89 protein-coding genes, 4 tRNA genes and 2 pseudogenes (2 of these 95 running past the window's edge) are annotated in these 115,343 nt (G+C 72.1%); 56 read left to right on the forward strand and 39 right to left on the reverse strand.

The window, feature by feature from the left end:
* On the reverse strand, nt 1-1,036 hold the 5' portion of the coding sequence (locus TU31_RS16420) for a Gfo/Idh/MocA family protein (RefSeq protein ID WP_042154962.1). Its footprint begins 116 nt before the window's first position; the window shows 1,036 of its 1,152 coding nt (coding positions 1-1,036); it begins with the start codon at nt 1,034-1,036; its stop codon lies off the left edge, out of view.
* A 166-nt stretch (nt 1,037-1,202) separates the two neighbouring features.
* Between TU31_RS16420 and TU31_RS16425 the strand changes: the two genes are divergently transcribed.
* The 3 genes from TU31_RS16425 to TU31_RS16435 all read left to right on the forward strand — a co-directional run bounded on the left by TU31_RS16425 (nt 1,203) and on the right by TU31_RS16435 (nt 5,463).
* On the forward strand, nt 1,203-2,186 hold the full coding sequence (locus tag TU31_RS16425; protein WP_078885811.1) for a bifunctional helix-turn-helix transcriptional regulator/GNAT family N-acetyltransferase: 984 nt from the start codon (nt 1,203-1,205) through the stop codon (nt 2,184-2,186).
* Between the two features lie 109 nt (nt 2,187-2,295).
* Nucleotides 2,296-3,162 carry a sugar phosphate isomerase/epimerase family protein gene (locus TU31_RS16430; protein WP_042155552.1) on the forward strand — a complete coding sequence of 289 codons (867 nt, stop codon included), beginning with the start codon at nt 2,296-2,298 and terminating at the stop codon, nt 3,160-3,162.
* 459 nt (nt 3,163-3,621) lie between these two features.
* On the forward strand, nt 3,622-5,463 hold the full coding sequence (locus TU31_RS16435; protein ID WP_042154966.1) for a glycoside hydrolase family 3 protein: 1,842 nt from the start codon (nt 3,622-3,624) through the stop codon (nt 5,461-5,463).
* Between the two features lie 107 nt (nt 5,464-5,570).
* Here TU31_RS16435 and TU31_RS16440 read toward each other — a convergent pair whose 3' ends face one another.
* The 3 genes from TU31_RS16440 to TU31_RS16450 all read right to left on the reverse strand — a co-directional run bounded on the left by TU31_RS16440 (nt 5,571) and on the right by TU31_RS16450 (nt 14,124).
* Nucleotides 5,571-6,989: a S28 family serine protease gene (locus TU31_RS16440; RefSeq protein WP_042154968.1), complete on the reverse strand. Its 1,419-nt coding sequence runs from the start codon at nt 6,987-6,989 to the stop codon at nt 5,571-5,573.
* 176 nt (nt 6,990-7,165) lie between these two features.
* The gene (locus TU31_RS16445) at nt 7,166-11,080 is read right to left on the reverse strand and encodes an ABC transporter ATP-binding protein (protein WP_245698565.1); all 3,915 of its coding nucleotides are present in this window, start codon (nt 11,078-11,080) and stop codon (nt 7,166-7,168) included.
* Between the two features lie 188 nt (nt 11,081-11,268).
* On the reverse strand, nt 11,269-14,124 hold the full coding sequence (locus TU31_RS16450) for a discoidin domain-containing protein (RefSeq protein ID WP_052718965.1): 2,856 nt from the start codon (nt 14,122-14,124) through the stop codon (nt 11,269-11,271).
* A gap of 221 nt (nt 14,125-14,345) precedes the next feature.
* Between TU31_RS16450 and TU31_RS16455 the strand changes: the two genes are divergently transcribed.
* Genes TU31_RS16455 through TU31_RS16465 form a run of 3 tightly spaced genes read left to right on the forward strand, consistent with a single transcriptional unit; the run spans nt 14,346 to nt 17,909 of the window.
* Nucleotides 14,346-15,182: an ATP-binding cassette domain-containing protein gene (locus tag TU31_RS16455; protein ID WP_042154972.1), complete on the forward strand. Its 837-nt coding sequence runs from the start codon at nt 14,346-14,348 to the stop codon at nt 15,180-15,182.
* Nucleotides 15,154-17,232 (forward strand): YhgE/Pip domain-containing protein, encoded by a 2,079-nt coding sequence (locus TU31_RS16460; RefSeq protein ID WP_042154974.1) that lies wholly within the window; start codon nt 15,154-15,156, stop codon nt 17,230-17,232. The genes TU31_RS16455 and TU31_RS16460 overlap by 29 nt, the downstream gene beginning before the upstream one ends.
* 2 nt (nt 17,233-17,234) lie before the next feature.
* Complete coding sequence (locus TU31_RS16465) at nt 17,235-17,909, forward strand: TetR/AcrR family transcriptional regulator (protein ID WP_042154976.1); 675 nt, start codon at nt 17,235-17,237, stop codon at nt 17,907-17,909.
* A 25-nt stretch (nt 17,910-17,934) separates the two neighbouring features.
* Here TU31_RS16465 and TU31_RS16470 read toward each other — a convergent pair whose 3' ends face one another.
* Both TU31_RS16470 and TU31_RS16475 read right to left on the reverse strand, forming a co-directional pair.
* On the reverse strand, nt 17,935-19,635 hold the full coding sequence (locus tag TU31_RS16470) for a thiamine pyrophosphate-binding protein (protein WP_042154978.1): 1,701 nt from the start codon (nt 19,633-19,635) through the stop codon (nt 17,935-17,937).
* A gap of 137 nt (nt 19,636-19,772) precedes the next feature.
* Nucleotides 19,773-21,344, reverse strand: coding sequence for a sodium:solute symporter family protein (locus tag TU31_RS16475; protein WP_042154980.1), 1,572 nt, complete (start codon nt 21,342-21,344; stop codon nt 19,773-19,775).
* Between the two features lie 210 nt (nt 21,345-21,554).
* On the opposite strand from TU31_RS16475, the gene TU31_RS16480 reads away from it, so the two are divergent.
* Nucleotides 21,555-23,108 carry a PucR family transcriptional regulator gene (locus TU31_RS16480; RefSeq protein WP_042154982.1) on the forward strand — a complete coding sequence of 518 codons (1,554 nt, stop codon included), beginning with the start codon at nt 21,555-21,557 and terminating at the stop codon, nt 23,106-23,108.
* A gap of 107 nt (nt 23,109-23,215) precedes the next feature.
* Here the strand turns inward: TU31_RS16480 and TU31_RS16485 are convergent, their stop codons facing one another.
* Nucleotides 23,216-24,067, reverse strand: coding sequence for a helix-turn-helix transcriptional regulator (locus tag TU31_RS16485; protein ID WP_042154984.1), 852 nt, complete (start codon nt 24,065-24,067; stop codon nt 23,216-23,218).
* An 86-nt stretch (nt 24,068-24,153) separates the two neighbouring features.
* Between TU31_RS16485 and TU31_RS16490 the strand changes: the two genes are divergently transcribed.
* A complete protein-coding gene (locus tag TU31_RS16490; RefSeq protein ID WP_107070691.1) occupies nt 24,154-24,945 on the forward strand; it encodes an SDR family NAD(P)-dependent oxidoreductase in 792 nt (263 codons plus the stop codon).
* A 130-nt stretch (nt 24,946-25,075) separates the two neighbouring features.
* Here TU31_RS16490 and speB read toward each other — a convergent pair whose 3' ends face one another.
* Complete coding sequence (speB, locus tag TU31_RS16495; protein ID WP_042154989.1) at nt 25,076-26,062, reverse strand: agmatinase; 987 nt, start codon at nt 26,060-26,062, stop codon at nt 25,076-25,078.
* 257 nt (nt 26,063-26,319) lie between these two features.
* On the opposite strand from speB, the gene TU31_RS16500 reads away from it, so the two are divergent.
* From TU31_RS16500 to TU31_RS16510, 3 genes are all read left to right on the forward strand, one after another.
* A complete protein-coding gene (locus tag TU31_RS16500) occupies nt 26,320-27,117 on the forward strand; it encodes a phosphatase (RefSeq protein ID WP_042154991.1) in 798 nt (265 codons plus the stop codon).
* A 196-nt stretch (nt 27,118-27,313) separates the two neighbouring features.
* Complete coding sequence (locus tag TU31_RS16505; RefSeq protein ID WP_181018613.1) at nt 27,314-28,042, forward strand: class I SAM-dependent methyltransferase; 729 nt, start codon at nt 27,314-27,316, stop codon at nt 28,040-28,042.
* Nucleotides 28,039-28,569, forward strand: a complete 531-nt coding sequence (locus TU31_RS16510) for a DedA family protein (RefSeq protein ID WP_042154993.1) — start codon at nt 28,039-28,041, stop codon at nt 28,567-28,569. The genes TU31_RS16505 and TU31_RS16510 overlap by 4 nt, the downstream gene beginning before the upstream one ends.
* Nucleotides 28,570-28,699: 130 nt before the next feature.
* Here TU31_RS16510 and TU31_RS16515 read toward each other — a convergent pair whose 3' ends face one another.
* From TU31_RS16515 to TU31_RS16525, 3 genes are all read right to left on the reverse strand, one after another.
* Nucleotides 28,700-29,590 carry an acyl-CoA thioesterase gene (locus TU31_RS16515; RefSeq protein ID WP_042154994.1) on the reverse strand — a complete coding sequence of 297 codons (891 nt, stop codon included), beginning with the start codon at nt 29,588-29,590 and terminating at the stop codon, nt 28,700-28,702.
* A 20-nt stretch (nt 29,591-29,610) separates the two neighbouring features.
* Nucleotides 29,611-30,768, reverse strand: a complete 1,158-nt coding sequence (locus tag TU31_RS16520) for an acyl-CoA dehydrogenase family protein (RefSeq protein WP_042154996.1) — start codon at nt 30,766-30,768, stop codon at nt 29,611-29,613.
* Between the two features lie 129 nt (nt 30,769-30,897).
* A complete protein-coding gene (locus TU31_RS16525) occupies nt 30,898-31,539 on the reverse strand; it encodes an SACE_7040 family transcriptional regulator (RefSeq protein WP_042154998.1) in 642 nt (213 codons plus the stop codon).
* Between the two features lie 134 nt (nt 31,540-31,673).
* Between TU31_RS16525 and TU31_RS16530 the strand changes: the two genes are divergently transcribed.
* From TU31_RS16530 to TU31_RS16560, 7 genes are all read left to right on the forward strand, one after another.
* Nucleotides 31,674-33,305 (forward strand): carboxyl transferase domain-containing protein, encoded by a 1,632-nt coding sequence (locus TU31_RS16530; RefSeq protein WP_042155000.1) that lies wholly within the window; start codon nt 31,674-31,676, stop codon nt 33,303-33,305.
* A 17-nt stretch (nt 33,306-33,322) separates the two neighbouring features.
* Nucleotides 33,323-35,326, forward strand: a complete 2,004-nt coding sequence (locus TU31_RS16535) for an acetyl-CoA carboxylase biotin carboxylase subunit (RefSeq protein ID WP_042155001.1) — start codon at nt 33,323-33,325, stop codon at nt 35,324-35,326.
* Entirely contained in the window at nt 35,326-36,267 is a 942-nt protein-coding gene (locus TU31_RS16540; RefSeq protein ID WP_042155003.1) for a hydroxymethylglutaryl-CoA lyase, read from the forward strand. Before TU31_RS16535 ends, TU31_RS16540 begins: the two co-directional genes overlap by 1 nt.
* Before the next feature lie 5 nt (nt 36,268-36,272).
* Nucleotides 36,273-37,430, forward strand: coding sequence for an acyl-CoA dehydrogenase family protein (locus TU31_RS16545; RefSeq protein ID WP_181018614.1), 1,158 nt, complete (start codon nt 36,273-36,275; stop codon nt 37,428-37,430).
* 430 nt (nt 37,431-37,860) lie between these two features.
* A complete protein-coding gene (locus TU31_RS16550) occupies nt 37,861-39,303 on the forward strand; it encodes a family 2B encapsulin nanocompartment shell protein (RefSeq protein WP_042155005.1) in 1,443 nt (480 codons plus the stop codon).
* A gap of 19 nt (nt 39,304-39,322) precedes the next feature.
* On the forward strand, nt 39,323-40,384 hold the full coding sequence (locus TU31_RS16555) for a family 2 encapsulin nanocompartment cargo protein terpene cyclase (protein ID WP_042155559.1): 1,062 nt from the start codon (nt 39,323-39,325) through the stop codon (nt 40,382-40,384).
* Between the two features lie 32 nt (nt 40,385-40,416).
* A complete protein-coding gene (locus tag TU31_RS16560; RefSeq protein WP_042155007.1) occupies nt 40,417-41,292 on the forward strand; it encodes a geranyl diphosphate 2-C-methyltransferase in 876 nt (291 codons plus the stop codon).
* Between the two features lie 49 nt (nt 41,293-41,341).
* Here the strand turns inward: TU31_RS16560 and TU31_RS16565 are convergent, their stop codons facing one another.
* On the reverse strand, nt 41,342-42,946 hold the full coding sequence (locus TU31_RS16565) for a beta-N-acetylhexosaminidase (RefSeq protein ID WP_042155009.1): 1,605 nt from the start codon (nt 42,944-42,946) through the stop codon (nt 41,342-41,344).
* 189 nt (nt 42,947-43,135) lie between these two features.
* Between TU31_RS16565 and TU31_RS16570 the strand changes: the two genes are divergently transcribed.
* Nucleotides 43,136-43,426 (forward strand): hypothetical protein, encoded by a 291-nt coding sequence (locus TU31_RS16570; RefSeq protein ID WP_042155011.1) that lies wholly within the window; start codon nt 43,136-43,138, stop codon nt 43,424-43,426.
* Between the two features lie 66 nt (nt 43,427-43,492).
* Entirely contained in the window at nt 43,493-45,322 is a 1,830-nt protein-coding gene (glmS, locus tag TU31_RS16575) for a glutamine--fructose-6-phosphate transaminase (isomerizing) (RefSeq protein WP_042155014.1), read from the forward strand.
* A 480-nt stretch (nt 45,323-45,802) separates the two neighbouring features.
* Here glmS and TU31_RS16580 read toward each other — a convergent pair whose 3' ends face one another.
* A complete protein-coding gene (locus TU31_RS16580) occupies nt 45,803-46,324 on the reverse strand; it encodes a universal stress protein (RefSeq protein WP_018093093.1) in 522 nt (173 codons plus the stop codon).
* A gap of 398 nt (nt 46,325-46,722) precedes the next feature.
* Here TU31_RS16580 and TU31_RS16585 point away from each other — a divergent pair, with 398 nt between their 5' ends.
* The 4 genes from TU31_RS16585 (at nt 46,723) to TU31_RS16600 (ending at nt 49,486) form a co-directional block, all read left to right on the forward strand.
* A complete protein-coding gene (locus TU31_RS16585; RefSeq protein WP_078885812.1) occupies nt 46,723-46,995 on the forward strand; it encodes a hypothetical protein in 273 nt (90 codons plus the stop codon).
* 349 nt (nt 46,996-47,344) lie between these two features.
* Nucleotides 47,345-48,625 carry a GlxA family transcriptional regulator gene (locus TU31_RS16590; protein ID WP_042155019.1) on the forward strand — a complete coding sequence of 427 codons (1,281 nt, stop codon included), beginning with the start codon at nt 47,345-47,347 and terminating at the stop codon, nt 48,623-48,625.
* 5 nt (nt 48,626-48,630) lie between these two features.
* The gene (gene orn, locus TU31_RS16595) at nt 48,631-49,248 is read left to right on the forward strand and encodes an oligoribonuclease (protein WP_042155020.1); all 618 of its coding nucleotides are present in this window, start codon (nt 48,631-48,633) and stop codon (nt 49,246-49,248) included.
* 162 nt (nt 49,249-49,410) lie between these two features.
* Nucleotides 49,411-49,486 (forward strand) — tRNA-His (locus TU31_RS16600).
* Between the two features lie 494 nt (nt 49,487-49,980).
* Here TU31_RS16600 and TU31_RS16605 read toward each other — a convergent pair.
* From TU31_RS16605 to TU31_RS16615, 3 genes are all read right to left on the reverse strand, one after another.
* On the reverse strand, nt 49,981-51,030 hold the full coding sequence (locus TU31_RS16605; protein WP_042155022.1) for a chitinase: 1,050 nt from the start codon (nt 51,028-51,030) through the stop codon (nt 49,981-49,983).
* A gap of 168 nt (nt 51,031-51,198) precedes the next feature.
* Nucleotides 51,199-52,602, reverse strand: a complete 1,404-nt coding sequence (locus tag TU31_RS16610) for a sensor histidine kinase (protein WP_042155024.1) — start codon at nt 52,600-52,602, stop codon at nt 51,199-51,201.
* Nucleotides 52,603-52,744: 142 nt separating this feature from the next.
* Nucleotides 52,745-53,434 (reverse strand): response regulator transcription factor, encoded by a 690-nt coding sequence (locus TU31_RS16615; RefSeq protein WP_078885813.1) that lies wholly within the window; start codon nt 53,432-53,434, stop codon nt 52,745-52,747.
* Nucleotides 53,435-53,554: 120 nt separating this feature from the next.
* On the opposite strand from TU31_RS16615, the gene TU31_RS16620 reads away from it, so the two are divergent.
* Nucleotides 53,555-54,124: a hypothetical protein gene (locus tag TU31_RS16620; RefSeq protein WP_042155026.1), complete on the forward strand. Its 570-nt coding sequence runs from the start codon at nt 53,555-53,557 to the stop codon at nt 54,122-54,124.
* Nucleotides 54,125-54,155: 31 nt separating this feature from the next.
* Here TU31_RS16620 and TU31_RS16625 read toward each other — a convergent pair whose 3' ends face one another.
* Together TU31_RS16625 and TU31_RS16630 are read right to left on the reverse strand one after the other, a co-directional pair.
* Nucleotides 54,156-55,016, reverse strand: a complete 861-nt coding sequence (locus TU31_RS16625) for a spermidine synthase (RefSeq protein ID WP_042155028.1) — start codon at nt 55,014-55,016, stop codon at nt 54,156-54,158.
* Between the two features lie 189 nt (nt 55,017-55,205).
* Entirely contained in the window at nt 55,206-55,526 is a 321-nt protein-coding gene (locus tag TU31_RS16630) for a chaplin (protein WP_042155030.1), read from the reverse strand.
* A gap of 244 nt (nt 55,527-55,770) precedes the next feature.
* Between TU31_RS16630 and TU31_RS16635 the strand changes: the two genes are divergently transcribed.
* From TU31_RS16635 to TU31_RS16655, 4 genes are all read left to right on the forward strand, one after another.
* Nucleotides 55,771-56,862 carry a hypothetical protein gene (locus TU31_RS16635; protein ID WP_042155033.1) on the forward strand — a complete coding sequence of 364 codons (1,092 nt, stop codon included), beginning with the start codon at nt 55,771-55,773 and terminating at the stop codon, nt 56,860-56,862.
* Nucleotides 56,863-57,080: 218 nt separating this feature from the next.
* Nucleotides 57,081-58,583: an exopolysaccharide biosynthesis polyprenyl glycosylphosphotransferase gene (locus TU31_RS16640; protein ID WP_042155035.1), complete on the forward strand. Its 1,503-nt coding sequence runs from the start codon at nt 57,081-57,083 to the stop codon at nt 58,581-58,583.
* Nucleotides 58,584-58,767: 184 nt separating this feature from the next.
* Nucleotides 58,768-60,030, forward strand: coding sequence for a glycosyltransferase (locus tag TU31_RS16650; RefSeq protein WP_042155038.1), 1,263 nt, complete (start codon nt 58,768-58,770; stop codon nt 60,028-60,030).
* Between the two features lie 279 nt (nt 60,031-60,309).
* Nucleotides 60,310-61,563 (forward strand): NAD(P)-binding domain-containing protein, encoded by a 1,254-nt coding sequence (locus tag TU31_RS16655; protein ID WP_042155040.1) that lies wholly within the window; start codon nt 60,310-60,312, stop codon nt 61,561-61,563.
* Between the two features lie 125 nt (nt 61,564-61,688).
* On the opposite strand, the gene TU31_RS16660 is transcribed toward TU31_RS16655, so the two are convergent.
* Complete coding sequence (locus TU31_RS16660) at nt 61,689-62,177, reverse strand: hypothetical protein (RefSeq protein ID WP_245698566.1); 489 nt, start codon at nt 62,175-62,177, stop codon at nt 61,689-61,691.
* 224 nt (nt 62,178-62,401) lie between these two features.
* Here TU31_RS16660 and TU31_RS16665 point away from each other — a divergent pair, with 224 nt between their 5' ends.
* Nucleotides 62,402-63,850, forward strand: a complete 1,449-nt coding sequence (locus TU31_RS16665) for an NsdA family TPR-like regulatory protein (RefSeq protein WP_042155044.1) — start codon at nt 62,402-62,404, stop codon at nt 63,848-63,850.
* A gap of 69 nt (nt 63,851-63,919) precedes the next feature.
* Here TU31_RS16665 and TU31_RS16670 read toward each other — a convergent pair whose 3' ends face one another.
* Nucleotides 63,920-64,513 carry a histidine phosphatase family protein gene (locus TU31_RS16670; RefSeq protein WP_042155046.1) on the reverse strand — a complete coding sequence of 198 codons (594 nt, stop codon included), beginning with the start codon at nt 64,511-64,513 and terminating at the stop codon, nt 63,920-63,922.
* Nucleotides 64,514-64,751: 238 nt separating this feature from the next.
* On the opposite strand from TU31_RS16670, the gene TU31_RS16675 reads away from it, so the two are divergent.
* From TU31_RS16675 to TU31_RS16700, 6 genes are all read left to right on the forward strand, one after another.
* Complete coding sequence (locus tag TU31_RS16675; RefSeq protein ID WP_042155048.1) at nt 64,752-66,020, forward strand: hypothetical protein; 1,269 nt, start codon at nt 64,752-64,754, stop codon at nt 66,018-66,020.
* Nucleotides 66,011-67,561, forward strand: a complete 1,551-nt coding sequence (locus TU31_RS16680; RefSeq protein ID WP_042155049.1) for a hypothetical protein — start codon at nt 66,011-66,013, stop codon at nt 67,559-67,561. Before TU31_RS16675 ends, TU31_RS16680 begins: the two co-directional genes overlap by 10 nt.
* A 40-nt stretch (nt 67,562-67,601) precedes the next feature.
* Nucleotides 67,602-69,020 (forward strand): AAA domain-containing protein, encoded by a 1,419-nt coding sequence (locus TU31_RS16685; RefSeq protein ID WP_042155051.1) that lies wholly within the window; start codon nt 67,602-67,604, stop codon nt 69,018-69,020.
* A 104-nt stretch (nt 69,021-69,124) separates the two neighbouring features.
* The gene (locus tag TU31_RS16690; protein WP_063770801.1) at nt 69,125-69,508 is read left to right on the forward strand and encodes a DUF8844 domain-containing protein; all 384 of its coding nucleotides are present in this window, start codon (nt 69,125-69,127) and stop codon (nt 69,506-69,508) included.
* A 183-nt stretch (nt 69,509-69,691) separates the two neighbouring features.
* Nucleotides 69,692-70,327, forward strand: coding sequence for a bifunctional DNA primase/polymerase (locus tag TU31_RS16695; protein ID WP_042155057.1), 636 nt, complete (start codon nt 69,692-69,694; stop codon nt 70,325-70,327).
* 56 nt (nt 70,328-70,383) lie between these two features.
* Nucleotides 70,384-70,457, forward strand: a tRNA-Lys gene (locus TU31_RS16700).
* A 59-nt stretch (nt 70,458-70,516) separates the two neighbouring features.
* On the opposite strand, the gene TU31_RS16705 is transcribed toward TU31_RS16700, so the two are convergent.
* Nucleotides 70,517-71,758 carry a M6 family metalloprotease domain-containing protein gene (locus TU31_RS16705; protein ID WP_042155059.1) on the reverse strand — a complete coding sequence of 414 codons (1,242 nt, stop codon included), beginning with the start codon at nt 71,756-71,758 and terminating at the stop codon, nt 70,517-70,519.
* A 359-nt stretch (nt 71,759-72,117) separates the two neighbouring features.
* Here TU31_RS16705 and TU31_RS16710 point away from each other — a divergent pair, with 359 nt between their 5' ends.
* Nucleotides 72,118-73,932: a putative bifunctional diguanylate cyclase/phosphodiesterase gene (locus tag TU31_RS16710; RefSeq protein ID WP_042155061.1), complete on the forward strand. Its 1,815-nt coding sequence runs from the start codon at nt 72,118-72,120 to the stop codon at nt 73,930-73,932.
* Between the two features lie 84 nt (nt 73,933-74,016).
* On the opposite strand, the gene TU31_RS16715 is transcribed toward TU31_RS16710, so the two are convergent.
* The 3 genes from TU31_RS16715 to TU31_RS16725 all read right to left on the reverse strand — a co-directional run bounded on the left by TU31_RS16715 (nt 74,017) and on the right by TU31_RS16725 (nt 77,089).
* Complete coding sequence (locus TU31_RS16715) at nt 74,017-75,141, reverse strand: LLM class flavin-dependent oxidoreductase (protein WP_042155063.1); 1,125 nt, start codon at nt 75,139-75,141, stop codon at nt 74,017-74,019.
* A gap of 164 nt (nt 75,142-75,305) precedes the next feature.
* A complete protein-coding gene (locus TU31_RS16720; RefSeq protein WP_042155065.1) occupies nt 75,306-76,031 on the reverse strand; it encodes a maleate cis-trans isomerase family protein in 726 nt (241 codons plus the stop codon).
* A gap of 146 nt (nt 76,032-76,177) precedes the next feature.
* The gene (locus tag TU31_RS16725; RefSeq protein WP_042155067.1) at nt 76,178-77,089 is read right to left on the reverse strand and encodes a maleate cis-trans isomerase family protein; all 912 of its coding nucleotides are present in this window, start codon (nt 77,087-77,089) and stop codon (nt 76,178-76,180) included.
* A gap of 208 nt (nt 77,090-77,297) precedes the next feature.
* Between TU31_RS16725 and TU31_RS16730 the strand changes: the two genes are divergently transcribed.
* Both TU31_RS16730 and TU31_RS16735 read left to right on the forward strand, forming a co-directional pair.
* A complete protein-coding gene (locus TU31_RS16730; protein WP_042155071.1) occupies nt 77,298-78,263 on the forward strand; it encodes a D-2-hydroxyacid dehydrogenase in 966 nt (321 codons plus the stop codon).
* A gap of 82 nt (nt 78,264-78,345) precedes the next feature.
* Entirely contained in the window at nt 78,346-79,773 is a 1,428-nt protein-coding gene (locus tag TU31_RS16735) for an amidase (RefSeq protein WP_042155073.1), read from the forward strand.
* On the opposite strand, the gene TU31_RS16740 is transcribed toward TU31_RS16735, so the two are convergent.
* A complete protein-coding gene (locus tag TU31_RS16740; protein WP_042155074.1) occupies nt 79,770-80,270 on the reverse strand; it encodes a DUF3830 family protein in 501 nt (166 codons plus the stop codon). The two genes, TU31_RS16735 and TU31_RS16740, sit on opposite strands and share 4 nt — an antisense overlap.
* A gap of 110 nt (nt 80,271-80,380) precedes the next feature.
* On the opposite strand from TU31_RS16740, the gene ehuB reads away from it, so the two are divergent.
* The 6 genes from ehuB (at nt 80,381) to TU31_RS16770 (ending at nt 84,782) form a co-directional block, all read left to right on the forward strand.
* On the forward strand, nt 80,381-81,319 hold the full coding sequence (gene ehuB, locus TU31_RS16745) for an ectoine/hydroxyectoine ABC transporter substrate-binding protein EhuB (RefSeq protein ID WP_042155076.1): 939 nt from the start codon (nt 80,381-80,383) through the stop codon (nt 81,317-81,319).
* Entirely contained in the window at nt 81,316-82,047 is a 732-nt protein-coding gene (gene ehuC / locus TU31_RS16750) for an ectoine/hydroxyectoine ABC transporter permease subunit EhuC (RefSeq protein WP_042155079.1), read from the forward strand. The genes ehuB and ehuC overlap by 4 nt, the downstream gene beginning before the upstream one ends.
* A gap of 32 nt (nt 82,048-82,079) precedes the next feature.
* Nucleotides 82,080-82,697: an ectoine/hydroxyectoine ABC transporter permease subunit EhuD gene (gene ehuD / locus TU31_RS16755; protein WP_042155561.1), complete on the forward strand. Its 618-nt coding sequence runs from the start codon at nt 82,080-82,082 to the stop codon at nt 82,695-82,697.
* Nucleotides 82,687-83,526, forward strand: a complete 840-nt coding sequence (gene ehuA / locus TU31_RS16760) for an ectoine/hydroxyectoine ABC transporter ATP-binding protein EhuA (protein WP_078885815.1) — start codon at nt 82,687-82,689, stop codon at nt 83,524-83,526. The genes ehuD and ehuA overlap by 11 nt, the downstream gene beginning before the upstream one ends.
* 317 nt (nt 83,527-83,843) lie before the next feature.
* Complete coding sequence (locus TU31_RS16765) at nt 83,844-84,602, forward strand: IclR family transcriptional regulator (protein ID WP_042155081.1); 759 nt, start codon at nt 83,844-83,846, stop codon at nt 84,600-84,602.
* Between the two features lie 106 nt (nt 84,603-84,708).
* Nucleotides 84,709-84,782, forward strand: a tRNA-Lys gene (locus TU31_RS16770).
* Nucleotides 84,783-85,057: 275 nt separating this feature from the next.
* Here the strand turns inward: TU31_RS16770 and TU31_RS16775 are convergent.
* The gene (locus TU31_RS16775; RefSeq protein WP_245698583.1) at nt 85,058-86,557 is read right to left on the reverse strand and encodes a hypothetical protein; all 1,500 of its coding nucleotides are present in this window, start codon (nt 86,555-86,557) and stop codon (nt 85,058-85,060) included.
* The gene (locus tag TU31_RS16780; protein ID WP_245698567.1) at nt 86,557-86,976 is read right to left on the reverse strand and encodes an SsgA family sporulation/cell division regulator; all 420 of its coding nucleotides are present in this window, start codon (nt 86,974-86,976) and stop codon (nt 86,557-86,559) included. The genes TU31_RS16775 and TU31_RS16780 overlap by 1 nt, the downstream gene beginning before the upstream one ends.
* 459 nt (nt 86,977-87,435) lie before the next feature.
* Between TU31_RS16780 and TU31_RS16785 the strand changes: the two genes are divergently transcribed.
* The 3 genes from TU31_RS16785 (at nt 87,436) to glxA (ending at nt 92,569) form a co-directional block, all read left to right on the forward strand.
* Nucleotides 87,436-87,509, forward strand: a tRNA-Lys gene (locus tag TU31_RS16785).
* A gap of 1,056 nt (nt 87,510-88,565) precedes the next feature.
* The gene (locus tag TU31_RS16790; RefSeq protein WP_042155085.1) at nt 88,566-90,620 is read left to right on the forward strand and encodes a glycosyltransferase family 2 protein; all 2,055 of its coding nucleotides are present in this window, start codon (nt 88,566-88,568) and stop codon (nt 90,618-90,620) included.
* The gene (glxA, locus tag TU31_RS16795) at nt 90,617-92,569 is read left to right on the forward strand and encodes a radical copper oxidase GlxA (protein ID WP_042155087.1); all 1,953 of its coding nucleotides are present in this window, start codon (nt 90,617-90,619) and stop codon (nt 92,567-92,569) included. Before TU31_RS16790 ends, glxA begins: the two co-directional genes overlap by 4 nt.
* A 218-nt stretch (nt 92,570-92,787) precedes the next feature.
* Here the strand turns inward: glxA and TU31_RS16800 are convergent, their stop codons facing one another.
* From TU31_RS16800 to TU31_RS16825, 7 genes and pseudogenes are all read right to left on the reverse strand, one after another.
* Nucleotides 92,788-93,864, reverse strand: a complete 1,077-nt coding sequence (locus TU31_RS16800) for a glycoside hydrolase family 6 protein (RefSeq protein ID WP_042155088.1) — start codon at nt 93,862-93,864, stop codon at nt 92,788-92,790.
* A 286-nt stretch (nt 93,865-94,150) separates the two neighbouring features.
* The gene (locus TU31_RS39770; protein ID WP_245698568.1) at nt 94,151-95,218 is read right to left on the reverse strand and encodes a class F sortase; all 1,068 of its coding nucleotides are present in this window, start codon (nt 95,216-95,218) and stop codon (nt 94,151-94,153) included.
* Nucleotides 95,208-95,678 carry a hypothetical protein gene (locus TU31_RS16810; protein ID WP_158894512.1) on the reverse strand — a complete coding sequence of 157 codons (471 nt, stop codon included), beginning with the start codon at nt 95,676-95,678 and terminating at the stop codon, nt 95,208-95,210. Before TU31_RS16810 ends, TU31_RS39770 begins: the two co-directional genes overlap by 11 nt.
* Before the next feature lie 285 nt (nt 95,679-95,963).
* Nucleotides 95,964-96,743, reverse strand: a complete 780-nt coding sequence (locus TU31_RS16815) for an HAD-IIA family hydrolase (RefSeq protein WP_042155092.1) — start codon at nt 96,741-96,743, stop codon at nt 95,964-95,966.
* A gap of 229 nt (nt 96,744-96,972) precedes the next feature.
* Nucleotides 96,973-97,622, reverse strand: a pseudogene (locus tag TU31_RS36215) (extracellular solute-binding protein).
* Nucleotides 97,623-97,800: 178 nt separating this feature from the next.
* Nucleotides 97,801-98,046: pseudogene (locus TU31_RS36920) on the reverse strand (UTRA domain-containing protein); the annotation flags it as partial.
* A 4-nt stretch (nt 98,047-98,050) separates the two neighbouring features.
* On the reverse strand, nt 98,051-99,262 hold the full coding sequence (locus TU31_RS16825; RefSeq protein WP_370682741.1) for an ROK family transcriptional regulator: 1,212 nt from the start codon (nt 99,260-99,262) through the stop codon (nt 98,051-98,053).
* 56 nt (nt 99,263-99,318) lie between these two features.
* On the opposite strand from TU31_RS16825, the gene TU31_RS16830 reads away from it, so the two are divergent.
* Entirely contained in the window at nt 99,319-100,437 is a 1,119-nt protein-coding gene (locus TU31_RS16830; protein ID WP_042155094.1) for a Gfo/Idh/MocA family oxidoreductase, read from the forward strand.
* 545 nt (nt 100,438-100,982) lie between these two features.
* Here TU31_RS16830 and TU31_RS16835 read toward each other — a convergent pair.
* From TU31_RS16835 to TU31_RS16845, 3 genes are all read right to left on the reverse strand, one after another.
* Nucleotides 100,983-101,840: a fumarylacetoacetate hydrolase family protein gene (locus TU31_RS16835; protein WP_042155097.1), complete on the reverse strand. Its 858-nt coding sequence runs from the start codon at nt 101,838-101,840 to the stop codon at nt 100,983-100,985.
* A 137-nt stretch (nt 101,841-101,977) separates the two neighbouring features.
* A complete protein-coding gene (locus TU31_RS16840) occupies nt 101,978-103,024 on the reverse strand; it encodes a YidC/Oxa1 family membrane protein insertase (protein WP_042155099.1) in 1,047 nt (348 codons plus the stop codon).
* A gap of 99 nt (nt 103,025-103,123) precedes the next feature.
* Nucleotides 103,124-103,429 carry a DUF6412 domain-containing protein gene (locus TU31_RS16845; protein WP_042155101.1) on the reverse strand — a complete coding sequence of 102 codons (306 nt, stop codon included), beginning with the start codon at nt 103,427-103,429 and terminating at the stop codon, nt 103,124-103,126.
* Between the two features lie 165 nt (nt 103,430-103,594).
* On the opposite strand from TU31_RS16845, the gene TU31_RS16850 reads away from it, so the two are divergent.
* From TU31_RS16850 to TU31_RS16860, 3 genes are all read left to right on the forward strand, one after another.
* Nucleotides 103,595-105,493 carry an AMP-dependent synthetase/ligase gene (locus tag TU31_RS16850; protein ID WP_042155103.1) on the forward strand — a complete coding sequence of 633 codons (1,899 nt, stop codon included), beginning with the start codon at nt 103,595-103,597 and terminating at the stop codon, nt 105,491-105,493.
* 212 nt (nt 105,494-105,705) lie between these two features.
* A complete protein-coding gene (locus tag TU31_RS16855) occupies nt 105,706-106,353 on the forward strand; it encodes a DUF4142 domain-containing protein (protein WP_042155105.1) in 648 nt (215 codons plus the stop codon).
* Between the two features lie 215 nt (nt 106,354-106,568).
* Nucleotides 106,569-108,026 carry a DUF1996 domain-containing protein gene (locus TU31_RS16860; RefSeq protein WP_042155107.1) on the forward strand — a complete coding sequence of 486 codons (1,458 nt, stop codon included), beginning with the start codon at nt 106,569-106,571 and terminating at the stop codon, nt 108,024-108,026.
* 220 nt (nt 108,027-108,246) lie between these two features.
* Here the strand turns inward: TU31_RS16860 and TU31_RS16865 are convergent, their stop codons facing one another.
* Nucleotides 108,247-109,047: a PucR family transcriptional regulator gene (locus tag TU31_RS16865; RefSeq protein ID WP_018091333.1), complete on the reverse strand. Its 801-nt coding sequence runs from the start codon at nt 109,045-109,047 to the stop codon at nt 108,247-108,249.
* Between the two features lie 578 nt (nt 109,048-109,625).
* Between TU31_RS16865 and TU31_RS16870 the strand changes: the two genes are divergently transcribed.
* The 3 genes from TU31_RS16870 to TU31_RS16880 all read left to right on the forward strand — a co-directional run bounded on the left by TU31_RS16870 (nt 109,626) and on the right by TU31_RS16880 (nt 113,078).
* Nucleotides 109,626-110,378, forward strand: a complete 753-nt coding sequence (locus tag TU31_RS16870; protein WP_052718967.1) for a hypothetical protein — start codon at nt 109,626-109,628, stop codon at nt 110,376-110,378.
* Nucleotides 110,375-111,919: an NADH-quinone oxidoreductase subunit NuoF family protein gene (locus TU31_RS16875; protein WP_042155110.1), complete on the forward strand. Its 1,545-nt coding sequence runs from the start codon at nt 110,375-110,377 to the stop codon at nt 111,917-111,919. Before TU31_RS16870 ends, TU31_RS16875 begins: the two co-directional genes overlap by 4 nt.
* A 190-nt stretch (nt 111,920-112,109) precedes the next feature.
* On the forward strand, nt 112,110-113,078 hold the full coding sequence (locus TU31_RS16880) for an SCO0930 family lipoprotein (protein ID WP_042155113.1): 969 nt from the start codon (nt 112,110-112,112) through the stop codon (nt 113,076-113,078).
* Here TU31_RS16880 and TU31_RS16885 read toward each other — a convergent pair.
* Entirely contained in the window at nt 113,056-114,645 is a 1,590-nt protein-coding gene (locus TU31_RS16885; protein ID WP_042155114.1) for a sodium:solute symporter family protein, read from the reverse strand. The genes TU31_RS16880 and TU31_RS16885 overlap by 23 nt on opposite strands.
* A 182-nt stretch (nt 114,646-114,827) precedes the next feature.
* Here TU31_RS16885 and TU31_RS38045 point away from each other — a divergent pair, with 182 nt between their 5' ends.
* On the forward strand, nt 114,828-115,343 hold the 5' portion of the coding sequence (locus TU31_RS38045; protein WP_042155572.1) for an RNA-guided endonuclease InsQ/TnpB family protein. The gene runs 435 nt beyond the window's last position; the window shows 516 of its 951 coding nt (coding positions 1-516); the start codon lies at nt 114,828-114,830; its stop codon lies off the right edge, out of view.

Raw genomic sequence — 115,343 nt, forward strand, 5'->3', positions numbered from 1 at the left:
CGCGTACGACATGCCGGAGGAACAGCTCCCACTGGACCTTGAACCCGTTGTCGAAGTGGACGTTGTCGGGGACCTCCTGCCACTGCTCGCGGAACGGCTCGGACGCCGGGACATCGGGGTCCCAGACGGGCTTGGGGGTGCCGGCGCGGTGCTGGATGCGGCAGTGGCGCAGCCCGGCGACGGCCGAGCCCTCGGTGCCGTCCACCTGGAACTCCACGAGTTCGTCGCGGTGCACCCGGACCGCCCAGGAGGAGTTGATCTGCGCGACGATGCCGCCGGCCAGTTCGAAGATGCCGTAGGCGGCGTCGTCGGCGGTGGCGTCATAGGGGGTGCCCGACTCGTCCCAGCGGCGCGGGATGTGGGTGGTGAGGTGCGCCTGGACACTTCTGACCGGCCCGAACAGTTCGTGCAGAAGGTACTCCCAGTGCGGGAACATATCGGCCGCGATGCCGCCGCCGTCCTCGGCGCGGTAGTTCCAGGAGGGGCGCTGCGCCGACTGGGTGTCCCCTTCGAAGACCCAGTAGCCGAACTCGCCCCGTACGGACAGGATGCGGCCGAAGAAACCGCTCTCGACGAGGCGGCGGAGTTTGCGGAGGCCGGGCAGGAAGAGCTTGTCCTGGACGACACCGTTTTTGACGCCCGCCTCCTGGGCCAGCCGGGCCAGCTTCAGGGCGCCGGTGAGGCCGCTCGCGGTGGGCTTCTCGACGTACAGATGCTTTCCGGCGGCGATCGCCTTGCCCACCGCTTCCTCGCGGGCGGCGGTGATCTGGGCGTCGAAGTAGACGTCGATGGTGTCGTCGCCCAGTACGGCGTCGAGGTCGCAGCTCCAGTGCTCCACGCCGTGGCGGTCGGCCAGCGCCCGCAGTTTGTGCGCGGAGCGGCCGACGAGGACGGGCTCGGGCCGGATCCGGGTCCCGTCGGCGAGCTCCAGGCCGCCCTGGTCGCGCAGGGCCAAGACGGAGCGGACCAGATGCTGGCGGTGTCCCATGCGTCCGGTCACGCCGTTCATGGCGATGCGTACGGTCGTGTGTGTCACGGCCCCGGCCTCCCTCGCTCGCGGCGGGTGGGGAGCGTCCTGCGGTGCGCACTCTCCCGCGAGGACGCTAGCCCGCACGCGAGGTCATCAACAGGGTGCGAAATTGCCGTGCGCGGTGCGGCCTCCGTCGCTTATCCTTGACTCAGTCAAGGGTGAGGGGTCGACGATGACAACCGGGACGGCATCCGACATGACATCCGGCGCGGCGCGCGACGCCGCGCCCGACGTCCGCGAGCTGCGCAGATTCAACCGCTTCTATACGAACCTGATCGGCGCCCTCGACTACGGGCGGCATCTCTACACCCCGTTCACCCTCACCGAGGCCCGGGTGCTCTACGAGGTCGCGCACCACGAGCGGGTGGACGCCGCGGATCTGCGGGCCTCGCTGTCGCTGGACGCCGGCTATCTGAGCAGGCTGCTCGGCAAGTTCGAGGACCGCGAGCTGATCACCCGCGGCAAGTCCGAGCAGGACCCCCGCCGCCAGCGCATCACGCTCACCGACGGCGGCCGGGAGGCGGCCGGCCTGCTGGAGGAGCGCTCGCAGGACGCCGCCGGGTCACTGCTGGAGCGGCTCCCGGACGAGGACCGGGCCCGGCTGGTGGACTCGATGCGGACCATCCGCGCCCTGCTCGGCGAGGGCGCCGGACACCCGCCCGGGAACCGGACGGCGGAGGTGACGCTGCGCACGTCCCGTCCCGGGGACCTGGGCTGGATGGTGGAGCGCAACGCCGCGCTCTACGCCGCGGAGTACGGCTTCGATCTGAGCTACGAGGCGCTGGTCGCCCGGATCGTCGCGGAGTACGCCGAGAGCTTCGACCCGCGGTGGGACCGCACCTGGATAGCGGAGCTGGACGGGCGCCGGGCGGGCGCGGTGATGTGTGTACGGGACGAGAGGCCCGGGGTGGCCCGGCTGCGGCTGCTGCTGGTGGAGCCGGACGCCCGCGGGCACGGCGTGGGCCGTCAACTCGTTGATGCCTGCGTGGAGTTCGCCCGGGAGGCCGGGTACGGCGAGATGGTCCTGTGGACCAACTCCGTCCTCGGCGCGGCCCGCCGTATCTATCAGCGGGCCGGGTTCGAGCTGGTCAGTGAGTCGGCGCACCACAGCTTCGGGCAGGACCTGGTCGGCCAGGACTGGCGGATGGTCCTGTGATGCCGCGGGCATTGCGGGCAGGGTGGAAGGGACGGATGACGATGGTGTGAACCACGAGGAGGAGCCAGGCATGGTCAGCACCGGCAACGCACACGGCACCGCCCCCGCGATGCGCTTCGCTTTCTCCACTCTCGGTGTGCCCGGCATGCCGGTGGCCGACGTCCTGCGGCTGGCCACCGACACCGGATATCAGGGCGTGGAGCTGCGGGCCCATCCGGAGGAACCGGTGCATCCGCTGATCGGGGTGCGGGAACGGGCCGCGGTGCGCAAGCAGTTCGCGGACGCCGGGGTCGAGATCCTGGCCGTCGCCGGATACGCCCAGGTGGCCGCGGCCCGGGACGCGGCGGGCGAGGAGGAGCTGGCGCAGGAGCTGAGCGAGCTGGTGTGGCTCGCCGCCGATCTGGGGGCGCCGTACGTCCGGGTCTTCCCCGGCGCCGGGGAGCGCCCGGCGGACGAGGCGGACGCGGACGCTGCCCGCCGGCTCGCCGCGGTGGCGCCGCTCGCGGCCGAACGGGGCGTGCGGGTGCTGCTGGAGACCCATGACTCGCACCGTACGGGCGCGGCCGCCGCCCGGGTGCTGGGCCCCGTGGGCCACCGTCAGATCGGGGCGCTCTGGGATGTGCTGCACAGCTGGCTCGGTGGCGAGGAGCCGGCCGACACCCATGCCGCGCTCGCCCCGCATCTGGGCTATGTCCAGGTCAAGGACGTCGCCTCGGCCGAGGACCGCACACCCCTCCCGCTCGGTGCCGGCGCCGTGCCGCTGGCCGCCGCCCTGGGCACCCTGGGCCGGCAGCCCGCCGACGCCCACGGCCCGGTGCCGGCCCCCGAGGGCACCTATGACCAGGGCGCGGGCGGCTGGCTGTGCTGGGAGTACGAGAAGCGCTGGTATCCCGGGGCGGCCGACCTCCCCGGCCTGCTGGCCCCGGGCCGCGCCCACCTCCAACAGCTCCTGGGAGACGGGCCCGCGGCTTCCTGAGGCGGGATGTGACGGGCGGCGGGCCCGGATACGCCCCGGCAACCGCCGCCGGCCCGCACCGCACACGGTCGTCCGCCCACCCCGCAGGGCGCTACCCACCGGCCCCACGCCTCCGCCCGCCCGGACCCGGATACCGCCGACCGCCCGCCCGGGAACCCGTCGCCGCCCCACCCCGCACGCCGCAACCCACCCGCCCCACGTCTTCGCCGCCCCACCCGCACGCCGCAACCCGCCACCCCCACGTCTTCGCCGCCTCCCCGCAGGCCGCAACCCACCTCCCCCGGTCGTCGGCCCACCCCGGCTCCGCGGCCCGACGCCCCATCACACATCCCCCGGCGCCGCGCAATAGCTGGGCGCCACCACGGATCGCGTCATTGACCGACAATAGTTTTCCGGCTATCCGTGTCTCCTTGGAAGTTTCCTTCAATGAGCCGAGGAAGCCCTCCGGAAGGAGCGCAGATGCACTCCAGACGTACCGTCCTGACCACCGCGGCCGCCGCGGCCGCCGCTGCCGCGGGCGCGGGTGCCGGCCCCGCGCACGGCACGGCGCCCGCCGTCGGACACCAGCCCGCCGACCCCGCCCCGTCCGCCGCCACCCGGACCCGGCTGCGCCGCCTCATCTCCCGTATGACTCCGGAGGAAAAGGTCGGCCAGCTCTTCGTCATGCGGGTCTACGGGCACTCCGCCACCGACCCCGACCCGGCCGATGCCGCCGCGAACCAGAAGGAGATCGGCGTCGCCAACGCCGCCGAGCTGATCGCCAAGTACCACGTCGGCGGCATCATCTACTTCGGCTGGGCCCACAACACCCGTGAGCCGCACCAGATCGCCGAGCTCTCCAACGGCATCCAGAAGGCCGCCGCCGCCCAGCGCGTCCCCGTGCCGGTGCTGATCTCCACCGACCAGGAACACGGCATAGTGGCCCGCGTCGGTGCGCCCGCGACGCTCTTCCCCGGGGCGATGGCGCTCGGCGCGGGCGGCTCCCGCGACGATGCCCGTACGGCGGCCCGGATCGCCGGCGAGGAGCTGTTCGCCATGGGCATCCGGCAGGACTACGCGCCGGACGCCGATGTCAATGTCAACCCCGCCAACCCGGTCATCGGTGTGCGCTCCTTCGGCGCGGACCCGCAGGCGGTGGCCCGTATGGTCGCCGCCGAGGTGAAGGGATACCAGGGCGCCGGGATCGCCTCGTGCGCCAAGCACTTCCCCGGCCACGGCGACACCGACACCGACAGCCATGTCGGGCTGCCGTACATCCACCACAGTGCCGAGGAGTGGGAGCGGCTGGACGCGCCGCCCTTCAAGGCCGCGATCGCCGCCGGTATCGATTCGATCATGACGGCGCATATCGTCGTGCCCGCCTTCGACCCGAGCGAGGACCCGGCCACCCTCTCCCGCCCCATCCTCACCGGCATCCTGCGCGAACGCCTCGGCTACGACGGTGTGGTGGTGACCGACTCCCTCGGGATGGAGGGCGTACGGGTGAAGTACGGCGACGCCCGGGTGCCGGTGCTGGCCCTCAAGGCCGGGGTCGACCAGTTGCTGAACCCGCCGGACCTGGCCGTCGCACACGGTGCCGTCCTCACCGCGCTCAAGGAGGGCGAGCTGACCGAGCGGGACCTCGACGCGAAGCTGCTGCGCATTCTGCTGCTCAAGGAGCGGCGCGGACTCTTCAAGGACCCCTACACCACCCACCGGGCCGTGGACCGGGTGGTCGGCACCCGCGCCCACCTCGCCACCGCCGACCGGATCGCGGACCGCACCACCACGCTGCTGCGCAACGACACCGGCGTCCTGCCGCTGTCCCGGCGCCGGGAGGGCCGGGTGCTGGTGGCCGGTGTCGACGCGGCCGCGCCGTCCGGGACCGGCGGCCCGCCCACCACGGTGCTGGCGCGGGCCCTCACCGAGCTGGGCTTCACGGCCACCGCCCTGTCCACGGGCCAGACGCCGACCCAGCAGCGGATCGACGAGGCGGTGGCGGCGCTCCGCGAGCGGGACGCGGCGGTGGTGGCCACCTACAACGTGACCGCGGCCTCGGGACAGCGGAAGCTGGTCGAGGCGCTCCTCGCCACGGGGAAGCCGGTGGTGCAGCTGGCGGTCCGCAACCCGTATGACATCGCCCAGTTGACCGGGGTCACGGCGGCCCTGGCGAGCTATTCCTGGACCGATGTGGAGCTGCGGGCGGCGGCCCGGGTGATCGCCGGCCTGCGGAGTCCGGCGGGCCGGCTGCCCGTCCCGATAATGCGCGCCGACGCCCCGACCCGGGCGCTCTACCAGATCGGCCACGGGCTGACGTACTGAGCCGCCCCGGACACGGCGCGCTCCCCCGGTCCCTCGGGGAGCGCGCCGTTCGGTCTGTCACCGCACCACGGCCGCGGGGCACGGCGGCCCCGCGGCGGGCGGCGGACTCAGGGCCGCAGCAGCGGCATCCGCCGGATCTCCTGCTTGTCCAGCTTCTTGTTGTCCGGAGCCAGCGGGGCGGGCTTGCCGGCCGGGGCCTGGACACCGGCCCAGTCGAGAAGCTCGGCGGTGGCCTTGGTGCGGTCGGCCTCCTTCAGCTTCGCGATGTTCGAGCCGTGGTTGCCGCCGGGCACGGTGAAGACATAGGAGTCCCGGGCGCCCTTGCCGACCTTGAAGTGCTCCGAACTCCACGGGTCGTACTCACCGTTGACGAACATCATCCGCTGTGCGTGGTGGCGCACCCAGCGGTCGATGTCGGGCATGGCGCGCCGGTCGAAGCGCATCGGGATGTCCTTCGGCACGAACGACCGGGAGTTGTTGATGCCGGGGTACTTCAGCAGACCGGACAGCTGCGGGTAGCCGTAGCCGGGCTCTCCGAGCTGGGTGCCCGCCTGGTAGTAGTACGGCGTGTACGGCTCCATGCCCTGGTCGGTGTAGCTGTCAAAGCCGCCGACCTTGTCCATCCACTTCCACAGCTCGTCGGTGGAGACGGTCGGCTTGGGCACCTCGGCGCAGGCGGTCTCGGCCGGCTGGTACTGCCAGAACCCGAACACCAGGTCCGTGACCATGACTTCATAGGCCCGGTCCGCGTTGCCGACCTTGGTGAAGGTCTGCTTCTCCTTGTCGGCCCAGTCCTGGAAGCGCCTGACCATCTCGCCGCGGCGCAGCAGGGCCTCGCGCTCGATGGCGGTGAGGGCGGTGCGGCACTGCGCGGTCCCGACGGTGCGGAAGAACCGGTCGTACGCCGAGTCCTCGTCGTTGCGTACGTCATTGGGCGCGACATAGGCGACGGTGCCGTCCATGTCGTGCGGGAAGAAGCGGCGGTAGTACGTGGCGGTCATACCGCCCTTGCTGCCGCCGGTGTCGATCCAGTTCTTGCCGTAGATACGGTGCAGCGCCCGGAAGATGCGGTGCTGGTCGTTGGCGGCCTGCCGGATGTCCAGCTTCTTCCAGTCGGTGGGCGTGGGCCGCGACGGGGTGAAGTACCGGTATTCCATCGAGACTTGATTGCCGTCGATGATCTTGGTGGGTTCGCTGCGGGACGGCGTGGTGTTCACGTTGTACCCGGAGGTGAAGAACACCGTCGGCCGGTCCACCGACTTGTGCAGCAGGGTCAGCCGCTGCTGGAAGGTCCCCTTCGAGGGGTGCCGGTGGTCAACCGGCTGAGTGTAATTCAAAACGAAGTAGCGGTAGCCGTCGACCGGCTTTTCCTCGATGAGGCTCATCCCCGGGATCGCCAGGATCCGGTCCTTGATGTCCTCGGTCTGCGGCCCGGCGGCGGTAGCCGCCCCGGCCGGCGTGCTGCCGGCTCCCGCCGTGCCTATGAGCACCGCGAGCGACAGCAGCCATCTGGTGGCCTTGCGCATGCACCCTCCCCTTGGGATAGCAAAGGTCGGGCTGAACCTATCGGCGCGACGGGGGTGCCACCAGCCCTTGGCGCCGTTCGGCGGATCGGCCGTTCGCGGCACGGCCGCCGCGGCGCTGTGGTGGAACGGCCGCCGACGGGGACCGGGGCCGCCCCGGGGCGGCCCCCGAACGGCCCTCAGGCCGCCAGTTCCTCCTCCTCGCCGGTGAAGGTGCGCCACAGCTCCGCATAGCGGCCTTCGCGGGCGAGGAGCTGGCCGTGGCTGCCGTCCTCGACTATCCGGCCCTGGTCGAGCACCACCACCCGGTCCGCGCGGGCCGCGGTCGTGAGCCGGTGGGCGACGACGAGGGTCGTACGGCGCCCCACGAGCCGGTCGGTGGCCTGGTTGACGACGGCTTCGGTGGCCAGGTCCAGGGAGGCGGTGGCCTCGTCGAGCAACAGCACGTCGGGGTCGACGAGTTCGGCGCGGGCCAGGGCCAGCAGCTGCCGCTGGCCGGCCGAGAGGTTGCGGCCGCGCTCGGCGACCTCGTGGAGGTAGCCGCCGTCGAGGGTGGCGATCATCGCGTGGGCGCCGACGGCCCGCGCGGCGGCCTCCACCTCGGCGTCGGTGGCGTCCGGGCGGCCGTAGGCGATGGCGTCGCGGACCGTGCCGGCGAAGAGATAGGACTCCTGGGGGACCACGCCGAGGCGGCGGCGGTAGCCGGTCAGGTCCAGCTCGCGCAGATCGGTGCCGTCGACCCGGACGGCGCCCGAGGACGGGTCGTAGTACCGCGCGACCAGCTTGACCAGCGTGGACTTACCGGCGCCGGTCTCGCCGACGAAGGCGACGGTCTGGCCGGCCGGGATGGTCAGCGCGATACCGGCCAGCGCCGGCTCCTCGCCGTCGCCGCCGTAGTGGAAGTGCACATCGTCGAAGGTGATGGCGCCCCGTAGTGCGGGCACCGCGCGGGGGCGCTCGACGGCCGGGGTGGTGGTCGGCTCGCGCAGCAGCTCCTGGATCCGGCCGAGCGAGACGGACGCCTGCTGGTAGCCGTCGAAGACCTGGGAGAGCTGCTGGACCGGGGCGAAGAACAGATCGATGTAGAGCAGGTAGGCGACCAGCGCACCGGCGGTGAGGGTCTCGGAGCCGACCCGGCCGGCGCCGACGATCAGCACCAGCGCCGCCGCCACGGACGACAGCAGCTGGACGAAGGGGAAGTAGACGGATATCAGGAACTGGCCGCGGACCCGGGCCTGCCGGTAGGCGTCGCTGCGGGCGGCGAACCGCTCCGCGCCCTGCCCCTCGCGCCGGAACGCCTGCACGATCCGCAGTCCGGCCACGCTTTCCTGGAGGTCGCCGTTGACGACGCTGATCCGCTCACGGGCGAGCTCGTAGGCCTTCACGCTCTGCTTGCGGAAGAAGTACGTGCCGATGATCAGCGGCGGGAGGGTGGCGAAGACGAGCAGGGCCAGCTGGAGGTCGATGGCCAGCAGCGCGATGAAGATGCCGAAGAAGGTCAGCATCGAGACCAGGGCGGTGACCAGCCCGGTCTGGAGGAATGTGGACAGGGCGTCCACGTCCGTGGTCATCCTGGTCATGATCTTGCCGGTCAGCTCCCGCTCGTAGTAGTCGAGCCCGAGGCGCTGGAGCTGCGCGAAGATCTTGAGGCGGAGGGCGTAGAGGATCCGCTCACCGATGCGTCCGGTCATGCGGTTGCCGCCGATCTGCGCGGCCCACTGGGCCAGGACCACGACCAGGGCGATGGCGGCGGCCGTCCAGACACCGATCAGCGCGCCGCGGCGGACGCCCTCGTCGATGCCCTGGCGGATCAGCACCGGGAGCAGCAGCCCGGCGAGCGCGTCCACGGTGACCAGGGTCAGCGCGAAGGCGAGTGGCCTGCCGAAGCCGTGCAGCAGCCGGCGCAGGCCGTAGGAGCGCTCGGGGCGGACGGCCCGGTCCTCGTCGACGTCCGGGGTGTCCGTGGCGGGCGGCAGCGCGGCGACCTGGGCGAGGAGTTCGGGCGTGGCAGGCAGTCCGGCCATCGCGGCACCGATGCCGGGCCCGGCCGCGACGGCCGCGCGGGCCGCCATCCCGGCTCCGCCCGCCTCGGCCTCTTGCTCCCGGCGGACCCACAGTTCGGGGGTGATGGTGCCGTCCGCCCCGGACCGGCCCGCCGCGCCGTCCCGTACGCCGTCGCGCCCGTCGGCGTCCGCTGCCGGGTCCCGTGGTCCGTCGGCGGCGAACTCGCCGTCGAAAGCCCCGGCCAGCTCACCGGCCGGGTCCCGCTCGACGCCGCCCAGCTCCTCCGGGTCGGTCAGCAGCCTGCGGTAGAGGGGACAGCGCTCCGCCAGCTCCTCCTGGGTGCCGAGGTCGACCAGCCGCCCGCCGTCGAGGACGGCGACCCGGTCGGCGAGCGCCAGGGTGGAGGCGCGGTGCGCGATGAGCAGGGTCGTACGGCCCGCCATGACGCCGCGCAGCGCCTCATGGATCTCGTGCTCGACCCGGGCGTCGACCGCCGAGGTCGCATCGTCCAGGACCAGCAGCCGGGGGTCGGTGAGGATGGCGCGGGCCAGGGCGATGCGCTGGCGCTGGCCGCCGGACAGGGTCAGCCCCTGCTCGCCGACCTTGGTGTCATAGCCCTCGGGGAGCTCGGATATGAAGCCGTCGGCCTGGGCGGCGCGGGCCGCGGCGCGCACCTGCGCGTCGGTGGCGTCCGGATGGCCGTAGGCGATGTTGTCGCGCACGGAGTCGGAGAACAGGAAGCTGCTCTCGGGGACCAGGCCGATGGCGGCCCGCAGCGACTCCAGGGTCAGTTCGCGTACATCGTGGCCGCCGACCAGGACCCGGCCCGCGGAGACGTCGTAGAAGCGCGGCAGCAGCAGCGAGACCGTGGACTTGCCGCTGCCGGACGTGCCGACCACGGCGACGGTCTCCCCGGCCTCGATGCGCAGCGAGAAGTCATCGAGGACCGGGCGGACGGGACGGGCGGCGTCCGGGGCGTCCGGAGCGGGGCCGGTGCCCTCGCCCCCGTTCCCCTCCGCGCGCCCGTGCGGCGCCGCGTACCCGAACGTCACCCGGTCGAAGACGACGGTGGCCGGGGCGTCGGCGGGCAGCTCATGGGCGTCCGGCCGCTCGGCGATCGTGGGCTCGGTGTCGATCAGCTCGTAGACCCGCTCCACACCGGCCCGGGCCTGCTGGCCGACGGTCAGCATCATCGCCAGCATCCGGACCGGTCCGACCAGCTGCGCCAGATAGGTGGAGAAGGCGACGAAGGTGCCGAGGGTGATCTGCCCCTGGGTGGCCATCCAGCCGCCGAGGGCCAGCATCGCGACCTGGCCGAGCGCGGGGACGGCCTGGAGGGCGGGGGTGTAGCGGGCGTTGAGGCGGACCGTGCGCAGCCGTCCGGCGAACAGCCGGCGGCTGACCTCGCGCAGCTTCCCGGTCTCCTGTTCCTCCTGCCCGAAGCCCTTGACGACCCGCACCCCGGCGACCGCGCCGTCCACGACACCGGCCACCGCGGCCGCCTGTCCCTGGGCGTACCAGGTGGCGGGGAAGAGACGGGCGCGGCTGCGCTTGGCGATGAACCACAGGGCGGGGGCGACGGCCAGCGCGACGACGGTGAGCAGCGGCGACAGCACCGCCATCACGGCCAGGGAGACCGCGAACAGCAGGACGTTCCCGATCATCATCGGGAGCATGAACAGCAGGCTCTGGATCAGCTGGAGGTCGCTGGTGGCGCGGCCGACCACCTGGCCGGTGCTCAGCTCGTCCTGCCGCCGGCCGTCGAGCCGGGCGATGGCGCCGAACATCCGGGTCCGCAGATCGTGCTGGAGGTCCAGGGCGAGCCGGCCGCCGTAGAAGCGGCGGATGTAGGTGAGGACGTAGACGACGATCGCGGCCACGACCATCAGGGCGGCCCAGGGGCCGAGGGGGCGGGCGTGCCGGACGATGACATCGTCGATGATCAGCTTCGGTACGAGCGGGACCAGGGCCAGCACGGCCATCCCGGCGAGCGAGGAGCCGAGGGCCAGCAGCACGTCTTTCCGGTACTGCCAGCAGTCGCGGGTCAGCCGCCGCGCCCAGCCCGCTCGTTCCGTATCCGTCCCCGCCACCCGGTGCCTCCCGCCCATCGACACTTTTCGAACTGTTCGAGGGCACCAACACCGCGTGGCGCGGATTTCATCCCGCTGTCACAAACTTCTGTGCGCGCACGCCCCCCGGCACGGCGGACGGCCCCGTTCCGGATGGTCCGGAACAGGGCCGTCGCTCAGCGGGGCCGTTACTCAGGTGGCGCGGCGGGCTACTTCCCCCGCTCCGCCGCCGGGTCGTCCTTCACCCGCTCCACGGTCAGCTCCGAGATGCCCGGATGCGGCTTGGGCTTCCCGTCGGCCGCCGGGCCCGGGTCACCGTGCACCGTGACCCGTACGTACCGGGCCGGGCTGCGGCCCGCGTATCCGGTGCCCGTCCAGTGCTTGCCGTCCCGGGAGACCTGGACGTTGTAGGACGTGGGCCGGGTCTTGTTCCAGTGCGGGGTGATCTGGCCGACGTCGACGGTCCGGCCGAGGTCGACGGTGAGGGTGCCGGTGGCGGCGTCGGGCACCCAGGCCGTGGTGGCGTTGCCGTCCACCGCGGCGCCCGCGTAGAGACCGGGCTCCTCCGAGGTCGCGGTGGCCGTGGTGCACCGGGCCGCGTTGGAGGTCGCCGCCAGATCCGGGCGGCGGGTCTTGAGGACGGCGGGCACACCCCGGCTGACGATCTTCTCGCCCTCCGGCGACTCGATCCGCATCGGCGCACCGGCGGTCAGCCGCACGGTGGTCTGGTGCGCGCCGATCTCGATGTCGTAGGTCCGCCCCTGCCAGTGCAGCCCGCGCAGGGTGACGCCGTCGGAGAGCTGCGGCGGCAGCATCGGGTCGAGCCGCACCCGGTCCTCGCGCAGCCGCAGCCCCGTCAGCCCGTGGGTGAAGGTCTGAAGGAAGCCGCCCTTGCCGGTCAGGAAGTCCTGTGCGGGCTTGCCGGCGTGCGGGTCCTCGGCCCCGGCCTTCTCGCCGCGCGCCTCGGAGAACTGGTCGAACGGCCCGCGGACGAACGGCTTGATGGACCGCTCCAGGTAGGTGTACGTGGAGCAGCCGGCCTCGCCGATGCCGGCCGCGTCGATGGCGTGCACCGAGTCGGTCATGGCCGGGCCGTCCGGGTCGGTGTGCCCGGCGTAGAAGTCCAGCGTGCGGGCCGCCTGGGTCTGCGACATCGGCCATTCCAGGGGGTACATCAGCAGCACGGTGTCGGCCTGCTTGATGGTCGTGCCCTTGTACCCGGCGTACTGCTCGAAGATCTTCTTCTTGCTGTCGTAGGGGATGCGCAGCTTGTCGGCGATGGTCTTCCAGGAGGCCGGTGCCTTCTCGCCGAGGATCGCGGCGACCCGGCCGGCGTGCCGCAGCGCGGTGGCGGCCCCGGCGTTGGTGAACACCGCGTCGTCGACGCCGTTGCTGTACTCGTCGGGACCGGCGACGTTCTTGACGGAGTAACTGCCGTCGGCGTTACGGGTGGCCCGGGACGCCCAGAATTCGGCGATGCCCTTGAGGACGGGCCAGCCGCGGGACCGCAGCCAGGCGGTGTCCTTGGTGGCGAGGTAGTACTGCCAGGTGGCCAGGGAGATATCGCCCATGAGGTGGTTCTGGGTCTTGCAGTGCGGCGGGTCCCAGCTGTGGCACTCGTTCCACAGATCGCCCTTGCTGCCGCTGGTCCAGGAGTAGAAGAGCCCGTCGTAGCCGAGCTTGCGGGCGTTGGCGGCGGCCCCGGCCCGGGTCTTGTAGCGGTAGTCCACGATCGACCTGGCGAGCGCGGGGTGGGCGGCGAGCAGACCCGGGTACATCCAGGTCTCGGCGTCCCAGAAGATCTCGCCGGCGTAGTTGTCGCTGGTCAGGCCGGTGGGGCCGATGCTGTTGCGGTTGCCGGCGCGGGTGTTGGCCAGCAGCCCGTACTGCGCCGAGCGGACCCAGGACTGGAGGTCCCGGCGGCCCTTGACCTCGATGTCGCTGCGCCACAGCCGCTGCCAGGCGGCGCTGTGCCGGGCGAACAGGGCGTCCCAGCCGCGGTCGGCGGCCCGGCGCGAGGCGGCGTCGGCGGCGGCGCGCGGGGTGCGGGAGGTGAGTGCGGTGTCCACGCCGACGTACTTGGTCAGCTCGTACGAGCGGCCGCTGCGGACCGGGAAGGACACCTGCTGCCGGTTGCTCAGCTTGTCCTGCGCCGCCGGGCGGGGCGGGTTGGCGCGGACGCCGGGCCCGGTGCGCAGGGTGGAGGCCACCGCGCCCTCGGTCTTCGTCCCGTCCGTGCGGAACCCGACGTCCATGGTGCGGCCGGTGCCCGCGCCGCCGGCCTCCTTGCCGCCGGCTTCCTTGCCCCCGGTGGTGGCCCCGTCCGCGGACGGGGTCATCCGGCGGGCTCCGCGGCCGTCGAGACCGTCGGTGACCGTGGCCGAGCCGCTCCAATGGGGCGTCATCCGCAGGCGTACGGCGCCGGTGTGGGCGTCGGTGCGGTCGGCGAGCACGTCGTAGACAAGATCGGTGACGCGGCCGTCGGCGGCGGTCCAGGTCAGCGACGTACGGACGAATCCGCAGCGCAGGGAGAGCGTCTGACGGTAGTGCGAGATCCGGCCGGGCGCGGTGGCGGAGGAGAAGGTGTCGGGGTGTGCGCCGCCGGTGGCGACGTCGAGGGTGGTCCAGGTGGGGATCGCGGCGATGGCCTGCCGGCCCTTGAGGTCCTTGGGTCCCTTGGCGTACAGCCCGGAGACGAACGAGCCGTCGTATTCGGGGGTCTTGAGCGGCCAGCCGGTCGTTCCGCCGGGCGCCGCGTAGCCGGTGCCGTTGGGCGGCACCCGCTGTCCGAGGTAACCGTTGCCCACGAAGGCGTGGTGACTGTCCTTCGGGTCGATCCTGGTGGCGGTGGCGGTCCAGCCGTCGCCCTTCAGACAGGGTCCCTGGGCGGAGCCGGCCGCTTCCGGCGCCGGAGTGGGCGCCGCGGCGGAGGCCGATACGGGGGCGAGGACCGCTATCAGGGCGGTGGCGAGCAGGGGGGCGACCAGCTTGCGGGAGCGCGGCGCGGACGGACCGGCCGCTTGCTGCGGCGGCCGGTCCACGGGGTGCTGTGCCGAAGGATGCATGCTTCTCCGTCGTCTGTGCGCGGTCCGCACCGCTTCCGCGATACGGACTCACCATGGACATCATCAGGCCCCCGCCTGCCCTGCACCCTAGGACGGCTCCGCCGTTCGGGTCACGGGATCGACGGGGTCGGCTTCAGCCCGGGCACTCCGATTGGTCAACAGGACCCTCCATAGGGCACACTTTTAGACTGACCAGTCAGATCAAAAGGGGAGGGGTGCCGGTGAACACCACCCGCCAGGGGGCGGCGGTCAACGCCCGCGGAATCGGAGTGGAGGGCCCACGGGGATGGGCCTTCCGAGCGGTCGACATCACCGCGGAGCCGGGCACGCTGATCGCGGTCCAGGGCCCCTCCGGCTCCGGCCGCACCTGTCTGCTGCTGGCCCTCACCGGCCGGATGCGGATCACGGAGGGGGAGGCGACGGTCGCCGGGCTCGCGCTGCCCAAGCGGATGGGGTCGGTGCGCAGCCGTACCGCCCTCGCCCATGTGCCGGGCGTCGCCGACCTCGAACCCGCCCTCACGGTCGGCGAACACCTCAAGGAACAGGCCCTGCTGGGCCCCCGCATCCAGGGCTCGCCGCTCGCTTCGCTCCCCTGGGGCAAGCGCCACAAGGAGGCCACCCGGGCCCGGGTCGACGCCGCCCTCGCGGCCGCCCGGCTCGACCCCGGCACCCTCCCGAAGGGTCTGCGCACGACCGTGCGCGATCTGGAGCGGATCGAGGCGCTGCGGCTCTCCGTCGCGCTCGGGCTGATGCACGGCCCGCAGCTGCTGGCCGTCGACGATGTGGACCTCAAGCTCGCCGACGCCGAGCGCACCGAGGCCTGGCAGCTGCTGCGGGACCTCGCGCGCGAGGGCCTCACCGTCGTGGCCGCCGGCGACGGCGCACCGCAGGACGCACTGATCGTCCGCACCGCGCGCACGGAAACCGAAGCCGCCCGAGCCGCCGGACCCGCCCAGGCCGCCGAAGCCGCCGAACCCACCCCCACCCCCGTCCAGGACGACGCCCACACCACCGAGGAGGAGGCAGCGGATGCGTTCGCCGAAGCTGGCCGCGCTTGAGCTCAGGCGGTTCAGCAGGGGCAAGCTGCCCCGGCTGGGCCTGGTGGCCCTGACGCTGATCCCCCTGCTCTACGGAGCCCTGTACCTCTGCTCGTTCTGGGACCCGTACAGCCGCCTGGACAAGATCCCGGTGGCTCTCGTCAACGAGGACCGGGGGGCCACCACCGGCGGCAAGGAGATCCACGCGGGCGACGACCTGTCCGAGAACCTCAAGGACAGCAAGAAGTTCCACTGGGAGGACGTCAGCTCCGCCGACGCCGCCAAGGGCGTCGAGAACGGCACCTACTACCTCTCACTGACCGTCCCCAAGGACTTCAGCGAGCGGATCGCCTCCAGCTCCGGGAAGACCCCGCAGACCGGCGCGCTCCAGGTCCGGACGAACGACGCCAACAACTACGTCGTCGGCTCGATCTCCAAGACGGTGTTCTCCGAGGTCCGTGCCAAGACCTCGGCCACCTCGTCGCGGGCCATGCTCGACAAGATCTTCATCTCGTTCTCCGATCTGCACGACAAGACGGCCGAGGCGGCGGACGGGGCCGGGAAGCTCGATGACGGTCTCGGCACCGCCAAGGACAAGACCGGCGAACTCGCCGACGGTCTCGGCGAGTTGAACAAGGGCGCGGGCCGGATCAGCAAGGGCGCGGCGGAGGCCGCCAACAAGGCCCGGCAGCTGAGCCTGGGCGCGCGCAAGGTCTCGGACGGCACCCAGCAGCTCGCCGACAAGGTCCACGGCATCGCCCGGAAGGACCTCCCCTACCTCAGGGAGCACGGCCGGGAGATCGGGCAGTGGGCCCAGGTCGTCGCCGACCTCAGCCAGAAGCTCGACGAGGACCTCGGCCGGCTGCCGGGGGACTCCGCCAAGGCCGCCCGCCAGGCACGGGAGAACGCCGACAACGCCGCGCAGCTCTACCAGGACCGCTGCAACGGCCTCGTCGACACCGACCCCGACTGCCCCAAGCTGAAGGCGATCGCGGACGGCAGCGCCCTCGCCGCCGACACGGCGGAGAAGGTCAACGACACCGTCGCCCACACCGACTTCGGGCAGCTGCGCACCAAGGTGCGGGAGCTGCACCACGGTGCCGCGATGGTCGCCGACGAGGCACCGGGCATCGCCAACCGGGCGGACAAGGCGATCGGCCAGATCAACCAGCTCAACGCGGGCGCCCACAAGGTCTCCCAGGGCGCCGGGCTGTTCGCCGACGGCATCGGCACGCTCGCCGACGGCGCCGGCAAGCTCCACAACGGCCTGGGCGTCGCCAAGGACGGTGCCGACAAGCTCACCGGCGGCCTGTTCAAGCTCAAGGACGGCAGCAACCAGCTGTCCGACGGGCTGCACAGCGGTGTCTCCAAGATCCCCGACTACAACAAGAAGGACCGCGACACCCGCACCGAGGTGATGGCCGACCCGGTCGAGCTGGCCGCCAAGTCGCTGCACAAGGCGCCCAACTACGGCACCGGCCTGGCGCCGTACTTCATCCCGCTCTCCCTCTGGGTCGGCGCGATGGTCGCCTTCATGCTGCTCCAGCCGCTGGGCAAGCGCGCACTGGCCGCGGGCGCCCCGGGCTGGCGGATCGCCCTCGGCTCCTGGCTGCCGGCCTACGCGATCGGCGTCGTCCAGGTGCTCGCCCTGATGGCCGTGCTCCACTGGGGCCTCGGCCTGGAGATGGCCCGCACGGCCGGCACCGTCGGCTTCCTGCTGCTGGCCACGGCCTGCTTCACCGCCATCATCCAGCTGCTGGGCGCGTTCTTCGGCCCGGCCGGCCGGGTGCTGACCCTGGTCGTCCTGATGCTCCAGCTGACCTCGGCGGGCGGCACCTACCCGGTGCAGACCAGCCCCGGTTTCTTCGCCGCCATCCACCCCTTCCTGCCGATGAGTTACGTGGTCGACGGCCTGCGCCGGCTGATCACCGGCGGTGACCTCGCCATCGTGCAGCAGGGCTGCGTGGTCCTGGCGGTCTTCACCCTCGGCGCGCTGGCGCTCACCGCCCTCGCGGCGCGCAGCCGGCAGGTCGTCCGGATGAAGGACCTGCATCCGGAGCTCAGCCTGTGAGCGTGCTCCCGGGGCCCCGGGGCGGTGCCGTCGACGGCACCGCCCCGGGGGTCTCCCCCGTCACCCGCCGCACCTCGACGCGCCGCCGGCTCTTCGACGCCGCCGTCACCCTCATCGCGGAACAGGGCTTCTCCGCCACCACCGTCGACGAGATCGCCGACCGTGCCGGCGTCGCCAAGGGCACCGTCTACTACAACTTCGCGAGCAAGAACGTCCTCTACGAGGAGCTGCTGCGGGACGGCATCGATCTGCTCGCCGACTCCCTGCTCCGGGCCGCCGACGCCACGGCGGCCCGCGGCGGCACCCGGGTCGACGCCCTGGACGCGATGATCCGGGCCGGCCTGGACTTCATCGCCTGCTCCCCCGCCCTCATCCAGCTCTACGTCGCCGAACTCTGGCGCACCAACCGCACCTGGCGCGCCACCCTCACGTCCGTACGCGGCCGGGCCCAGGCCGTCGTCGAGGACGTCCTCCGGGACGCCGTACGGAACGGGGAGCTCTCCGACGAGCTCGACATCCCCCTCACCGCCTCCGCGCTCCTCGGCATGGTCCTGGTGGCCGCCCTGGACTGGCAGTCCTTCCAGCCGGACCGCTCGGTCGAGGACGTGCACGCGGCGCTGTCCCGGCTGCTCCAGGGGCGGGTGGGGGCGGGCCCGCACCGGTCCGAGGGACCGTAGTTCCGCGGCCCGCCCACCAGGAGCCTCAGGACTCCAGATGGGTGGGCGCGAACATCCGCAGCCGGGCCGGGAGGACGACGACCGACGGGCCGGGGGCCGCCAGCGCCGCCGCCAGGTCCGTACGCAGCCGCTCCGGGCTCGTCCGGACCGCGGGAACACCGAACGACCCGGCCAGGGCCACGAAGTCCGGCCGGGTGAGTTCGGTGCCGGTGGCCTCGCCGAACGCGTCGGTCATGTACTCGCGCAGGATGCCGTAGCCGCCGTCGTCCACGATCAGCCAGGTCACCGGCAGGTCGTACTGCCGGGCGGTGGCCAGTTCGGCGATCGAGTACATCGCGCCACCGTCCCCGGAGACCGCCAGCACCGGCCGCGTGGGATCGGCGACGGCCACGCCCAGCGCCGCCGGGAAGCCGTAGCCCAGCCCGCCGGCGCCCTGCGCCGAATGCAGCGCGTTGGTGCGCCGCGGGTCGAAGGCGGACCAGGCCCAGTAGGCGAGGATCGTCATGTCCCAGCAGCTGACCGCGCCGTCGGGCAGCGCGTCCCGCACCGAGGCCAGGATCCGCTGCTCCAGGTCGAGTTGCTGCCCGGCGATCCGGTCGTGGACGCGGGCCAGGAGGGCGGAGACGGCGGCCTCGGGGGCGGGAGCTCCGGCCCCGCCATCCTCTTCGGCCTCTTCGTCGGCGCCGGTGTCCCGGGGCCCGCGCTCCGCTACCTCCTTGGCCAGCGCGGCCAGTGCCGCCCGCGCGTCCGCGTGGATGCCCAGCGCGGCATGGTTCGACTCCAGCTTGCCGAGGTCCGCCTCGATCTGCACGACCTGCCCGTGCGGCCGGAACGTGTGGTAATTCGAGGAGAGTTCACCCAGCCCCGAGCCGACGACCAGCAGGGTGTCCGCGTCCTCCAGGAAGCTGGTGGTGTAGCGGTCCTCCAGCCAGGACCGGAGGGAGAGCGGATGCTCCCACGGGAAGGCGCCCTTGCCACCGAAGGTGGTGGCCACCGGAGCCCGGAGCCGCTCGGCGAGCGCCAGCAGCTCCGCCTCGGCCCCGGCCCGGACCACCCCGCCGCCGGCCAGGATCACCGGCCGCCGGGCCCGGGTCAGCCGGTCGGCCGCCGCCGCGATCAGCTCGGGACGCGGCAACAACTCCCGTGGATTGGCGTCCAGTTGCATCACCGGCGGGATGTCGACCTCCGCCAGCAGCACATCCTGCGGAATCTCCAGCCACACCGGCCCGTGCGGGGCGCTCAGCGCCGACTCCCAGGCGGCGGCCACCGCCGAGGGGATCTGTGAGGCGGTACGCGCCGTGTGGACGGACTTGACCACACCGCGGAACGAGGCGCTCTGGTCGGTGAGTTCATGCAGATAGCCATGGCGCCCGCCGCCGATCCCGGCCAGCGGGACCTGGCTGCCGATGGCCAGTACGGCGGCCGATCCGGCCGCCGCCTCCTGGAGCGCGGCCAGCGTCATCAGCGCACCGGGCCCGGTGGAGACCAGCAGCGGCGCGACCCCGTGCGTGGCCCTGGCGTACGCATCGGCGGCGAAGCCCGCGTTGTTCTCCACCCGCAGGCCCACGTAGCGCAGGGCGGAGCGGCGCAGCGCGTCGAACACCCCGAGCGCATGCTGTCCCGGCAGCCCGAAGACGGTACCCGCGCCGAGCGCGGCCAGCGACTCGACGACCAGGTCACCGCCGTTGCGCCGGTGCCGCGTGGCGGTGGGGTGGGGGGTGCTCATGGATGCGGGGTGCCTCTCTTGCGGGGGGGCGGGCGGATGGACGGACAGGCGGATGGGGTGGAGTGGCCGGGCGCCGGCGCCCGGGGGGGATGGGACCCCGGGGCCCGGGGACGGCTCGGGGACGGTGTGCGGCGGAGTCAGGCGCGTCCGGCGGCGGAGGGAGGCCGCAGCGCCGACGCCACCGACCCGGCCGTATCGCTTTCCGGCTCGCCCTCCGGAACACCGTCCGAGTGGCCGGCCAGCCGCGCCCGCCAGGCGGCCAGCACCGCCGCGTCCGTGGGCGGGGTGGCCAGGCTGACGCCCACATAGGCCACGAGCGAGGCGAGCAGCCCGTAATAGATCGGCTCGTTGGCGAGGACGCCGAGCGAGACCATCAGGCCGATGACGGTCAGCCCGCCGACCGCGACCGAGGCCAGTGCGCCGGCGGCGGTGCCGCGCTTCCACAGCAGCCCGCCGAGGATGGGCACCAGCAGCCCGCCGACGAGGACGTTGTAGGCCAGGGTGAGCGCCTCGACGACATTGTTGAGCGCGAGCGCGATGACGATGACCGCGAGGCCCATGAGGAGGATGAAGGCGCGGTTGCCGCGCACCTCGTCCGGCGCCTCGGCGCGTTCCCCGGCCCCGTCCGCCGTCGGGGCCGCGCCGGAGTCGCCCGGGTCCGGCTTCCGGCGCATCGCGGCGATGCCCTTCACCCGCGCCCAGATGTCGTTGTGGGCGACCGTGGCGCAGGCGATCAGCGCGCCCGAAGACGTGGACATCACCGCGGACAGCGCCGCCGCCAGCACCAGCCCGCGGACGCCCACCGGCAGCGCGTCCTTGACGATCGTGGCGAAGGCGTCGTCCGGGCTGCCCAGGTGCGGGTAGAGCACCTTGGCGGCGGTGCCGATGACCGCACCGGCCAGCGCGTAGGCCAGACAGTACGTACCGGCCGCGGTGCCGCCCAGGCGCGCCACCTTGTCGCTGCGCGCGGTGAACACCCGCTGCCAGATGTCCTGCCCGATCAGCATGCCGAACGAGTAGATCAGTACGTAGGTGAAGACCGTCTGCCCGCCGATGCCCAGGGGCGCGAAGTAGTCGTCCGGCAGCTGCGCCTTCATCTCGGCGAAACCGCCCGCCTTGATGACCGCGATGGGCAGCAGGAGCAGCAGCACCCCGATCGTCTTGACGACGAACTGGACCATGTCGGTGAGGGTGATCGACCACATTCCGCCGAGCGTCGAGTACGCGACGACGATGGCCCCGCCGAGGACGATCGAGAGTGACCGGTCCAGGCCGAAGAGCACATCGAAGATGGTCGCGTAGGCGATCGTCGAGGTCACCGCCAGCATCAGCGTGTACGCCCACATGACGACGCCGGAGATGATCCCGGCGGAGCCGCCGTAGCGCAGGTCCAGCATCTCGGAGACCGTGTAGACCTTCAGCCGGGCGATCCGGGCCGAGAAGAAGACGCTCAGCGCGAGCAGCCCGAGGCCGATGGTGAAGACCATCCAGGCGCCGGAGAGGCCGTACCGGTAGCCGAGTCCCACCCCGCCGATGGTCGAGGCGCCGCCGAGCACGATCGCCGCCATCGTTCCGGAGTACATCGCGGGGCCGAGGCGGCGGCCCGCGACCAGGAAGTCGCTCTTCGATTTGGCGCGTCGCATCCCCCACCAGCCCATGGCGAGCATTCCGGCCAGGTAGAGCACGATCACCGCGTAGTCGACAGCCATGGGCCATCCCTTCCAGCTGCGCCGAGGGGAGAGGGGGAGGGGGAGGAGCGCGGGGGGTGTGGGGGTGGGGCACGAGGGGACGACGGGCGCTCGGCGAGCGGGGGTCCCGTCCGAGCGCCGCGTCCTGGGGGTTGACCCTAGGAGGCGGCCGGACGACGCTGAAGTGTACGTTTCCTCCACTCGTCACCCCCCGATGTGGATGGTCCGCACATGCCGCACCCGATGCCCCCGCCGTCCACCCCGCCGGTGCCACTGGCGGATCTCCTCGCCCGTACGGACCTGGGCCTGCGCCAACTCGCCGGCCCACGCGAGGGCGTCGCCATCCACTGGGTGCACACCTCCGAGATGGCCGACCCCGTCCCGTACCTCCTGGGCGGCGAGATGCTGCTGACGGCCGGGGTGCATCTGGCGGAGGTGAGGGCGACCGCGGCCACCTCCCCGGACACCGCCCTCGACGCCTATCTCGACGGCTATGCCGCCCGTACCGTCGCGGCCGGTGCCGCCGCCCTCGGCTTCGGGATCGCGCCGGTGCACGACACCGTGCCCCCCGCCCTGGTGACGGCCTGCGACCGGCACGGGCTGCCGCTCGTGGAGGTCCCGGCGGGCACCCCGTTCACCGCCGTGGAGAGCGCCGTATGGCAGGCCGTGACGGAGGCCCGGCACCGCGAGCTGACCCGGCTCAGCGAGGCACAGCGCGCCCTGGCCGCGGCCGCCGCCCGCCCCGACCCGGCCTCCGCCGTACTGCGCGCCCTCGCCCGCCATGTGCACGGCTGGACCGCGCTGCTCGCCCCGGACGGTGCGGAACACGGCTCCGCCGGCCCCCGCCCCGACGGTCCCGTGCGGGCCGCGGCCGGGCGTCTGGCCCGGGTCCTCGGCGCGGGCGGACCGTCCTCCGCCACCGACACGCTCCCTGGTACCTCGCTGTCCGCCTACGCCCTGACGGGCCGCGGCCACGGCCGCCAGGCGCTCGCCCTGGTGGTCGCCGCGGACCCGCACGACCCGCCCGCGCACACCATCGCGGGCGTCGCCGCCGTCCTCCTCGCCCTGATCACCGGCCCCGCCACCGCCCACGGCCCGGCCGCCGCCGAGCACTCCGCGGCCCTGGTCCAACTGCTCCTCGGTGCCCGCCCCGCCGACGTCGCCCCGCTCCTCGGCGCGCCCCTCTGGACCGTCGTGCACGCCGAGCGCCGCCGGGACACGACGGAGTCGGCGGCCTCACTGGCCGCCGCCCTGGGCACCTCCCTCGTCGCCCCGGGTACCGCCGCCGAAGCCCCCGCCGCCCCCGGCGTCACCCCCGCCCTGCGCGCCCTGGTCCCCGCCGACCAGGAGGTCACCGCGTACCCCGGCTGGACACTCGGCGTCAGCGAACCCGCCCCGGTCGCCGAACTCGCGACCGCCGACCGGCATGCCGCCGCCGCCCTGCGCCGCGCTCTGGCCGGCCGGACCTCCCTCGTACGCCATCGCACCCCCGGCCCCCACAGCATCACCTCCCTCGTCACCCCCGCGGACGCCCGGCAGCACGCCCAGGCCCTGCTCGCCCCGCTGGCCGACTCCCCACCCCTCCTCGCCACACTCCACAACTGGCTGTCCCTGCACGGCAGTTGGGACCGCACCGCCACCGCCCTCGGCATCCACCGCAACACCGTCCGCCAGCGCATCACCCGTATCACCGGCCTCCTCGACACCGACCTGGACGACCCCGATGTCCGCATGGAGCTGTGGTTCGCCCTCCGCTCCCTCGACCGGGACGCCTCGCGGCCCTGACGCCCCGCGGACGTGCCGGTGCGGCTACTGCGCCCCGCGCGCCGGCCCGCCACGTTCCTCCGTGGCGGGCCGGCCTCGTCAGGACAACAGGAGCCGCACTCGACGCCTCAGCCGGGCACGCCCATGCGCTGGGTGCCGACGACGGACAGCAGCCGCAGTGCCTCTTCCGACGGTGAGCCGGGGGCGGCGGTGTAGAGGAAGACCCGCTGGTCCCGGTCGGCGATGTCCAGTACGTCGCAGTTGACGGACACGGGACCGACCAAGGGGTGCTCGAAGGTCTTGCAGAGGGTGGGCCGGTCGGTCACGTCGTGGGCGGCCCAGAGCCGGGCGAACTCCGCACTGCCGTCCAGGAGTTCCGCGACCAGTCCGGTCACCTCCGGGTCGTTGGGGTAGCGGGCCGCGGTGGCGCGCAGGTGCCGGGTCGAGGTCCGGGCGAACTCGTCCGCGTCCGAGACGCCGTACAGCCGGCGGCCGTTCCGGTGCGGGCCGAGGAAGGCACGTCGGATGAGGTTCCGGTCCCGGCGCGACAGCACGGAGAAATCCTCCATCAGGGCAGCGGCCAGGTCGTTCCAGGCGATGACCTCATACGTCGCCGACAGCACGAGCGCCGCGGTCTCCGGCAGCCGGCGCAGCAGGTCGACGATGCTCTGCCGTATCTCCCGCGAGGGCCCGGGCGGCGGTCCGGGCGGGGTGCCGGCGAGATGGTGGAGATGGTCGCGCTCGGCGTCCGACAGGCGGAGTGCGCGGGCGAGTTGGGCCAGCACCTCACGGGAGGGGTGCGGGGCGCGGGCCTGCTCCAGGCGGGAGTAGTACTCGGTCGAGATGAACGCGAGCTGCGCCACCTCCTCGCGACGCAGTCCCGGGGTACGGCGGCGCGGCCCGGCGGGCAGCCCCACGTCGGCAGGGGTGATGCGTTCGCGTCTGCTGCGCAGGAAGCCGGCCAGCTCTCGTCGATCCATCTCCCCAGTGTGTGCGGCGCCGAGGTGGCCGGCCAGGTACTGCCGGTGCCTGGATGCGCCGGGCCGCCGGAAGCAGGCTCGTCGTCATGAACCAGACACCGATCATGTCCACCACGGCCTCCGGCCTGCTCGCCGGCAAGGTCGCCTTCATCACCGGTGCCGGTCGCGGCATCGGCGCGGCAGCAGCGCGGCTCTTCGCCCGGGAGGGCGCCCGGGTACTCCTCACGGCCCGCACGGAGTCGCAGCTCAAGGCGGTGACCGAGGAAATCCGGGCGGCCGGCGGTACCGCGGACTACGTGGTGTGCGACCTGACCGACCCGGCCGGCGTCCGGGCCGCCGTCAACCGGTCCGTGGAGCTGTACGGCCGGCTGGACGTGGCCTTCAACAACGGCGCGACGGGCCAGCCGCCCGGCCCGATGGATGAGCTGTCGGAGACCGACTTCGACCATGTCTGCGCGGTCAACCTCAAGGGCCCGTGGCTGGCCATGACCGCCGAGATCGCCGCCATCCGTGCCACCGCGCGGCGTGGAGCCCTCGTCAACACCTCCAGCGTCGGCAGCCTGATGGCCAATCCCGCGCTGCCCGCGTACGGCGCGGCGAAGCGGGCGGTCAACAGCCTCACCGCGTCGGCGGCCGCCACGTACGGCCCGGAGGGGATCCGCGTCAACGCCATCGCGCCCGGCACCACGCTCACCGAGATGCTGTACGACTGGGATGCGGCGTCCCCCGGCACGATCGAGCAGCTCAACGCCCGGACCCCGCTGGGCCGCGCCGCCGATCCGGACGAGATCGCGCAGGCCGCCGCCTGGCTCCTCAGCGATCGCTCCTCGTACGTCACCGGCACGGTCCTCCGGGTCGACGGCGGCATGCGGGCCTGAGCCGGAACGGGGGCCGTGCAGGACACCGGCCCCAGGGCGGGAGCGGGGCAGCTCCGTACGGAAGTACGGGAGCTGTCCCGCCGGGCTCCACCCGCGCGGGACGCCGCCGCCCCTGCCGCGCCCGCCTCCTCTACTCGCCCTGTCGGGAGGCCGCGATCTGCCGCGACATGATCGTCGTCAGCTCGTACGCGGTGTGCGAGGCGGCGACGGCGGTGATCTCCGCGTGGTCGTACGCGGGCGCGACCTCGACGACGTCCGCCGAGACCAGGTTGCAGGACGCGAGCCCGCGCAGGATCTCCAGGAGCTCGCGGGAGGTCATGCCGCCCGCCTCCGGCGTGCCGGTGCCCGGGGCGTGGGCCGGGTCCAGCACGTCGATGTCGATGGAGATGTACAGCGGACGGTCACCGATGCGCTGACGCAGCTGGTCGGCGACCTCGTCGACGCCGCGGCGCATGACATCCGCCGAGGTGACGATGCCGAAGCCCATCTTCTCGTCGTCGTCGAGGTCCTTCTTGCCGTAGAGCGGGCCGCGGGTGCCGACGTGGGAGAGCGCGGAGGTGTCGAGGATGCCTTCCTCGACGGCGCGGCGGAACGGGGTGCCGTGGGTGTATTCGGCGCCGAAGTACGTGTCCCAGGTGTCCAGGTGCGCGTCGAAGTGCAGCAGCGCGACCGGGCCGTGCTTCTTGGCGACGGAGCGGAGGAGGGGCAGCGCGATGGTGTGGTCGCCGCCGAGCGTCATCATCCGGGCGCCGCCGGCGAGCAGGTCGTCGGCCGCGGCCTCGACCGTCTCCACGGCCTCGTTGATGTTGAAGGGGTTGGCGGCGATGTCACCGGCGTCGGCGACCTGCGCGAGCGCGAACGGCGACGCGTCCTGGGCCGGGTTGTACGGACGCAGCAGCCGGGACGCCTCACGGATGGCGTTGCCGCCGAAGCGGGCCCCGGGGCGGTAGGAGACGCCGGTGTCGAAGGGGACACCGACCACGGCCACATCGGCCCGGCCGCCGACCTCGTCGAGGCGGGGCAGGCGGGCGAAGGTCGCGGGCCCGGCATAGCGCGGGACGCGGGAGGAGTCGACGGGGCCCACGGGGCCGTTGGATGCGCTGGCTGCGGTGGTCATGACCGTGAGGTTAGGGAGCGCCGGCCGCCGGGCCCATGGACATGTGCGTAACCGGGCCCGGGACGGTTCGACATTTTGTCCAGGGCCGCTGGGGCGGTGACCAGGCATTCCGGGTTTCCGCAGAACGCCGCCACCCTGTGTGCAGGACGCCACCCCCCTGTCCGCAGGGCGGTGCCGCCACTCCGGCATCCGCACCCCGGTGTCCGGGCTGCGGAACTCCCCCGCCCCGGAACAGGTGTACGGGCACAATGGGCGCTATGCCGATAGCCTCCGCAGCCACTGCCCCCTCGCGCGCCGAACTCGTCGATCATCTCGTCCGGACCCGGATCGCCGGTGAGGTCGCCACCCCCCGCGAGAACAACCTCTCCCACTACCGCAGGCTCGCCAACGGCGACCGCCACTACTGGTTCGGCCTGGAGTTCGGCGACCGGTGGACGGACGAGCAGGACGTACTGGCCGTGATGGCGGAGCGCTGCGGCGTCGTCGACGACCCGCACCACCGGCAGGGGCAGGACACCATCGACCCGGAGCTGACGGTCGACGCGCTGGACCGCACCGCCGCGGTGCTGCGCAAGGCGGCCGCCGGGCAGCACCGGGTGCTGTTCGCGACCGGCCACCCGGGCGGGCTGCTCGATGTGCACCGGGCGACCGCCGAGGCACTGCGCGCGGCGGGCTGCGAGATCGTCGTCATCCCCGACGGCCTGCGGGCGGACGACGGCATGGTCTTCCAGTTCGGCGACGTGGCGATGCTGGAGCGCGGTGCGACGCTCTGGCACACCCATTCCCCCGAGCCGATGGCCGCGATCCTGAATGGCCTGGAGCAGGCGGGACGCCCGCTGCCGGACCTGGTGATGGCCGACCACGGCTGGGCCGGCTGCGCGGGCCAGCGCGGCATCGACGCCGTGGGCTTCGCCGACTGCAACGACCCGGCCCTCTTCCTCGCCGAGTCCGAGGGCACCCTCCAGGTCACGATCCCCCTGGACGACCATGTCCTCAGCCCGCGGCATTACGACCCGCTGACCGCGTATCTGTTGGATGCGGCGGGGCTGGTCTGAGGGGGAATCACCTAGGTCCCAGGGAGGGCGGCGGTCCGTCCAGAGGATGACGCCGGGGGCGGTGGTGGCACTTCAGGACAGTCCGTCTTTGGGGCCCTGTGGGGGAGGACGGGGCTGAGCCGTGCATTCGAGGATGGGGCATCGAATCCTCCGCCCCCCTTTTCCGGAGTCCCCATGTCCTGCACGGCAGCCGCTGATGAATGAGAGCACTACCCACATTCGCGCCCGGACTCAGCGTTCAACCGAGGGATGGACCTTCCTGGTTGAATCGATACGGAACCATCGCACGGTCGGTTCCATCGCCCCCAGCGGCACGTCGCTCGCCAAGCTGCTGACCGACCCGTTGCTGGAACGAGCGCCGCGGAGTGCGAACGTCCTGGAAGTGGGCGCGGGTACCGGCTCGGTCACCCGAGTCCTGCTTTCCCGGATACCCCGGGGAAGCCGACTGGACATCGTAGAAGCCAACGACCAATTTGCCGCACATCTGCGTCGACTGGTGCGCAGCCACCCGAACCTGCTGGAAAAGCAGGAACGAGTGCGCGTCCACAACATGTTTGTCGAACAGCTCAGCACCGATCGCCGCTATGACGTGATCGTCTCCGGCCTGCCGTTCTCCAACCTCTCCCCACGGCAGGTCGAGGAGATCATGGATCGCTACCTGGACCTGCTCCGCCCCGGGGGCACTCTCACCTACTTTTCCTATTGCGGCAGTCGCTGGGTCCGCGCCTTTCTGACGTCCCGCCCGGAGGCCCGCCGTCAACGCGAAGTCAAAGGCCTACTGAACCGATATCACCAGCAGTACGCGATCGGCTGCTGGACCGTGTGGGGAAATCTGCCACCCGCGCAGGTGTGGCAACTGCGCAGACCGATCGATGCGGTCAACGTCTCCGGCGGGTCGGCTGTCCAGCCACACCTGTCGCGATGAACACCCTCACCGGTCTGCTCGGCCAGATTCCCCCTGCCGTCGGCTACACGGTGCTGGCCACGGCAATCATCGCGGAATCCGTTTTGCTGGTGGGCGCCGTCGTCCCCACTCTCGCTCTCATGCTCACCGCGGGAGCCTTGGCCCGTGCCGGCAGTATGAACCTGTTCTGGGTCATCGCATGCGCCGCCGGCGCCGTCATGATCGGGGACGCTCTTGGCCATCGAACCGGTCACCTGCTGGGCAGGCGCCTGCGTACCGGGAAGCTCGGCCGCCGCATTCCCGCCTCGGCGTGGCAGCGAGCCGAAACCCTCATGAACAAGCGCGCCGGCCAAACCCTTCTGCTCTTTCGCTTCGTGCCCGTGATGCGGACCCTTGCCCCGCACATGGCCGGCGTCGCCGGCCTGCCGTACCGTCATATCGCCCCGTACAGCGCCCTGGCCTCGGTCGCGTGGGCGAGCGTGGAAAGCGGCGCGGGCTACACAGCGGCCTTCTCCCTCCAGCACGTCTCCGCGATCGGAGGCCCGTAGCCGGTCGGAGCACACCCCGCCCCCCTCCCGGCAACCGCCCCACGAAGCGCGGCAAAAGCCGGTGGCCCGGTATCCCCGAGCCACGGAATTCGGGGAGCCCGGCCCACCGGCCGACCTGGGGGTGCGCGGTCTAATCGCGCGGCACCCGGATCACGCCCTCCTGAATCACCGACACCGCCAGCTGCCCCTCCGCCGTGAAGATGCGGCCCTTGCCGAGGCCGCGGCCGCTTTGCGCGGTCGGGGACTCCTGGTCGTACAGGAGCCATTCGTCGGCGCGCAGGGGGCGGTGGAACCACATCGCGTGGTCCAGGCTGGCGCCGACGACGTCGCCGACCGCCCAGCCGCCACGGCCGTGGGCGAGCAGGATCGAGTCCAGCAGGGTCATGTCGGAGACGTAGGTGACCAGGCAGATGTCCAGCAGGGGGCGGGGGATGACGCCGTCGTCGTCGAGCTTGCCGTGGGTGCGGAACCAGACCTGGGAGCGGGGTTCGCGGGGCTCGCCGACGGTGACGTAGGGCGGCTCGTCGACGTAGCGCAGGTCGATCGCGGCGCGGGCCTCCAGCAGGCGGTCGGCGACCTCGGGGGCGAGGAAGCGTTCGGCGTGCCGGGGCAGCATCTCGGCGGCGGTGGGCAGCTCCAGCGGGTCCGGTGCCGGCGGCATCGGCTCCTGGTGCTCCAGCCCTTCCTCGGCCGTCTGGAAGGAGGCGGAGAGGTGGAAGATCGGCTGGCCGTGCTGGACGGCGACGACCCGGCGGGTGGTGAAGGACCGGCCGTCGCGGATGCGGTCGACGGTGTAGACGATGGGCGCGCCGGGGTCTCCCGGGCGCAGGAAGTACGCGTGCAGGGAGTGCGGCGGCCGGTCGGCGGGGACCGTGCGCCCGGCCGCGACCAGGGCCTGGGCGGCGACCTGGCCGCCGAAGACCCGGGGTACGACCGAGGCACGGCTCTCGCCCCGGAAGATGTCCTGCTCGATCCGCTCCAGTGCGAGCAGATCGAGCAGGGACCGGAGTGCGTCGTTCACGTGCGCGGTGCCCTTACGGCCTAGAGGCCCATGGACTTGGCGATGATGGACTTCATGACCTCGCTGGTGCCGCCGTAGATGCGGTTGACGCGGTTGTCGGCGTAGAGGCGGGCGATCGGGTACTCGTTCATGAAGCCGTAGCCGCCGTGCAGCTGGAGGCAGCGGTCGATGACGCGGTGGGCGACCTCGGTGCAGAACAGCTTGGCGGAGGCGGCCTCGGCCGGGGTCAGCTCGCCGGCGTCCAGCGCTTCGAGCGCGCGGTCGGCGACGGCCTCGGCGGCGTCCACCTCGGCCTGGCAGGCGGCCAGTTCGAACTTGGTGTTCTGGAAGGAGGCGACCGTCTTGCCGAAGATCGTGCGCTCCTGCACGTACTCCTTGGCGAACCGGACGGCGGCCTTGGCCTGGGCGTACGCGCCGAAGGCGATGCCCCAGCGCTCGGAGGCGAGGTTCAGGCCCAGGTAGGCGAAGCCCTTGTTCTCCTCGCCGAGCAGGTCCTCGACCGGGACCTTGACGTCGACGAAGGCCAGCTCGGCGGTGTCGGAGATCTTCAGGCCGAGCTTGTCCAGCTTGCGGCCGACGGAGTAGCCCGCGGACTTGGCGTCCACGGCGAAGAGCGAGATACCGAAGCGGCGGTCGTCCTCGCGGGGGGCCGCGGTGCGGGCGCAGACGATGACGCGGTCGGCGTGCACCCCGCCGGTGATGAAGGTCTTGGCGCCGTTGAGGACGTAGTGCGTGCCGTCCTCCGACAGCTTCGCGGTGGACTTCATGCCGGCGAGGTCGGAGCCGGTGCCCGGCTCGGTCATCGCCAGCGCCCACATCTCCTCGCCGCTGACGAACTTCGGCAGGAAGCGCTTCTTCTGCTCGTCGGTGGCGAGCATCTGGATGTACGGGAGGCCGAGCAGGACGTGCACGCCGGAGCCGCCGAAGGAGACGCCCGCGCGGGAGGTCTCCTCGTACATCACGGCCTCGAACTTGTGCGAGTCGATGCCGGCGCCGCCGAACTCCTCGGGGACGCGGATGCCGAAGACGCCCAGCTCACCGAGCTTGTAGTAGAAGTCGCGCGGGGCCTGGCCGGCGGCGAGCCACTCGTCGTGCACGGGCACGACCTCGGCCTCGATGAAGGCGCGTATGGTCTCGCGGAACGCCTCGTGATCCTCGTTGAACACCGTACGGCGCATTGCTACGTCGCCTCCTCCAGGTCGCCGGTCCAAGCGCATGGCTAAGCGCTTGCTCAGCGAAAGCTACCGGCCAGTTACCTAGGCTGTCCAGAGGTCAACGAAAATCCGTGCGAGCCGGTGGGCCCGCCCCTAGGCGCCCGGCACCGACGCCGCCACCGGCTCCCCGGCCTCCGGCTCCCCCGCCACCGCGCCGAAGGCACCCAGCGCCAGCCGGTGCAGCAGCTCCGCCATCTCCGTACGGCCCGGGAGCGCGCCCGGCCGGCCGAGGTGCGGGGTGGAGTTGAGCAGACCGAAGACGGCGTGCACCGCGGCGCGGGCCCGGGACTCGGAGGGGCCCGGGTGGACCCGGCGGACGACCTCCACCCAGAGCTCCACATACTGCCGCTGGAGCTGGCGGACCCGCTTGCGGTCGGCCTCCCGCAGTCGGTCCAGCTCCCGGTCGTGCAGGGTGATCAGCGGCCGGTCGTCCAGCGCGAAGTCGATATGGCCGTCGATCAGCGCGTCCAGCACCGCCTCGGGGCTGCCGCCGCCCTCCGCGACCCGCATCCGGCCGCCCGCGAGCAGCCGCTCGCTGATCCCGACCAGCAGCTCGGCGAGCATCGCGTCCTTGCCGGCGAAGTGCCGGTAGAGGCCCGGACCGGAGATGCCCACGGCCGCCCCTATCTCGTCCACGCCGACACCGTGGAAGCCACGCTCCGCGAAGAGCCGGGCGGCCTCCTTGAGGATCTGCTCGCGGCGGCTGGTCGGGGCGGCGGACTGCGCATTACTCATGCCGTCGATTGTAGACAGCCGGGTTAGTGCTCGTTAACCTGAAGGCAATGAGGTTAACGCCCATTAACCCGGATGGCCCGGACGCCGCGGACCGCGGCACCGGGGCAGGTGATCGAGCAAGGGGGCTCGTACTGATGGAGCAGGCACCGGTGCTGGGGAGTACCGCCGATCCGGCGTCCGACTCCTGGCGGGCCAATGAGGCCGCGCACCGCGAGCTGGCCGCACAGCTGCGCGAGAAGCTCGCGGCGGCCCGGCTGGGCGGCGGCGAGAAGGCCAGGGCGCGGCACACCGCCCGCGGCAAACTGCTGCCCCGCGACCGGGTGGACGCCCTGCTGGACCCGGGCTCGCCGTTCCTGGAGCTGGCGCCGCTGGCCGCGGACGGGATGTACGGCGGGGCCGCACCGGCCGCGGGCGTGATCGCCGGCATCGGCCGGGTCTCCGGCCGCGAGACGGTGATCGTCGCCAATGACGCCACGGTCAAGGGCGGCACGTACTACCCGATGACGGTCAAGAAGCATCTGCGGGCGCAGGAGATCGCCCTGGAGAACCGTCTCCCCTGTCTTTACCTGGTGGACTCCGGCGGGGCCTTCCTGCCGATGCAGGACGAGGTCTTCCCCGACCGGGAGCACTTCGGGCGGATCTTCTACAACCAGGCGCGGATGTCGGGCGCCGGAATCCCGCAGATCGCCGCCGTCCTCGGATCCTGCACGGCCGGTGGCGCCTACGTCCCCGCCATGAGCGACGAGGCCGTGATCGTCCGCAACCAGGGCACGATCTTCCTGGGCGGGCCGCCGCTGGTGAAGGCCGCCACGGGCGAGGTGGTCACCGCCGAGGAGCTGGGCGGCGGCGAGGTGCACGCCAAGACCTCGGGCGTCACCGACCATCTCGCCGAGGACGACGCCCATGCGCTGCGCCTGGTGCGCACCATCGTCGGAACCCTCGGCGAGCGCGCGCCGCTCCCGTGGACCGTGCGGACCGTCGAGGAGCCCAAGGCCGACCCGGCCGGTCTGTACGGGGCGGTGCCCGCGGACTCCCGTACGCCCTATGACGTCCGGGAGGTGATCGCCCGGCTGGTGGACGGCTCGCGCTTCGCGGAGTTCAAGGCGGAGTACGGGACGACGCTGGTCACCGGCTTCGCCCATATCCACGGCCACCCGGTCGGCATCGTCGCCAACAACGGCATCCTGTTCTCCGAATCCGCCCAGAAGGGCGCCCACTTCATCGAGCTGTGCGACCAGCGCGGTATCCCGCTGCTGTTCCTCCAGAACATCTCCGGCTTCATGGTGGGGCGTTCGTACGAGGCCGGCGGGATCGCCAAGCACGGCGCGAAGATGGTGACGGCGGTGGCCTGCACCCGCGTGCCCAAGCTGACGGTCGTCATCGGCGGCTCCTACGGGGCGGGCAACTACTCCATGTGCGGACGCGCCTATTCGCCGCGCTTCCTGTGGATGTGGCCGAACGCCAAGATCTCGGTGATGGGCGGCGAACAGGCCGCCTCCGTCCTCGCGACCGTCAAGCGGGACCAGCTGGAGGCGCACGGCGAGGAGTGGAGCGCCGAGGACGAGGCCGCCTTCAAGGCGCCGGTCCGCGAGCAGTACGAGACCCAGGGCAACGCCTACTACGCGACCGCGCGGCTGTGGGACGACGGTGTGATCGACCCGCTGGAGACCCGGCAGGTGCTGGGGCTGGCGCTGACGGCCTGTGCCAACGCGCCGCTCCCCCAGAAGGACAGCACCGCGCCCGGCTACGGCGTCTTCCGGATGTGAGAGGGATGTCCCCAGCAATGGTCACCAACTTCGACACCGTGCTCATCGCCAACCGCGGCGAGATCGCGGTCCGTGTCATCCGTACGCTGCGCGCCCTCGGCATCCGCTCGGTCGCCGTTTACAGCGACGCGGACGCCGGTGCCCGCCATGTCCGCGAGGCCGACACCGCCGTACGGATCGGTCCGGCCCCGGCCGCCGAGAGCTATCTGTCCGTGGAACGGCTGCTGGACGCGGCCGCCCGGACCGGCGCCCAGGCGATCCACCCGGGCTATGGCTTCCTCGCCGAGAACGCCGGCTTCGCCCGTGCCGTGGCGGCGGCCGGGCTGGTCTTCATCGGCCCGTCCGCCGAGGCCATCGAGCTGATGGGCGACAAGATCCGCGCCAAGGAGACGGTGCGGGAGGCCGGGGTCCCGGTCGTGCCCGGCTCCTCGGGCAGCGGGCTGGACGACGGTCAACTGGCCGCCGCGGCACGCGAGATCGGCATGCCGGTGCTGCTCAAGCCGTCCGCGGGCGGCGGCGGCAAGGGCATGCGGCTGGTCCGCGAGGAAGCGCTGCTGGCCGACGAGATCGCTTCCGCCCGCCGGGAGGCCCGCTCCTCCTTCGGCGATGACACCCTGCTCGTCGAGCGCTGGATCGACCGGCCCCGGCACATCGAGATCCAGGTGCTGGCGGACGGCCACGGCAATGTCATCCATCTCGGCGAGCGCGAGTGCTCCCTCCAGCGCCGCCACCAGAAGGTCATCGAGGAGGCCCCCTCGGTCCTGCTGGACGAGGCCACCCGCGCCGCGATGGGCGAGGCGGCCGTGCAGGCGGCCCGCTCCTGCGGCTACCGGGGCGCCGGCACCGTGGAGTTCATCGTCCCGGGCAAGGACCCGGCCTCCTACTACTTCATGGAGATGAACACCCGCCTCCAGGTCGAGCACCCGGTCACCGAGATGGTCACCGGTATCGACCTGGTGGAGTGGCAGCTGCGGGTCGCGGCCGGCGAACCGCTCCCGTACGCCCAGGAGGACATCACCCTCACCGGGCACGCCATCGAGGCCCGGATCTGCGCCGAGGACCCGGCCCGCGACTTCCTGCCGACCGGCGGCACGGTCCTCGCGCTCCACGAGCCGCAGGGCGGCGGAGTGCGCACCGACTCCGGGCTCTCGGAGGGCGGGGAGGTCGGCAGCCGCTACGACCCGATGCTGTCCAAGGTGATCGCCCACGGTCCGGACCGGGCGAGCGCACTGCGCCGGCTCCGGGCCGCGCTGGCCGAGACCGTCACCCTCGGCGTCACCACCAACGCCGGTTTCCTGCGGCGGCTGCTGGCCCACCCTGACGTGGTCTCCGGCGAGCTGGACACCGGCCTGGTGGAGCGGGAGGCGGCCGGTCTGGTCGACGGCGCGGTGCCGGACGAGGTGTACGCGGCGGCCGCGGCGGTACGGCAGGCCGCCCTGGAACCGGCAGTGGCCGACGGCGGCTGGCGCGACCCGTTCTCGGCCCCGAACGGCTTCCGGCTCGGCGGCGAGCCCGCGCCGGTCCGCCACTGGCTGCGGGTCCCGGGACACGACCCGGTGCCGCACGACGTACGGCCCACGGCCCCGGCCGGACAGCTGGAGCCGGGCCGGGTACGGGTCACCGTCGACGGGGTGCTGCACACCTTCCACCACAGCGGCGACTGGCTCGGCCGGGACGGCGACTCCTGGCAGGTGACCACCCACGACCCGGTGGCCGCGGCGCTGCGCGGTGCCGCCGGGGCACACGGCGCGGACACCCTGGCCGCCCCGATGCCCGGCACCGTCACCGTCGTCAAGGTCGCCGTCGGCGACGAAGTGGCCGCGGGCCAGGGCCTGCTGGTGGTGGAGGCGATGAAGATGGAGCACGTCATCTCCGCACCGCACGCCGGCACCGTCACCGAACTCGACGTCACCGCGGGCTCGACCGTCGCCATGGACCAGATCCTGGCCGTGGTCGCCCCGCACGAGAGCCCCGACGAGGCCGCCGCGAGCGCCCCCGGGGGCGGGCAGGAGAGCGCCTGATGACCGCAGCCGGACTGCCGATGGAGATCCGCTCGGAGGGACTGCCCACCCGCGTACGGATCCATGAGGTCGGCGCGCGCGACGGGCTGCAGAACGAGCGGACGGTGGTGCCCACGGAGGTCAAGGCGGAGTTCATCCACCGGCTCGCCGCCGCGGGCCTGCCGACCGTCGAGGCCACCAGCTTCGTCCACCCCAAGTGGGTGCCCCAACTCGCCGACGCCGAGCAGCTGTTCCCGCTGCTGGGCGATCTCGATCCGCAGCGGCTGCCGGTGCTGGTCCCCAACGAGCGCGGGCTGGACCGGGCGCTGGCGCTGGGGGCCCGCCGGATCGCGGTGTTCGGCAGCGCCACCGAGTCGTTCGCCAAGGCCAACCTCAACCGGACGGTCGACGAGGCGCTGGCGATGTTCGCGCCGGTGATCACGCGGGCCAAGGACGCCGGGGTGGAGGTGCGCGGCTATCTCTCGATGTGCTTCGGCGACCCCTGGGAGGGCCCGGTGCCCGTCGCGCAGACCGTCCGGGTCTGCCGGGCACTGCTCGACCTGGGCTGCGACGAACTGAGCCTGGGCGACACCATCGGGGTGGCCACCCCCGGTCATGTGCAGACCCTGCTGGCCGCCCTCAACGAGGCCGGGGTGCCCACCTCCCGTATCGGCGTGCACTTCCACGACACCTACGGGCAGGCCCTCGCCAACACCTTCGCCGCGCTCCAGCACGGCATCACCACCATCGACGCCTCGGCGGGCGGCCTCGGCGGCTGCCCGTATGCCAAGAGCGCCACCGGAAACCTCGCCACCGAAGACCTCGTGTGGATGCTGCACGGCCTCGGTATCGAGACCGGGGTCGACCTGGACCGTCTGACCGCCACCAGCGTGTGGATGGCCGAGGCCCTGGGCCGGCCGAGCCCCTCGCGTACCCTCCGTGCCCTCTCCCACAAGGAGTGACCCTCATGTCCCTGGACCACCGCCTGCCCGACGAGCTGGAAGAACTCCGGCGCACGGTCGAGGCGTTCGCACACGACGTCGTCGCCCCGAAGATCGGCGAGTACTACGAGCAGCATGCGTTCCCGTACGAGATCGTGCAGGAAATGGGCCGGATGGGCCTGTTCGGGCTGCCCTTCCCCGAGGAGTACGGCGGGATGGGCGGCGACTACCTCGCGCTCGGCATCGCCCTGGAGGAGCTGGCCCGGGTCGACTCCTCGGTGGCCATCACCCTGGAGGCGGGCGTCTCCCTGGGCGCCATGCCGGTCTACCACTTCGGCACGGAGGAGCAGAAGCGGGAGTGGCTGCCCAAGCTGTGCAGCGGTGAGATGCTCGGCGCCTTCGGCCTCACCGAGCCGGACGGCGGCTCGGACGCCGGCGCGACGCGGACGACCGCGGTGCGCGACGGCGGGGACTGGGTGATCAACGGCAGCAAGTGCTTCATCACCAACTCCGGTACGGACATCACCGGTCTGGTCACGGTCACCGCCGTCACCGGCCGCAAGGACGACGGCAGCCCGCTGATCTCCTCGATCATCGTGCCCTCCGGCACCCCGGGCTTCACGGTCGGCGCCCCGTACTCCAAGGTCGGCTGGAGCGCCTCGGACACCCGCGAGCTGTCGTTCTCCGATGTGCGGGTCCCGGCCGCCAACCTGCTGGGCGAGGAGGGCCGCGGCTACGCCCAGTTCCTGCGGATCCTCGACGAGGGCCGGATCGCCATCGCGGCGCTGGCCACCGGCCTGGCGCAGGGCTGTGTGGACGAGTCGGTGCGCTACGCCAAGGAGCGGCACGCCTTCGGCCGCGCCATCGGCAGCAACCAGGCGATCCAGTTCAAGCTCGCCGACATGGAGATGCGCGCCCACACCTCCCGGCTGGCCTGGCGCGATGCCGCGTCCCGGCTGGTGCACGGCGAGCCCTTCAAGAAGGAGGCCGCACTCGCCAAGCTCTACTCGTCCGAGATCGCGGTGGACAACGCCCGCGAGGCCACCCAGATCCACGGCGGCTACGGCTTCATGAACGAGTACCCGGTCGCCCGGATGTGGCGGGACGCCAAGATCCTGGAGATCGGCGAGGGCACCAGCGAGGTCCAGCGGATGCTGATCGCCCGGGAGTTGGGCGTCGTCTAGGGCGTCGCCCGGGGCATGGCCCGGGTGAAGTGAGTGGTGGGCGGTCCGGTCGCATCAGGCGACCGGGCCGCCGCCTTTTTTGCGCTTGTGGCGCCGGTCCGCCCCGGCCCGTCCGCCCGCCCCCGTCCGCCCCCGCGCCCGCCGGCGCTGCTCCCGTCCGCCCGCTCGTCCGCCCGGCGCCCGTCCGCCGCGGTGCGCGGCCGCGCCTGTACCCCGGTGCGTCCGGAGCATGCGGCGGCGGAAGGGCGTGCGGGCGCACCACCATGATCCGTCTGCAACACCCGGAGGTTTATGCCTCGTGGATGCGAGGTCGCCCCCTTTCACGCCGTACCGGCACAGCTGTCCCTCCTGTTTGGCTTGCTCCTGCACGCGGCCGCTTTGCTGACCACCGGCCGTTTTGCTCACGTCTGTTCATGTCCCGGGAGGGAAAGTGTCCGTACCGGACGGCGTCACCGGTTCCACCACCGAAGAGCCCGCTCTCGCACCACCCGCAGACAGTGCGCTCACCAGCCTCAGCACCCAGGCCGCGCGCCAACTGGCGACCACCACCAAGTCCGAGCCCCAGATGCAGGCCATCACCTCGCGATGGCTGCTGAAGACGCTGCCCTGGGTGGACGTCAAGGGCGGCGCCTACCGGGTCAACCGGCGCCTGACGCTCCGCGTCGGCCGGGGCCGGGTCCAGTTCGAGCAGAACGGCGCGGACGACATCAGAGTGATCCCCCAGACGCTCACCGAACTGCCGGTCCTGCGCGGCTACCCCGACACCGAGGTACTCAAGGAGCTCGCCGGCCGCTTCCGGGTCCGGGAGGTCCGGCCCGGCCAGGTCCTCTTCGAGGCCGGGCAGCCCGCCACCGAGGCGTACCTCGTCGTCCACGGCCGTTTCGCCCGCTACACGGTCGGCAAATACGGCGAGGAGGAGGTCATCGACGTCGTCACGGACGGCGACCAGATGGGGGACGAGGCGATCGGCCGGCCCGACCCGCGGTGGCTGAGCTCGGTCCGGGCCGAGACGGCGGGCGTGCTGCTGGTGCTGCCCTGGGACGTGATCCGGGAGTTCACCGACCGGGTGCCGTCCCTGGCCGCCCATCTGACGGCGTACGCGGAGCGGCAGCAGCGCCCCATGAACCGCAAGGGCGAGGCGGAGGTGCCGGTGCAGGCGGGGCACGTCGGCGAGCCGACGCTGTCATCCGGCTTCGTCGACTACGACCTCTCCCCGCGCGAGTACGAGCTCTCCCTGACCCAGACCGTGCTGCGGGTCCACAGCCGGGTCGCCGATCTCTACAACGACCCCATGGACCAGACGCAGCAGCAACTCCGGCTCACCGTGGAGGAGATCCGCGAGCGCCAGGAGTGGGAGATGGTCAACAACCGGGAGTTCGGCCTGCTGCACAACGCCGACTACGGCCAGCGGATCAGCACCTACACCGGCCCGCCCACCCCCGACGACATGGACGAGCTGCTGTCCATGCGCCGCAAGACACGGCTGTTCCTGGCCCACCCGAAGGCGATCGCCGCCTTCTTCCGGCAGTGCAACAAACGCGGACTGGTGCCGGGCACGGCGAACGTCGACGGGCACGAGGTACCCGCCTGGCGCGGGGTCCCGATCTACCCGTGCGGCAAGATCCCGATCAGCGACACCCACACCAGCAGCATCCTCGCGCTGCGTACCGGCGAGGCGGACCAGGGAGTCGTCGGCCTGCACCAGACCGGCATCCCCGAGGAGTACCAGCCCGGCCTGAACGTCCGGTTCATGGGCATCGACCCGTCCGCCGTCATCAGCTACCTCGTCACCGCCTACTACTCGCTGGCCATCCTCGTGCCCGACGCCGTCGGAGTCCTGGAGAACGTCCAGATCGGCCGGAACGCCGACTGACCAGGTGGAGTCCCTCACCATGAGCACCCCCCCGAACACCGCCCCCACGTGGTCGCTGCCCGGCCCGCCGAACCTCGCCCACACCCTGCGGACCCGCCGCCCGGACGGCGCCGTCCCCGGGCTGAGGTACCGGCCCGTCGCCCCCGCCGACCCGGAGAAGGCCGCGGAGATCGACCGCAGACTGGAGGCCTGGGCCAGAGCGCTGGACCTGTTCCCCGCGCAGTGGACCGGGGACTTCACCGAGTTCCAGTTCGGCCGGGCGGTCGTCCTCCAGCACCCCGGCGCGGCCGACCTCGAACGCCTCACCGTCGCGGGCAAGCTGCTGCTGGCCGAGAACATCGTCGACAACTGCTACTGCGAGGAGGACGAGGGCAAGGGCGGCGCGCACCGTGGCCTGGGCGGCCGGCTGATCATGGCCCAGTCGGCCCTCGACCCGCTGCACGGCACCCCCGAGCTGGAGGAGGAGTGGCGCCACGGCGTGCAGGCCGACGGACCGCTGCGCTCGTACCACTGGGCGCTGAAGGACTACGCGGCGCTCGCCACCCCCAGCCAGACCGACCGGTTCGTCCATGACATCGCCCGGCTGCACCTCGGCTATCTCGCCGAGGCCGCCTGGGCGGAGACCCGGCATACGCCGCGGGTCTGGGAGTACCTGGTCATGCGGCAGTTCAACAACTTCCGTCCCTGTCTGTCCATCGTCGACGCCGTGGACGGCTACGAACTGCCCGAGGCGCTCTACGCCCGCCCCGAGGTCCAGCGGGTCACCGCGCTGGCGTGCAACGCCACGACCATCGTCAACGACCTGTACTCCTTCACCAGGGAACTGGCGAGTGACCCGCACCATCTGAACCTGCCCCAAGTGGTGGCCGCCAACGACCAACGCGGCCTGAAGGACGCCTACTTGAAGAGCGTCGAGATCCATAACCAGGTCATGGCGGCGTTCGAGAGGGAGTCGGCCCCGCTGTCGGCCACCTCACCCCTCCTCGAACGCTATGTCCGGAGCCTGGCCGACTGGGTGTCCGGCAACCACGAGTGGCACGCCACCAACACCGACCGCTACCAGCTGCCCCACTACTGGTAGACCGATCCGCGCACCACAGCAAGGAGCCACCGTTGACCATCACTCACGCCGACACCGCCCGCACACCGGTGCCGACCCAGTCCACGTACCAGTCCCGGGTCGCGGACTACTGGAACGCCGAGGAAAACCCGGTCAACCTCGAACTCGGCAAGATCGACGACCTGTACCACCATCACTACGGCATCGGGGACGCCGACCGGTCGGTGCTGAACGAGCCGGACCCCGGCCGGCGCCGGGAACTGGTCACCGGTGAACTGCACCGCCTGGAACACGCCCAGGCCGAGCTCCTCGCCTCCCACCTGGGCGATGTCTCCCCCACCGACCGCGTCTTCGACGCCGGGTGCGGCCGCGGCGGCGGCAGCGTGGTCGCGAATCTGCGCTACGGCTGCCACACCGACGGCGCCACGATCTCCGCCAAGCAGGCCGAATTCGCCAACGCGCAGGCCCGCAAGCGCGGTATCGACGACAAGGTGCGCTACCACCACCGCAACATGCTCGACACCGGCTTCACCTCCGGCGCGTACGCGGCGTCCTGGAACAACGAGTCGAGCATGTACGTCGAGCTGGACCTGCTGTTCGCCGAGCACGCACGGCTGCTGCGGCGCGGTGGCCGCTATGTGGTGATCACCGGCTGCTACAACGACGCCTACGGGCGCGCCTCCCGTGAGGTGTCCCTCATCAACGCCCACTACATCTGCGACATCCACCCGCGCTCGGCGTACTTCCACGCCATGTCCCGTAACCGCCTCGTCCCCGTGCACGTCGAGGACCTGACACAGGCCGCGCTCCCGTACTGGGAGCTGCGCCGGGAGGCCGACCACCTGGTCACGGGGATCGAGGAGACCTTCCTGACCGCGTACCGCAACGGCAGCTTCCAGTACCTGATGATCGTCGCCGACCGGGTCTGACGGCTCCGCGGTCCGTGCCGGGCGTCCGACGACGCCCGGCACGGCCGTCTCACCGCGCCGGCCAGGGCACTTCCGGCGAGCGGTAGTAGTTGATACCCAGCGCGTCCCAGCGCGGCCCCTGGGCGGCCAGCCGGACCTTGTAGTCGTCCCAGTCATGGGTGCTCGCCGGGGACCAGCCCAGCTCCGCGATGCCGGGCAGCCGCGGGAAGGCCATGTACTCGATGTGCGCGGAGGTGGAGAGCGTCTCGGACCACAGGGGCGCCTCCACTCCGAGGACGGAGTCCGCGGGCGCGCCCTGGAGGTAGCGGCCCGGGTCCCAGTCGTAGGAGCGCCGGGCCTCGACATAGCCGGCCCAGGACAGGCCCAGCGGCGTGCTCTTGTCGTACTTCATGTCGAGGTAGGCGCGGTCCGCGGGCGAGAGGATCAGCCGGGTGCCGTTCCGGGCGGCGTCGGCGACCTGCTGCCGCTCCGCCGCGCCCGTCTTGTCGTAGCCCCAGTACTGCGCGACGGCGCCCTCGGCCGGGTGCGCCCCGGTCAGCTGGTGCCAGCCGATCACCGTCTTGCCGTACTTGGCCACCACCGGCTGCACCTTGTCCATGAAGGCCACATAGTCCGCATGGCTGGTGGAGTGCGCCTCGTCGCCGCCGATGTGGAGGTAGCGGCCGGGTGTCAGGGCCGCGAGTTCGCGGATGACGTCGTCCACGAAGTCGTAGGTCTCCTGCTTGGGCACGCACAGGGAGCTGAAGCCGACCTCGGTGCCGGTGTAGAGCGGCGGTGCCTGGCCGTTGCAGTTGAGCGGGGCGTAGGAGGCCAGCGCGGCGTTGGTGTGGCCCGGCATGTCGATCTCGGGGACGACGGTCAGATAGCGGGCCGCGGCGTAGCGGACGATCTCGCGGTAGTCGTCCTTGGTGTAGTAGCCGCCGCGGCCGCCGCCGACCTGGGTGGAGCCGCCGTAGGTCGCCAGCCGTGGCCAGGACTTGATGGCGATCCGCCAGCCCTGGTCGTCGGAGAGGTGCAGATGCAGCCGGTTGATCTTGTACATGGCGAGCTGGTCGATGTACCGCTTGACCTGCGCCACGGTGAAGAAGTGCCGGGAGACATCGAGCATCGCGCCCCGGTAGCCGTAGCGCGGGGAGTCGGCGATGGTGCCCCCGGCGATCCGCCAGGGCCCGCGCGCGGCGCGCTGCCCCTCAGCCTCGGCGGGCAGCAGCTGGCGCAGGGTCTGCACGCCATGGAAGAGGCCGGCCGGACGGGCGGCCCTGACGGTGACCGCACGGCCGTCGGAGGTCAGCCGGTAGCCCTCGGCGCCCAGCCCGCCGGTGCCGCTGCCGCCGAGCCGCAGGACGATGCCGTCCCGGCCGTCCTTGGTCGTGACGGGGAGGGCGAGGCCGGTGGCGGGCCGCAGCAGCCCCGCCAGATAGCCGGCGATCCGCTTGGCCTCGCCGGAGCCGCCGGGCACCCGGATCCGGGTGCGGTCACCGAGGGTGTACGCGTCCCCGCCGTCGCGTACGGACGCGGGCGCGGGGATCACCCGGTCCAGTGGGATCGCGGCCCGGGGAGCGGCCTCGGCGGCGCCCTGCGGCGGTACGGCGGCGGTCCCCAGCCCCGCCGCCGCGACCAGCAGCAGCGAGAACAGCAGTCTGCGTCGTCTCATCGACGGTCCCTTCGGCGAACCTCGTGCATGGCATGGTGCATGGCATGGAGCGACCGAACGGTGACCATGCGTACCGTGAGCCTCGATTCCGGTCAAGGTTCAGACCACTTTCCGGCCCCCAAATCGGGGACGTGCCCGATAGCGGGCAGATTTCTTGCGATTCCTCGCGCCGCCCCGCAGTATCTACGGGTGCTCGAACGCCGTCACCGCAGCGCTGAAGCGCCGCACGAAGACCTGGTGGACCACCTGGTGCGCAGCTCACCGCTTCAGCGCGGGGAGGCCGCCCGGGTGGTGCTGGACGTGCTGGCGTACTTCGACGAGACCACGGAGGAATTCGTCCGCCGTCGCCATCGGGAGCTCCAGTCCCAGGGACTGCGCAACGAGGCGATCTTCGAACGGATCCGCCACGAGATGCCGCACCGCGCCGTGGCCCCGCCCGATCTCTCGTCCCGCCAGCTGCGCCGCATCGTCTACGGCTGACGACCACGCCCGGGACGCCGGGCAGCACGCACCATCGCCACAACGCTTTTCTGGGAGGGTCACTGTATGTGCGGGATCGTTGGATACATCGGCAAACGTGATGTCGCCCCGCTGCTCCTCGAAGGCCTTCAGCGCCTGGAGTACCGAGGCTACGACTCCGCGGGTATCGCCATCCACGCCAAGGGCACCGGCAAGGCCGCGGGCGGCCTGAAGACCGCCAAGGCCAAGGGCCGGGTCCGCGAGCTGGAGTCCCGGCTGCCCAAGCGCTTCGCGGGCTCCACCGGCATCGCGCACACCCGCTGGGCCACCCACGGCGCGCCGACCGACGAGAACGCCCACCCGCACCGGGACACCGAGGGCAAGGTCGCGGTCGTCCACAACGGCATCATCGACAACGCCGCCGACCTGCGCGCCCGGCTGACCGCCGAGGGCGTCGTCTTCGCCTCCGAGACCGACACCGAGGTCCTGGCCCACCTCATCGGCCGGTCCACGGCCGAGAAGCTGGAGGAGCGGGTCCGCGAGGCGCTGCGGCACATCGAGGGCACCTACGGCATCGCCGTCCTGCACGCCGACTTCCCCGACCGCATCGTGGTGGCCCGCAACGGCTCCCCGGTCGTCCTCGGCATCGGCGAGCACGAGATGTTCGTCTCCTCCGACGTCGCCGCGCTGGTCTCGCACACCCGCCAGGTCGTCACCCTCGACGACGGCGAGATGGCCACGCTCAAGGCCGACGACTACCGCACGTACACCACCGAGGGCTCGCGGACCACGTCCGCTCCGGAGACCGTCGAGTACGCGGCCGAGTCGTACGACCTGGGCGGCCACGACACCTACATGCACAAGGAGATCTCCGAGCAGGCGGACGCGGTGGACCGCGCGCTGCGCGGCCGGATCGACGACCGCTTCTCCACCGTGCACCTGGGCGGCCTGAACCTCGACGCCCGCGAGGCGCGCGGGGTGCGCCGGGTGAAGATCCTGGGCTGCGGCACCTCGTACCACGCGGGCCAGATCGGCGCGCAGATGATCGAGGAGCTGGCCCGTATCCCCTCGGACGCCGAGCCGGCCTCCGAGTTCCGCTACCGCAACCCGGTCGTGGACCCCGACACGCTGTACGTGGCGGTCTCCCAGTCCGGTGAGACCTACGACGTGCTGGCGGCCGTCCAGGAACTCAAGCGCAAGGGCGCCCGGGTCCTGGGCCTGGTGAACGTGGTCGGCTCGGCGATCGCCCGGGAGACCGACGGCGGCATCTACGTGCACGCCGGCCCCGAGGTCTGCGTGGTCTCCACCAAGTGCTTCACCAACATGGTGGTGTCCTTCGCGCTGCTCGCCCTGCACCTGGGCCGGATCCGTGACCTGTCGGTCGCGGACGGCAAGCGGATCATCGAGGGCCTGCGCAAGCTGCCCGCGCAGATCGACGAGATCCTCAAGGGCGAGGAAGACATCAAGAAGCTGTCGGCCGCCTACGCGGACGCCAAGTCGATGATGTTCATCGGCCGGGTGCGCGGCTACCCCGTGGCCCGTGAGGCCTCTCTGAAGCTCAAGGAGGTCTCCTACATCCACGCCGAGGCCTACCCGGCGTCGGAGCTGAAGCACGGCCCGCTGGCCCTCATCGAGCCCGCGATGCCGACCGTCGCGATCGTCCCCGACGACGACCTGCTGGAGAAGAACCGCGCCGCGCTGGAGGAGATCAAGGCCCGCAGCGGCCGCATCCTGGCCGTCGCCCACCAGGAGCAGGAGAAGGCCGACCACACCATCGTCGTCCCGAAGAACGAGCCCGAGCTGGACCCGATCCTCATGGGCATCCCGCTGCAACTGCTCGCCTACCACACGGCATTGGCCCTCGGCCGCGACATCGACAAGCCGCGCAACCTGGCCAAGTCCGTCACGGTGGAGTAACCCACCCCGACCGCCTCACCGAGCCGGTGACCGTGAAGGTGGTCCACCCCAGGACCACCGAAGCGAGAATTGAGGCACCCCCACGGCGCTCAACCACCTCCGCGAAAGCGGCGCCGGCTTAGGCGCAAAGGCCGGGGCTCCGCGCGTGCCACCAGCGCGCGGAGCCGCCGCCTCCCCTTTGCCGGCGTCGCCCATACGCCGGCGGGATGCCGCCGCCCCGGGAGCCGTCACCTCCCGGCCGGCAGCACGAAGTTGCCGTGCGCGCGGCCGCCGGGCCCGTGACGCGGCGCGCCCACGTGACGGTTTTCTACCCCTCGCGGACGCCCGGTGCACCTGGCCGCGTCAGCGGAAGTGCGGCTGCGCACAATCCTCATGACGCCCCCGCACCTGTGTGCATGACGGGGAGGAAGATCGCCTGAAGAGGCGGTGCGGCACGGCGAGTTGAGCGCCCTCCGAGGGGCGGGCCGTCCCGAGGGTGCGTCAGGGAATCACGATCACCGGGCGCTGTGCCCGGCGGGCCAGCCGGCCGGCCACCGAGCCGAAGATCCGGCCGACGATGCCGTGCGTGGAGCCGACCACGATGGCGTCGGCCTCGTACTCCCGGCCGACCTCCTCCAGCTCATGGCAGATGTCCCCGCCGCGCTCGACGAGGATCCAGGGCACCTCGGTGAGGTGATCCGCACAGGCCAGCTCCAGGCCGAGCACTTCGGTGCGGTGATCCGGTACGTCCACGAAGACGGGGGGCTCACAGCCCGCCCAGACGGTCGTCGGCAGCCGGTTGGCCACATGGACGATGATCAAGCCGGAGCCGAGGCGCCGGGCCATACCGATTGCATACGCCAATGCTCGTTCGCTCGACATGGAGCCGTCGAAGCCGACCACGACGCCGTGCCGGAACGCGGGGTCGCAGGAGTGGCGCGTCTTTTCCGCCGCTTCGAGGTCCGCCATGGGATCGGCGACCTGCTTGCGGTCCGCGGGTTCGGGGATTTCGTGACCGGCCATTGGTGTCTCGGCGAGGACGTCCTCTTGCGGAGGGGCGAACGGGGAACGGCGATTGACTTGATCCGGCAGTTGACTGAGCTGACTCGCCCGAAGTGCGGGAGCCATAGTTCAAAGAGGAACGATACGACTGGGAATCATCTTCCCAACCCGATACCCCAAGAGTACGGCGCCACTCCCCCGCTGCCCAGAGCCCGCCACGGACGCGGGGCGCCCGCGCGAGGTGGGTGGGGCCTCGAACGTTCCCCGGAGCATGCCGGAGCGTGGCGCGGATGGCAATGCCCCGGCCTGCCCCCGTACGTACCCCTCGCGGTGACCCATGATCGTCGGCCGCGTTGTAGTAGCAGCCCGTCCGAGGGGAGTGCGCGGTGCCGTTGCCGTCCGACAGATCACCCGACCCAGTGAGCGATGTGGTGCGCTGGGGCGCGTTCAGCTGTGCCCTGGTGCCCCTCGTCCTGATCTTCAGCGGCGCCTCCTGGGCCGGCGCGGCCGGTGCCGCCGCCGGTCTGGCCGCGGTGACCTGCGCCTGTCGCGCACTGTTGCGGCATTCCGAACGGACCGCGGCCCGGGTCCGTGTGCGCGAGGTCGGACGACACCGGGACAGAAGCGGACGTTCAGGGACGACGGCGCACGGGGGCGGCCGGCACTCCGAAGGGCGTACGCCGGTCGATTGAGGCGTCTGCAAGTCTGCGCGCGACCGTTTTCAGCCAACTTCCGGCCGAGGTCCACACCTTGCCCGTGACCCCCCTCAACCCTGGTGTGAGCAGGGAGGAAAGGACCGCTGGGCATGGTTGTGCCCTACTGCGAACGGGCAGAGCCGAGACGCGTACTTCCCATGTAGGCCCGACGAGTGGAACGCTTCGTGATCGAATGCTTCGCGCCAAGTTGCCATATCGACATACCAGCGGGTGGTGAACTTGGCACTCCATCCTCACGGAACACAGTAGATTCGATCTTGGTAGCAATGGCGGGGGAACTGTGCAGGACCGAGAGGGCGAGACGACCGAGGGGGGCTTAAGTGCCATGAGCCAGGACTCCGCTGCCGTACCAGATGCCGCACGCAAGCTCGCCGCCCGACGACGCCGCGAAATAGTCGCGGTGCTCCTCTTCAGCGGCGGCCCCATTTTCGAGAGCTCCATTCCGCTCTCGGTCTTCGGCATCGACCGACAGGACGCAGGCGTTCCGCGGTACCGGCTGCTTGTGTGCGCGGGCGAAGATGCGCCTTTGCGCACGACCGGGGGGCTCGAACTTTCCGCCCCCTACGGGCTGGAGGCGATCTCCCGTGCCGGGACGGTCGTCGTACCGGCCTGGCGATCCATCACCCAGGCCCCGCCGCCCGCCGCGCTCGACGCGCTGCGCCGCGCGCATGAAGAAGGGGCCAGAATCGTCGGGCTGTGCACGGGGGCGTTCGTCCTCGCCGCGGCCGGACTGCTCGACGGCCGCCCGGCCACCACCCACTGGATGTACGCACCGACGCTCGCCAAGCGTTACCCGTCCGTCCATGTGGACCCCCGCGAGCTCTTCGTCGACGACGGCGATGTGCTCACGTCCGCGGGAACGGCGGCCGGTATCGACCTGTGTCTGCACATCGTGCGCACCGACCACGGCGCGGACGCCGCGAACGCGCTGGCCCGCCGGCTCGTCGTGCCGCCCCGCCGGACCGCGTCCGACATGGGGCACCAGCGCTACCTGGACAGGTCATTACCTGAAGAGATCGGCGCCGACCCGCTCGCCGAGGTCGTCGCCTGGGCGCTGGAGCATCTCCACGAGCAGTTCGACGTGGAGACGCTGGCCGCGCGTGCGTACATGAGCCGGCGCACCTTCGACCGGCGCTTCCGCTCGCTGACCGGCAGCGCTCCGCTCCAGTGGCTGATCACCCAGCGGGTGCTCCAGGCCCAGCGGCTGCTGGAGACCTCCGACTATTCGGTGGACGAGGTCGCCGGACGCTGCGGCTTCCGCTCGCCGGTCGCCCTGCGCGGCCACTTCCGGCGACAGCTGGGCGCCTCGCCCGCGGCCTACCGTGCGGCCTACCGCGCGCGCCGGCCGCAGAACGGGGGGCCCGAGCCAGCGCTCAGACCGGAGCGTGCGGAGCGGCCGGAGCGCGAGCGGGCGATGCTCGGCGCGGGCAGCGGGGAGCGGTACGCCGCCGCCGCGCTGGCCGGCCACGGGCTGGCGACCGCGGAAGCGGCCGAAGCGGGCAAACCGCAGTCGGACGCCTACGCCTCCCGGCTGCCGGAATCCCCGGTCGGCCGGGGTCCGGGCCGCCCCGTGCTGCCCGGACAGCGGGAGCGCCCCGTAGGGTGAGATGTATGAACGATCGCATGGTGTGGATCGACTGCGAGATGACCGGACTCTCGCTGGCGAATGACGCGCTCATCGAGGTGGCCGCCCTGGTCACCGACTCGGAGCTGAATGTGCTGGGCGACGGGGTGGATGTGGTGATCCGCCCTCCGGCCGAGGCGCTCGGCACCATGCCGGAGGTGGTGCGCCAGATGCACACCGCCTCCGGGCTGCTGGAGGAGCTCGACGGCGGTACGACGCTGGAGGCGGCGGAGGCGCAGGTGCTTGCGTACATCAAGCAGCATGTGCCGGAGCCGGGGAAGGCGCCGCTGTGCGGCAATTCCGTCGGCACCGACCGTGGCTTCCTGCTGCGCGACATGCCGACGCTGGAGAGCTACCTCCACTACCGGATCGTCGATGTCTCGTCCGTGAAGGAACTGGCCCGGCGCTGGTTCCCGCGGGCCTACTTCAACAGTCCGGACAAAAACGGCAACCACCGGGCGCTGGCGGACATCCGTGAATCCATCGCGGAACTGCGCTACTACCGGGAGGCGGTCTTCGTGCCGCAGCCCGGTCCCGACTCGGACACCGCGAAGGCCATCGCCGCCAAGCACGTCCTTCCTGCTGAGCCGCAGTCCACGCCGTAGCAAGCCACAGGGCGCGTGTCGTGCGGGTGCTCACGGGGCCACCGTGACCCGCACGACACGCCCTCGGGCCCGGGACGCGAAACCTGGGCGCGAGCACCCCTCCGGACCCTGTACACTTTTTCTCAGCCGGTGGGGAAAAAGAACCACACAGCACCGGTCATGGTGGGTATAGCTCAGCTGGTAGAGCACCTGGTTGTGGTCCAGGATGTCGCGGGTTCAAGTCCCGTTACTCACCCCACTTCAAGGCCCCCGACCTCAGGTCGGGGGCCTTGGCGTTTGCCGGCGTCCGGCCGGCCGCCCATATAAGGGGACAGAGGCCGGGGCCCGGAGCCGGGGCCGATGATCACAGTCGGGTGCTGTGCCGAGGGGTCGCGGTGATCTTCACGGGATTGCCGAGGGTGCCGTTGACCTCACAGCGGGCGATCGCAGACATGACAGGTCCCGGGGTGGGCCGCGACACCCGGTCGGGACTTCCGTTTTCCGTCGGCTGAGGCGCTGACGTCGTGGACGGGGAGCCCGTACCGGAGATCCCGAGGTGGCGTCCTCCGTGACGGGCGGACCGCCGCCGGAGATCCCTTCGCCGTACCCCGGTCTCCTTCCGACCGGCCGTAGGGGCGGTGCGGGCTGAGGGCGGGCGGTGGGAAAGGACGGCGGGGCGCAGCGGGTGGGGGGAGCCCGCTGCGCCCCGGCCTGGGGGACGGACGGTCCGTGGGGGCGGACCGCCGGTGGGGGTCAGCCCTTGTACGCGCCGAAGGCCCTGGTGAAGTCCAGCGGCTTCTGCTCGATGGAACTACAGGTCGGCTGCGCGGAGTTGCCGGTGCCGCCGGGGCAGGCCCGGTCCCGGGTCGAGGACCACATCGACAGCCAGGCCAGGTGCTTGGTCCGGGCGAACTTCACCAGCTCGGTGGCGTCGTCGCGGCGGAAGACCTCGTTCTGGACGTCGTTGACGCCGATCATCGGGGTCACGGCCACGGTCTTCCAGGCGGCCGCGTCGCTCAGGCCGAGGGCCTTCTTGAGCTGGCCCTGGGTGGCGGTGGCGGCCTGGGTGGCGTAGGTGCCCATGTCGCCGCTGTAGGCAGGGCCGTAGTCCATCGCCATGATGTTGACGGCGGAGATCTTGACGCCGTTCTTCTTGGCGTCGGCGAGCAGGTTCACCCCGTCCTGGGTCAGGCCCTCGGGCATGACCGGGAGGGTGAAGGAGACATCGAGGCCGGGGTGCTTCTTCTGGAGCCGGTTGATGGCCTGGGCGCGGCGGGTGTTGGCGGCGGTGTTCGGCAGGGCGCCGCCTTCGATGTCGAAGTCGGCCTTGGTGAGCTTGAACTGGTCGATGACCTTGCCGTAGGCGGCGGCCAGTTCGCCCGCGGAGCCGCAGGCCACCCCGAGCTCGGAGCCGTTGGCGCCGCCGAAGGAGACCCGGACGTCGCCGCCGGCCGCGCGCAGCGCCGGTATCTGCTTGGCCACCGCGTCATTGCCCAGCTCGCCGGAGCCGCCCCACTTGGGCACACAGCCGCCGCCGGAGGTGACGAAGGCCAGATGGAAGGTCTTCACCCCGGTCTTCTTGGCGGTGCCGACCAGGTCGTAGGCGGGGCTGAGCGAGGTGTCGACGTACGGGGCGAAGCCGGCCGCCGCCTTCGCGGTGGGGCCCGCGGTCCGCGGTGCCTTGGCGGCCAGGGCGGACCCCGCGACGGCGAAGGCGCCGCCGGCCGCGACCGCGGCGGCCGCACCGGTCACGATCAGCTTGGTGGTGCGGCTCTTGCGTCGGCGGTGTACCGAGGGACTCATCTCGTGCCTGCCTGTCGTCACTTGGGGGGTGGAGTGCACCGTGGTGCGTCCCGCAGGCTAGCGACAGTGAAACGGACAAATGTCGGGAATGGACCGGCAGTTGGCGGAATTATGGCGGCCTTAAGGTGGTGAAAGGGGGCGGTTAAGAGCCGCTGGCATGTGCCCCGTTCAGGTGCGGTTGCGCAGGGCGCTCCGCCCCCGGGCGCGGAGCGTGCGGCGCAGTCGGCGGCCGCGCCGCCCGCCGTGCGGGGCGCCCCCGCCGTCCAGCGCCAGCCAGACGCGCACCTCGGTCCCGCCGTACACCGAGCGGCCGATGCGCACATCGCCGCCGGTGGACTCGGCCAGCCGGCGCACGATGTCCAGCCCGAGGCCGGTGGAGCCGTCGCCGCCCCCGCCGTGGCCGCGGCGCAGCGCCGCATCCGGGTCGTCGATGCCCGGCCCGGCGTCCGAGACCAGCACGATCACCGCCTCTTCCGCGTTGTGCACATCGACCGCGAACGCGGTGCCCTCTGGGGTGTGCCGGAAGACATTGCCGAGCATCGCGTCCAGGGCTGCGGCGAGGTCGGGGCGGGCGACGGGGAGGCGTACCGGGCGGTCCGCGCCGGCGATGCGTACGGTGCGGCCCTCGTCCTCGGCGAGCGCCGACCAGAACGCCATCCGCTCGCGGATCACCTCGGCGGCGTCACAGCCGGCCACGGCGGCCGCCTGCTGGTTCTGGGCCTTCTGCTCGCGGGCGGTGCGGATGATCTGGTCGACCTCGCGCTCCAATTGCTCGACGGCGGACCGGGTCTGGTCGGCGGCAGGGGAATCGCCGAGCGAGGCGGCGTTGAGGCGGAGCACGGTCAGCGGGGTGCGCAGCCGGTGCGAGAGGTCGGCGGCCAGCTCCCGTTCGTTGGCCAGTAGTTGGACGACCTGGTCGGCCATGGCGTTGAACGCACTGGCCGCGGACCGCAGTTCCTTGGGGCCGTCCTCCAGGACGCGGACGCCGAGCTTGCCCTTGCCGAGGTCGTGGGCGGCACCGGCCAGCCGTTGGGCGGGTCGCACCATGCGGGTGCCGAGCCGGTCGGCGACCGCGACCGAGCCGATGACCAGCGCCAGGCCGACGCCGGCCAGCACCAGCCAGGAGGTGGTGACGCCGTTGGTGAGCGCCGCATCGGGGACGAACACCTCGACGACGGCGATACCGGAGGCGACCGCGGTCGGCTGGAGGAGCGAGGAGCCGCCGGGGACCGGTGAGATGGACGCCCGGCCCAGCTTGGCGGCGGCCGCCACATCGGCCTGCGGGGCGCGCCGGGTGCCGATCTCGACGGGGCTGTCGTTCTTGCCGCCGGCCGGGACATGGACGCCGATCCGGCGGCCGGAGCCGGTCTCGGCGCTGGCCACGGCGCGTTCGAGCTGGCCGCGGTCGGTGGTGATGGCGAGGACCGGGCCGATGGTGGCGGCCTGCCGCTCGGCATTGGAGTAGGCGCGGTCGCGGGCCAGTTCCTTGACGACCAGCCCGAGGGGGACGGCGAAGGCGACCACGACCATCGCGGTGACCGCCAGCGCCACCTTGACCAGGGCCCATCTCACTGGATCTCACCCTTCTCCCCCGGACTCCGTCCCGGGGCACCCCCATCTGTGCCCACGAGGCGCAGAGGTGCGGGTCTCTGCGCCGTCCGCGGCCCGGCCGCCTCTCGTGCTCCCCCAGCTACCGCTGGGAGGTACCCCCAGCTCACTGAGGCGGCTCCAGCTTCACTCCGACACCCCTCAGGGTGTGCAAGTAACGTGGCTTCGCCGCGGTTTCGCCCAGTTTGCGGCGCAGCCAGGACAGATGGACGTCGATGGTCTGGTCGTCGCCGTAGGACTGCTGCCAGACCTCGGCGAGGAGTTCTCTGCGGGCGACGACGACGCCCGGCCGGCCGGCGAGGAAGGCCAGCAGATCGAACTCCCGGCGGGTCAAGTCGAGTGCGACACCGTCCAGTTCGGCCTGCCGGCGCAGCGGGTCGATGGACAGGCCGCCGACCCGGATCACCCGTGAGGGCGGTTCCGCACCGGCCGTGGTCCCGGAGCGACGCAGTACGGCCGCCATCCGGGCCGAGAGATGCTCGACGGAGAACGGCTTGGTCAGGTAGTCGTCGGCGCCGTCGTTCAACAGCCGTACGATGTCGGCTTCGTTGTCCCGGGCTGTGGCGATGATCACTGGGACATCGGTGATTCCCCGCAGCATCTTGAGCGCCTCGCCCCCGTCCAGATCGGGCAGACCGAGGTCGAGAATGACGACGTCGAAGCCGACGTGCGCCACCTCGCGCAGCGCCTCCAGGGCGGTACCGACACTGCGTACCGTATGGGAGGCCTCGGTCAGATGCCGGATGAGGGCCGAGCGTACGAACTGGTCGTCCTCGACCACGAGCACACGTGCCATGGGCGGCACCGTACGCCATGCGGGCGACACCTCCGGACCGGAGTTGACAGCGGGGCGGTGCGGTCCGCGGCGCCTGCCCGGGGCTGCCACCGGGTGGGCCGGTGGTGCAGTATGAGCCCGATGCAACGAGGACTGGTTCATGTGGCGGCCTGGACGCTGGCGACCGGGGCCGCGGTCGCCCTGTCGTGGTTCGGCGTGCACACCGTGCTGTCCGGCACGATGTACGACGCCCCGCGCGCCCTGCCCCTGACCAGCCAAGTGGGGTCCTCGGGAGAGCAGTTGGACGGCGCCACCCCGCGGGTCTCCTCCACCCACCGCCCCAAGCCGCCCCCCTCCCCCACCCGCAGCACGGCACCCGACGACCCCGCACCGTCCCGCCCGGCCACGCCGTCGCACACCGGCTCCGCCCGGCCGCGGCACCCGGACAGCGGTCCGCCCGGCGGCGCCGCCCCCGCCTCCGACGGCCAGGTCAAGAGCTACGCCACGGCGGGCGGCCGGGTGGTCCTCGACATGGACGACCGGTCCGCCCAGCTGGTGTCGGCGACCCCGAACCCGGGCTGGGAGATGCAGGTGTGGAAGCAAGTCGGGTGGCTGCGGGTCGACTTCACCGGCGGCGGCAGCCATACGTCCGTGATCTGCACCTGGAACGGCCATCCGCCGACCGTGCAGACCAGCAATCAGGCGACCTAGTCGCGATCGCGCGCCCGTCCGCCGTCCGTCGTCAGTCGAAGACGTCGGCCGGCGGGGCGGGCGAGGCGGTGGCGGTGGCGTCGGTGACCGGGGCCGCGCCGGCGGTGAAGTCCAGCAGTGCGCGGCCGTGTTCGACCCGGCCGGACTGGGGATCGGTCGCCGCCCGCCGGGTCAGTTCGGCGACCGGCAGTTCCCCGTCGGCGGCCAGCAGCACGGCGTTGCCGAAGCGCTTGCCGCGCAGGACGGCCGGGTCGGCGGTCAGACACAGCTCGGGGAAGACCGTACGGACGGTGGCGATTTGGCCGCGCAGAAACCGCAGCGGCGGCCCGTCGGCGAGATTCGCCGCGTAGAACCCGCCGGGCCGCAGCGCCCGGTGGACCTCCGTCACGAATTCGGTGCTGGTCAGATGCGCGGGCGTGCGGGCGCCGGCGAAGACATCGGCGATGATCAGGTCCGCCCAGCCGTCCGGGACCTTCGCGAGACCGGCACGGGCGTCGCCGCCGCGCACCCGTATCCGCCAGCCGCTGTCCAGCGGCAGCTGCCGGCGTATGAGCTGGACCAGCGCCGCGTCGATCTCCACGACCTGCTGGGTGGACCGCGGGCGGGTCGCCGCGACATAGCGGGCCAGGGTCAGGGCGCCGCCGCCGAGATGGACGACGCGCAGCGGTTTGCCGGCCGGTCCGGCCAGATCGGCGATGTGCCCGAGCCGCCGCTGATAGGGGAAGTCCAGGAATGCCGGGTCGTCAAGGTCCACATGGGACTGCGGAGCACCGTCGATCAGCAGCGTCCACCCGCGTGGCCGGTCCCGGTCGGGCCGTAGCTCGGCAAGCCCGCCGTCCACCGTTCCGGTGACGGGTTCCGGGCCGCCGCGCCCGCGTCTGCTCTTCGCCATGCCCTCCAGTATGGCCGGTGCCCGGGATGCCGTATCCGCTGGTCAGCGCGATAGCGGTGCTCGGAGGGCCAGGGGTGGGGGGCGTGCCGGGCAGAGTGGCGGACCACCCACGACCGAGGTCAGGGGCGATCCGCCAACTGCACATCATGACCCGTGCCGGCCCGATGTCCATCCGGACCGGCGGGCGGGTCACCTATTGATGCAGACGTTCCCGAACGCCGGGTTGAGCGCCGCGACAAGGTTGAGGCTGTTGCCGCAGATGTTGATCGGGATGTTGATCGGGACCTGGACATTGTTGCCGCTGAGGATGCCCGGGGAACCCGCCGCAAAGCCCGCCGCGTTGGCACCACTGCGGTGGTTGTACAGCCCGCGGTGGTCGTGACGGTAGCTGTCGTGATGGTCGTGGTGACCACGGCCGTGGTCCCCGCTTGCGGATGCGATGCCTGCGCCACCCAGAACCATGGCACAGCTGGCCGCAGTCATCGCGGCGGTCGTAACAAACCGCTTCATCCCATTCTCCTTTCAGTTCGCGAATGGGGCAACCGGTCACAACGAGCGAAATACGGCAGGGATGCGGGCATTCCCTCTTCCGGGAAATCGTTAGCCCTTCTGGCAGTACAGCCGGACCGCGCGAACTCCCGCATTCCCCTGAATGGCCGCCCCCGGCCGGGGTCCGGCGTGCCTGCCGCGGTTTCCAACATGATTTCTGTCAGAGTGCTCTCCTGTTTGACTGATTGAAGTCGGAGAGGAAGACATGCGGAAGTCGATGGACCGCACCGGGCGCGGCGTCGTATGCGCGCCGGCGTCCTTGGCATTGTCGGCCGCCCTGTCTTCGGCAGTGGCCGCACCGGCCCCCGGGGAATCCGCGCGAATTCCTTTCACCGAGCGCTATCACGTCACTCAGCACGGCGGTATCGCCATCGCCGCCAACTCCTCGGTCACCTGCAAAACGGCGGCCGGCCGCACCGCGACCCCGTGTGCGGTGGCCCAGCAGGGCGGCGCCGGCCGGAACGGCCTCTACCGGATGGCCGCCATCGACGTCGACTCCGACGCCCGCACCGCCAACTCCAGCAGCGCCACCCTGCACCTCCCGGCCGGCTCCCGGGTGAGCTACGCCCGGCTGTATTGGGGCGGCAGCCTGCGGGGCGGCACACAGCAGACCGCCGGGAACAACGGCCGGGTGCTGATCGCCGAGCCCGGCGGCCGGTACCGGCAGGTGGTCGCCGACACCCTGACCCGGCACCGCCCGCATTCCGCTGCCGAGGGATTCCAGGCGTCCGCGGATGTCACCCGACTGGTGCGGAGCAGCGGCGCCGGCGCCTATACCGTCGCGCAGATCAATATGGTGACGGGCCATTCCGCCACCGGTGTCTGGGGCGGCTGGACTTTGGTGGCCGCTTACGAGAACAAAAGGCAGCCGCTGCGCAGCATCGCGCTGTGGGACGGTTTCCAGGCGCTGGGCGCGGACCGCCGGGAGCTTTCGCTGCGGCTGCCCGGACCGCGTATCCCGGCGAATTCACACGGCCGGGCCGGCGTGGTCGCATACGACGGCGACCGCGGCCGCAGAAATGACACGCTCTCCGTCCGGGCCGGCCGGCACACCGCGCAGACGGTGCGCGACGCCGCCAATCCGGCGACCGACGTGATGAATTCGACGGTCACCGATTTCGGCCGGCCGACGGTGCGGTGGCCCGCTTACCGGAACACCCTCGGATTTGATTCCGACGTATTCGACATCACCCCCGCCCTGCGGTCCGGCGGCGATCGGCTCACCTTCCGCTTCACCGCCCGCGATCCCGGAAATCTGCTCGGCGCGCTCTTCGTCCAGACCGATACCCGGCGCTGAGCCAAGGGCTGTCCCGTCATGCCTGGTGGATCAGCGCGCGGCGTCAGATGCGGTGCACCGCACGGCGGAGGGGCGCCCGCGTACCGGATGTATCCGGGTGCTCCGACAACGCGGCGAGGTGCCGTAGCTGTCGTCGCGCGCCCGCCAGGCATGACGGGACAGCCCATGAAGCCCCGGAAATTCCCGCCGTGCCCGGAGAGCAGAGAGCGGATCAGCCGATGACGACGGAGAGCGCGGACGCGCACCGCGCCGCCCGGGTCCCGCCCCCGCCGGCGGCCCCCCGCCCGGGGGCCGCCGTCGGTCCGCCCCGCGGGCCGGGGCGGAAAACCCTGCCCCCGCCCCGGCCCGGCCGCGGGGTCCGCCGGCGGACCGTCGCCCCGCTGCTGGCCGCCGACGCGCTGGCCACCGCCGCCACCGCGCTGGTCGTCCTCGGCACCGTGACGGCACCGGCCGCCCTCGCTCTCCTGCCGGCGGGACTGCTGCTGCTCCATTCCCACGCCGGTCTCTACCGCCCCGGCCCGGCCCCGCGGGCACTGACCGAACTGCCGACGCTGCTGGGCCGGTCCGCCGTCTGCTGGTGCGCGGCGGCCGCGGTACTCGCCGCCGTACGCCCCGGGCAGGCGCTGTCGCCGGCCCTTCTGGCGGGTGCGGTGGCCGGGCACTCCGCGCTGGTCTGCGGCGGCCGGGCCGCGGTTTACCGGGCCCGCCGCCGGGCCGCCCGCCGCCGGCCGCGCGCCACGCTGATCGTCGGTACCGACCCGGCGGCCCGGCAGCTCGCCGCCGTACTGCACGCCCGCCCCGAGTCCGGGATGCGCCCGGTGGGGGTGATCACCCCGCCGTCGCTGCCGCCCGGCGGTCCCGTGGACGCGCTCCCGTGCCCCACCGGTCCACCGCTGCCGCGGCTCGGCTCCGCGCCCGACATCACCCGGGCCGTCATCCAGCACACCGTGCGGGACGTGGTGTTCACCCTGCCGCCGTACGGCGATCCGCACACCGCCGCGCTGCTGCGCCGCTTCATCGACCAGGGCTCGGCCGTCTGGCTGGCAGGCGCCGCGGCCGCCCGCGAGGGCCGGACCCCGCAGGCCGGCACCGACCATCTGTGGGGCTTCGCCTGCCGGCGCCTGGAGACCGCCCCGCCCCGGCACGGCGGTGGGAGCAAGCGGCTGCTGGACCTCACGCTGGCCGCGTCGGCGCTGGTGCTCACGGCGCCCTTGCTGCTGGGCTGCGCCCTCGCGGTACGGCTCGCCGACGGGCCCGGTGTGCTCTTCCGGCAGGAACGTATCGGCCGCGGGGGCCGCACCTTCACCCTGCTGAAGTTCCGCACCTGGCAGCCGCGCGACGCGCAGGAGGCGGCGACGCGCTGGAGCCTGGCGGACGAGCGCCGGATGAGCCGGACCGGCCGGCTGCTGCGGCGCACCTCCCTGGACGAGCTGCCGCAGCTGTGGAACGTGCTGCGCGGCGAGATGAGCCTGGTCGGGCCGCGGCCGGAACGCCCCTTCTTCGTCGAGCAGTTTCTCCGGGCCTGCCCCGAGTACGGCGCCCGGCACCGGATGCCGGTGGGCATGACCGGCCTGGCGCAGGTGCACGGGCTGCGCGGCGACACCTCCATCGAGGACCGGACCCGCTTCGACAATCTCTACATCGACAGCTGGTCGCTGCGGCTGGACCTGCTGATCCTGCTGCGCACCGTGGCCTCGGTGGTGCGGCTGGAGGGCAGATGAGCGCGGGCGCGCCGCCGCCCCGCCCCGGCCGCACCGCCACGGTGCCCGCCCTGCCCGGCAGCCCCCGGGGCGACCACGCCCGGAACCGGCCGGGCACCCGTGACCGCGCCCGGCATCCGCTGCGGCGCCGTGCTCTGCCCCCCGACCGGACCACCACCCCGGCCGCTACCTCTGGAGGCACCCGGTGAAGGTTCTGCATGTGATCACAGACCTCGACGTGGGCGGCGCCGAACAGCAGCTGCGGCTGCTGCTGCGCCGGCTCCCCGTGCCCTGCGAAGTCCTCACCCTGACCCGTCCGGGCCCGGTCGCCGAGGGCATCGAGGCCGACGGGACCCCCGTCACCCACCTCGGTATGACCGGCAACCGGGACCTGACCGCGCTCCCCCGCCTCACCCGGCTGATCCGCGACGGCGGCTACGACCTGGTGCACACTCACCTCTACCGGGCCTGCGTCTACGGCCGGGTCGCCGCCCGGCTGGCCGGCGTACGGGCCGTGGTGGCCACCGAACACTCCCTGGGCGACGCGGTCATCGAGGGCCGCCGGCTGACCCGTGGCGTCCGCACGCTCTACCGGGCCACCGAACGGCTGGGGACGGCCACCGTCGCCGTCTCGGACACCGTCGCCGCCCGGCTGCGCCGCTGGGGCGTACCGGAGCAGCGGATCCATGTGGTGCCCAACGGCATCGAGGCACACCGTTTTGGCTTCGATCCGGCGGCGCGGGCTCTGGTGCGGACCCGGCTGGGGCTGCCGCTGGACGCCTTCGTGGTCGGTGGCGCCGGGCGGCTGGTGCCCGGCAAACGGTTCGACGTACTGGTCCGGGCGGTCACCCAACTGCCGGGGGTGCACCTGCTGTTGGCGGGTGCCGGGCCGGAGCGGGACATGCTGCGGCGGATGGCGGAGCAGTTCGGCTCGGGCGACCGGATCCATCTGCTGGGCGAGCGCGACGGCGCGGTCGACACGACCGCCGCCGACGGCCCCGGAGGCTTCGGGCCGGACATCCCCGGCCTGCTCTCGGCCATCGATGTTTTCGTCTCCCCCTCCCCCGACGAGGCGTTCGGCTTGGCCGCCCTGGAGGCGCTCGCCTCCGGCCTGCATGTCCTCTACGGCAGCTGCCCGGCCGTCGACGAACTCCCCGCCGACCAGGCCCCCGGCGCCCGCCACTTCGGCCTCAACGTCCATGAACTGGCCACCGCCCTACGGGAACTCCGACGCCAGGGCCCGGGCCGGCTGCCGGTCCCGCCCGTGGTGCGGCGCTACGACATCACCCGCAGCGCCGAGGCCCTGATGTCCGTGTACGAGCAGGCCCTGGCCGGCACCCCGGCCCGGCGCGGAACCCCGGCGGCGGTACCGCCACGCCAGGGGCGGGCGGCCGCGCTCCCGCCGGCGAGCGTGTCGCTACCGGACCCGGCCCGGTCGCCGGATCCGTCGCCGCTCTCGAATCGGTAGGTGGGGGCGTTTGCGCTGGGACGGGCGTTGCGCTGGGGCGGGGGCGTTGCCCTGGGGTGGAGGCCCTCGGCCCGGGCAACGGCCCCCACGAGCCGGGGCGGAGGCCACGGCCCCGGGGACGGGCCCGGCGACCGCGCCTCCCGTTGCTCCCCCGCCCCCTCCCCCTCCTCCCCCTTCGGGGGAGGGGGCGGGGGTGGGTTCGGGGGTGGGGGGGAGCCGCACCACGCAACGCGGCCACGGGAAGCCGCACCACACAAAGAGAAAGCGCAGGGAACTTCCATGTACGACCTCGTCGTGGTGGGCGCCGGCCCCTACGGACTCTCCATCGCCGCGCACGCGGCGGCGGCCGGACTGCGGCTGCGGGTCCTGGGCCGGCCGATGGCTTCGTGGCGCGATCACATGCCCGACGGCATGCTCCTCACGTCCGAGCCCCGGTCGACCGACCTCTCCGACCCGGCCGGCGGCCACACCCTGGCCGACTACTGCGCGGCCCACGAACTGACCGCCGAGCACGGCGTGCCGCTGCCCCTCGGCACCTTCGCCGCGTACGGCAGCTGGTTCGGCGAACGGGCGGTGCCCCAGGTCGAGGAGGTCACCGTCACCGCCGTACGCCCGGACGGCGACGGCTTCCACGTCGAGACGGACACCGGTGAGCAGATCGCGGCCCGGACCGTGGTGCTCGCCGTCGGTGTGCTGCCGTTCGTCAACCGCCCCTGGCCGCTGCTCGAACTGCCCCCGGAACTCGCCTCGCACAGCAGCGACCACCGCGACCTGCGCCGCTTCGGCGGCCAGGACGTCACCGTGCTCGGCTCCGGGCAGTCCGCGCTGGAGACCGCGACCCTGCTGGCCGAACAGGGCGCCCGGCCCCGCCTCGTGGCCCGCGCCGACCAGCTGCGCTGGCACGCCCCGCCACCGCCACCGGAGCGCGGCCGGCTGCGGGCGCTGCGCGACCCGCGCTCCGGGCTCGGCACCGGCTGGCCGAGCTGGCTGTGGTCGGAGCTGCCCGGGGCGGTGCGCCGGCTGCCCCCGGCGACCCGGGTGCATCTCGCCGAGCACGTACCGTGCCCGGCGGGCGCGTGGTGGCTGCGGGAGCGCTTCGAGCCGGCGGTGCCGGTCCTGTTGGGCCACCGGATCCGGGCGGCGACTCCCCACGAGGACGGCGTGCGGCTCCAACTCACCCATACGGACGGCGGTTTTGAGACCGTCGACACGGATCACGTGGTGGCGGCCACCGGCTTCACCCCGGACCTCGGGCGGCTGCGGCTGCTGCACCCCCGGGTGCGCACCACCCTGCGGACCGTGGGCGGCAGCCGGGCGCCCGAACTGAGCGCCGGTTTCGAATCGTCCTGGCCCGGACTGTTCTTCGCGGGGCTGCTGTCCGCGCCGTCGTTCGGCCCGTCGATGCGCTTCGTGTACGGCGCGTCCTTCACCGCGGCGCGGCTGCTGCGCGGCGTACAGCGCCGGCTCGGCGACCGCCGCCGCGCCACCACCATCCCCCGCCCGGCACGGGACAGCACCCCGGCCGCGCACTAGGGCGGGTCCGCGAAGTCCACCGCCCGGAGACCGCCGTCCGCCGGCCGGCCTTCCGGCGACCGCCCGCCCGAAGGGGCCGCCCGGCAGTGGCCGGGCGGCCCCTCTCGCGTGCGGTCCCGCTGGGGTTACTGGCAGCGGTCGACGGCCTCGATCGTGCGGGCCGCCTCGCCGAGTGCCTCGCGCAGCACGGCCGGATCGGTGGCGGCGGCCCCCGCGCCCTCCGGCGGCACCAGCCAGCCGGTGCCGGTCACCGGCGGCTCCTCCGGGGCGCCTTCGTCGCACAGTGCGCCCAGGGCGATCCCCCGCCCGGAGGTCTGGGTGCAGGCACTGCCCGGCACGTCCCAGCCGTCCGCCGTGCCCGCCGGCACGAGAAAGCCGAGGGTGTCGCAGGCGCCGTCGTGCAGGACGGGGCCGACCCCGTCCCGCAGCCGGAGGATGTCGACGGCTTCCAGACCCTGCCGGGCGGGCACCGTGACGAGGTCACACGCCTGGGCCGGTACGGCCGGTGTCCCGGCCGCGACGGCCGGCCCCCGCCCGCCGCCGGCCCGGCCCGCGGACCCGTTGCCGCCCCTGCTCACGCCGGTCTCCCACACGGAGAACCCCTCCTCCTGCACGTACCCGACCCTTTACACCGACTTCAACGGCCGGACGTGTCAACAGCTACGGCGGCGTAACGCTGCAAAGGATGGCAGTTCATGGCAGATCGCGCGCGAGATATCCGATTTGTAGCCAAACTGTGCGTATCGGAGCCATCACAGCCGGTACGGTCAACCCGCCGCACCGCCAGGAGGCGGCAACGCCACCTGATGGCACGGAGAGGGCACGGAGAGGGTCCGCCATGGCGTCGCCAGCAGCTAGTTCAGCGTCGTCCCGCACCGTACCCGCCCGCCCGAACCTCGCTTTCCGACAGCTGCGCGGCCGGCTGTCACCGGGCGAGTTCGCGGCGGCGGTCCGACGGTCCGCCCGTGAGATCGGCGAACAGGTCTCGTGCGACGCCCGCTATGTGGGCCGCGTCGAGTCCGGGGAGATCCGGTGTCCGAACTACGCCTACGAGCGGGTGTTCCGGCACATGTTCCCCGGGCTGACGCTGCCCGACATGGGCTTCGCGCCGCGCGAGGCGGTACGCGGACGGGGGGCGCGTACGGCGGCGGTCGGCGCCGCGCCCCTGGCAACCGACCCCGACCACCGCGATACCCGTATCCAGATCTGCGAGGAGAGCGACGTGCTGCGTCGCGCGTTCATCACCGGCGGCCCGGCAGCAGCCCTGGGCTTCGCCGCCCTGCATCCCATCGAGGCCGCTGCCGCCGCCGCGTCCGCCCATGTACCGGGCCCTCGCGCGCCCGCCGCCGGGCGGCCCGGAGCCGCCGAGGCCGCCGCGGTCGAGGAGGCCGTCCGCCACATCCGGCTGCTGGACGACCGGCACGGCGCGGAGGGGATCTACCGCCGCGCCACCCAGCCGCTGCGCGCCGCCTACGAGTTGCTGGACGCGGGCGTACAGCGCAGATCGGTCTCCGACCGGCTGCACGCGGGGGCGGGTGAACTCGCCATCACCGTGGGCTGGCTGGCGCATGACTCGGGCCGCTTCGGCGATGCCCGCTCGCACTACGCGGAGGCCCTGGCCACCGCCCGGGTCTGCGGTGATGCCGCCCTGGAGGCGCACGCGTTCTGCAATACGGCCTTCCTCGCCCGCGACGCCGGCCGGCCGCGGGAGGCGGTGCGGGCCGCGCAGGCGGCGCAGCAGGCCGCCAAGCAGCTGTCCTCGCCGCGGCTGCTGTCGCTGCTGGCGCTGCGGGAGGCGGGCGGCTGGGCGGGGCTGGCCGACCGGGCCGGCTGTGAGCAGGCGCTGGCGCGGGCCGAGCGGCTGTTCGCGGACGGGCCGCGGGACGGCGACCCGGAGTGGATGACGTTCTACGGGGAGGCCGAACTGGCGGGCCTGGAGGCGCAGTGCTGGTCGGCCCTGGGTGACGCGGGGCGCGCGGTGGCGCATGCGCGCCGGGCGGTGGCGCTCCAGGATTCCCATTTCACCCGCAATATCGCGCTGTTCACCGCGGAGCTCGCGGATGATCTCGCGAACAGCGGTGAGCCCGAGGAGGCCGCCACGGCCGGGGTCCGGGTGCTGTCCCTGCTGGAGGAGGTCCGTTCGGCCCGGATCCGGACGATGCTCGACGGGACGGCCCGGACACTGCGGTCCTACCACGACGGCGGTGTGGTCGCCGGCTTCCTGGAGCGGCACGCGGCCTCGGCCGGGTCCGGTGGCGGGGCGCCGGCCGGGGACTCCGCCCGCTGACGGCCCGGCGGCCGGCCGCCCGACGCCCCGTCAGGCGGCCGCGGCGCCGCCCCGGCCGGGCGGCCGTCGTCAGCCCAGGTGCCCGGTGTCGTTCCAGCGCTCGATCGCCGGTTCCCCGTATGCCCAGCCGAGCACCGACAGGGACGTGGGCTCCAGCCGGATCCGGGCGCCGAAGGAGATGTCCAGGCCCAGCCAGCGGGCGCCGAGCGTGCGCAGGATGTGGCCGTGGGCGAAGACCAGCACATCGCGGTCGGCGGACCGTGCCCAGCTGACGACCTCGTCCGCCCGCGCCGCGACCTCGGCGAGCGTCTCCCCCTCCGGCACCCCGTCGCGCCAGATCAGCCAGTCCGGCCGGCCGGACTTGATCTCGGCCGGGGTCAGGCCCTCGTACGCGCCGTAGTCGACCTCCATCAGCGCGTCCCACGGCTGTGCCCGGTCACCGAATCCGGCCAGCTCACAGGTCTCCTTGGCGCGTACCAGGGGACTGGTGCGGACCTCGACGCCCGGCAGGCCGTCCCAGGGGGCGCGGTGCAGCCGCTCGCCCAGCAGCTTGGCGCCGCGCCGGCCCTCGTCCAGCAGCGGGACGTCCGTACGGCCGGTGTGCCTGCCGGACAGGGACCACTCGGTCTGTCCGTGTCTGGCCAGGAATATGCGCGCTGCCATGGTCGTACCTCTCGCCGATCGCTCGGCTGCTCGTTGCTCGGTGCGGGCGGCGGTGACCGCGGGCTTTCCATCATCGCGCATCAGGTCGATTTGTCCCTGACCGGGGAGGCCGTCCCGCCCGGGGGCGGGCTCCCCGGGCGCTCTCGGATACGGCGCGGGGGCGGGGAGCGGCATCCGGCGGCGGCCGGACGGCGGGCGAGCGCCCCGCATGTCGGTGCCGGATGCGAGACTTCCGCGGGTGAACGTTTCGCGCGACAGTCGATCCGCGTCGGCCGCCCCTGCGGCGGAGCAGCCGACGGCAACGCCGAGCCTGCGGCAGAGGCTCGCCGAGCTGCGCGGCCCCGGAGTCCGTCCCCGCTCGCTCGACGCCCGCGCGCTGGCCGCGCTGGCCGCCAACCCCGGCTGCCGGCGCCGTGCGCTGCTGGACGGCGCGGGCATCGACAAGGGCGCGCTGGCCCAGGCGCTGGGCTCGCCCGCGGCGTACGGCCAGTCCCAGTTCGCGATCGTCCGCGGCAATGCCTTCGAGGCCCGGGTGAAGGCCGACGGCGGCACGGAGCTGCTGCGGCTGCTGTGCGAGCGGCTGGCGCCCGGCTCCCCGCCGCCCGGGCCGGAGGAGATCGCCACCCCCGAGCTGTCCGCGGCCGGGCCGGAGGGCCGGGCGGCGCGTACGGCGCTGGCGCTGCGCGAGGCGACCGCGGCCGGCGGCTGGGCGCTGCTCGACCATCCGATGCTGGTCGTCGAGGTGGCCGGTTCGCCGGCCTATGTGGAGCCGGATGCGGTGGTGGTGCATCCGGACGGCAGCTGGACGGTCGTCGAGATCAAGTCCTTCCCGATGATCGACGGTTCGGCGGACGCCGCCAAGGTGGGCGCCGCCGCGCGGCAGGCGGCCGTGTATGCGCTGGCCCTGGAGCCGGTCGCCGGTCATGTCGCCGCGCACACCGGCCGCGCGGTCCGGGTCCGCGACCGGGTGCTGCTGGTGTGCCCGAAGGACTTCTCCAACCTCCCCACGGCCGCCGCCGTCGACGTCCGCAAGCAGCTGGCCACGACCCGCCGGCAGCTGTCCCGGCTCACCCGGGTCGAGGAGATCGCCGCCGCCCTGCCCCCGGGGACCACCTTCGACCTGCGGCTGGCGGACGACGGGAAGACCGCGACCCGCCGGCCCGAGGAGCTGGCCGAGGCCGTCGAGGTGGTCGGCGCGGCTTACGCCCCCGAGTGCCTGGCCGCGTGCGAGCTGGCCTTCCACTGCCGCACGCGGTCCCGTGACGACGGCGCGGTGGAGGCGCTGGGGCGCGGCGTCCGGGGCGAGTTGGGCGGGCTGCACACCATCGAGGAGGTGCTGGCGGCGGCCCGTCCCGAGGCCCGCCCCCAGGATCCGGAGCCCCCCGCCGCCGACGGGCCGGACGACCCGGCCGTCGTCGCGCTGCGGCGGGCCGCCGCGCTGCGGGACGGGGCGCTGGCCCGCCCCACCGTGCCGGGACCGCGAGCGGAGGAGCCGGAATGTCACTGATCGAGACGCTGGCCCGGATGGAGGCGGTGGCGGCGGGGCGCGCCCAGCCGCGGTGCACGGTCCGGCACCGTCATCTGGCCGAACGCCCTTTGGTGTTCGTCCCGTTGACGACCGCGGGCGAGGCCGGTGCCCCGCTGGGGGCGCTGGTCGGCACGGACCGCGAGAAGCCGGCACTGCTGGCCGTTCCGCAGCCGCGCGACCGCGACCTGCGGTTCGCGTTCCTCGCCGAGCTGGCCGAGCTGGTGCTGCCGTACGTGGACGGCTTCGCGGACGCCATCGAGTGGGAGGAGCGCAAGGAGACCGACCCGGAGACCGGCAAGAAGGTTCCGGTGCAGGTCGAACTGTGCGCGGACGCCCCGCAGTTGATCGTGCCGAGCGCCGCCGGTATCGAGTTCGTCCGGCTGCTGGGCCGCTCGATGCGGTTCCGGCGGACGGCCGAGCAGGAGCCCGAGGCGCCGTATCCCGCGCCGCCGCATGTCCCGCTGCTGGGCCGCTGGCTGACCCATTTCGGCGAGCGGGCGCGGGTGCCGGGCGCGAGCCTGCTGCTGTCCATGACGGGCCTGCTGACCCGCCATTGGGCGACGGGCCAGAGCGTGCTGGAGGACCAGCACCTGGGCGCGCTGCTCTCCTGGATCGACCCGCCGCCGGGGACGTCGGGCCGGGAGGCGGCCGAGCACGCGGAGTCGGCGCGGGACGCGGACGGGCAGCTGCGGTGCCCGCCGGCCGGCCCGGCCACCGACCCGGCGTTCGACAACCGGCTGCTCGCCCCCGCGATGGCCCGCTACGACGCCGGGCTGCCGGGCGCCGAGGAGGCGCTCCGCACCCTCGTCGAGGGGCAGTTGCGGCCGACCTGGGACGCCGTCTGGCACGGCATCGACCTGCTGCGGACGCTCCCCGCGGGCGCCCGGGTCGCCGACCGCTGGAAGCGCGACCGCTGGTCGTACACCGCGCACCGGGACCGGATCCGCGCCGGGGAGCCCCCGCAGCCCAAGCAGGACGACGCCGTCACCGCCGCCCAGAAGCTGTCCGCACGGGAGACCGCCCAGGCCCAACTGGACGCCCAGGAAGCCCTGGACGACCCGCTGGTGATGGCCGGGCGCCGACTGGCCGGCGAGGCGTTCCAGGGCACGGTCACCGCCGTCGAGATGGCCTTCTCCGAAGGCAAGCGGCCGATGCCCCGTCCGCTGGTCACGCTCCGGACGACCGACCGGCCGCAGCTGTCCGAGGGCGGCAAGCTCTACCGCCCCTTGGCGGACGGCAGGACCCAGACCGCCGAATGCGTCGCGCACGAGCCCGGGGAGCCGGGGACGCTGGTGGTCCGGCTGACCGGCGGGATGGGGCGCGGGAAAACGCCGGAGCCCGGTTCGGTGCCGGAGCCGGACGACGCGGTGTGCTGGACGCTGTTCGAGCACGCCCCGCGCGGCGGCCCGGAGCTCCCGGATCCCGAGGACACCCCGTGGACCCATGGCGGCCCGCCACCCGGCGCCGCGGACCTGCCGCACACCGCCCCCGACCCCGTGACCGCGGAGGACTTCCTGTGACCCGCGCCCGGCCCTCGACCGCCCTGGAGAAGACTCCCGTATGACGGCCACTCAGGACCCATCGGGGCCTCTCCCGCGCCCTTCAGGCAGTGGGGAAGCCACCACGGACGGCCCCTTCGACCCCGCCGGCGCGGCCGCCGCGGCGACCGACGCGATCCTGCGGGACACCCTGCACGGCACCCGGCGCGGCGTGGTCGTGGACTCCCCGCCCGGCGCCGGCAAGTCCACCCTCGTGGTGCGGGCGGCCCGTGAACTGGCCGCCGCCGGGCGCCCGTTGATGGTGGTCGCGCAGACCAACGCCCAGGTCGACGACCTGGTGCTGCGGCTCGCCGAGAAGGATCCGCAGCTGCCGGTCGGCCGGCTGCACAGCAGCGAGCCCGGCGCGTTCGACCCGGCGCTGGCCGAGCTGCCCGCGGTCCGTACGTCCGCGAAGATCGCCGATCTGGCCGGGCTGGACATCGTGGTCTCGACGGCCGCGAAATGGGCGTACACCAAGGTCGACGAGCCATGGCGGCACGCCATCGTGGACGAGGCCTATCAGATGCGCTCCGACGCGCTGCTGAGCGTCGCCGGGCTCTTCGAGCGGGCGCTGTTCGTCGGCGATCCGGGCCAGCTGGACCCCTTCAGCGTGGTCGGCGCGGAGCAGTGGGCGGGGCTGGCCTACGACCCGTCGTCCAGCGCGGTCTCCACCCTTCTGGCGCACAACCCCGATCTGCCGCAGCACCGGCTGCCGGTCTCCTGGCGGCTGCCCGCCTCGGCGGCGCCGCTGGTCTCCGCCGCGTTCTATCCGTACACCCCGTTCCGCAGCGGCACCGGCCACGGCGACCGCCGGCTGGCGTTCGGGGTGGCGGGCGACGGCTCCGGCGTGGACCGGGTGCTGGACGAGGCCGCCGAGTCCGGCTGGGGCCTGCTGGAGCTTCCCGCCCGCCATACGCCGCGTACGGACCCGGAGGCGGTCCGCGCGGTGGCCCACGTCGTGCGCCGGCTCCTCGACCGCGGCGGCGCCACGACCAGCGAGGCGCACGGGGCCGCGGAGGGGGCCGCGCCCGCCCCGGCACCGCTGACCGCCGGCCGGATCGCGGTCGGCACCGCCCATCGTGACCAGGCGGCGGCCGTCCGCGCCGCGCTCGCCGGGCTGGGGGTGACCGGTGTCGCGGTGGACACCGCCAACCGTCTCCAGGGCCGCGAGTTCGATGTCACGGTCGTCCTGCATCCGCTGTCCGGCCGGCCCGACGCCACCGCCTTCCATCTGGAGACCGGACGGCTGTGTGTGCTCGCCTCCCGCCACCGGCACGCCTGCATCGTGGTGTGCCGGGCGGGCGTCGCCGACCTGCTGGACGAACACCCCTCGACCGAGCCGGTCAGCCTCGGCGTCACGGTCAAGTTCCCGGACGGCTGGGAAGCCAACCACGCCGTCCTCGCCCATCTCGCGGAACACCGGGTGACCTGGCGCCCTTGACGAGGTCACCCGGACGGCGTCCGGCAGCGGGTACGGCCACTCCCCGGGGCCCACTTGCGCGCAGCGGGACAATGGAATGCGGCACACGATCTGGAGGTAGGTACATGTCCGAGCCGCGACCGGCTCCCGACCCGCGTGGTACGGCGCCCGGACCACGGCGGATGAAGCCCGCGCAGCTGCTCTTCGAGCCGCCCGAGGCCGTCGCCGACCCCGAGCACTTCTTCGGCCTGGAGTCGATGGAGGACCCGCGCGAGCTGCTCGGCCGCGCCACGGAGCTGACCCTGGCCTTTCGCGCCGCGGCCGACCGCGCCACGGAGTTCCAGGCGCTGGCCGCGGCCCAGCTGTCCGACCCCAGCCGGTTCGACCGGCTGCCGCTGGCCGTGCTCGCCGAGCAGGCGGAGTGGACCGAGGACTACGCACAGAAAATGATCGAGTTCGGCCGCAGCCTGATGCGCAGCGGCAGCACCCTGCCGGGCGACATGGACTGACCGCACCGGCCCCGACGGCCCCGGGAATCCCACCCGTCCGACCTGCCTCACCAGCGGCCCATGGTCCATGATCATGGGCCGCTGGCATATGCAAGGGGGGAAAGATACCGGCTCCCCCACCGTCCCGTCCCGTTTTCCGCCAATCGGCCAAGTACCGCATGCCGGCTGGGTAGACCTGTCCCCATGAGCGACTGGCTGCCTGAGACCCCCCGCACCCTGGCCTTCCCGACCGCGGCTTATGTCACCCTCGCGGGCGCCGACTGGCTCGCCTCAGCCAGCCCCCATCCGGACGAGATGCACGCCCTGTGGGCCACCCGGCCGGCCGCTCCCAGCGCACTGCCCTGCGGTACCGCCTTCGACGTGATCAACGCCCCGGCGCTCTTCGGGCGCCGCATGGTGGACCGCTTATGGTCCGACGGCCCCGGCTCGGGTCCGGTGGCGGCGCACCGCGGCCGCATCCTGCTGTTCGCCGCCCCGGGCACGGCCCAGCGGCTGCCGGCGCTGCTCGTCTGGGAGGAGTGGGCCACCGCCGTCCCGCCGCTGCTGTGCCACGGCAGCGGTGACGCGGTCACCATCCCGCCGCTGCACCCCCGCCGGAGCCCGGCCGTGGACCGGACCGCGGGCGCCGGCGCCCCGGCCGGCGAGGACCCGGCCGGCCCGTCCGCCTCCCGCTGGCTGGTGGCACCGGATGTCCGCAACCCCTGGCTGCCCGGTCCCGACGTACTGCTCTGGGCCTGTGTCCGCGCGGCCCGCTCGCTGGCCGGCCCGGCGGCTGAAACCGCAGCTCAGCACCCTGTTTCGCTGCTGACCGCGGGCTGAGACAAACCGATTTTTGTCCTCCCCGACCATGATGCTAATGTTTTCCCCGTCAGCAGGCGCCGCTAGCTCAGTTGGTTAGAGCAGCTGACTCTTAATCAGCGGGTCCGGGGTTCGAGTCCCTGGCGGCGCACAGACAGTCGAAGGCCCCCACTCCGGTGGGGGTCTTCGTCGTCTCGGCACAGCGCCCGGTCAGCCGCGGTTCACCTTCACCGCCCAGTCCCCGTCGGCCGTCCGGCCCTCGACCTGGATGCGGACGCCGTCCTCGGCGTCGTCCAGGCTCTCCCCCACCCCCAGCGGCGCGTCCGCGAGCGGCGGATAGACCGAGGTGCCCCAGCAGGCCGAGGTGGCCGGATGCCCGTCGAGCACCTGCACGGGGCCCGACCCGGAGGCCGTCCGGCTGTGCACGCGGTAGACGAGGACGCCCTCGGCACACAGGGAGCGGTCATTGCCCATGGCACCGCGTGCCTCGATGGCGAGTGCGCTGTCGGGGCCCGTACGGACCACCAGCAGCCGCGGGCGGCGCTGGGCGCGGGGCTCCTTGGGGGCGGACAGCGGCCGCAGGGAGTGCATGGCCGGACCGGCCAGATCGACACAGTCAACCTGGTTGTCGGCGATCCAGCCGAGCTTCCATTTGTGCCAGGCGAACGGATCGGGTGCCAGTCCGAACTGGCTGCCCATGAGGTCCCAGTCGCCGACGTAGGTGTCCCAGTCGCCCTTGCCGTCCTTTGGCCGGTGGTAGAGGTCCGGCAGGTCGAAGACGTGCCCGGTCTCATGGGCGAGGACGTTGCGGTCGGGCAGGCGCTGCTCGAAGACGGTGACGAAGCGGCGCAGATCGTGGTCGTCGGCGTGCATCGGCCGGTCGAGGTTGACGACCTTGGTGGCGTCCGAGTCGACGCCGGGGGCGTCCGGGTCGGCGACGAAATAGACCACGTCGTAGCGGCTGAAGTCGATGGACGGGTCGGCGGCGGTGACCGCGTCGTGCAGGTAGGAGGAGCGCCGGCCGGCGTCCCAGTCGCGCCGTATCCCGTAGTCGGCGGACGGGCGCGGCATCCGCACCCAGTGGCGGTGGATGTGCGGGCGCAGCCGGAACTTCCCGTAGGAGGCGCGGTCGAAGAAGCCGGAGGTGGCCGGGAAGTAGGCGCGGGACAGCTCCTGCGGCGGCGAGAGGGGCCGGGCGTCCGGGAAGGACAGATAGATCATGACGGCGTTGAGCGGGCGGTCCGGGCGCGGATAGGACCCGTTCCAGCTGTCGACGCCCTCGGAGTGGTGCGCGTCGGTGCGCCCCAGGGCGCACGGGAGCGCGGCCTCGGAGGCGGTGGCGGGTCCGGCGACGATGGAGGTCGCGATGAGCGCGCTCAGAGAGGTGGCGACGGCCGCGACGCGCCGCAGGCTGCGGCGCTCCACCCCGTCGAGCGTCTGGGCGCGCGGCACACATACCTCCAGGGACGGATTCGGAGACCTCATCTACCCTGTGGCGATTTAATGCTATTCGTCCCGTTTTGGAGGCCCGGACGAGTGACCGGCGCGTCTTGGCCCTCCCGTAACGGAAAGTCACAAACGACCAAGGGGGCAATCCGTACGAACAGAGCCGGGCAGAAATGGCCGAAGTTCCGTCACGCGGGCGGGCGATCACGGCTGCGTCGCTGGATCGGCCGTCGTGCCAGCCTCTATGATCGCCACACTTTCCAGCGCGAGACCCCCCTCCATCACGAGACAGCGCCACGCGGGAGCGAGCAGTGAGCGGACACCCCGACAGCCCGGGCCGCACGCCCGGAGCGACGCTCCCCTCAGTGACGGAGCGTGAGGACACGACCAAAGAATCGACCGAGGCCCGGCCGGCTCCGAGCGGCCACGGCGACGGCACCGCCGCCTCGCTCGGCGACTACCGCGCCACGTTCTACGCGGCGCGGGTGGCGATGGCCGTCCTTAACCGCGACGGCCTGGTCCTCGCCGCCAATCCGGCCTTCGGCGAGCTGGTCGGCACCGACCCGGCCGAGCTGGTCGCCGCCACCGCGGCCGACCTCACCGACCTCGGCGCCGACCCGCGGGTGTGGACCGCCTACCGCGAGGTGCTGTGCGGCCGCAGCGACCGGATGCGCTGCACCCGCCGCCTCAAACACCCCGAAGGGCACTCCGTCTGGGTGGAGGTGACCGTCGAGCCGCTCACCCCGGAGCCGCTCAGCGGCGAGGACCGGATGCTGCTGTCGGTGGCGGACATCAGTGACCGGCACGATCTGCTGGCCCGGCTCCGGCATCTCCAGATGCACGATCCGGTGACCCGGCTGCCCAACCGGGCACTGTTCTTCGAGCGGCTCGCCGCCGCCCTGGAGACCGCCTCCACCGCGCCGTCCGGCACCGGCCGCATCGGGCTCTGTTACCTCGACCTGGACGGCTTCAAGGCCGTCAACGACACCCTCGGGCACCGCGTCGGCGACCGGCTGCTGAGCGCGGTGGCGCAGCGGCTGACGCGCTGCGCGGAGGCGGCCGCGGACCGCGGGCCGGGCCGTGGCGAGCACCTGGTCGCACGGCTCGGCGGTGACGAATTCGCTCTTTTGGTGGAGGACTCCACCGGCACCGACCAGCTGGCCGAGCTGGCCCAGTGCGTGCTGGACGCGCTGCAGCGCCCGTTCGACCTGGCCGGGCAGCGGCTGTCGGTCTCGGCGAGCATCGGCGTCGTGGAGCGGACCGCCACCGGCACCACCGCGACCGGGCTGATGCAGGCCGCGGACACCACGCTGTACTGGGCCAAGGAGGACGGCAAGGCCCGCTGGACGCTCTTCGACCCGGAGCGCAACGCCCACCGGATGACCCGGCAGGCGCTCTCCAGCACCCTGCGCCCGGCCGTGGACCGCGGCGAATTCACCCTGGAGTACCAGCCGCTGGTCGGGCTGGGCGACGGCCGCGCGCAGGGGGTGGAGGCGCTGGTGCGCTGGCGGCATCCGCAGTTCGGGACGCTGTCGCCGAATCGGTTCATCGCCCTGGCGGAGGAGAACGGCGCGATCGTCGAGCTGGGCCGCTGGGTGCTGGAGCGGGCCTGCTATCAGGCGCGCGCCTGGCAGCTGGCCCACCCCGGCGAGCCGCTGTTCGTCAGCGTCAATGTGGCCGTACGTCAGGTCTGGGACTCCGACCTGGTCGCCGATGTCGCCGGGATTCTCGCCGAGACCGGGCTGCCGCCGGAACTGCTCCAGCTGGAGCTGACCGAGTCGGCGGTGATGGGCTCGGCCGGCCGCCCGCTCCAGGCCCTCCAGGCGCTGAGCGACATGGGCGTACGGATCGCCATCGACGACTTCGGCACCGGCTACTCCAACCTCGCCTACCTCAGCCGTCTCCCGGTCTCCGTACTGAAGCTGGACGGGTCCTTCGTCCGCGGCTTCCGCTCACAGGAGCATCCCAACCCGGCGGACGAAATGATCGTGGAGGCGCTGGTGGCGCTGGCACACCGGCTCGGCCTCACGGTCACCGCCGAGTGCGTGGAGAGCGCCGAGCAGGCCGAACGGCTCCGCCGGATCGGCTGCGACACCGGCCAGGGCTGGCTCTACTCCCGCCCCGTCGCCCCCGACCGCGTCGCGGCCCTCCTCGACGCGGGCCGGCACACGGGGGCCTGAGCGGCCGCGGGTACGCAGTGCGCCGGCCCCGCGGCGAGGACCCGGCGGAATCGCCACCGGCCGCGACCACCACGTACGAACGCCCTACCCCGGCAGGCCATACGCGTCGGCGATCAGCTCGTACGAACGCAGCCGGGCCGCGCCGCCATGCGCGTTGGCGGTGATCATGAGCTCGTCGGCGCCGGTGCGCTTGGCGAGATCGTCCAGGCCCTGGCGGACGGCGTCCGGGGTGCCGTGGATGACATTGCCGAGCCAGCTGTCGACGAAGCCCCGCTCCAACTCGTTGAAGCGGTACGCCTCGGCCTCCTCCGGGCCGGGGACCAGGCCGGGGCGGCCGGTGCGCAGCCGGACCATGGACAGCGCGCCGGTCATGACCTGGCGGCGGGCCTCCTGCTCCGTCTCGGCGGCCAGCGCCGCGACCCCGATCAGGGCGTACGGCTCGGCCAGCGCCTCGGAGGGGCGGAAGGACGCGCGGTAGAGGTCCAGCGCGGGGAGGGTGTTGGCCGCGGAGAAGTGGTGCGCGAAGGCGAACGGCAGGCCGAGGGAGCCGGCCAGCCGGGCGCTGAAGCCGGAGGAGCCCAGCAGCCACAGGGGCGGCCGGTGCGGGTCCTGGACCCCGCCCGGTGAGGTGGCCTGGACCGGGCCGGGGACGGCGTGGATCTTGGCGTACGGATGGCCGTCCGGGAAGGAGTCGTCCAGGAAGCGGGTCAACTCGGCCAGCTGCTGCGGGAATTCCTCCGCCCCCTCGTGCAGCCGCTCGGTGCGCCGCAGCGCGGCGGCGGTGGCCCCGTCGGTGCCGGGCGCGCGCCCCAGACCCAGGTCGATCCGGCCGGGGGCCATCGCCTCCAGGGTGCCGAACTGCTCGGCGATCACCAGCGGGGCGTGGTTGGGCAGCATGACGCCGCCGGACCCGAGGCGGATGCGCTCGGTGTGGGCGGCGAGGTGGGCGAGCAGCACCGCGGGCGAGGACGAGGCGACGCCGGGCATGGAGTGGTGCTCGGCGACCCAGTAGCGGTGGAAGCCGCGGCGTTCGGCCGTACGGGCGATGTCGACGGCCGTGCGCACCGCGCGGGAGGCGGTGCTGCCGGCCCCGACCGTCACCAGGTCGAGCACCGACAGCGGGACGGGTGCGGTGCCCCGGGCGGTGCCCCGTATCCCGTCGCCGGCCGTCTCGCCGCCGGCCCGGATCTCCTCGTCTTCGCCGCTCACGGTGCGGGTCCTCCTCGCGTCGGTGGTCTGCGAGGAGGACAACCGGAGACGTTCTCCACTTATTCCCGGGTCAGATGCCCGGCACCGCACCGCGGTCGGCGGGGGCCGCCGGACCTCCCTCGCCCAGGGCCCCTCGGTCGAGCGCCTCCTCGTGCGGACACCCCCTAGGAGTGCGCGGTCCGCGAGAAGAGGGTGCCGAGCGCCGGACAGTTGATCGTCCGGTCGAGCAGCCGGAGCCCCTCCCAGGCCGTCACCTGATTGGCGGTGAGCACCGGCTTGCGCAGCTCCGCTTCGAGGGCCGGCAGATGTTCGGCGGTGTGCAGCGCGGTGTCGGGCAGCAGCACCACCTCGGCGTCCGGGTGGTCACCGGCGCGGGCGAGCGCCAGCACCTCCTCGACGCCCCAGGTGCCGACCTCGGCGGCGGTGATGATGCCGCTGCCGCGGGTCGAGACGACCTCCGCCCCGGCGGACTTCAGGAAGGCGTGGAAGCGCTCGGCCACGTCGTCGGGGTAGGTCGCGGCGATCGCGACCCGCCGGGCGCCGAGCGCCTGGACGGCATGGGCGAAGGCGAACGACGTACTGGAGGCGGGCAGGCCGGCGGTGGCGGACAGCTCCCTGACCTGTTCGTGGGCGCCCTCCCAGCCGAAGACGAAGCTGGCGCTCGTACAGGCCCAGACGACGGCCTCGGCGCCGCGCTCCTTGAGCTCGTCGACGCCGGCCGCCAGCCGCCCGGCGGAGCCCATCTCCAGCAGCGCGTCGACGCGGTGGGCGTCCTCACCGATGTCGGTATGGACGAGCGGCAGGCGGACCGTGCCGCCCAGGAGCGTTTCGAGCCGGGGGTAGTCGTCCTCCGCGGAGTGGCCGGGGTAGAGGAAGCCGACCGATGCCATGCAGTTCTCCCTTGCGTGTACGGCTGCGGGGGTGTTCGCGGGTGCGGGTGCGCTCGCGGGTGGAGCGGTGACGCGGGGAAGGAGCGCTGCCGGCGCGAGGGACGACGCCGGCAGCATCCGGGGTGGTGGCCGGGTTCGGACCGGCCTCAAACCGGGGGCAGACCACCCGTGTCATCGGGCGGATACGGCGGCGGATCCAGGCCGTCGAGGGGCTCCCCCTCCGGTGGGGCGGGCGGCCCGGCGAAGGCTGCCTCGGGGGTCGGTCCCGGCACTCCTTCCACGGGTCCGTCCGCCGCTCCGGTCATCGCGGCCGGACCGCGCCGTGCCACCGGGTCGAGCAGCGCCTGGTACGGGCCCACCGCCTGGACCCCGATGGCGCGCAGCGCGGCCCACATCGTGACCTGGTTGGCGGACAGCACCGGCATCCGCAGCTCGGCCTCCAGCTGCGGGATGACGTCGTACGTCGGCAGGTTCGTACAGCTGATGAAGAGGGCATCGGTGGCGCCGACGACGGCCGCGCGGGCCATGTCGACGACATCGCGGTACGGCACCTTCCAGATGTGCCGGGTCAGCCCGAGGTAGGCCCGGCCGGTGACCGTGATGCCGGCCTCACCGAGATAGTCCTCCAGGGAGTCGGTGACCGATTTCGTATAGGGCGTGACCACGGCGATGCGCCGCGCGCCGATCTCGCGCAGCGCTTCGATCAGTGCGCCCGAGGTGGTGAGGGAGGGAACCTCCCCCGCCTGGACCATGGCGGCACACATGGCCCGCTCCCCCGCCACACCCCCGACAAAGCTGCCGGAGGTGCAGGCATAGGAGATGACCTGCGGAGATACCGCACACAGAGCCTGGACGGCAGCGTCCAGCGTTTCGTGCTCGCTCACCATTCGGGCCAGGTCGAGGCTGACCTCGACGGGCACAAAAGGGGTGCGGGTGAGGTGGAGGGACACGTCGTCGGGCACCCAGCGCCAGAGCTCTCGGTCGAGCGCGAAGTCGAAGGGAGCGACGACACCCACGCCGAGCTGCGGCTGTGGGCCACCCAGAAAAGAGACGTCCATGAAGGCCCCTAGAAGAAACGAAGGGCTGGATCGGCCAGGCCAGTGGCCGGAGGATGAGGTGCAACCGGATCAAGCCGGGACGTCGGTACAGAGCCGTTGTTGACACCGTAGATACGACTTCCTAGCGTGGTCAATCCTCGCATCTCAGGCATCTGTCGGCGCCCCTTTTCAGTGAAAGGGGCTCACGTTTCAGAACGGTTTCTGGCCTATGTCCGAACGCACCGTCCTCGTCCTCGGATCCGACCCGCCGCCGAAGCTGGACCGGCTCGCCGGCCGGGCCCGGGTGATCTTCACCGATGAGGACTCGCTCGCCGACCGACTGCCCACCGCCGACGTGCTGTTGGCCTGGGACTTCACTTCCGATGCGATCCGCAGAGCCTGGCCCGAGAAGGGCCCCAGGCCCGGCTGGGTGCACACCGCGAGCGCCGGTGTGGATCAGCTCCTGTGCCCGGCACTGGTCGCCGACGACACCCTGGTGACCAACGCCCGGGGGGTCTTCGAGCAGCCGATCGCAGAGTACGTGGCCGGTCTCGTGATCGCCATGGCCAAGGACTTCTACGGAAGTTGGGAGCTCCAGCGGCAGCGGCGCTGGCAGCATCGCGAGACCCTGCGGCTGGCCGGCAGCCGGGCCGTCGTGGTGGGCTCCGGGCCGATCGGCCGGGCCATCGGCAGCACCCTCCTGGCACTCGGTGTCAAGGTCGATCTGGTCGGCCGCCGGGAGCGTCCGGACGATCCGCGGTTCGGCCTCGTCCACGCGAGTGAGGCGCTGAACGACCTGCTGTCCCAGGCGGATTGGGTGATCTGCGCGGCGCCCCTGACCGAGGCCACCCGCGGCCTCTTCGACAAGGCGGCGTTCGCCAGGATGCCGCCGCGGGCCCGGTTCATCAACGTCGGACGCGGGCCGCTGGTGGTCGAGGACGCGCTGATCGCGGCGCTGCGCGAGTGGCGGATCGCGGCGGCGGCACTGGACGTCTTCGAGGAGGAGCCGCTCACCCCGGACAGCCCCCTGTGGGACGTCCCGCATCTGATCGTCTCGCCCCACATGAGCGGCGACACCCTGGGCTGGCGGGACGCCCTCGCCGAGCAGTTCCAGGACAACTTCGAGCGGTGGTCGGCGGGCGAGCCGCTGGACAACCTCGTCGACAAGCGGCTCGGGTACGTGCCGGTGCAGTGACGGGCCGGCTGCCGGCCCCCGGCGCGGCAGCCGCGCTCCCCCGCCGCCGTCCCGTCCGGGGCGGCCAACGCTCGGAGGACGCATGACCACCGAACCGACCCACCTCGCCGACCTCAGCGCCACCCGGCTCACGGCCGGGTACGCGGCCGGCGAGTTCTCCCCCGTCGAGGCGGTCCGGGCGGTGCTGGAACGCGCCGAGGCCGCGCAGGCCGCGACGAACTGCTTCACCCGGATCGACGCGGACGAGGCGCTGTCCGGCGCCAAGGAGTCGGCGGAGCGCTGGCGGGCCAAGGAGCCGGCCGGGCCGGTGGACGGGGTGCCGGTCACCGTCAAGGACCTGATCCTGACCCGGGGCACCCCGACGCTGCGGGGTTCGCGCACGGTCCGGGCCGAGGGGCCGTGGGAGGAGGACGCGCCGTCGGTCGCCCGGCTGCGGGAGGCCGGTGCGGTGTTCGTCGGCAAGACCACCACCCCGGAGTTCGGCTGGAAGGGCGTCACCGACAGTCCGCGGCACGGGGTGACGGGCAATCCGTACGACCCGGCGCGCACCGCGGGCGGCTCCAGCGGCGGCAGCGCGGCGGCGGTGGCGCTGGGCGCGGGCCCGCTGAGCCTGGGCACGGACGGCGGTGGCTCGGTGCGGATCCCGGCGTCGTTCTGCGGGATCTTCGCGCTCAAGGCGACCTACGGGCGGGTACCGCTCTATCCGGCGAGCCCCTTCGGGACCCTGGCGCATGTCGGGCCGATGACCCGGGACGCGGCGGACGCGGCGCTGATGATGGAGGTGATCTGCGGGGCGGACTGGCGGGACTGGTCCCAGCTCGGGCCGGCCGCCGGCTCGTTCCGGGAGGCGCTGGCCGGGACGGTCTCCGGACTGCGGGTGGCGTTCAGCCCGTCGCTCGGCTGGGACGTGCCGGTGGCGCCGGAGGTCGCCGAAGCGGTCCGGTCGGCCGTCGACACGCTCGCCGGGCTCGGCGCGGTCGTCGAGGAGATCGACCCCGGTATCACCGACCCGGTGGAGGCCTTCCACACGCTGTGGTTCAGCGGCGCGGCCCGGGTGGTGCAGCATCTGGACGACGCGGACCGGGCGCTGCTCGACCCGGGGCTGCGGGAGATCTGCGAGCAGGGCGCCCGCTACAGCGCGCTGGACTATCTCGCCGCGGTCGATACCCGGATGGCGCTCGGTCAGGCCATGGGCCGCTTCCACAGCGCCTACGACCTGCTGGTGACGCCGACCGTGCCGATCACCGCCTTCGAAGCGGGCGCCGAGGTCCCGGCCGGCTCCGGTCACACCCGCTGGACGGGCTGGACGCCGTTCACCTACCCCTTCAACCTCACCCAGCAGCCGGCCGCGTCGCTGCCCTGCGGGGTGGACGCGGACGGGCTGCCGATCGGCGTCCAGCTGGTCGGCGCACGGCACGCGGACGCGCTGGTGCTGCGCGCCGCGCATGCCCTCTACGAGGCGGGGACCGCGGCGATCCCCGCGCCGCCTGCCGCCTGGGGCGCGCCCTAGATCCGCCGGAAGTTGAGGGTCTCGCCCAGGGCGCCGGCCCGCCACAGGTCCTGACAGGCATCGGCCATCCGGTCCAGGCCGTCGACGACACTGCCCCACACGATGCCCGGAACCCAGCCCGCGTCACCGTTGATCAGTAGATTGTTGCGCTCGTAGAAGAGCGCGAGATCGACGACGGTGGCGCGGCCCTGGTGTGCGGCCTGGCTCTCGTAACCGTAGGACTTGGTGCCGAGTTGGGTGTCGGTGAAGGTGAAGTAGCACAGATCGCCGGGGATCGGGGTGATCGTCGGATTCTCCAGCGGCGGCTCCTCCGGAGCGAACGGCTCCATCAGCGCGTAGATCTCATTGCGGGCGTACTTGGCGTGATAGACGTCGCCGCCGAGTGGGAGGGCGTCCCATACGGCATTGCAGGTGATCGGCGCGCGGTCGTCGAGCAACTTGGCCGTGCAGCTCACGCCGCGCTTGTCCAGGGAGACTTCGATGAAGCGATCGGTCATGCCCCGATCGTAGGTGGGCAATACCGGCGTACGGAACAAGTCCGAGGCGCTTCTATCAAGGGCTGGAAACGATCGGCATATGTGTGAGGCGTTCGGGTAGCCGCGCGCCCATGGCTCCACCACAGGAGAACACCAAAATGATCAAGAGAAAATTGGCAAGCGGCATCCGCCGCCGCTCGCTGCTCGCGGGGGTAGCGGCGCTCGGCGCAGCGGGTGCGGTGGGAGCGGTCACGGGCTGCTCACAGGTCGATGTCTCGGGCGCGACCGGCGGCGGACATCTCCTTGAGGATCTGCGGAAAAAGGGCACCATTCGCATGGGAATCGCCAGCGAACCGCCCTACGCCTCGATCAACAGCAAGGGCGAGCTGACCGGCGAGGCCCCGGCCGTCGCCAAGACGATCTTCCGGCGGCTGGGGATCAAGAATTTCGAGCCGGTACCGGTCGAATTCGGTGCACTGGTGCCCGGTCTGCATTCCTTCCAGTACGACGTGATCGTCGCGGGCATGTTCATCAACAAGGCCCGCTGTGCGGCCGTCCTCTTCTCCGACCCGGACTACGAGAGCAAGGACGCCTTCCTCGTACGAAAGGGAAACCCGGACAACATCCATTCCTATGCGGACATCGCCAAGGGGAAATACCGGATGGGTTCCGGTATCGGCTATGCGGAGATCGACTACGCGGTCGGCAATGGCGTCAAGAAGGGCGACATCCAGACCTACGGTGACCAGATCGCCGGGATGGAGGCCCTGGAAGCGGGCCGTATCGACGTCTTCGCCGGCACCGCGCTGACCATGATCGAGGCGCTGAAGACCGGTGGGCACCCCAAGGTGGAGATGACCCGGCCCTTCACACCGGAGGTCGACGGGAAGCCCCAGCGGGACGGCGGCGGCTACGGCTTCCGGCTCGGCGAGACCAAGCTCCGCGACGCCTTCAACAACGAGCTGCAGAAGATGAAGAAGAGCGGCGAACTCCTGCGTATCGCCAAGCCGTACGGCTTCACCGAGGAGTTCATGACCGACCTCACGGCGAAGGAGCTCTGCAAGAAGTGACCGGCGCGCTGTGGGAACTGTTCTTCGAAGGGCTGTGGATCACCATCCAGCTGATGGTCTACAGCGCCGCTCTGGCCGCTGTCGTCGCCTTCGGCATCGGCCTGTCACGCACCTCGCGGTTCTGGATCGTGCGCTTCCTGTCGGGTGTCTATGTGGAGTTCTTCCGCGGCACGTCGGCACTGGTCCTGATGTTCTGGCTGTTCTTCGCGCTGCCGCTGCTGGGCTGGCAGCTGGTCGGCATCTGGGCGGGCACCCTGGCGCTGGGGCTGTCGTACGGCGCGTACGGCTCCGAGGTCGTCCGCGGCGCGCTCCAGGCGGTGGCCCCTGCCCAGCGGGAGGCGGCCATCGCGCTGAGCTTCACGCCCTGGCAGCGGCTGCGGAAGGTGATCCTGCCGCAGGCCGTCCCCGAGATGATGCCGCCGTTCAACAACCTGCTGATCGAGCTGCTCAAGGGCACCGCGCTGGCGTCGCTGCTGTCGATCGGTGAACTCACCTTCCAGGCCAAGCTGGCCCGGCTGTCGACCGGCCAGAGCGCCGAGATCTACGGAATCATCCTCGTCCTGTACTTCGCGGTCGCGTTCGTGCTGACCCGGATCATGCGGGTACTCGAACGCCGCGCCAAGGCTTCGGTCGGCCGGTCGGTACCCAAGGGTGAGGGCTGGTTCTCCCGCAAACTGCCCGTCGAGAAGCAGGGCCCCGAGGCACTGGCCACCGGAGGAAAGCCGTGAACAACTGGTCATGGAGCTACATCGGGGAGATCATGCCCGAGATCCTCAAGGGGCTGTGGATCACCATCCAGGCGACGTTCTACGGCTCGCTGGTGTCCTTCGCGCTCGGGCTGGTCTGGGCGATGGCCCTGCGCTCGCGGAGCCGCTGGGTGACCTGGCCGGTCAGCGTCTTCGTCGAGTTCGTCCGCAACACCCCGCTGCTGGTGCAGCTGTTCTTCCTGTTCTTCGTGCTGCCCGGCTGGGGGCTCACCTTCGCGCCGCTGACCACCGGCGTCATCGGCCTGGGGCTGCACTACTCGACGTACACCTCCGAGGTCTACCGCGCCGGTATCGACGGGGTGCCGCCCGGACAGTGGGAGGCCGCCACGGCGCTGAACCTGCCGCGCCGGCGCACCTGGATCGCGGTGATCCTGCCGCAGGCGTTCCGCCGGGTGGTACCCGCGCTCGGCAACTACGTCATCGCGATGTTCAAGGACACGCCGCTGCTGGCCGGTATCACCGTCGCCGACATGCTGTTCCAGGCGAACAGCATCAGCGCCACCACCTTCGACTACCTGGAGCCGATCACCGTCGTCGGCATCCTCTTCGTAGTCATCTCCTACCCCACTTCTCTCCTCCTGCGAGCCCTGGAGCGTCGTCTTGTCCGCTGACAACACCCCCTCGAACGAAACGACCCCCTCGGCGGATGGCGGCACCTCCCGGACGGAGTCCGGGGGCACCGAGCTGATCCGCTTTGACCACGTCACCAAGCGGTTCGGGACCAACACCGTCCTGGACTCCCTGGACTTCACCGTCTCCTCGGGCAAGCACGTCACCCTCATCGGCCCGTCCGGCTCCGGCAAGACCACGATTCTGCGGCTGCTGATGACGCTGCTGAAGCCCGACGAGGGCACCATCAAGGTCGGCGGCTCCTATCTCACGCACGAGGAGAAGGGCGGCAAGCTCGTACCGGCCGGGGAGAAGCACATCCGCGAGGTGCGCAAGAACATCGGCATGGTGTTCCAACAGTTCAACCTCTTCCCCAACATGAAGGTGCTGCGGAACATCACCGAGGCGCCGGTCCACGTCCTGGGGATGGAGAAGGACGCCGCCGAGGAGCGGGCCCGCGAACTCCTCGACCTGGTGGGCCTGACCGAGCACCTCGACAAGTACCCGACCCAGCTCTCCGGCGGCCAGCAGCAGCGGGTCGCCATCGCCCGCGCGCTGGCGATGCGCCCCCAGGTGCTGCTGCTGGACGAGGTGACCTCGGCGCTCGACCCCGAGCTGGTGGCCGGGGTGCTCGACGTCCTGCGGGACATCGCGCACACCACGGACATCACCATGCTCTGCGTCACCCATGAGATGAACTTCGCCCGGGACATCTCCGACGACGTCCTGATGTTCGACGCCGGCCGGGTCATCGAATCCGGTTCCCCGGAGAAGATCTTCACGGAGCCGGAACACGAGCGCACCCGGGAATTCCTGAGCGCCGTGCTCTGAACAGCACACAGCAGGCGGTGAGTTCGGGTGGTGGGTCCTCGCCGGGGGCCCGCCACCCTTTCCCTTCCGGGGGCCGGCGACCGTACGGCGTACCGCCCCTGCGGGCCCGGCACTGTGACCTTGGCATATGCCAAGGTCGCGCGCCCCAGTACAGCTGACCGGGGCCCGCTTCTTTTCGGTCAAGACCCTCTCCCCCGAGGGCGGTTGGCCGCTATCGTGAGGGAAGCCCCGTTGCCCGGGAGCGGCCGCGCCAGCCCCGGCCGTGACCATCGACGGCGGTCACGACGCAAGCGGTAACAACCTGCTAGGGGGACACCGTGGCGCTGAAGCCCGAGCCGACCGCGCCGTTCCATTCGGTGCAGTACGCCCTTCGCGTGCTCGAAACGGTCTCCAGGCACGCCGAGGGCGTGACCGATGCGCAGATCGCCCGCGAGACGGGCCTGTCCCCGGGCCAGCTCGGCCACATGCTGGCGATGCTCCGGCGCGAGGGCTATGTCGAGCAGGTCACCGACGGCGCGTATGTCATCGGCGAATCGCTCCTGCTCCTCGGCTCGGGCGGCGACCGCGACCAGGCGCTGCGTGACAAGCTCCAGCTCACCCTCGACCAGCTGCGCGACTCGGTCGGCGCGGCGGTCTACATCAGCCGGTACATCGACGGCGAGGTGAAGATCCTCCACTACGCCGACGGACCGCTGGCCCCCAAGGTCAACGAGTGGGCGGAATTCCACCGCACGGCGCACGCCAGCGCGGTCGGCAAGTGCCTGCTCGCGCAGCTCGACCACGACGGCCGCAAGGATCATCTCTCCCGCCACAAGACCGCCCGGCTCACCTCGCGGACGATCACCAACGAGAAGGTCCTGTTCCACAAGCTCGACAGCCAGCCGCCCACGGTCCCCGTTCTCGATCTCCAGGAGTACGCCGTGGGCACGGTCTGCGCGGCGGTCCCGATCACCGCCGGTGCGACGGTCGGCTGCCTCGCGCTGTCGATGCCGCTGGAGCACGCCCACCGGCTGCGCCAGGCGGCCGACACCCTCAACCGTCAGGCCGCCCCGGTCCTGCTGTCCCTGGCGATCTGAGCCGGGCACGGGCCGCGTCGCACGGCCGGCGGTTACGGAGGGCACCGCTCCGCGGCCATGGTTCTGAGCACCCCTCTCGACCAGGTAGTATTTCTTTCGTCAGCGCGCGCCGCTAGCTCAGTTGGTTAGAGCAGCTGACTCTTAATCAGCGGGTCCGGGGTTCGAGTCCCTGGCGGCGCACGTATCGAGTGGGCGTTTCCGGTTCTCCGGAAACGCCCACTTCGTTGTGTCCGGAGATACGGACAGGATCACCGGCGCGGGGGGCCGGCCCCTTCCGGCACCGCCCGGCGGTGGCGTCAGGAGAGGTCGACGTCCGAGCCGGCGTAGAGCGCGTTGCCCTGCCCCCGGGGGGGGGGAGCTTGGTGCCCGGGTGAGGGCAGGGTGAGGGCCGCACCGACGGCGACCGTTTTGAGGCACGACAGGGGGCGGGGGCGCGGGCGGAGGAGGGCTTCGGGTCAGGCCGCCCGCGTGAGGGGAACCTCCGTGGGGCGGGCCGCGGCCTGCACCAGGGCCGTATAGGTCCGGCGTAGCGCGATCAGGGACTCCTGGGCCTCGCGGTAGACGGCGGCGTCGGGGCCGCCGCGGTGGGCGAGGGTACGCACCGGGGCGCAGTGGCGGTCCATCGCGCTGAGCCAGGCACGGTGCTGCGCCGGGAGATGGCGGCGCAGCAGCTGTCGCCGGCCCTCCCGCAGACGCCGGGCGCCGATGCCGAGTACGGCGTCGGCCGCCTGGAGCACCGGTGGTTCCAGGGCACCCTGTCCGGCGAGCGCGCCGAGTACCGCGCGCTGCTGCGGGGTGGCCGGCGCGGCCGCCAGTTCCGCCGCCTCGGCGACGAGCTGGGCGCGCAGCGCGTGCTGGACCCTGACCAGCCGGCGCAGCGCCGTCGGGGTGGAGGAGTCGTCGGGCGACCGGCCGGCCAGGGTCTCGGCGAGCCGGAAGAGCCAGATCCCGTGCGCCTCCAGGCGGGTCGCGGCCAGCATCAACCGGTCCAGCCGGCTCAGCGGTTGCCCTTCCGGGGCCCAGCGGACTATCGGTACGAGCGTTTCGGTGCGGGCCAGTTGGTCGATGGGGATATGGCGGCGGGGTTTGCGTTCCGGGGCCCAGTTGTGGAGCGCGAGGGTGGGCAGCGCGACGAACTGGTCGTGGCCGATACGGTGCGCGATCGCCGCCCAGAGGTCGAGGAACGCCTCGTCGGCGACCTCTCGTGCGGCCGGCGCCTGGGGGTCGATCCCGCACCAGCCGCAGGACACCGCGATGACCGCGATCCGCATGGCGGCGGCCTCCGCGTTGCGCAGCGAGAGCCGGGAGACGCGCTGCCGGAGCGCGGCCAACTCATCGGCGTGACGCGCCCGTTCGACGAGCGCGACGGCGGCCTCCCGGTCGGGCGCGACCGCGGCCGCGCGGGCCATGGCATCCAGCCGGGTCCAGGTGCCGATCAGGGAGCGTACGGGCGGCCGCTCGGGCAGAAAGCCATGCGCACAGGGGTCGTGCGGGGCGGTCGTGGCGGCGTCGGCGGGCCCGTCGGGCTCCCCGCCGGCACGCCCCGGCCGGGCGGCGGCCGACTGCCCCTTGCCCTCCCGGCCGGCCAGCGGGGCGGTCTCCTCCGCTCGGGCCGAGCCCGTGGCGCGGCGTGGGGCCGGTAGCGGGGAGGTGGGGGTGGCGGCGGGCGCAGAGGCGGGGGGCGGGGTGCCGGCGGCGGACGGTATGCCGGGGCCGGGTGGCATGCCGACGCCGGGCGGTATACCGGGGGCGGGCTCCGTGGTGGCGGGCGAGGCACCGGGGCTCGTCACGGGGAGGGCCGCTGCGTGGGCCGGGCGGGAGGGGCCGGGCGCGCCGGGCCCGGCCGTCGTCACCGTCGCCGGTCCAGTCGCTTTCACCGGTCCGGCCGTCGTCACCGGCTCGGCCGCCGTCACCGGCTGGGCCGTGGTCGTCTTCGTGATTGCCGTGTCCCCCATCAGCACTTCCCAGCGAACAGCCGGGCCAGGTGGGCGTCCATGTCGAGGTAGCCGCCCTCATGGCCGGGCGGCACGATCGCGGCGGTCTGCTCCAGCCAGGCGGTCAGCTCCGTCGCGCGCACCGAGAGCTCGCAGACGCTGTCGTCGGTGGACAGCTCGATATGTACGCGGCGCGATTCGCCCGGCCGGCGGAAGGACCACACCCGCACGTCCCCCTCCCCTGCCTCGTCATGCAGCCCGGCCAGCAGGAGCTCGCGGGCGAACAGCCAGGTGGCGACCGTCTGGCCGCGGCTGATGAAGGCGACCTCGACCTCGTACGGGCGGTCACTGCGGTAGCTGAACCGGCCGGCCACCGGAACTGCTTCGTCCGGCCCGAGGAGGAGCCGCATCTCAAGGGTGCGCTTGGCTGTCGACACCACGACGATCAACCTTTCCGACGGAGGGGCGAGTCCCGGGGACCCGGTCCGGGGCTGCGCGTCCTGGCAGACGTTGCTGTGGAGGGTGGGGTTGCGGCAGGCGCAAGAGGAGTGACGGACGCCATGGCCGGCGCCCTCTGGACAATGTTCAGTTCTTGCGTCCCAGCGCTCGCCTCAGCCTCTCAACCGGCAGGAGATACCGCATGCTGACGGGGCAACTGGTGGGATATGGGGACGGAAAGGGATGAAGCGGCACTTTGGCGAATGGTTCGGGCGGTCATTGAGGGGAGACCTCAAGATCAAGTGGCTTTTGTTCCGTATGCCCGGAGGTCCTCCCGGAACAAGAGGAGCGACCAGAGAGGCGCCGCGAGTGGCAGGGATCACATCGGCCGAGCGCGTGAGCGGGGCGGTCGCGGGTACGGAGCACCCCCCGAGTTCGTGTAAAGTTCTTCAGGTCAGCACGCGCCGCTAGCTCAGTTGGTTAGAGCAGCTGACTCTTAATCAGCGGGTCCGGGGTTCGAGTCCCTGGCGGCGCACGACACACTGAGGCCCCTCGCCACGCGAGGGGCCTCAGTCGTACGTCCGGCCACATGGGGGGCGAGGGCGCAAGATCGCCGCCGGGGTGGAACATATGTACGAGGCGTGGCGGCGCTGTACGCCACGCACCGCGCACCTCATGCTGTCGGCCCGCCGCATGCCGCATGCCGCGACGAGCTGCCCCCCTGGAGACCGGGGCCACCCCCAGGGGCCACCCATCGGCACCACCGGCCGACACCACCACGCCCGCCCCCCACGGGAAGCCGGACACGGTGTCACCGAACCCGCCGCGCTGTCGAGGGGGTGGCGCAGACGCCGGGGCACTGGGCCCGACCTTCAGCCAATTCCCCGTACTGGCAGGTCACTTACAGGGACTCGGCGGTTCATGTCGATTCCGTCGCGGATCTGCCCATCCCCTGTTTTGCAGGTGAATTCCTTCAGATACTGTTCCAAATCGCACGCACGGCCACAAAGGTGCCTGCCGGTCCGTACGGCCGTGCCGCCTCGAAGCGCAAATCATGCTGCCCTGCGTGTCCGAATCCGCCGACTCTCCTTATTGCATTGCCAGTTGTCGACGGACTTTTACGAACGAGCGGCGTTGCCTTTACCGGAAGGGTAACTCTACGCTTACGGAGCATGCTATTCCAGTTATTGAGACACGAACTGTCAACAAGCCGGAAATCAGCTGCCGTTCCAGGTCAAAGCACTGCGCCAGGCGCCATATGGCGTCCGGATATTGCCTCTTTTGGCCTGCGTACCTTGTGTTGCATCTTGCAATCGGCTGGACCGTTCGGCACTCTGACCTGGGAACTCGGTCGAAATGCGGCGGGGTTCCCAGGAGTGGGAAGAAAGGGATACGCCGGTTGGCGTGATGTGAACGCGGGGAACCCGCTGCTTGGCAGGATTACGGGGCGTTCCTCACACCACCGGAACATGGCCGTCACCGTCGCAGGTGCGGACGGCCGAGACCAGTGAGCCCGAGTCGGTCGAGGGGACCGGGAAATCGGGCTATCAGCACACGGCACGCAGCCAGTTGCGTGCGGGGGGATGGACCCATGACGTCGCCACCTGAGGGTGCCCGGCCGCAGCACTCGTACGATTCGTCCGCCACCGCGCGCCTGCGGGTGCCACGTCAGCACCGGCAGCGGCGCACCCCGCGCAAGCCGCTGCCGCGCTACGACTACGAGCACTACAGCAGACTCGCCGGGCCGCTCACCCAGCCCGACCCGGACAAGCCGTACAAGGTGCGCTATCGCTCGCTGCTCGCCGACGAGCCGCACCGTATCCGGGCCGCGCTGCTGCTCGGTGCCGCGCCGCTGCTCTCGTTCGGGCTGCTGATCTGGCTGATGCAGCCGAACCACTGGACCGAACGCGACTACCCCGCCTACGAGTTCCTGCCGGTGCTGGACGTCGTCATGCTGGTCGCGATCGGGCTGATCGAGTTCTTCCGGTGCATGAATGTGCTGTCCAACGCGCATGCCACCCTCGTCGCCCGCGACCCCATACCCGTCATACCCGAGAGCGGCACCCGCGTCGCCTTCCTCACCTCCTTCGTGCCGGGCAAGGAACCCCTGGCCATGGTCACGAAGACGCTGGAGGCGGCGGTCAAGATACGTCACCGCGGGCTGCTGCACATATGGCTGCTGGACGAGGGCGACGACCCCGAGGTCAAAGAGGTCTGCCGGCGTCTGGGCGTGCACCACTTCTCCCGTAAGGGCATCCCGGAGTGGAACCAGCCCAAGGGGCCGCACCGCGCCAAGACCAAGCACGGCAACTACAACGCCTGGCTGGCGGCGCACGGCGACGACTACGACTACTTCGCCTCCGTCGACACCGACCATGTCCCGCTGCCCAACTACCTGGAGCGGATGCTGGGCTTCTTCCGCGACCCGGACGTGGGCTTCGTCATCGGCCCCCAGGTGTACGGCAATTACGACACCTTCGTCACCAAGGCCGCCGAGTCCCAGCAGTTCCTCTTCCACGCGCTGATCCAGCGGGCCGGCAACCGCTACGGCGCGCCGATGTTCGTCGGCACCTCCAACGCCGTACGCATCAGCGCGCTCAAGCAGATCGGCGGGCTGTACGACTCGATCACCGAGGACATGGCGACCGGGTTCGAGATCCACCGGCACCGCAATCCGCAGACCGGGAAGAAGTGGCGCTCGGTCTACACCCCGGACGTGCTCGCGGTCGGCGAGGGGCCCACGGCCTGGACGGACTTCTTCACCCAGCAACTGCGCTGGTCCCGCGGGACGTACGAGACGATTCTCAAGCAGTTCTGGAAGGCGCCGTTCACCCTGCCGTTCGGCCGGCTGGTCAACTACACCATGATGGTGATCTTCTACCCGATGTCGGCGCTGAACTGGATTCTGGCGGCGCTGAGTTGTGCGCTGTTCCTGGGTCTCGGCGCCTCGGGTGTGGAGATCGATCCGACGGTGTGGATGATGCTGTACGGCAACGCCTCGGCACTCCAGATCGGCCTGTACATCTGGAACCGGCGGCACAATGTCTCCCCCCACGAGCCGGAGGGCTCCGGCGGTGTCGCCGGCATGGTGATGTCCGCGCTGTCCGCGCCGATCTACGCCCGGTCGCTGTTCGATGCGGCGCTGCGCCGCAAGAGCAAGTTCGTGGTCACGCCGAAGGGCGACTCGTCCAGCCCGGACACCCTCTTCGGGACGTTCCGGGTGCATCTGTTCTTCCTGGTCGTCTTCGGGGGCTCGCTGATCGCCTCGTTCGTGCTGGGGCACAGCCATCCGGCGATGGTCATCTGGGCCATCCTCGCGATGCTGATCACCGCCGCACCGATCTACGCCTGGCGGCGGACCGTACGCGACGAGAAGCGGAAGCGGAACGCGGCCGGCACCGGCTCCGATGCCACGGACGGCGGCGGGGGGTCCGCGGACGCGGCCGGTGGCTCTCCCACCACGGCCGACGGCGAGGGCTCTTCCGCGACGGCCGACGGCGAGGGCTCTTCCGCGACGGCTGATGGCGAGGGATCTCCCGCCACGGCCGCTGACCAAGCCGCCGCTCCGGCCGACGGCCCGGCCGCCGGCCCGGCCGCCACCACTGAACAGACCATGCAGATCGCCCTTGGGGGACGTCACACATGAAGTACCGTCCGAGCCGTCGCACCCGCAGAGTGGCGATAGCAACGGCGGTGGTGCTCGCGCTGGCCGGGATGAACGGGCCGGCTCTCTACGGCTTCGCCTCGGAGCAGTACCACCAGTACGTGATCAACAAGCCGGAGTACAAGGCGTCGAACGGTCACTGGGATGTCCTCGACGTCCCGCAGAAGTACCGCATCAACACCATCCACGCGGCCCTGCTGCACACCGGAAAGGTGCTGCTGGTCGCGGGCTCCGGCAACAACGCGGCGAATTTCAAGGCCAAGTCGTTCCGTACGGTCCTGTGGGATCCGGAGAAGAACACCTTCAAGAACATCCCCACCCCCAAGGACCTCTTCTGCTCCGGGCACACCCAGCTCCCGGACGGCAAGCTGCTGGTGGCCGGCGGCACCCAGCGCTACGAGAAGCTGAACGGCGATGTGAAGAAGGCCGGCGGCCTCATGATCATCTACAACGAGGACCCGGACGGCCCGAAGACCTTCCCGGCAGGCACGCTCTTCACCGGCAAGAAGAACGGCAAGACCTTCGCCGCGAAGGACCCGGTCGTGGTGCCCCGGGCGAAGAAGAAGACCGACCCGGCGACCGGCAAGGTCACCGTCGTGCACAGCGAGGCCCGGGTCTATGTCGAGGCCCTCAAGGACGGCCCGTCGCACTCCACGGGTACCCAGGACAACTACCGCATCCACGGTCTGACCGGCGCGGACGCCCGTAACTTCTACGGCATCGCGCAGAAGCTGTCCTTCGACAAGAAGGACTTCCAAGGGATCAAGGACAGCTTCGAGTTCGACCCGGTGGCCGAGCGCTATGTGCCCGTCGACCCGATGAACGAGGCCCGCTGGTACCCGACGCTCACCACGCTTCAGGACGGCAAGGTGCTGTCCGTCTCCGGGCTGGACGAGATCGGGCAGGTGGTCCCCGGCAAGCAGGAGATCTACGACCCGAAGACGAAGAAGTGGCGCTATCTGCCCAAGAAACGCTTCTTCCCGACCTACCCGGCGCTCTTCCTCACCGACCAGAACCGGATCTTCTACACCGGCTCCAACGCCGGCTACGGCCCCGACAACATCGGCCGCAAGCCCGGCATCTGGGACCTGAAGACCAACAAGTTCCAGTTCGTGCCCGGGATGAGCGACCCGAACATCCTGGAGACCTCGATGTCGGTGCTGCTGCCGCCGGCCCAGGAACAGCGGTACATGGTGCTGGGCGGGGGCGGGGTCGGCGAGGACCCGAGGGCCACGGACAAAACCCGGATCGTGGATCTGCACGCCCCCTCGCCGCGCTTCAAGGACGGCCCGCCGCTGTACGCGAAGGCCCGCTACCCCAGCAGCGTGATCCTGCCGGACGACACCGTGCTGACCACGAACGGCTCCGGTGACTACCGCGGGCGCAGTGACTCCAACGTGCTGAAGGCGGAGCTGTACGACCCGGCGGCCAACACCGCCCGGAAGGTGGCCGATCCGCTGGTGGGCCGCAACTACCACTCCGGTGCGCTGCTGCTGCCCGACGGCCGGGTGATGACCTTCGGCTCGGACTCCCTCTTCGCCGACAAGGACAACACCAAGCCGGGCGTCTTCCAGCAGCAGATCGACCTCTACACCCCGCCGTACCTCTACGGGACGTCACGCCCGAAGCTGACGGCCGGCACGACGAAGACGCTCTCGCTGGGGCAGCGCGCGACCTACGGCGCCCCGCACGCCGCCGGCATCAAGAAGATGCGGCTGATGCGGCCCGGCTCGTTCACCCATGTCACCAATATCGAACAGCGCTCCATCGCGCTGGACTTCACGGTGACGAAGGACGGGAAGGGAGTCACGGTCACCCTGCCGAAGGATCCCTCGCTGGTGCCGCCCGGGTGGTACATGCTCAACGCGGTGGACGGGGAGGGGACTCCGTCGAAGGCGGTGTGGGTGAAGGTCGCGGCTGAGCGGCAGTAGGGGCGCAGGGGCCGTAGGGGCCGTACGGGCCCTCCCGTGTTGGGGCCCGGTGGATTCTGATCCACCGGGCCCTCGCCGTGGGGTGGGTGCGCCGTGGTGGCGGGAATCCAGTCGCCGTCGCGCCGCCGGCCTCGTGGCCGGCCCGCTGCGGGCGCGGACGGTTGCTGTGACGGCGACCGGGGTCGCCGTCACAGCAGGGCGCCGGCCGGGCGCGGTGGTTACTTCGCGCCGTGGGCCAGGCCGAGGGCGTACTTGGGCCACCAGGTGCCTGCCTTGGGGCCGCCCTTGCAGGTGCCGTCCGACTCGCCGGGGCGTTTGATCCACAGGTAGGCGGCTATCTGGGGGTCGTCGGTCTTGGTGGTGGGTGCCGCGCCCAGGGCTCGGCCGGGTGGGTTGCACCAGTTTTCCGGGTCGTCGCCGCCGGGGGCCGGGCCGTTGCCGTTGCGGCTGGTGTCGATGACGAAGCGCTTGCCGTCGACCATGGCGGACAGCTTCTTGCCGTACTTCGTGTTCTCCGCAGTGGTCTGGTAGTTGGAGATGTTCAGCGCGAAGCCGTCGGCACGGTCGATGCCGGCCCGCTTGAGCGGCTCGACCATCCGGCCCGGGTCCTTGATCCAGTGGGGGTTGCCGGCGTCCAGATAGACCTTGGTGCGCGGCAGCGCCTTGAGCTTGCCGACCGCCTCCGTCAGCAGGGCGTAGCGCTCCTCGTGGAACTGCTGCGGGGTGCACTTGTCCGCGATGTGCGGCAGGGCGTCGGGCTCCAGGATCACGGTGGTGGCGCGGTTGCCGATGCCCTTGAGCACGCCGTCCAGCCAGGCGCGGTACGCGTTGCCGTCGGCGGCGCCGCCCTTGGAGTAGCTGCCGCAGTCGCGGTGCGGGATGTTGTAGAGCACCAGCAGCGCCTCACGGTCGGCCTTGGCGGCCGCCTCGGTGAAGCCACGGGCCTCGCCTTGCGGGTCGTCGACGCCTATCCATTCGGCGACCGGCTGCGTCGCGATCTTGTTGATCAGGCGGGCGTCGCCGGACTTGCCGTCCTTGCCGTACGCGGACACCTGACGGGCCGCCTTGCTGTCCGGGTTGACCCAGAACGGGGCGACGGACTTGGGGCGTTGGCCGGGTCTGTCCGGCACGCTGCCGTCACTGGCGCCGTCGGAGCAGCCGGCGAGCAGCAGCAGAGCCAGCGCCCCCACCATCGCCCTCGACGGTGCCGCACCGGCATGCGCGGAGCGCCGCCGGCCGTCGCGGGACCCGCCCGGCGCACCGGCCCCGGCCATCCGTCGCAGATTGCCGTACATCCACTCCCCCCTCGGAGCACGAACACGGAACACGGTCGGCAGGGGACCACCGGCCGCATCCATCGTGGCACACCCCGACGTGCCCGGGTCGGCCTGTGGACGAGCCGCGCACCGAGCGCTCCGCGGGAGGTGCCGAGGGGTGCCGCGCGTTGCCGTCATGCGGCTACGGCTACGTCTACGACTGCGGCTGCGACTGCGTCGTGGCGGGGCGCGCAGTTCCCCGCGCCCCCTTCGGGCCCGACCCCACCGCACCTCACCGCACCGCATCGGGCTGCGGCGAGGTGGCTCAGTTGCCGCCGGGTGCGTGCGGGGGCTCCTGGTAGGACGTCAGGTAGGCGGAGACCACCACGACCACGTGGGTCGTTTCGCCGCCGCGCGGCCGGCCGGAGGCACCGGCGCGGCTGTGGTCGTCGGCGATCAGGCGGAGTTCGGAGCGGCCGTGGTCATGGGCGGCGTAGGCCCTGCGCGGGTCGAAGCGGTGGCGGTCGTAGAGCTGGACGTCCTCGATGGTGAAGCGAACGGTGCTGCCGTCGGCGCGCCGGATGTCGACCCGCTCCCCTGGCTTGAGACGGGACAGGCGGTGGAAACCGACCCGTTGGACGTCAGGGCCGTGCATGTCCTGGCGGTCGCCTTCCGGGCCTCCGGCGTCCGCCCTGGCCACGAGCAGCGCCGCGCCCGCCTCGCCCGGTTGCGTCCCCTCGGCGTACCAGCCAACGGGCTGCGGGGAGGTGTACGGGGGAGCGGTGAGGACGCCGTCCCCGTCGAGGCCGCGTTCGGTGATGCCAACCTCCCGTACACCGAGCGCGTCGATGGTGATCCGGACGGGCCGTGCGGTGGTCGCGGCGTGTACGGGCGCGTGCGCGTGCGGAGGCGCCTGCCGGCCCAACGGGCGTCCGGCGGCGGCCACATCACCGGTCGTGGCAAGCTGCGCGGCCACCTCGTCCGCCAGATCACGGCCCCACAACCACAGCCCCAACAGCAACACCGCCCATGCCACACCGGCGAGCAGCCGGCCGGGGCGGTGGACGGTTCCGGGGGTGGGGTCGGGGGCGGTGTCGCGGAGGGGCCGCGTACCGGTGTTGGGGGTAAGGGCCGGGCCGATGTCCCTCTCGGGGCCGCGGCCGAGGCCCGTGCCCGTAACGGGGCCGGGGCCGGGGAAGGCATGGGTGCCCGGTAGGCCAACGGCGTTGAGCGTCTTACGGGTGCCAAGGGTGCCGGCTGCGCGGGAGCCACCCAGCCGTCTGGGCGCGGCTGCCACGGTCCTCGTGCCGTCCACGCTGCCGTTCGGGTCGGATACGCCGGGTCGTGCGGTCACCCCGACCGCACTCGCCCGCCCCTCCTCGTCAGCGCTCATCGACGTCGCCCCGCCGCTCGCGGCGCAGTCTCAGCCGGAGCCGGAGCAGCTGCCCCGCGATGACCAGGATGGCGCCACCGGCCAGCACCAGGCCCACGGCCGAGGTACTGCTGAGCTCACGGCTCGATGCGGCTTTGGCTTCTTTGGCGGTGTGGGCAGCGGCTCCCGCTCTGCCCGTTTCGGCGGCCGGAGCGAGCGGAAGCGGATGTGCGCCGGGTGCCGAGCCGGAGCGGACGCGGCCTGCGTTCTCGCCCGCGCCCGCCCGGGCGGTCAGGCTCCCGGCGCCCCGGGCGAACCGCGATGCCTCGTAGACGGGCACGGAGCGGACGAGGGCCCGCCCGGCGGTGCCACCCGGGCCCCGCGAGGTGTCCGTGCCGCGGGAGGCGGGGGTGGCCTGGACCGTTGCGGTTCCGGTGGCGCGATGGTCCGCGGCGTACGCGGGTGCCGGCGCCGTTGTCACCGCGCACGCCGCGACCGCGGCACAGAGAGCAAGTTGCCGTGAGCGCATGGTGAACCTCCGATAACTCCGAAGGTCCGCCCACGCGCGCCCGGCCGCATCCGGTGCGGTCCGAGGCTGCGCCGTTCGGGTGGGGCTCCTGGGCCACCGGCGGCCCACGGCCGGATCAGGCCGCGGATGAGGCCGCGGACCGGGCAGCGGCCGGGGCCACGGCTCAGGCCAGCACCGGCCCGGTCACACCAGGCCGCGCCTCCGCCCCGCTCGGACCAGGCCGCCCCACCGCCCCGCTCACACCAGGTCGATGAGGTCCGCGATCGAGTCCACCACGCGGGAGGGCCGGAACGGGTGCCGTTCGATCTCCTCGGGGCGGGTGAGGCCGGTCAGGACGAGGAAGGTCTCCATGCCCGCCTCCAGGCCGGCCAGCACATCGGTGTCCATACGGTCCCCGATCATCGCGGAGGTCTCGGAATGGGCGCCGATGACGTTCAGCCCGTGCCGCATCATCAGCGGATTGGGCTTGCCGACGAAGTACGGGTCGACGCCCGTCGCCTTGGTGATCAGCGCGGCCACCGACCCGGTAGCGGGCAGCGCGCCCTGCGGGGAGGGGCCGGTCTCGTCGGGGTTGGTGGCGATGAACCGGGCGCCGTCGTTGATCAGCCGGATCGCCTTCGTCAGGGCCTCGAAGCTGTAGGTGCGGGTCTCGCCGAGGACCACGTAATCCGGGGAGTGGTCGGTCAGGACGTAGCCGATGTCGTGCAGGGCGGTGGTCAGGCCCGCCTCGCCGATGACGTAGGCGGTGCCGCAGGGCCGCTGGTCGTCCAGGAACTGGGCGGTGGCCAGCGCGGAGGTCCAGATCGACTCCCATGGGACGTCCAGGCCGATGCGGTTCAGCCGGGCGTGCAGATCACGCGGGGTGTAGATGGAGTTGTTGGTCAGCACAAGAAAGGGTTTGCCTGATTCCCGCAGTCGCTTGATGAAGGCGTCCGCGCCGGGAACCGGAATGCCCTCGTGCATCAGGACGCCGTCCATGTCGGTGAGCCATGACTCGATCGGCTTGCGCTCTGCCACTGCCGGACTCCTGCCGTGCGTGATGACCAGGGGCGCCGACCGCCTCCCGCACGCGCCGTGGACCACACGGGGCAACCCACGCGTCGTACGTACGGCCGACGCACCCACCCTAAGTCAGCCCCCGTGCCCCTGACCCTGGTGATCGCCCCGGTCTTCGGCCGGCCGGGACGCCGGTGCGGCCGGCCGAGCCGGGATACCCGCGCAGGCGAGGGGCACGGGCGCGGTCGGCTCAACCCCCCGTAGCCTCCCGCCAGGCCTCCACGTAGGAGTCCAGGTTCTTGTCGAGGTCGTTCCAGTCCGGGTGGAAGATGTCGACGTTCTTCATGATCTTGGCGAGTGCGGCGGCGTGGGTGTCGGTGGCCTTGATGTCTTTGCGGGCGGTGAAGCCGCCGCCCAATGCGGAGACCTGGCGCTGGACGCGTCCAGCAGGTCCTGCCAGGTGGCGGGGGCCCGCTTGAGTTCCTTCTTGTTGTAGATGAAGCAGAAGTAGTTGTTGACGATCGAGGTCCACTTGCCGGAGGGGGCCTTGTCCGCGGCGGCGACCTGGTCGGCGCCCTTGGGGCGGTAGGTGTCCAGGAGGCCCTTGCCCTCGGCCTGCTGGATGAACGGCGGGAGGGTGACGAGCACATCCGCCTTGGTGTTGGCCCGTTCGCGGGCCAGCCGCTGGACGGCCGCGCCGGAGCCGCTCTCGACGTAGTTGACCTTGATGCCGGTCTTCTTCTCGAAGTCCTTGAAGACCGTGTCGGAGAACCCGTCGCCCTGCTCGCTCTTGAGGCCGTCGGCGCTGTAGACGGTGACCTCCTTGGCGTGCGGGTCGGCGGTGGAGGCGCCGCCGCAGGCGGTGAGCGGGAGGCCGAGGGTGAGAGGGCGCCGCAGCAGACGGCGAGCGGCTTGCGGACGGGGCGGAGGCGGGACATGGCGAGGTAACTCCTAAGGAAGACACGGCGGTTGCGGGGTTCAGCGATAGGTGGCCTTGATGCGGATACGGGAGACGACGAGGAGGACGAGCAGGGTGGCGGCCATCAGCGTCACCGCCAGGGCGGCGCCGGCGAAGAGGGCGCCCCAGGGGACGGCCCCCGGTGTCCCGCGACAGCCGGTGGATCAGCAGCATCGGCAGCGCGGCCGGCGTACCGATCAGCAGCGCCTCGCGCGGCGTGGCCAGCACGGTCTCCAGCCGCTCGTCCGCGTCACCGAAGCCGATACCGAGCCGCTCGTGGAGACAGGCGTAGAAGGACGAGTCCGGCGTGAAGTCGGTGTCCAGGTCCGGGACCCGCCCGACCGCGACATAGGTGCTCTCCAGCCTCCCCTCACGCCCCGGCGGAAGGAGTGCCGGCTGCCCCGAGCGAGGCCCCCCGCCCCCCGAACAGCGGCGCCAGCACCAGCTCCGCCGCCCCGTCCGCGACCACCTGGGCACCGCCCCGGGCGAGCGCCACCGGGACCGCGGTCCTGCCGCGGGCGCGGGCCTGGGCGTCGAGGACGTCGGCCACGCCGGACCGGAACCCGTCGGGGTTCGCCAGTACGGTGCGCCCGCCGAGCAGCACCCGGTCGATGTCCAGCAGCTCGACGAGGTTGGCGGCGCCCGCCCCCAACACCGCGGCCGCGCCCGGCAGATCGCCGCGGGCCACCGCCGCCAGGCACAGCGCCTCGATGCAGCCGCGCCGTCCGCAGCCGCAGCGCGGCCCGTCCCACTGCACGGTCTGGTGCCCGAACTCCCCGGCGCCGGTACGCGGGCCGCGGTAGAGGCTGCCGCCCAGGACGAGCCCGGCGCCCAGGCCGGTGCCCAGATGCAGATAGCCGAACGAGCCGGCACCGGCCGGCATCCCCTCGGCCAGGCCGAGCGCGGCCGCGTTGGTGTCCTTGTCGAGGACGACGGGCAGGCCGAGGCGTTCGGCGAGCGCCTCCCGCAGCGGGAAACCGTCCCATTGCGGTGCGCCGGTGACCCGGTGCAGGACCCCGGCGGTGTGGTCCAGCGGCCCCGGGCAGGCCACCCCGGCGCCCAGCACCGGCGGCCCGCCGGCCTCCGCGCGCAGCGCCGCGACCTCCCGTGCGGCGGTGTCGAGCACCGGCCCGGCGCCCGCCTCGAAGGCGAGCGGGGCACGGCGTACGGCAACGGCGGCGCCGGTGAGATCGGCGAGTACGGCGATGAGCTCATCGCGGTCCAGGTGCAGCCCGACCGCGTGCCGGGCGCCGGGCACCAGCCGCAGGACGGTGGCGGGCTTCCCGCCCGTGGAGGCGCGGCGCCCCGCCTCGACGGCCAGCCCCTCGGCCCGCAGCCGGGCGGTGATCTTGCTGACGGCCTGGGGGGTCAGCCCGGTCTGCGCGGCGAGCTCCAGCCGGCTGAGCCCCGGCTCACCGGCCGCCCGGAGCAGCCCGAGCACCAGCGCGGCGTTGTGGCCGCGCAGCGCGGGGAGGTTGGCGCCGGGATGTCCGGGGGCGGCCGGGGTTCCGGTGGCGGCCGGAACCCCGCCGCCGGCCGGACTTCCGGCGCGCCCCGCCGGGGAGATGTCATCGCTGCTCACCCACCCATTGTCCGCATCGCTTGCACTTTGGCAACAGCGTTGCTTAAGTGGAACTCATGAGCAGCGAGACGAGCGACCCCACCGGCACCGCCGCCCCCCATGGCCCGCTCCGCGTCGGCCTCATCGGCTACGGCCTGGCCGGCTCGGTCTTCCACGCCCCCCTGATCGCGGCCACCGACGGCCTGCGGCTCGACACCGTCTCGACCTCGGATCCGGCGCGGCAGGCGCAGGCCCGTGCCGAGCACCCGCAGGTCCGTACGGTCGACACCCCCCAGGCGGTGCTGGACCGCGCCGCGGACCTCGATCTGATCGTGCTGGCGTCGCCCAACAAGACCCATGTGCCGCTCGCCACCGCCGCGTTGGAGGCCGGACTGCCGGTGGTCGTCGACAAGCCGCTGGCCGCGACCGCCGCCGAGGCCGAGAAGCTCGCCGCGCTCGCCGACGACCGCGGCCTGCTGCTCTCCGTCTTCCAGAACCGCCGCTGGGACAACGACTTCCGCACCGTCCGCAAGCTGATCGAGGACGGCGCGCTCGGCGACATCCAGCGCTTCGAGTCCCGCTTCGAGCGCTGGCGTCCGCAGCCCAAGGGCGGCTGGCGCGAGTCCGGCGACCCGGCGGAGCTCGGCGGGCTGCTCTACGACCTCGGCAGCCACCTCGTCGACCAGGCGCTGACCCTCTTCGGCCCGGTCGTCTCGGTCTACGCCGAGTCCGACGTCCGGCGCCCGGGCGCGGAGGCCGACGACGACACCTTCCTCGCCCTCACCCACGCGAACGGTGTCCGCTCCCATCTGTGGGTGAGCGCCACGACCGCCATGCTCGGCCCGCGCTTCCGGGTGCTGGGCAGCCGGGCGGGCTACGTGAAGCACGGTCTGGACCCGCAGGAGGCCGCCCTGCGCGAGGGTCTGCGGCCGGGCACCGAGGGCGTCGAGTGGGGCGTCGAACCGGAGTCCTGCCGGGGCCGGCTCGGCGCCGGTTCGTCCCCGCAGACCGGCGGCGGCGAGCCCGTACCGACCCTGCCGGGCGACTACCCCGCGTACTACGCCGCGATCGCCCGGGCCCTCCGCGAGGGCGGCCGGCCCCCGGTCACCGCCACCGAGGCCGCGGCCGCCCTGCGCGTCCTGGAGGCCGCGAAACGCTCCGCGGCGGAGGGCCGGACGGTACGGCTCGCGGGCTGACGTGCGCTGCGCTTTGGCCTTCGGCCCACGTTTTCGACTGTCCCGCCGTGGGTGTTGCTCGCCGTTTGTTGCCCGCTTGCGCGGTGCCCCCGCCGTTGCGCCTGCGGCGGGCGGTGCCGCTGCGCGGGGCTGTCGGGTGCGGTGACGGGCCTGCGCGGGTGGGGGTGTCCGGACTGCTTCGCTTTACGTCCGGACACCCCCACCCGCTCCGGCCCGTCCCCTCCCGTTGGAGGGTGGGGAAACCTTGGTGGGTGGACCCGTAGGTGGTCCGGTGCGCCTTGTCGATCACACGCAAGGGGCACATTCAACGGGCGCGGGGCACGGTCACGGTCACGGGCATGGGCGGTCCGCCCCCACCCACCTGCACTCACTCCCCCAACGGGAGGGGACGGGCCGGAGGGGCCTGGTGTGTGGACGTAAAGCGAAGCAGTCCACACACCAGGCCCCGGAGGCCCGTCACCGCACCCAACAATCACCCGGCCCGCCGCAGGCGCAACGGCGAGAAACCACCACGGCGGGACAGCCGAAAACGTGGGAAAAAATCCCTACGCGCTGCGTAGGGTTTGCCGCTGCCGCCCCAACCCGTCGATCTCCAGTTCCACGACATCGCCGGCCCGCAGATACGGTTTGGGCTCCGGGTGGCCCATGGCGACGCCGGCCGGGGTGCCGGTGTTGATGACATCGCCCGGGTAGAGGGTCATGAACCGGCTGACGTAGCGGACCACTTCGGCCACCGGGAAGATCTGCTCGGCGGTGGTGCCGTCCTGTTTCAGCTCGCCGTTGACCCAGAGCCGCAGGCCGAGGTTCTGCGGGTCGGGCACCTCGTCGGCGGTCACCAGCCAGGGGCCCAGCGGGTTGAACGTCTCGCAGTTCTTGCCCTTGTCCCACTGGCCGCCGCGCTCGATCTGGAAGGCGCGTTCGGAGACGTCGTGCGCCACCGCGTAGCCGGCCACCGCGGCCAGCGCCTGGGCGTCGGTCTCCAGGTAGCGGGCGGTGCGGCCGATGACGACCGCCAGCTCCACCTCCCAGTCGGTCTTCCGGCTGTCCCGCGGGACCAGCACGGTGTCGTCGGGGCCGACGACGGTGTCCGGTGCCTTCATGAAGAGGATCGGCTCAGCGGGGGTCTCGGCGCCCGTCTCCCGGGCGTGGTCGTGGTAGTTGAGCCCGATGCACACGATCTTGCCGATCCGGGCCACCGGCGGGCCGGTGCGCAGCCCGGCCGCATCGAGTCGCGGCAACTCCCCGGAGGCGGCGGCGGTGCGGATCCGCGCCAGTTCTCCTTCGTCGGCGAGGAGCGCTCCGTCGATGTCCGGTACCAGGCCCGACAGGTCCCGCAGAGTCCCGGACTCGTCGAGCAGCGCCGGGCGTTCCGTCCCCACCGTTCCGACACGCAGCAGCTTCATCGGTTCAACTCCCGTGGTCGTAGGTCGGCCCGGAAGGGATCTCCCGGGCCGGCCGATGGGGGACGGCCATCGAGCGATTTGGCTGATCGTCCAAGAACGGGGTCCGGTCCGCAAGACCCCGTTCACGGACTGGACCATTACTGAGAGGTAGTGGCGATGTGCTCGGGTGCCGTGCCGCCGGACCGCCGAGCCGCCTCGCCGGCCGGGCGGGACCCGGTCCCGGCGCTCCTCGCCTGCGAGTTGGCCCTGGCGCGGGCCGCCCGCTGCCGGGCCGCGCGGCTCTTCGGCGTGCGCCGGTCGGCCCGCTGCTGCCCCACGCGCTGCCGCGGGGCACCCTCGCCCGACGCCCCATCAGCCACGGCGGGCCCCGGTGCCGCTGCCGCGGACGGCTGCCCCACGGCGGGGGCCGCCTTCCCCTTCACGGCAGCCGCCTTCCCCTTCCCCGGGGCGGCCGCCGCGGCCGCCTCCGCCGGACCGCGCCCCCGGTGCAGCAGCGCCCGCTCGCACGCCGTCCAGGTCGTCGTCGTGACCATGTAGAGCCCGGCGGCCAGCGGCACCACCGCCACCGTGATCAGCGTGGCGAAGGACAGCAGCGGCATCACCTTGGCCATGGAGGCCATACCGGGCATCGCGGCGTTGCCCGCGGCCGGCTGCGGGGTCTTGGCCATCGTGGCGCGGGCCCGCCGGAAGTTCCAGGTGGCGACCGCGGCGACCAGCACGAAGAGTCCGAGGTAGACCAGCCCCTGCGGCCCGAACACACCACCGTCGGCGAGCGCCCCGGTCCAGTGGCCGCCGAGCGGCGCGCCCAGCAGCGTGTGATCGAGGAGGTCGCCGCCGCCGGTCGAGAACAGGTGGTACATCACGAAGAAGACGGGCAGTTGCAGCAGGGTCGGCAGGCAGCCGGCGAGGGGCGAGGAGCCGGTCTCGGCGTAGAGGTCGGCCATCGCCTTCTGGAGCCGCTCGGGGTTGCCCTTGTGCTTGCGCTGTAGTTCGGCGAGCTGCGGGGCGAGCGCCGTACGGGCCTTCTCGCCGCGGGCCGCGGCGCGGGCGAGGGGGTGCAGCGCGGCCCGGACCCCCAGGGTGAACAGAACGATGGCGGCGGCCATGGCCGCGGTGCCGAAGAGCGGGGCGATCGCCTGGGCGCCGTGCGCCAGCGCATCGCCGAGGAAGCCGAACATGGACATGGGTGAGCCCTCCACGGGTCTCGTCGTGCCGGGATGTGGATTCGGCGTGACGAGCCGCGCGGACGCGGAAAGAGCGGTACGGGGACCGGACCGGTGCGCCTACGCGGCCGTCGGGAGGGGACGGCCCGGTGCCCGCGGACGCGGGCGGCCGGCCGCGTCGGGATCACGCTGGGGCAGGAATGCCGTACGCCGCTCGCGGTCGCGGATGGCCGTACGGATCCGGCCCGGTGGTACCGGCCGCGCGCAGGCCGCGATCAGGAAGGCGCGGCACAGGAGCAGCAGCGCGGTGGTGGTCGCGGCGGCGGTCAGGGCCGTGGTCAGGCCGGTCTGGGTGAGCAGGAAGCCGGCCAGGACGAAGAGGAGCGCTGAGGTGTGCAGGCGCCAGGCATCGACGATGCGGTACATCCAGCGCCCTCCTCGGGTTGTCCGGTCGTCAAGACTTGTCGTCTTCCGCTCAAGAGTAGCCACACCTCTGGGCAGCCGGGAGACCGGCCGGTAGCTTGCGCCCTCTCCGCCGTCGGGGGCGGCGGGGAGCAGGGGGAAATCAAGGGGGATCACCTAGGAGGTGCTGTGCGCGACATCAGCGTCCCGGCCCTGGCGGCTCCACTACGGAGCGGCGGTCTTGCCGATTCCGTCTTCGACACCGCCGCCCACCAGCCGGATTTCGCTCAGCTCGCCCGCCGCGACGACCACACACCCGGCGACTGGCAGGAGGTGTCGGCGGCGGAATTCCGTGACGAGGTCATGGCCCTGGCCAGGGGGCTGCTGGCGGACGGGATACGGCCCGGCACCCGGGTCGCGCTGATGTCCCGTACGCGCTACGAGTGGACCTTGTTCAGCTATGCGCTGTGGGCGATCGGCGGGCAGCTCGTCCCGGTCTATCCGACCGCCTCGGCCGAGCAGCTGCGCTGCATCCTCGCCGGGGCGAAGGTCACCGCGATCGTCGTGGAGAACGAGGCACAGGCGATGACCGTGGCGGAGGCCTGCGACGCCCGGGCCACGCTGCGCCGGCTCTGGCAGCTGGACCTGGACTGCGTCCGGCGGCTGACGGAGGAGGGCACCCGGCTGACCGAGGCCGATGTGCACCGGCTGCGGCACGCGGTCAGCCCGGGCGACATCGCGGCGATCGTGTACACCTCGGGGACCACCGGCCGCCCGCGCGGCTGCGTGATCACCCACGCCAATCTCGCCGCGGGGTGCGACACCCTCTACGCGGGCTGGGGCGGGCTGCTGGCCGCGCCCGGTGAACGCCCGTCGCTGCTGGCCTTCCTGCCGTTCGCGCACATCTACGGGCTGATGGTGCAGGTGGCGTGTCTGCGCGGCGGGGTGAAGCTCGCCCATCAGCCCGATGTCACCTCGGACGAACTGCTGCCGGCGCTCGCCTCGTTCCGTCCGACGTTCCTGTTCGCGGTGCCGTACGTCTTCGAGAAGATCTGCGCCCGCGCCCGGCAGGCCGCGGAACAGGCGGGCCGGCGGCGGACGTTCGACGCGGCGATGACGGTGGCGGTGCGCTACGCGGAGGCCCTCGCGGCGGAGGCGCAGGGCACCGGGCGCGGCCCCGACCCCTTCCTGCGGGCCCGGCACGCGCTCTACGACCGGCTGGTGTACTCCCGCATCCGGGAGCTGCTGGGCGGCCGGGTGCGCACCGCGGTCTCCGGCGGCTCACCGCTGTTGCGGGAGCTGGGACTGCTCTTCGCCGGCGCCGGGATCACCGTCTACGACGGCTACGGCCTGACGGAGACCAGCGGCGCGATCACCGTACAGCCGCCCGGCCGGGTGCGTTTCGGGACGGTGGGCATGCCGCTGCCGGGCAGCGCGGTGCATCTGGCGCTGGACGGCGAGGTGTGGGTGCGCGGCGCGGTGGTCTTCGCCGGCTATCTCGACGAGGACGGCGCAGCGGAGAGCGGGCTGTACGACGGCTGGCTGGCGACCGGCGACCTGGGGCATCTGGACGAGGACGGCTATCTCGTCATCACCGGCCGCAAGAAGGACATCATCATCACCAGCAACGGCAAGAGCGTGGCCCCGCAGGGGCTGGAGCAGCGGCTCTGCGCCCATCCGCTGATCTCGCAGTGTGTGGTGGTCGGCGACAACCGCCCGTATGTGACCGCGCTGATCACGCTGGACCCGGAGGCCCTGGAGCACTGGCACCACCTGCGCGAGGAGCCGGGCGGCGACAGCGAGGCGCCGACGCCGGAGGAGCAGCTCCAGGCGGAGGTGCGGCGGGCGGTGGCACGGGCGAACGCGTCGGTGTCCCGGGCCGAGTCGATCCGTGCTTTTCGCGTGCTGCCGGGCGAGTTCAGCCAGGAGGCCGGGCTGGTGACGCCGTCGCTGAAGCTGCGGCGGGCGGCGATCGTACGGCGGTACGCGGCCGAGATCGACGCCCTCTACGCCCAGGGACAGCGTGAGGAGCCCGAGACCCGCCAGGACCGGCGCAGATGGGCGGCGGCGGGCCTGTACGCGCGCTGAGAGCACAGGGCAGACCACCTCTGGACGGGCCCGGCCGGGCATACGGCAGCCGGCGCACGTCACCCGTATCCGGCCGGGCCCGCCCGCGGCACCGTAGCAGTGCCGCGGCGGGCCCGGCCGTTATTTGTCCAGGGGTGAGGACCCGCGACCGCGGGCCCGTCACGGCACTTAACGTCCGGTGGCATTCCAGTAGTGACGAACCGGGAGGCCGTGTGCGGTCCATCCTCAGCAATTCCGCAACATCCGGGCGGACCATCGCCACCGGACTGGTCGTGGCCGCACTCGTGGCCACGCTCGCGGCGCTGCTGCTGCCCGTCCAGCTCTTCGGTGAGACCGCGTCCGCGGCGACCAACACCGTCACCTACGACGACGACGGCGGCGGCACGGTGAACACCCGCTACGGTCCGCTGACCGCCATGGACCGGGACTTCGTGCGCAAGGTCAGACTGGCCGGCCTGTGGGAACTGCCCGCGGGCCGCCAGGCGCAGGAACGCGGGCAGACCGCGGCGGTCCGCAGCGCGGGCGCCATTCTCGTCGCCGGACACACCGAGCTGGACCGGCGGTCGATCGAGGCCGGGCGGGCGCTGGGCATCTCCCTGCCCAACCAGCCCAACGCCGATCAGCAGGGCTGGCTGGCGCAGATGAACGCGGCCCAGGGCGACGACTTCGCCCCGACGTTCGCCGAGCTGCTGCGCCGCGCCCACGGCAAGGTCTTCGGCCTGGTGGCCCTGGTCCGCGACCAGACCAAGAACTCGATGGTGCGCTCCCTGGCGAACCGGGCCAACGACGTCGTCCTGAGCCACATCACGGCGCTGGAGAAGACCGGTGGCGTCGACTTCAACACGCTGCACAGCAGCTAGGCCACGGAGCCCCGGCATGTCACGGCGGCGCGGTCGGCGGCCCGGACGGCGGCGGACTCCCCCGCCCACCGCGGGGGACGCCCCGCGCCCACCACCACCCGCGACCCGGAAGAAACGACACCCGCACCAACCGACACCCCTCACATCGGACGAAGCGAAGTGATCTCATGAGGCAACGGCAACAAGCCCATAAACGCTCGCGTTTGACGAACAGAATGCTGATCGGCGCCACCGCCCTGCTGCTGGGCGGCGGTGGCCTGGCCGCCTACGCCACCACGGCGCTGGCCGGCAACAGCACCCAGGACGCGATGGCCGGCCATTCCCAGCACACCGCGAGCGCCTTCACCCTCTCCTGCCCCGATGTGGGCGAGCGGCTGCGCCAGGTACCCCGTAGCGCCAAGCTCCCGGTCTCCAAGGGGCTGTCCGCACTCGACAAGCAGGTGCACGACGCGTACCACAAGATGATGGGCGGCAGCGGCGACAGCGTCCTCAACGGGCTGAAGACGCAGCGGGCGAAGACCATCAAGACGATGGTCACCGCGATCTCCAAGGACGCGAAACGGCCCGGCTACCTGCTCAAGATGAGCGGCTGCACCATGAAGCCGGTCAACGAGGGCGCGGGCGCGGGCGGCAACGACTCCACGAAGTCCGTCCAGGACGGCTGGTACCAGGGACAGACCCAGAACCAGACCCAGGGAGAGACACAGGGCCAGGCCCAGGACCCCGGTCAGGTGCAGGACGGGGGCCAGGCCCAGGACCAGAACGGCGGCCAGCAGCAGGGCCAGCCCGGCGGCCCGTCGCCCGACGACTTCGTCGACATCAACAACGTCCAGCCGAACGCGGACGCCCCGCCGTTCGCCGCCCCCCAGGGCGGCAACGCCTCGACCGGCACCTTCACCACCGAATGCGGCCGCAATGAGGACGGCCACTTCAACTCCGACAACGTCATCGTGACGCCGGGCGTCAGCAACGGCGCCCACCACACCCACGACTACGTCGGCAACAAGGCCACCGACGCCTTCGCCAACGACAACAAACTCGCCGCCTCCGACACCACCTGCGACAACGGCGACCAGTCCACCCACTACTGGCCGGTGCTGCGCAAGCTCGACGGCAACGCGGAGCAGAAGCCGGGTGCCGCGCAGGACGCCAACGTCGGCACGACGCTGACGCCGGCGACGGTGACCCTGACCTTCCGGGGCAGCCAGTCCGGCGAGGTCCGGGCGATGCCGCGCTTCCTGAAGATCATCACCGGCGACGCCAAGGCGTTCACCAACGGCACCAAGAACGCCAACGCCTCCTGGAGCTGCACCGGTTTCGAGGACCGGCAGCTGAAGGACAAGTACCCGCTGTGCCCCCAGGGCTCGCAGGTCGTGCGCACCTTCGCCTTCCAGAACTGCTGGAACGGCCGCGACATCGACAGCGGCAACCACCGCGACCACATGGCGTTCTCCGACCAGAACGGCAACTGCCCGCAGGGCTTCCAGGCGGTCCCGCAGCTCGTCCAGCGGATCACCTACGACGTCCCGCAGGGCCAGAGCTTCGCGGTGGACAGTTTCCCCGAACAGCTGCACAAACCGGTGACCGACCACGGTGACTTCATCAACGTGATGCCGGACAACCTGATGAGCAAGGCGGTCGACTGCATCAACAACGGCCAGGAATGCACCTGACGGGCCGGCGGCCCTGAGGCCCACGGCCCGGTGGCCCCTTAGGGGAGACGTCCCCTAAGGGGCCGCTGGGCCCCCTGGACCCGACAACGCAGTGGCCCCGTCCCGGATTCCCGGGGCGGGGCCACTGTTCTGCGCCGAGGGGCTGGTGTGGTGCCGGCGGTACGCCGTCGGACCGGCCGGCGGTCAGCTCAAGGGGCGCGGTGGTTCATCCGTCGGTCCCTCAAAGGCCGTTGACGCGGGCCTCACGGGCCATGCCGAGGGGGCGTATGGAGGACGCGACGGCGCGGGCGCGGCGGCCGGCCCGGGCGCGGTAACTGCGGACATGGGCCATCAGACGCCGGCTGCGCAGCGCCATCTCCAGCTCGAAGCGGGTACGCGGATCACGCAGCACCGGCCCGAAGAGCTTCTCGATCTGGCGCAAGCGGTACCGGACCGTCTGCGGGTGCACATGCAGCAGCTTGGCCGCCTCGGGGGCACCGCCGCCCTCCAGCCACGCCAGCAGCGTGACTTCTAGCCGTTCGCTCTGGCGGGGCGTCAGCTCCTCCAGCGGGCCGAGCCAGCGGGACGTCAGTGCGTCCGCCAGCGACTCGTCCTGGAGCAGCAGCAGCGCCGACAGATGGTCGTCGACGAACGCGGGCCGCGACTCCGGGCCGACCCGGCTCGGGGCCAGCGTCAGCAGATACCGGGCCCACCGCAGCGAGGACGCCGTGTCGGTGGCCGGCACCACGTGCCCGACCGCCGCCGGGCGGCCCTTGAGCGCCGCCTCCAGGCGGGCCCGGGTCTGAGTGGCCGGGTCGGGGACGAACAGACAGGTGTAGCCCTCGACATTGCCGATGAGGGCATGCCCCAGCGCCGCGGCGAGTTGGGGCGCCTCGGCGGGGGTGGCGAGGACGACGGCCTGGAGGGTGTCGGGCACCGGCCAGCCCGCGGCGCGGGCCAGCTCGTGCAATCCCTCCTCGGGCACCTCGCGTTGGCCGGCGAGCACGTCGAACAGGTCCTGGCGGGCCCGGGCCACCGGCATCGGAGTGACAACTGAGGGTACTGCCGGAGGTTTACTTTCCGACTCTTTTTGGTACCCCAGAACTGTCAGCAAGGCCTGTTCAAGCGCCCAATGTGCGTCTTCTACGGGAGTATCCCCGAGAAGTGCGGACAATGCGGGAAATCCGCGTTGCAACTCCGCGACCAACTTCTCGGCGAGATCCGGGAGTTCATTTCTCACTACCCGGTTCCACTCGCCGCGGGGACGCGACCAGATGCGGTTCAGGAGATCACACATCGCTACCTCGATCCTGGCGGGGATGCGGCTGGTACAGGGGATTGGCGCCCCCCCGTGCGCCTGAGTCGGCATCATCCGGAGTCCCCCCGCGCGACCGCGATGCCAGTGCAGGAATTTGTCACAGCGCGATAAACCTTACGAAAGCCTGAACACGTTCGGAGATGCTTTTGCACATCCGGATTACGGCCCTGCGTATCCACCCGGTTACAGAATGTTTAGTGTTACCGGGGGTCACCCGAACAAAAGCCCCGGGCAAATTACGCCCCCGGGAGATTTCATAGAAATTCGCATCCCGCACCCGTGCCCCGACACCGGGAGGTCCGATGTCCGCACCGCGTTTGCAGAGCCGCCGCGCCGCACACCGTGCCCGGCCCTCACCTTCAGTACCCCGCCCCCGGCGCCCTCCGAACGAACCCGGCCCGCCGGACCGGCGGGCCCCCGGAGGCGGTTTCGCCGGAACTGCCGTACTCCGTCCGGCGCTTCCGGCCGCGCTGCTGCTCTTCCTCGCCGTCACCCTGCACTCCGGGGCGGCGGACACCCTCATGCGTTTCCTGGACTTCGGCGCCGGAGTCCTCGCGCTGGTCTCGCTGTCGGTCACCGTGCTGTGGGGCCTGGCCGCCACCGACCGCATGGTGCTGCACTCCGGGCACCGGCTGCTCGCCCAGGCCGTGCACCGCGGCACCGCGGTCGCCGGACTCGGCTTCCTCGGCCTGCACATCTGGGTGAAGATCGCCGAGGGCCACACCGGCGCCACGGCCGCCGCGGTGCCCTTCACCGACGGCGCCCGGCCCGGCCTCATCGGCCTCGGCACCCTCGCCGCCTACACGTTCATCGCCGTCGCGGTGACCGGCGCGGTACGCGGCGCCTTCACCGGCCTGTCCGGAGCCCGCTGGTGGCGGGCGCTGCACATGTGCGCCTACCTCGCCTGGGGCCTGGCCCTGGTGCACGGCCTCAAGTCCGGGCGCGCGGCGGCCGGCTGGGCCGTCGCCGGCTATGCCATCTGCCTCACGGCGGTGGCCGTACGACTCGCCCTGCGGCTGCGCGACGCACGCAGGAACACAGGAGAACTCCCATGACCGCCCCCGCCCCCACCCAACTGCTGCCGGCCCTCGCCGAGGCGGAGCCCGTACCGACGCTGGCGTCCTTCGGGCCGCCGCGGCTGCTGGCCGGCCTCGACGAGATACCCCGCATGGACCGGGTGGCCCACCTGTCCCGGCACGGCAGTCTCCCCCAGCTCACCCCTCAGGAGCTGGTGGCGCTGGCCGAGGACATCGATCTGCGCGGCCGCGGCGGCGCGGGCTTCCCCTTCGCCCGCAAGCTGACCGCCGTCATCGACGGGATGAAGCGCGCGGACGGCAAGGGCGCGGTGGTCGTCAACGGCAGCGAGGGCGAGCCCAGTTGCCTCAAGGACACCGCGATGCTGCTGCAGGCCCCGCATCTGGTGCTCGACGGCGCGCTGCTGGCCGCCGACGCGCTCGGCGCACAGGAGGTCGCCCTGGGGGTGACCCGTACGGATGTGCTGAGCTCCGTGCAGCGGGCCATCGACGAACGCGGCCCGGTCCGGCCGACGTTACGGGTCACCCTGCTCACCGAACGGTTCGTCACCGGCGAGGGCTCGGCCATGACGAACGGGCTGGGCGGCGGCCCCGGGCTGCCCTCCGGCCGCAAGATCCGCTCCAGCGAGCGCGGGCTGAACGGTGTGCCGACCCTGCTGTCGAACACCGAGACCTACGCCCAGCTCGCCGTGGCCGCCCGCCTCGGCGCGCTCGGCTACCGCACCGCGGGCCTGCCCACCGAGCCCGGCACCCTGCTGCTGACGGTCGCCGGCAGCCGGGTGGTGGAGGTCCCCTACGGCGTCTCGCTGGCCCGGGTCCTGGCGCTGTGCGGTATGGACCAGGGGCAGGGGGTGCTGATCGGCGGCTACCACGGCACGTTCATCTCCCCGGCCGACGCGCTGACCGCGAACCTGTCGAAGGAGTCGCTGGCCGAGTACAACGCGGTGCTCGGCGCCGGGGCGGTGCTGCCGATCCCGTACGACACCTGTCCGGCGGGCGAGACGGTCCGCGTCGCCCAGTGGATGGCCGCCGAGTCGGCCGGCCAGTGCGGCCCCTGTGTGCTCGGCCTGCCCGCGCTCGCCGACCAGCTCGACCGCGCCGTACGGGGCGGCGGGGAGGCCGCCCTGGAAGCCGTGCAGACCCGGATGCGGGCCGTGGAGAAACGCGGCGCCTGTAGCCACCCTGACGGCACCTCACGCTTCGTCGCCTCGGCCCTGCGGTCCTTCCCCGAGGAGTTCGAGCGGCATGCGAAGGGATTCGGCTGCGGCCGCCCGGTGACCGGTGCGCTGCCCGTCACCGGAAACCCGCCGCTGGCGGTCACCGCCCCCGCGCCCGCCCCGGCGCGGCCGGCCGCGCCGCCGCAGGAACGGCTGCTGATCGACTGGACGCTGTGCCGCGGCCACGGCCTGTGCGCCGATGTCGTGCCCGGCGTCGTGAAGCTCGGCGCGGACGGCTATCCGCAGTCCGCCAGCATGCCGCTGCCGGCCCGGATGCGGCGCCGCGCCCAGCTCGCGGTGCGCCGCTGCCCCGCGCTGGCGATGCGGGTACAGGGCGGCAACTGACGTACCGGGCGGGGCTTTTGCGCCCGAAGAAAATTCTTCGGCGCCGTTGAACGCCCGGCACCCCGGAGCCCGTATTCCCCGGGCGACGGCACCCCGCCGTCGCCCGGACCGGAACGGAACGGGCGACCGCACGGGCCACCCGGTCACCACCTCAGCAACGACGGAACCACCCACCGGCAGAGGAGACATCATGATCAATCGACGTCGTGCGGCGTTCGCGGCCGCGGCGGTCGCCACCCTGGCGCTGACCACCGCCTGCGGCAGCAGCGGCACCCAGAGCGCCCCCGGCACCACCAGCGCGGACAACGTCCAGCCCGCCGGCCAGGGCACCAGCGACTACGGCTACGGCTCCTCCGGCGGCTCGGGCGGCTCCGGCGGCCAGGCGGGCGGCACCGACACCGCCGCCGGCAAGGCCCCGAAGGCCGCGCCCGCCGGGAAGCTGGCCCTGCATCAGGACGCCAAGATCGGCACGGTCGTCGCCGACTCCAAGGGCATGACCCTCTACCGCTTCGACAAGGACACCCCCGACCCCGCCAAGTCCAACTGCAACGGGTCCTGCGCCACCACCTGGCCGCCGGTCCCCGCCGACGGCGCCACCGCCCCGGCCGGCATCGACAAGAGCAAGCTGGGCTCGGTCACCCGCGCCGACGGCGTCAAGCAGCTCACCATCGCCGGCTGGCCCGCCTACCGCTACATCAAGGACACCAAGGCCGGTGACACCAAGGGCCAGGGCGTCGGCGGCACCTGGAACGCGCTCGCTCCCGACGGCAAGAAGGCCGGCGCCCAGGAGCCCAGCGACGTCTCGGTGTTCAACCACCCCGACCTCGGCGGCATCCTCGTCGACGGCAAGGGCCGCACCCTCTACCGCTTCAACAAGGACAGCGCCTGGCCGATGAAGTTCGGCTGCAACGACGCCTGCCTGGACACCTGGAAGCCCGCCAAGCCCGCCGACCGCTCCAAGCTCAACGGCATCGCCCCCAAGCTCATCTCCACCGTCACCCGCCCCGACGGCACCCGCCAGCTGGCCGTCGACTGCTGGCCCGTCTACTGGTTCACCGGCGACGAGCAGCCCGGTGACATCAACGGCCAGGGCAAGATGGGCCTGTGGTTCGCGGTCTCCAAGGAGGGCAAGAAGGTCACGACGACGCCGGAGGGCTGAGCCGCCCGCCCCGCGACGGCACACCGTCGCGCGGGAACTCGTCGTCCAGCGCCAGCACCTCGGCGTCCGGCCTCTCGTCCGCGGCGCGCGGCCCCAGCCAGGTGACCGCGAGCGCCACCACCACATTCACGGCGAGCGAGACGATCCCCGCGTTCATCCCCCACACCGGGTCGTGTCCCCCGAAGACCAGGACACAGACCAGCGTGAAGCCCGCCACCAGGCCGCTCACCGCGGCGTGCAGCGTCAGCCGCCGCCACACCAGCCCCAGCAGCAGCATCGGCACGAGCTGCGCCATGCCCTCGTACGAAATCAGGGACAGCCGGACGAGGGTGTCGGGGGCGGTGTAGGTCAGCAGCAGCGCCAGCGCCCCGGCCACCACCACGACCAGCTGCGACCACAGCTTCTGCCGTCCGCCCGCCGCCCCTCCCCCGCCGTCCCCGGAAGCCGACCCGGCCGCCCCCTTGTTGAGACGGGGGATCGCGCCCAGCACACTCCTCCCCCACATCGTGCCGATGACCAGCATGAACACGGCCATCGGCACGATGGAGGAGAGGGCGGCGGCCACCCCGACCAGCCCCACGGCCCAGGCCGGAAGGGAGTCCACCACCATCTTGAACAGCGCGAGATCGGAGTCCGCACCCGTCAGACCGGGCACCACGAACAGCGCCGCCATCCCCAGCAGCATCGGCACGAACAACAGCACGTTGTAGAACGGGAGGTACAGGGCGTTGCGGCGCAGCGCCTCGGCGTTGCGGGCACCGAGATAGCCCGCCACGGTCGTCGGAAAGATCACCACGGTCAGGGAGTTGACGAGCGTGGTGGTGACGAACCAGACCTGGCCCAGACCCCCCGAGTCATGCCCGGGGAAGGTCAGCCACTGCGGCTTCTCGGCGACGAGCCGGTCCAGGAAGGGCCCGTAGCCGTCGAAGTAGTGCAGCGGCACATAGACCGCGAGGAAGCCGAGGGTGCCGATGACGAGAACGTCCTTGAGCACCGAGACCCAGGCGCTGCCGCGCAGCCCGCTGATCACCACGAAACCGGTGGTGACCGCGAAGCCGAGGAAATAGGCCCAGTCGATGCTGATGGCACCGTAGGAAATGGTGGAGACGACCACGCCCATGCCGGTGATCTGGAGCTGTATGTACGGCAGCAGACAGACCGTGGCGAGCAGGGCGACGGCGGCCCCGAGCCAGGGCGCGCGGTAGCGGTGCGCGATCATGTCGGTGATCCCGACCAGGCCGTGCCGGCGGGCGTAGGCCCACAGCATCGGCCCGACGACATACCCCAGCGCATAGCCGCAGGACATGTAGGCCAGTACATAGAGCACCGGGGCACCGGAGTTGTAGCCCCAGCCGGCCGCGCCGAGGTAGCTGAAGCTCGTATAGCTCTCGCCAGCCATCAGCACCCAGATGAAGACCGTACCCAGGCTCCGGCCGCCCACCGACCACTCCGAGAGCCCGGCGGGCCGCCCCTTCTCCGTGCCCTTGCGCCGCACCGCGAGCAGGCCGAGGACGACGGTGAGCACCATGAAGGCGCCGAAGATGCCGGTTGAGACCGCGGCGTTCATCGTGTCTCCTTCGTGGATATGCCCGGCTTCAGCGGGTTGAGGAAGGGAAGCTTCCGTGTGAGTGGGGCAGGGAAGGCCGATTCGCTGTCAGGGCGGATCGGCGTCCACCCGCAACGGTGGCGAGGCGGCCCACATGGGTCAGGAGCTCTCAACTGTCAGTCCCCCCGCGTAGGTTGCTGTTCATGGCGATGGAAGCGAAGGCGGCAGGTGGCGGGCATGCCCGGTTTGCCTACCGGCTTCGTGTGTCGTCCACGGCCTGCGCTGCACTGGAAGCGGAGTGGGACCGGTGCCGGTGGTTGTGGAATGAGTGCGTGGCCAAGTCCAAGCAGGTCGGCGCCTGGAACAAGACCCGTCCCGAAGGCGCGGAGAAGCAGACGTGCGGGCCAGTGCAGCTCGCTGCGATGCTGACCGAAGCCCGTGCCCGGATCCCGTGGCTGCGGGAGGGTGCGTGTGTCCCCCAGCAGCAGTTGATCCGAGACTTCGGCAGGTCCCGGGCGAAGGCGCTCAAGGACATCAGGGCCCGGTTGCCGATGCGGCAGCGGGCGGGGATGCCGAAGTACAAGAAGAAGCGCGAAGCGCTCCTCACCCTCGAATACACCAAGCGGGGTTTCCGTCTCAAGGATGGCCGTCTGCACCTCGCGGGCGGCGCCGTCGTAAGGGTGGTGTGGTCGCGGGACCTGCCCAAGCCGCCGTCCTCG

Origin of the sequence: Streptomyces lydicamycinicus, from assembly GCF_000829715.2 — a bacterium.
Taxonomy (GTDB): Bacteria; Actinomycetota; Actinomycetes; order Streptomycetales; family Streptomycetaceae; genus Streptomyces; species Streptomyces lydicamycinicus.

Excerpts from the sequence above, each read along its gene's own strand:
- TU31_RS16425 (WP_078885811.1), top strand. The coding sequence starts at position 1,203 with ATGACAACCGGGACGGCATCCGACATGACATCCGGCGCGGCGCGCGAC.
- TU31_RS16430 (WP_042155552.1), top strand. The coding sequence starts at position 2,296 with ATGCGCTTCGCTTTCTCCACTCTCGGTGTGCCCGGCATGCCGGTGGCC.
- TU31_RS16435 (WP_042154966.1), top strand. The coding sequence starts at position 3,622 with ATGCACTCCAGACGTACCGTCCTGACCACCGCGGCCGCCGCGGCCGCC.
- TU31_RS16440 (WP_042154968.1), bottom strand. The coding sequence starts at position 6,989 with ATGCGCAAGGCCACCAGATGGCTGCTGTCGCTCGCGGTGCTCATAGGC.
- TU31_RS16450 (WP_052718965.1), bottom strand. The coding sequence starts at position 14,124 with ATGCATCCTTCGGCACAGCACCCCGTGGACCGGCCGCCGCAGCAAGCG.
- TU31_RS16460 (WP_042154974.1), top strand. The coding sequence starts at position 15,154 with ATGCGTTCGCCGAAGCTGGCCGCGCTTGAGCTCAGGCGGTTCAGCAGG.
- TU31_RS16470 (WP_042154978.1), bottom strand. The coding sequence starts at position 19,635 with ATGAGCACCCCCCACCCCACCGCCACGCGGCACCGGCGCAACGGCGGT.
- TU31_RS16475 (WP_042154980.1), bottom strand. The coding sequence starts at position 21,344 with ATGGCTGTCGACTACGCGGTGATCGTGCTCTACCTGGCCGGAATGCTC.
- TU31_RS16480 (WP_042154982.1), top strand. The coding sequence starts at position 21,555 with ATGCCGCACCCGATGCCCCCGCCGTCCACCCCGCCGGTGCCACTGGCG.
- TU31_RS16485 (WP_042154984.1), bottom strand. The coding sequence starts at position 24,067 with ATGGATCGACGAGAGCTGGCCGGCTTCCTGCGCAGCAGACGCGAACGC.
- TU31_RS16490 (WP_107070691.1), top strand. The coding sequence starts at position 24,154 with ATGAACCAGACACCGATCATGTCCACCACGGCCTCCGGCCTGCTCGCC.
- speB (WP_042154989.1), bottom strand. The coding sequence starts at position 26,062 with ATGACCACCGCAGCCAGCGCATCCAACGGCCCCGTGGGCCCCGTCGAC.
- TU31_RS16500 (WP_042154991.1), top strand. The coding sequence starts at position 26,320 with ATGCCGATAGCCTCCGCAGCCACTGCCCCCTCGCGCGCCGAACTCGTC.
- TU31_RS16505 (WP_181018613.1), top strand. The coding sequence starts at position 27,314 with ATGAATGAGAGCACTACCCACATTCGCGCCCGGACTCAGCGTTCAACC.
- TU31_RS16510 (WP_042154993.1), top strand. The coding sequence starts at position 28,039 with ATGAACACCCTCACCGGTCTGCTCGGCCAGATTCCCCCTGCCGTCGGC.
- TU31_RS16520 (WP_042154996.1), bottom strand. The coding sequence starts at position 30,768 with ATGCGCCGTACGGTGTTCAACGAGGATCACGAGGCGTTCCGCGAGACC.
- TU31_RS16525 (WP_042154998.1), bottom strand. The coding sequence starts at position 31,539 with ATGAGTAATGCGCAGTCCGCCGCCCCGACCAGCCGCCGCGAGCAGATC.
- TU31_RS16530 (WP_042155000.1), top strand. The coding sequence starts at position 31,674 with ATGGAGCAGGCACCGGTGCTGGGGAGTACCGCCGATCCGGCGTCCGAC.
- TU31_RS16535 (WP_042155001.1), top strand. The coding sequence starts at position 33,323 with ATGGTCACCAACTTCGACACCGTGCTCATCGCCAACCGCGGCGAGATC.
- TU31_RS16540 (WP_042155003.1), top strand. The coding sequence starts at position 35,326 with ATGACCGCAGCCGGACTGCCGATGGAGATCCGCTCGGAGGGACTGCCC.
- TU31_RS16545 (WP_181018614.1), top strand. The coding sequence starts at position 36,273 with ATGTCCCTGGACCACCGCCTGCCCGACGAGCTGGAAGAACTCCGGCGC.
- TU31_RS16555 (WP_042155559.1), top strand. The coding sequence starts at position 39,323 with ATGAGCACCCCCCCGAACACCGCCCCCACGTGGTCGCTGCCCGGCCCG.
- TU31_RS16565 (WP_042155009.1), bottom strand. The coding sequence starts at position 42,946 with ATGAGACGACGCAGACTGCTGTTCTCGCTGCTGCTGGTCGCGGCGGCG.
- glmS (WP_042155014.1), top strand. The coding sequence starts at position 43,493 with ATGTGCGGGATCGTTGGATACATCGGCAAACGTGATGTCGCCCCGCTG.
- TU31_RS16580 (WP_018093093.1), bottom strand. The coding sequence starts at position 46,324 with ATGGCCGGTCACGAAATCCCCGAACCCGCGGACCGCAAGCAGGTCGCC.
- TU31_RS16590 (WP_042155019.1), top strand. The coding sequence starts at position 47,345 with ATGAGCCAGGACTCCGCTGCCGTACCAGATGCCGCACGCAAGCTCGCC.
- orn (WP_042155020.1), top strand. The coding sequence starts at position 48,631 with ATGAACGATCGCATGGTGTGGATCGACTGCGAGATGACCGGACTCTCG.
- TU31_RS16605 (WP_042155022.1), bottom strand. The coding sequence starts at position 51,030 with ATGAGTCCCTCGGTACACCGCCGACGCAAGAGCCGCACCACCAAGCTG.
- TU31_RS16615 (WP_078885813.1), bottom strand. The coding sequence starts at position 53,434 with ATGGCACGTGTGCTCGTGGTCGAGGACGACCAGTTCGTACGCTCGGCC.
- TU31_RS16620 (WP_042155026.1), top strand. The coding sequence starts at position 53,555 with ATGCAACGAGGACTGGTTCATGTGGCGGCCTGGACGCTGGCGACCGGG.
- TU31_RS16625 (WP_042155028.1), bottom strand. The coding sequence starts at position 55,016 with ATGGCGAAGAGCAGACGCGGGCGCGGCGGCCCGGAACCCGTCACCGGA.
- TU31_RS16630 (WP_042155030.1), bottom strand. The coding sequence starts at position 55,526 with ATGAAGCGGTTTGTTACGACCGCCGCGATGACTGCGGCCAGCTGTGCC.
- TU31_RS16635 (WP_042155033.1), top strand. The coding sequence starts at position 55,771 with ATGCGGAAGTCGATGGACCGCACCGGGCGCGGCGTCGTATGCGCGCCG.
- TU31_RS16640 (WP_042155035.1), top strand. The coding sequence starts at position 57,081 with ATGACGACGGAGAGCGCGGACGCGCACCGCGCCGCCCGGGTCCCGCCC.
- TU31_RS16655 (WP_042155040.1), top strand. The coding sequence starts at position 60,310 with ATGTACGACCTCGTCGTGGTGGGCGCCGGCCCCTACGGACTCTCCATC.
- TU31_RS16665 (WP_042155044.1), top strand. The coding sequence starts at position 62,402 with ATGGCGTCGCCAGCAGCTAGTTCAGCGTCGTCCCGCACCGTACCCGCC.
- TU31_RS16670 (WP_042155046.1), bottom strand. The coding sequence starts at position 64,513 with ATGGCAGCGCGCATATTCCTGGCCAGACACGGACAGACCGAGTGGTCC.
- TU31_RS16680 (WP_042155049.1), top strand. The coding sequence starts at position 66,011 with ATGTCACTGATCGAGACGCTGGCCCGGATGGAGGCGGTGGCGGCGGGG.
- TU31_RS16685 (WP_042155051.1), top strand. The coding sequence starts at position 67,602 with ATGACGGCCACTCAGGACCCATCGGGGCCTCTCCCGCGCCCTTCAGGC.
- TU31_RS16690 (WP_063770801.1), top strand. The coding sequence starts at position 69,125 with ATGTCCGAGCCGCGACCGGCTCCCGACCCGCGTGGTACGGCGCCCGGA.
- TU31_RS16695 (WP_042155057.1), top strand. The coding sequence starts at position 69,692 with ATGAGCGACTGGCTGCCTGAGACCCCCCGCACCCTGGCCTTCCCGACC.
- TU31_RS16720 (WP_042155065.1), bottom strand. The coding sequence starts at position 76,031 with ATGGCATCGGTCGGCTTCCTCTACCCCGGCCACTCCGCGGAGGACGAC.
- TU31_RS16725 (WP_042155067.1), bottom strand. The coding sequence starts at position 77,089 with ATGGACGTCTCTTTTCTGGGTGGCCCACAGCCGCAGCTCGGCGTGGGT.
- TU31_RS16730 (WP_042155071.1), top strand. The coding sequence starts at position 77,298 with ATGTCCGAACGCACCGTCCTCGTCCTCGGATCCGACCCGCCGCCGAAG.
- TU31_RS16735 (WP_042155073.1), top strand. The coding sequence starts at position 78,346 with ATGACCACCGAACCGACCCACCTCGCCGACCTCAGCGCCACCCGGCTC.
- TU31_RS16740 (WP_042155074.1), bottom strand. The coding sequence starts at position 80,270 with ATGACCGATCGCTTCATCGAAGTCTCCCTGGACAAGCGCGGCGTGAGC.
- ehuB (WP_042155076.1), top strand. The coding sequence starts at position 80,381 with ATGGCTCCACCACAGGAGAACACCAAAATGATCAAGAGAAAATTGGCA.
- ehuD (WP_042155561.1), top strand. The coding sequence starts at position 82,080 with ATGCCCGAGATCCTCAAGGGGCTGTGGATCACCATCCAGGCGACGTTC.
- TU31_RS16775 (WP_245698583.1), bottom strand. The coding sequence starts at position 86,557 with ATGGGGGACACGGCAATCACGAAGACGACCACGGCCCAGCCGGTGACG.
- TU31_RS16790 (WP_042155085.1), top strand. The coding sequence starts at position 88,566 with ATGACGTCGCCACCTGAGGGTGCCCGGCCGCAGCACTCGTACGATTCG.
- glxA (WP_042155087.1), top strand. The coding sequence starts at position 90,617 with ATGAAGTACCGTCCGAGCCGTCGCACCCGCAGAGTGGCGATAGCAACG.
- TU31_RS16800 (WP_042155088.1), bottom strand. The coding sequence starts at position 93,864 with ATGTACGGCAATCTGCGACGGATGGCCGGGGCCGGTGCGCCGGGCGGG.
- TU31_RS39770 (WP_245698568.1), bottom strand. The coding sequence starts at position 95,218 with ATGAGCGCTGACGAGGAGGGGCGGGCGAGTGCGGTCGGGGTGACCGCA.
- TU31_RS16830 (WP_042155094.1), top strand. The coding sequence starts at position 99,319 with ATGAGCAGCGAGACGAGCGACCCCACCGGCACCGCCGCCCCCCATGGC.
- TU31_RS16835 (WP_042155097.1), bottom strand. The coding sequence starts at position 101,840 with ATGAAGCTGCTGCGTGTCGGAACGGTGGGGACGGAACGCCCGGCGCTG.
- TU31_RS16840 (WP_042155099.1), bottom strand. The coding sequence starts at position 103,024 with ATGTCCATGTTCGGCTTCCTCGGCGATGCGCTGGCGCACGGCGCCCAG.
- TU31_RS16845 (WP_042155101.1), bottom strand. The coding sequence starts at position 103,429 with ATGTACCGCATCGTCGATGCCTGGCGCCTGCACACCTCAGCGCTCCTC.
- TU31_RS16860 (WP_042155107.1), top strand. The coding sequence starts at position 106,569 with ATGCTGATCGGCGCCACCGCCCTGCTGCTGGGCGGCGGTGGCCTGGCC.
- TU31_RS16865 (WP_018091333.1), bottom strand. The coding sequence starts at position 109,047 with ATGCCGGTGGCCCGGGCCCGCCAGGACCTGTTCGACGTGCTCGCCGGC.
- TU31_RS16870 (WP_052718967.1), top strand. The coding sequence starts at position 109,626 with ATGTCCGCACCGCGTTTGCAGAGCCGCCGCGCCGCACACCGTGCCCGG.
- TU31_RS16875 (WP_042155110.1), top strand. The coding sequence starts at position 110,375 with ATGACCGCCCCCGCCCCCACCCAACTGCTGCCGGCCCTCGCCGAGGCG.
- TU31_RS16880 (WP_042155113.1), top strand. The coding sequence starts at position 112,110 with ATGATCAATCGACGTCGTGCGGCGTTCGCGGCCGCGGCGGTCGCCACC.
- TU31_RS16885 (WP_042155114.1), bottom strand. The coding sequence starts at position 114,645 with ATGAACGCCGCGGTCTCAACCGGCATCTTCGGCGCCTTCATGGTGCTC.